Here is a 102218-nt window from a genome sequence, read left to right as displayed (position 1 = left end):
TCTTTCAGCTCAGGCAAGTGACAGATTAAGGGACAAGCATTGATATCACAGCGATTGTGTTCCCACCACGCAAAGCGCTCTGCCAAGCGATAGTTGTACTGCTTGCGTAACAAGTCTAGCCATTGGTCCATCAGAGCAACTTGGCTAGAAGTAGGGCGTAAGCGATACTGGTAAGCAGTTCTCATGATGAGGGTATAAAATCCTGCTACGCCGGTCATAGCACCAGTAAGGACGAAGCATCGTGTCCTCGCCTTTTATCCCGACCCTCACCCTGGATAGTGGTGAGTGGATAGTGACCAGCCACTAGTCACTAACAGAAGGCGGGGCTTCCCGCCGGTCTAGCTAACAAAGCCAATCCCCAAAGATCGAAGATGGCCCCCTGGCTGCGCCTCAGCCCCTCCATCTCTCCTGCAGCTTGAGCTCCATCTGCAGATCCCGCGCCGGGACAGGGTCAGCTTCCAGTCTTGCTGCCCATCTCGGCAGCTTGGATCAAGGCCCTGGCTCGCTGTTGATCCAACTTGGCTTGCAAGCGCTCTTGCTTGTCGCTGCTGGTATTCAAAACTTTGCTTGCTTCGTCCAAGAGGGCCTGAGCCGCTGCCTTATCCACTTTTTCACCCCGCTCTGCTCGGTTGACCAGGACGGTTACCTCGTTATTTTCGACTTCCGCAAATCCGCCCATGACCGCAATGGCCAACCACTTTCCATCGGCTTTGACCCGCATAACGCCATTGCCGATGGCGGTCAAGAGGGGGGCGTGCCCAGTGAGAATGCCCAATTGGCCCGAAGTGGCAGGGAGGATCACTTCCTCGCTGGGGGCATCCCAAACCGTGCGGTCGGGGGTAATCACACGAACCATCAGCGTCACGACAGATCTCCTGAGGGCTTGAACACTTTCGCGTCGGCGGTGCGGAGCACCCTGCTTCCGATCCTACCGGATCCGGATCCCTGCAGCTTTGCCGGGTTCTCCTTTTGTCTTTATTCTCTCGGGGCAGCCACACTTAACCTGTGCATAACTTTGCCTTTACCTCAGGCTGGAAGGGAAGCGCTAAGGTGTTGTCGGGAACACTTATTTCTCGCCCCCACCTCAGCATTGACGGCCAGACCATTGCTGTTGGTTTGTAGAAGGGAGCCCAACGACCGGTGCGCCCAGTTTCCCTAGCGGAGCCAGCTTATGCCTGAAGCAATGCCTAGCCATTTTGCTGCCGGCCTGTCCACACGGGAGCGCCAGCTGCTAGAAGACCTCTACCGAAGCCGCAGTTTATCTCCCTACACTCCTGGCCAGGTTATCCCTCTGTTTCCTGAGGAATGGGTGATCGTCTGTCGGGGCGTGGTACAGTTGACCACCCTCTATCCCAATGGCGGTGAGGCGTTGTTGGGGTTTGCCGGCCCTTCCATGCCCCTGGGATCCCCGCTGACGATGCTGGATCCCTACCAAGCTAAGGCTTTGACGGCAGTTGATGTGCTGCGGCTGCCGGCAGCAGAGGTGGAAGCCTCAGAGATCCTGAGTCAAGGGCTGCTCAAGCAGGTGGTGCGTCGGCTGCGCCAAACCGAAGCATTGCTCGCCTCGGCCGGACGGCGGCGGGTAGAGGATCGGCTGCGCCAGTTGCTCTCCCTTTTGGCTGTGGAGCTGGGATCCCCGGTTGCAACAGGGGTGCGCCTGCAAGTGCGCCTTACCCACCAGGACTTGGCCAATGCCATCGGCACTACCCGGGTCACCATTACCCGTCTCCTAAACCGCTTTCGCCAGCAGGGCTGGGTTGCGGTGGACAAAAACCGGCACCTTGTCATCAAACTCGCCCACGCTCCGTAAAACCTTTAGAAACTGAGCAGGATCTGCTCCTAGGGCATGGCTGAAAGCTGGCAGTTTTTGGCTCGTAGTTAACTGGTGGGAGATGGAGCTGACGGGAGTCGAACCCGTGTCCGAGGTGGGTACTGAGGGATCACTCATTCACAGGTTTAGCCTCTTTGACCCTCGAGGCGGGGATCGCCGTTTGGATCCCGGCGATGGGAGTTCTCCGCCTAATCTTAGTCTCTCCCTCGACGGAGCCAGAGTAGAGAGCTGCACCCGTTGGGGTTGTGATCCGCCCACTTAACGGGGTCGTGAGCAGATCCTCGAGCTCAGAGTAAGTTTTCGGTTACTGAGCCTTAGGCAGCCAAAGCAGCTGCTTTACGAGCAAAGGGTACGACGTTGTTCGCACGTACTTTTTTGAGCCTGGTGGTAACGGGATAAGCTCAATCCCGACCTGCCTCATGAACCCATGTTCGCCACCCCGTCGAAACCGTTACAGCCCCAGGGTTGACTTGAGTCCAGCATAGCAAGATTTTTGGGGATACGGCCAGAACCTTTGCGAATGTGACAGAAGCTTTGCTAATATGAAGAAGCTGCAAACTTGGGTCGGTAGCTCAGCGGTAGAGCACTCGGCTTTTAACCGATTGGCCCAGGGTTCGAATCCCTGCCGACCCATGTCAGTCTTCTTCTTCCAAAATGCGAGGCACCTTGAAGAACATGTCAGCTCGATCAGGGGCGTTGGCCAGGATCCCTTCGATATCCGGGTAGGGCTCGACTTCATCGGGGCGAGTGGGCAGTTCCATGTCCAGGACATGAAAGGTGGGCTCTACCCCCTCCGTGTCCAGCTCCTTCAGTTGCTCCACGTAGGCCAAGATGTCTGCTAGCTGCTCTGTGAACTGGATCTCTTCCTCCTCGGTCAGCTCCAGACGAGCCAAGTGAGCAACATGTTGGACTTCTTCCCGTTTCAGCATCCTCTCCTCCGGCTCCCAGATTATCGACTTGACTTAGCCCAGGGTAGCCGAGATCAACCGTTCGCGTTAACGGAACGGAGTCCTTCTGCAGGAAAGCTCAGTACACCTCCAGGTTGGCGCGCCCGGTGGTTTTCAGCCAGTTTTGGGCCTCGATGTAGTTGTTGGGGGCAATGCGAATGGCCCGAATCCAGTACTGGGCAGCCTCGTTGAACAGGGCCTCTGCTGTTTCCTCATCCCCGGCTTGCAGGCTCAGCTCGCCCTTGTGGTGCAGCAATACGGCAATGTTGTTCAGGGCAGAGCAAAGTCTTGGGTTTAACTCCAGAGCTTGGTGGTAGTGGTCGAGGGCTTTGTCAAGCTCGCCGTTGCTCTGGTAGATCAGGCCCATGTTGTAGAGAATGTAGCTGCGGTCTTCTTCCCCTTGCTCGAGGGCGAGGGCTTCTCTGTAGTTTTCTAGGGCCTCGGCGTATTCTCCTTCGCTCTGAGCGGCCATGCCATCCCGGTAGTAGGCAAAGGCTTTCTTTTCCTCGGAACTCACCCCTGGCAGCAGTTTCAGAATTAGATCGGCCATGACGGTGAAGGTCTTGTCAATGAAGTTGTCGTTCTTCATGCTGCGCGGCATGGCTGACCCCTTTTAAGTTTAGGACTAAGGATCTCTACTCTTGCGTTGTATCACGCCCAAGGCGGGATCCGAAACACAACCCCGTACTGCCCGCCCCACCTCTGGTGAGGTTTTTGCTATGCCTGCGGGAGGGGAACTGCAACGCTGCTGCAACGAGGCTGCGAACGGCTTGGCCAAGGAACTTCCGAGCCTGTTAAGACCGTGTCGAGGAGCGCTTGCTCAGGCGCACAGGATGCCACTGCACGGTTTCGCCGGGGGAAACTTCGATCTCACAGGCGGTGTCGATCAGCCGCTGTGCCTGCGCTTGAGGGGTGGGATAGCGGGCCAGATCTGCATCCACCAGGTGGGGATGCTCCTGCAACAGCCGCACGAGAAACTCCTGCAATTCCTCAGGGCTGAGAAATTGCTCCGGCAAGCCCGGTATCAGCAGCACATAGTGGTTGGCAGCACGCAACAGTTCCGGTTCAGAGTCTGACATGGTGTGGGGTTGGGCGTCTTTTTTCCATCATGAACCAACGGGTTGCGCCTCTCTTGATATCCTGAAAAAGACTTTCCTTGCTCTTGTCCTCCGTCTTGTTGGCGTTTGAGATTTGCTTTCCCTATGGCCAAGCCGCGCACCCTCTCCGGCATTCAGCCCTCTGGCGAACTGCATTTGGGCAACTACTTGGGGGCAATTAAAAACTGGGTGGCCGAGCAGGAGCACTACGAGAACTTTTTTTGCATCGTCGATCAACACGCCATCACCGTCCCTCAGGATCCCAAGCTGCTGAGGGAGCGAACCCGTTCGCTGTTTGCCCTTTATTTGGCCTGCGGTCTCAGCCTGGAGCATTGTGTGCTGTTCGTCCAGTCCCACGTGCCTGCCCATACGGAGCTGGCCTGGCTGTTCAACACCATCACCCCCATGAACTGGGCGGAGCGCATGATCCAATACAAGGAGAAGAAAGAAAAACAGGGAGAGGAGACCAGCGTTGGCTTGTTCAGCTACCCGATTTTGCAGGCGGCGGATATTTTGCTCTACCAACCCAAGTATGTGCCAGTGGGGGAGGATCAGCGGCAGCATATTGAGCTGTGTCGGGACATCGCTCGCCGCTTCAATGACCGTTTTGGAGAGGTGTTTCTGATCCCGGAGGCCCTGATTCGTCCGGAGGGGGCGCGGGTAATGAGCTTGACCGATGGTACGCGCAAGATGTCCAAGTCGGATCCCTCGGATTTCAGCCGTATCCATCTGCTGGATGACCCAGATACCATCCGCAAGAAGATCCAAAAATGCAAGACCGATCCCATTCGGGGCATTGCCTTTGACGATCCGGCTCGTCCCGAAGCCCACAATTTGTTGACGATTTACATGCTCACCTCCGGCAAAAGCAAGGAGGTGGTGGCGGCTGAGTGTGCCGAGATGGGGTGGGGGCAGTTCAAGCCCCTCCTTGCCGACAGCATCATCGCTGCCCTGGAGCCCATTCAGCAGCGCTACCGGGAACTGTGGAGCAACCCCGACCACCTGCTCGTTCTGATTCGGGAGAATGCCGCTAAGGCCCGGGCCATCGCCGAGCAAACGCTACAAAGGGTGAGAGAGGCCATGGGGTTCTTGCCCCCCTAAGGGATCCCTGCCCAAGCTTTGATGGGATCAGTCGGGGTTGCCATCGCGGATCTCGACGGTGCTCAAGGCGCTCACCAGCCAGTCTAAACCCAGCTCTGAGAGGATCCCTTTCCAGCCTAGGCGCAGGCGCTCCTGCCATTCTTGCCGGTGGTTAATCAAATACACGCAGACCAGAGTGATGCCCACTCCCAGCCATTGCAGCCGCGTCAGCGATTCCCCCAGAAAGGTGCTGCCAAACAGCAGGGCAAAGATGGGAGTGAGGAAGGTCAGGGAGCTGAACTCGGTGAGGTTTTCCTGAGAGGCGAAATAGAAGAAGAGGGCATAGGCCAAGGCGCTCCCCATCACCGAAGCGTAGAGGAGGCCCAGCCAGTGGATCCCGCTCAGGTGTTGCCATTGCTGGGTTTCTGTTAGTGCTGACAGCAGGATCAACGGCAGGCTGCCCAACACCATGTGCCAGCCCGTCGCCAGCACCGGATCTGCCACCTCCGCCACCTTGGGCATCATCACGGTGCCGATGGCCATCGACAGGGAGGCCATCAACATCCAAACGACGCCGGCCCCCAACTGCAGGGATCCCTCGCCGGATAGGCCGATGAGGCCAATGCCGAAAACTCCCAGCCCCAGGCTCAGCCAGCCTAGGGATCCCATCCGCTCGCGGTAAAACCAGGTGGCCATCAAAGCCACCGCCAGCGGCTGCGAGTCGATTAGCACGGATCCCAGGCCCGCCCCTGTCTCTTTCAGCCCTTGGGCCAAAAATCCCTGAAAACATGTGCCATCCACCAGCGCAAACGCCAACACCCATAGCCAGCCGCGCAGCCCTCTGGGATGCCAGGCGTGAGACGCAGAACCCCGCCCCTGCCAGAGCCGAAAGGCAAGAACCAGGATCCCTGCCGGCAACAACCGCAGAATGGCAATAAAGAGGGGGGTGGTCTCGGAGAGGGCATCTCGCATCACCACCATCGCCGAGCCCCACAGGAAAAAGGGGGCAATCATCAGGAGGCGTTGCCAGATAGGCTGAAAGAACAGGTCAGACTGAGCCATAGGTGCTTCAAACTTGGAGACGGAAGTTAACCCCATGTTAAGCGCTGGGGCAGCTCAGTTACAAATCTTAACTGTTGATGCATATTATGCCTGGCATGGGATCCCTGGAGGGCTTTCTCAACCTGGACAAGCCGGCGGGGCTCACCTCCCACGACTGTGTGGCAGTGGTGCGGCGGGTCTTGCGCACCCGCAAGGTGGGGCATGGGGGCACCTTGGATCCGGCGGCAACGGGGGTTTTGCCGACTGCGGTGGGACGGGCAACACGCTTTTTGTCGTTTTTGTCGGGGGATAAGGTGTATCAAGCAACCTTCCGATTGGGACAGCGCAGCGACACCGACGATGCCGAAGGGCAGATCCGGGTGGGATCCCCTTGTCCTGGGTTGAGTCGCGAGCAGGTAGAGCAGTGCTTGCGGGAGTTTACCGGCGAGATCTGGCAGGTACCGCCCCTCTACAGCGCCCTTAAGCGGCAGGGGAAAAAGCTCTACCAGTTGGCCCGGGCCGGCGTGGAGGCTGCGGAACTCCAGTTGGAACCCCGACGGGTGGTCATTCGGCAACTGCGCATCCTGGGCTGGCGAGCCGGAGACTTTCCGGAAGTGGATCTAGAAATTGCCTGTGGCCCCGGCACTTATATCCGTGCCCTTGCCCGCGATGTGGGGGAAAAATTGGGCTGTGGAGGGCTGATGAGCCGGCTGCGACGGCTGCAAAGTGGCCCCTTTCGCATCGCAGAAAGCCTGCCCCTGGAGAAATGGCAGGGATCCGCGGATCCCGCTGCCGCCCTGCTGCCCATTGAGTGGGGATTTGCCGATTGGGAGGCAGTAGAACTCTCTTCCGCCAAAGCGGAGCAGTGGCTGCAGGGTCAGGCCATTCCCCTCGACCGGCCTGTTGTCGATGCCCCTACTTTGCGGGTGCTGGACGAGGCGGGCAAGTTTTTGGGCTTGGGGTATGGTCAGGCAGGCCAGCTCAAGCCGCTGCGGGTGTTGCCGCCGGATCCCTAGAGTGTTGCAGAAAGGTTACATTTTTGTAACAACATTGGCCATTGTCTCAGAGGGAAGTGGGAAAGAAACCCCCGCATGCTAAACTTCTGAGGGCGAAGGGGAGCCTGAAGCGTCGCCGTTGCCGGGCTCTGGTTCAATTCTCCAGGGCTGACCTTTGGATGTTGTCCGGCAAAATCTCTTCTCATTTTTTCATCTCAAGCTACTTTACAAAATAAAGTCACAAGAATGGAGCTGGGGATATGCGGGATGCCGTAACCACGCTGATCAAAACCTACGACCTGACGGGCCGCTACTTGGATCGGGAGGCAATGGATGCGCTCAAGGCTTTTTACGACTCTGGGCTGCGGCGCATCAAGGCCGTAAACGTGATCAATCTCAACTCGGTGGATATCGTCAAAACGGCTGCTGCGGCCATGTTCGCCCAGGTGCCGGATCTCATCCGTCCGGGAGGCAACGCCTACACCACCCGCCGCTACGCCACCTGTTTGCGGGATATGGACTACTTCTTGCGCTACGCTTCTTACGCGCTGGTGGCTGCCGATAACAGCATTCTGGATGAGCGGGTGTTGGCGGGCTTGCGGGAGACCTACAACTCCCTCGGTGTGCCCATCGCCCCGACGGTGATTGGCATTCAAAACATGAAAACCCGCACCCTGGAGCTGCTTGGCTCTGGCGAAGACTACAGCTTTGTGGCCGAGCCCTTCGATTACCTGAGCGCTAAGCTGAGCGAAACCGATATCTGAGCGCCTACTCTCACTCGTCGGCATAGGGGTTTGGCGGCACCGGTATCGGCTCCACCTGCTCGGCAGCGATTACCAACTGAGATTGGCCATCCCGCTGCTCCACAGCCATGCGCCCCTCCAGACGCAGCCAACTGTCGGCAGTTAACTGCTCTGCCTCTGGCCAGCGCACCGGCAAGCCCACAGGGTAAGCATCGGCAGCACAGCAGCTAACCAAAAACCGGGCAATAACAAAATGGTCGGGTTGCTTGTCGGGAATGACGAACCCCTGCACCCGCACCGGCTGGTTCTCATAGGTGTAGGGATCCGGGTAAACATCCAAGGTGCGCACCCAGTCCAGCAGAGTACGCTGACGGGGGTCGAGCTTGGGGCGAAAAGCCTGCGGCTGGCTACGAGATGCTCCCAGATAGGGAGATACCCCTCGGTTGAGGGCAGTTTGGCTGGAGAGTGGTCGTGGCTCGACCCAAAACCCCAGCAGGGCCGTCAGGATCAACAGTCCTGCGCCCAGCCGCGGCCCCAGTAGCGAGGAATGGACTTCAGAAGAAGGGACTTTGGCTCCTCGCCAACGGCCAATCCCCAAGCCCAACAGACATAGCCCAGCCAACAACGCCACATTCACATAGCCGGGATTGATCAACATCAGCAGGGTGCCCCGCCAGCGATAGACGATCAGCAGGATCCATAGCAACATCAGCCCAGCCGCCTCCCAGTAGGCTGTATTGCCCCACCGCAACGGTTTGGACTCCGTCCCGCTGACGCGACCGACAGGCCGAGACATACCCTTGGTTTTCGCGTGCGGTTCCTCTGGATTTTGTTTTTCTCGAACACGACCAGAACTGCTTTTGGGCATGGGTTGCAGCTTTTTCACACCACTCCGAGCCTAAGTTTAGCAATCCTCGCGGAAGTGCCCACTGCCGGCGTTGGGGAATGCCTGTGCTGCCAATTTCCCAGTCACAGGTATCGGGTTGCCCGAATAAGGCAAGGACTCCGTCCCCCTAACGCGAACAGCAAAACATTTCGTTTGGCTCACGTTCTTTGATTGCCGTCTTTACAGCTTCAGGGATCCCATCATCAATTCAACAAATCCAGCCACAGATAACCTCACATTGATATCCCATTGATAACGGACTTTAGCGTGATGGACAGGGTTGTAGGCGGGTGTATAAAGCCTAGGGAGTTGCTGCAATTTTGGCGGTCTGCTCTACAGTGGGATAGAGACAACTGAGATACCACACACGAATGTTGGCCGAATGTTGGCAAGGATACCCACCTGGCTGCGGGGAGTCAGCTATGCCATCTATGGCTTTCTCTACCTGCCAATTCTGCTGATCGCCGTCTACTCCTTTAACCGAGCCCGCTTTGGCCTGGCGTGGACAGGTTTTACCTTCGATTGGTACCTTTCCCTGTTTCAGAATGCCCTGGTCTGGCAGGCCACGCAAAATACCCTCGTTCTGGCGTTGGTCAGCACGCTGGTCAGCACGCTGCTGGGATCCCTGCTGGGCTATGGGCTGTATCGCTATCGCTTCCCCGGTAAAAAGATCCTGCAGGGGCTGATGCTGTTGCCGGTGATCGTCCCCGATATTGTGATGGCCATCGCGCTGCTGCTGTTCTACCAGTTTGTGCGCTTTTACACGGGCCTCTTTGAGCTGGGCTTGGGGACGATGATCTTGGCCCACATTACGTTTCAGATTGCTTTTGTGGCTATTGTGGTGCGCAGCCGTCTCCAACTTTTGGATCCCGCCCTGGAAGAAGCAGCCTATGACCTCTATGCAAACACCTGGCAAAAGCTACGCTATGTCACCTTGCCCTTGGCCATGCCAGGGATCCAGGCTGCCGCTTTGCTGGCTTTTACCCTTTCGATAGATGATTTTGTCATCTCCTTTTTTACCAGTGGGCCGGAGAGCCTGACCTTGCCAATTTTGATCTACAGCACGGCGCGACGAGGAGTTACCCCGGAAATCAATGCCCTCTCCACCTTGATCATTCTGGTTACCTTGATCTTGGTCGTGGGCTTCCCCCTGCGGAGTGCTCCGCACCGCTGACGCGAACAGCCGCTCCCGCCTGGGATCCCGCTAGCCGTTCTCGACAGTTCCCCCTCTCCCCCTGAGAGAGGTTGGAGATGAGGGCGTGACATACTCCCATCGCTGACCCTACGGGTACAGCGTGGGCTTCTCGCTTCAAAGTGCTACGCACCGCTGACACGAACGGGGAGCCTACGCAAGAACCCTCCACGAGCAGACACGGAATGCCCTACCGCGTAGTTGCACCAGATTCTGGCAAAAGCCGTTTTGTGCAAGTACTCCCATCATACACCATGTGGGGGTATCTGTATCCCGACACTGACTCTACGAGTACAGTGCGGGGCTTAGCTACCCCCACACCCCGACAAGCTAAGCCTAAGTGTTGAAGTAGCGGGCTGCCGGATGGTAAGCAACGATGGCGGTGGTGGACTGTTCCGGATCCAATTGATCGCTTTCGTCCATGGTGAGGCCAATGCGCTCGGCCTGGAGCACCTGCAGCAGAACCCGTTGGTCGGCGATGTTGGGGCAGGCGGGATAGCCGAAGCTGTAGCGGGATCCCCGATAGCCCTGGTGCAGGATCTTGCGGATGTCGGGGCTATCTTCGTGGCCGAACCCCAGCTCCCGCCGGATGCGGGCATGGCACCATTCCGCCAGGGCTTCCGCCAGGGTCACAGCCAGGCCGTGGAAATACAGGTAGTCGGTGTACTGGCCTTCGGCAAACAGGCGCTGGGCATAGGCGGTGGCTTCTGCCCCTACCGTGACCGCCTGCATGGGGAAAACATCCACCAATCCTGTGGAGCGAGCGGCGAAGAAGTCGGCGATACAGTAGCGGTGGCCGGTTTTTTGGCGGGGGAAGGTGAAGCGGGCCAATTCCCGCACCCCTGGAGAGAGTTGCGGGCGCTCCACCGTGGGCAGTTGGAAATAGGTGGTGGAGCCTGGCTCCAGGGAAAACAGCTCGGGGAAGCTGGCCGGGTCGAAGAGGATCAAAGTGTTCCCCTCTGCCTGGGCCGGGAAATAGCCGTAGACAATCTGGGGGTGCAGCAGATCTTCTGCCAGGATCCGCTCTTTCCAGCGCTCGATCACCGGATCCACCTGGGTGGCGATAAACTCGGCAAACTCCTCTGCCGACTGGTCGCGGGGCTTGCGAATCTGCCACTGGCCGGCTACCAGGGCTTGCTTGTCGATGTAGAAGAAGACCTCTGGCCAGGGGATCTGATCCGAGGCGAGAAGTTTGGATCCCCAGAAGGGCGGGATGGGTCGCTCGGTCTCCAGGGCAACGGCTTCAGAGCGGCGGGTGTCTTGGGACTCGGAGAGGGTGAGGGCGGGAGCAGCTCCCACGGTGGTCTCCGCAGGGGGCAGGCTGGGATCCGTTTCCTCTGGAACCCAAGAAGCCTCTTTCTGGCCATTGGCAGAGGGGGATCCCTGCTCCAAGTCATCCAGAAAACCCAGCCGGTCGTCCCAGCGTCCGGCAGCTTTGGCTTGCATCAGCCGATCCATAAAGTGGAGATCGACGAAGGCGTCGCGGCCATAGATCACCTGGCCTTTGTAGGTCTGGCGGCAGTCTTCTTCCACAAAGCGGCGGGTAAGGGCCGCCCCTCCTAGGATGACCGGCACGGTGATGCCCCGCTCGTTAAACACCTCCAAGTTCTCCTTCATAAAGGCGGTGGATTTTACCAACAGGCCGCTCATGGCAATGCAGTCGGCCTTGCTCTTTTCATAGGCTTCGATGATGTTCTCCACCGGCTGCTTGATGCCCAGGTTGATGACTTTGTAGCCGTTGTTGGTGAGGATGATGTCCACCAAGTTTTTGCCAATATCGTGGACATCCCCCTTGACGGTGGCAATCAAAAGAGTGCCTTTGCACACTTCCCCTCCCACCTTTTCCATGAAGGGCTCCAGGTATTTCACCGCCGCTTTCATGGTTTCTGCCGACTGCAGCACAAAGGGCAGTTGCATTTTGCCAGCGCCGAAGAGCTCCCCCACCTCCTTCATGCCGTCCAGCAAAAAGGTGTTGATGATCTCCAGGGGAGGATAGTTCTGCAGTGCCTCCGCCAGGGTCTCCTCCAGGCCAATCCGCTCGCCGTCGATGATGTGCCGCCGCAGGCGCTCCTCCAGGGGTAAATCTGCAAAAGATCCGCCAGAGCGCAGTTCCTTCCCGGAAACGCCCGCAAACAGCTCCGTCAGCCGCGCCAGGGGATCGTAGGTGCAAATGCCCGAGGACTCCGTCCCGCTAACGCGAACGGCGTTAAACTGCCGCCGATCCCAGATCAAATCCCGACACACCTGCTGCTGCTCTGCGGGGATCTTGTTCAGGGGCAGGATCTTGGCGGCGCTGACGATGGCGGCATCCAGGCCGGCCTCGCGGCACTCGTGCAAAAACACCGAGTTCAACACCACGCGGGCTGCCGGCGAGAGCCCAAAGGAGATGTTGGAAATGCCCAAGAGAATGTGGGTCTCCGGGAAAGCCTGGCGGATGCGGCGGATGGCCTCCAGGGTGGCTGCTCCGTTGGCCCGGTCTTCCTCGATGCCGGTGGAAATGGGCAAAGCCAGGGGGTCAAAGAAAATCTCGTAGGGCGGGATCCCGTACTCAACCGCCTGGCGATAGGCCCGCTCGGCAATCTGGAACTTCTTGTCGGCGGTGCGGGCCATGCCCTCTTCGTCGATGGTGCCGATGACCACCCCGGCGCCGTAGGTTTTGGCCAGCTCCAGCACCTTTAGGAAACGTTCTTCCCCATCCTCGTAGTTGGTGGAGTTGAGCAGACATTTGCCTCCCGCCACCTTGAGGCCCGCCTCCATCTTTTGCCAATCGGTGGAGTCCAGCATCAGGGGGATTTGGATTTGGGTGACCAGCCGCGAGACCAGCTCCCGCATATCCCGCACGCCATCCCGGCCCACGTAGTCCACATTCACGTCCAGGATGTGGGCTCCCTCCCGCACCTGCTCCCGCGCTAGGGCCACCAGGCCGTCCCAGTCTTCGGCATTAAGCAGCTCCCGCATCTTTTTGGAGCCGCTGGCATTCAGCCGCTCGCCGATGATCAAAAAAGAGTTCTCCTGCAGGTAGGGCTGAGGGGCATAAATCGAGGCAGCAGCCTGGATCCGTTCGATGCTACGACGTTTGGGCCGCAACCCCTGCACGGCTTCCACCAAGGCGGCAATGTGCTCGGGACGGGTGCCGCAACACCCTCCCACCACCGCTACCCCCAGATCCCGCACAAGATGCTCCAGGTGGAAGCGCAACTGCTCCGGGGTGAGCTTGTAGTGGGCTTTGCCGCCGATGTTTTCCGGCAGGCCAGCGTTGGGGATGCAGGAGATGGGGAAAGGAGAATGGCGGGACAGATAGCGGATGTGTTCGACCATCTTGTCTGGGCCAGTGGCACAGTTGAGGCCCAGCACATCGATGGGATAGGGCTCCAGGATGGCCAAAGCCGCCCCGATCTCCGTGCCCACCAGCATTGTCCCCTGCACCTCAAAGGTCAGGGACACCACCACCGGCAGGCGGATCCCGCGTCGGGCAAACTCCTGCTGCACGGCCACCAGGGCCGCCTTGGTCTGCAAAATGTCCTGGCAGGTCTCGATGATCAGCAGATCCGCCCCACCGTCAACTAGCCCCTGCACCTGCTCCTCGTAGGCAGCCCGCATCTCATCAAAGCTGATGTGCCCCAGGGTGGGCAGCTTGGTGGTGGGGCCAATGGAGCCGGCCACAAAACGGGGCTTTTCCGGCGTCGCAAACTCGGCTGCTACCCGCTTGGCCAGTCGCGCCGCCGCCACGTTCAGCTCGTAGGCTTTTTCCGGGATCCCATATTCGGCCAAAACAATGGAGGTAGCCCCAAAGGTATTGGTCTCGATGACGTCTGCCCCCACCTCCAGAAAGCCCCGGTGCACCTGTTCCACCGCCTCCGGCTTGGTCAGCACCAGCATCTCGTTGCAGCCCTCCAGTTCCGGCCCACCAAAATCCGCTGCGGTCAGGTTCTGGGCTTGCAGGGAGGATCCCATCGCCCCATCAAAGACAATCACACGTTCCTGGAGATGCTGCAGGAAGGGATGGGTCATAGAAGTCAAAGTCAGGCAGGGTGTCATCGACCTAGAGTCTGATTTAAGTTAGCATCGAGCCATTTGCTCGGACTAGGCCGAGGGGCCAGGGATCCCATCTTGGCCATTGTTGAGGTGAATTTAACATTTTCTTTGCCTGCCCCGTTGCTGTTTCCCCCAGGTCGGGCTAATTTAGGGAAGACGTTTTGGTGTGAACGGCTACAGTTGCTCGCAAGTGTTCCTCCCAGGGTCACTTGCCGCCTGCTGTAGAGCGATCTTCTCCTCGCGGGTTGGAGTGGTTGAGGTGCTGAATGTTCCGCCCCCCCAGTGAAGTGCCTCGCACCCCGTCGCAGGATTGGCGAAGAGAAAGATCCACCTCTCGCCATCTTGAGAGGTTCCGCCCACCAAGATGACGGGTCTTGCGCCAGTTCAGTTGAGCCCCATGAGCGATATCTGCTTCCAGATTGACCCGAGCAATCGGTTATCCAGAAGCGGGCAGGCTTGCCTAGGGCAACTCAGGCTTTGGCTTGCGGATATCGGCTCCCTCACTCTGGCGTTGTGGGATGCAGCAGGGCTGCAACTTGCTCCTCTCCCTTTGGCGTCTAAGCTCCCTTAGTCACCTTTAGTTGTCTGTGATTAGGATCACGAGGAACTCAGCATGGCTCAAGCAAAGGAATTGGTGAAATCTGGTCAAACAGCTCTTCTCGAATCGGATCTGGAAAATCCACCTTCTGGCACCCTGGAGTTGGACACGGAGACAGATACCCTCGAGAGCGAACTGGATACCGGTGACACTGATGCTTTTGATGAGGATGACGACGACGAAGAGGCAGCAGAGGAGGATGGAGAGACTGCCGCCGCCGGTGCCAAAGGTCGCTCAAAGCGCAAAGCTGCCAGTAAGAAAAAGCCCTACACCGATGACTCTATCCGGGTCTACTTACAGGAAATTGGGCGTATTCGGCTGCTGCGGGCCGATGAAGAAATCGAGCTGGCCCGAAAAATTGCCGATCTGCTGGAGCTAGAGCGCGCTCGCGAGGCCGTTTTTCAGCGTATGGGCCTCTGGTCAGACCCAGAAGAGGTGCCGGACACCCTCTGGGCAGAAGAGGTCAAGATGTCCTTGCCGGAATTTCGGCGGCGGTTGCATCGGGGGCGGCGGGCCAAAGAAAAGATGGTGCAGTCTAATCTGCGTTTGGTGGTGTCCATCGCCAAAAAGTACATGAACCGGGGCCTGTCTTTTCAGGATTTGATTCAGGAGGGATCCCTGGGCCTGATTCGGGCAGCCGAGAAATTCGACCACGAGAAGGGCTACAAGTTCTCTACCTATGCGACGTGGTGGATTCGACAGGCCATCACCCGCGCCATTGCCGACCAATCCCGCACCATTCGCCTGCCTGTCCACCTCTACGAGACGATCTCCCGCATCAAAAAGGTAACCAAGTTGCTTTCCCAGGAATTGGGCCGCAAGCCCACCGAAGAGGAGATCGCCACCCGCATGGAGATCACCATCGAGAAGTTGCGCTTTATCGCCAAGTCGGCCCAGCTTCCCATCTCTTTGGAAACCCCCATCGGCAAGGAAGAGGATTCTCGGCTGGGAGACTTTATCGAGTCGGATGGGGAGACGCCGGAGGATCGGGTGGCCAAAGTCTTGCTCAGAGAAGATCTGGAAAGCGTTTTGGAAACCCTCACCGCCCGCGAACGGGATGTGTTGAAGTTGCGCTACGGCTTGGATGATGGCCGCATGAAAACTCTGGAGGAAATCGGCCAGATCTTTAATGTCACCCGTGAGCGAATCCGGCAGATCGAGGCTAAGGCTCTGCGCAAGTTGCGCCACCCCAACCGCAACAGCGTGTTGAAGGAATACATCCGCTAACTCTGCGGTCTGTTCCAGCTTCGATAGAGAGCCGGGGCAAGGGATCCAAGAGAGTTCCCGGCCCCCTAAGGCAGACTGAGTTGGAACTGCCAACCCGCGCGATGGAGGATCTTCTGCATGAACTCGAACCAGACTCCGCGGATCCCAGTCTTTCTGAAAAAGCAGCCCTCTTTCTGGTGTTGGCCGCGGTGGGCGCCATCGGAGCTTTGGTGGCCAAGCTCACCATTGTCAAGCTCACCATTGTGGTGGGGCGCACCGTTCGCAAGGATTCCTATTTTCTCTCCCAGAGGGCTGGATTGGCGGATCCCTTTACACAGACTCAAGGACTGAGCGATTGCGGCGCTTCTGGGCAGCCTTGACTTTCTACACGGCCCTGCCTCTGGGGTGGGTCGGAGACTTGCCGTTTGAGGGCATTGCCGCCTGGCTGCCAGGGGTAGGTGTGTTGCTGGGCGGGATCCTCTCCCTGGCTGGGATCCTGCTGCAGATTTTCCCCAATCCGGTGCGGGCCGCTTTGCTCTTGGCCCTGTGGGTTCTCTTGACCGGTGGACTGCACCTGGACGGGGTGGCCGATACTGCCGATGGCTTGGCGATCAATGTCCACAAGAATCCTTACAAAGGGGATCCGGAACGGTCAACTGAGGATGGGCAAAAATCTGACTTGCAGGGATCCCGTCGCCGTCTGCAGGTGATGAGCGATAGCCACACCGGGGCCTATGGGGTACTGGCCTTGGTGCTGCTGCTGCTGCTGAAATTTGCTGCCCTGAGCAGCGTTCGAGCTTGGCCCCTCTTGCTGCTGGTGCCCGCCTGGGGGCGTTGGGGCCAGTTGCTCGCCATTGCCCTGTACCCCTATCTGCGAGAGCAGGGATCCGCCCGCTTCCTCAAGGACTCCACCTCCTTGCCGGGATCCCTGTGGCCGGGCACTCTGCTTGTGCTGGCCATCACCGGGGGGTTGGGCTGGGCTGGGATCTTGGCTTGGCCCCCTTTGCTGCTCTGGACGCTGGGATCCGCCCTGGGGGCTTGGGCCGTGGGCTACTGGATCTACCGCCAGTTGGGAGGGCACACGGGGGACACCTACGGGGCTACGGTGGAATGGTCAGAAGCGATAGCATTGCTGTGGGGATCCCTTATTGGGCCATCATGAATCTGATACATTTACGCTGAACACTGCTGAACATCACTGTTCAACTATGCAGCGATAGCATTCTGTTTGTTTCCATTCGCGTTAGCGGGACGGAGTCCAAACAGAATGGCGGTATCCCGCAAAGCTTTGAGTAGAATACCCAAAGCGCAGTTTCCGTGTCGTCTTACTACCAATTTTCTGCTTTGCTTTGGCTACCATGTTGGCAGACTCGAAAGTAAACAGAAAGATCAACTGGTAGTAATCCGTACTGAACATATTATACATTATTTTCAGTATAGTTGAGCTTATTATTGACTAGAGTCATGCTCCTGACCGTCCTGAAGACTTCCTTCCAGATTACCCTGGCTCCCCTATCCATCGACCGTGTCCACCAAGAGGCCTCCCAGCCGGGCAATGGAGCTGTGGTGGTGATGAGCGGCACTGTTCGAGACAACACCAATGGCCGCCCTGTCGATTACCTGGAATACCAAGCCTACGAGCCCATGGCTCTGAAGGTCTTCGCCGATATTGCCCGACAAATTCAGCAGCGCTGGCCAGATGCCAACAGTGTGGTCATCCACCACCGCATCGGCAAGCTGCGCATTGGCGAGATCAGCGTCTTGGTGGCGGTGGGCACCCCTCATCGGGCCGAAGGGTTTGCTGCCTGCCAATTTGCCATCGACACCCTCAAGCACAACGCCCCCATCTGGAAAAAAGAATACTGGCGAGATGGCACCAGCGCCTGGGTGAGCCTTGGCGCTTGCGAGCTCTCTTCGGCATAGATCCCCCTACACCATACCCACTTGCTCAGCCAAACCCAATTGCTGGCGGGCTGTTTGGCAATCTTGCTGAATTTGCTGAATCAAATCTGCCACCGTGGGAAATCTCCGCTCTGGGCGGATAAAGCCCCGTAGCGCCACCCGCACCTCTTGCCCGTAGAGATCTCCTGTCCAATCCAATAGATGCACCTCGACGGTGTGCTGTAAACCGGCAAACGTGGGCCGATGGCCAATGTTCATCACCCCAGGTAGAGCTGCCGCAGCAGCAGGCACATCCACCCAAACGCTGTACACCCCATCGCGGGGCAAAAACTTCTCCGGAGGCAAGCGGAGGTTGGCGGTGGGAAAGCCCAGTTGTCGGCCCCGCTGATCCCCTTGCACCACCTCTCCCGTTAGCCGGTAAGGACGACCCAAGAGCGCTTCGGCGGTGGACACCTCCCCAGTCGCCAAGGCAGCTCGAATGCGAGAGCTGCTCACCCGTTCCCCGTTCAGTTTCGCCTCCGGGATCACCTCCACCGGAATGCAGCGCTCGGATCCCCAAGCCTGGAGCGTTTGGGCGTTGCCGGAGCGACGGTGACCAAAGCAAAAATCCCAACCGACGCTGAGATGGCGAACGCGCAGGCCCTGTTCAAGTACCGTTCGGATAAACTCTTGGGGGGGCTGGCAGGCAAATGCAGGGGTGAAGGGGAGCAGTACCACCTGCTCAAAGCCCATTTGCGCCAACAGATCCAGCTTTTCGGCAGGGGGAGTGAGCAACAGCTGAGGCCGCCTCGTCAAGACTTCCTGGGGATGGGGATGAAAGGTGAGGACAGTACGTACCCCCTGAAGAGAATCTCGAATCGGCTGCAGCACCTTCTGATGGCCCAGATGCAAGCCATCGAAGTTCCCGATGGCCACAGCGGTGGGTCGCAAGGTTTGAGCCAGATCAGAAGTGATGTGCACTGTCCGGGATCCTAAAAACAGCCAACCAACTGCCTACCCCAGAGGCCACAGCAGGGCCACCAACCCACTCAAGCCCACCACGCCCCACAAGCTCCGTCGCAGGCGCTGCAACACAGGATCAATCTGATACCTGACAATCAGCCGATGCTGAGCCAGCTCCTCTTCTGACTTGGCATACATCGCCCCATCGTACCAGCCACTTTCTTCATAGGGAATCTGGGCTTGTACCAAGCGCCGCCGCACATAAGCCCATCCCAAGTAGAGATGGAGCAACACCAGGCCGAGCAAGACATTGGCCCCCAGCACCGACCCAGAGACAAAGTGGCCCCAATCTCCGGCAAAGCTGCTCCAAACCAGCGGGGAAACCGCCAGCACAACAGCTCCCCAAACCCCAAAGATTCGTTTTAAGTAAGGGATCCACCCCAAAGCAGGCCAGGAAAAAGGAAAGGCTTCCCTCAGCTCTGCATATTGCCGGAGCGGCTGTTGCTCAGCGGGAATGGGATGGAAGGGATCCAGCATAGACCTTAACGTATCTACACAAAATGATATCGGTCGGGTTGGCCCCCCGCCAAGCCCATCCTCAGACCTCCATCTCTCGACGAAGACAGCCTAGAAATCCAGCCCAGGCATCTTCCCGATCAACCGAAGGGGAGCGGGGTATCGTATTTATTGAAGTGTGGTCGCGTCTACAACTTATCCCATCATGAGCGTCACGAGCGAATCTGCCGCCACCGCCGCGCCCTACGTGATCTTAAAAGAGCCGGATGGCAGCCAGAGGAAACACATTCTCTCGGGAGCGACCGCTTGGACCCTAGGCCGCGATGAAGACAACGCCATCGTCTTGAGCGATCCCAGCGTTTCGCGCCAACATGCCCTGCTGCAATACCTCGACAACAACAGCATCTATCTCATCGATCTGGGCAGCCGCAACGGCTCGTTTGTCAACAATCGCCGCGTCAGCATTCCCACCCTGCTGCAGGATGGGGATCACCTCACCCTTGGACAATCCCAGCTCGAGTTCCACAGCGGATCCCTGGCCAGCTCGGAACCCAGCCCTGCGGCCAAACCTTCGGACACCCTGGTTTTACAAACCCGCTGGCTGATCTCGGTGGCGGTGGTGGATGTGCGAGGTTACGGACAACTGACTCAACAACTGGACGAGCGCCTGCTTTCCCAGGTGATGGGCGATTGGTTCCGGCGGGGTGGGGATATCATTCAGCAGTACGGGGGCACTGTCGATAAATACATTGGCGATGCGATTATGGCCGTTTGGTTCCATGTGCCCCAAGCCAACACTGCTTCTCTGGGCACGGAAGTGCCGGGAATTCACCTCGATGTGAAGTCGGTTTTGCAGGCCATAGCGAAGCTGTTTCAAATGACCGAGCAGCTGAACGGTGAGTTTCCGCTGCCTTCTCCCATTCGTCTGGGGGCAGGGGTCAACACAGGCTCGGCAATCGTGCGCCAGGTGGGCAACAACACCCGCCAAGAATATACGGCTCTGGGAGATACGGTGAATTTGGCCTTTCGCATCGAGAGCGCTACCCGCACCCTCAACGCCGACTTGGCGGTCAGCCAGGACACCTACACCTGCTTGGCCAAACAACTGGGGCAGGCAGCCGCCTGCTTCTCCCATCAGGCCGTAGAGCTGAAGGGGTACGCCCACCGCCATCAGGTGTACTACTGCGATGTGCGGTCTTTGCAAGCCGTTCTCAGCCCCTAGATCCTAGAGATGTCTTGCCGCACGATGGGATCCCGCTGTTCTTCCAGAACCTCCTGCTGCTCCTGGAGCCGATAGGATCCCATTTCGATTGCACGAGAGCCCGGCCCATGAGTGTGGTGAATCGCCCCGAGGTGGTGGCAGAGCTAACCGAACTGATACATTCACGCTGAACTCTCCTGAACATGGTTCAGGAAAGAAGCGATCGCATCCTGCCTATCTCTGTTCGCGTCAGCGGGACGGAGTCCAAACAGGAAGGCGGTATCCCGCAAAGCCCTGAGGAATACCCCCCGAGCGCTTTCCCCCTTCACTTCCCGGCAACCGTTGCGGTGGACTCAAGGATCAGGGGGAAACTTGGTCTACTATATCCCTCTCAATGACTTTTGCCAAACCGCCTAAAGCTCAGTAAATTCAGCAAAGTTCAGGGTTTTGGGGGTTAGAGGCATGCTCTACCATCAGTACGAAGCTGCCCTGACGAGCAATGATGTGCCCACCCTGAACCGCCTGTTTTGGGATGGCCCCCCGGTGGTGCGCTTTGGTGTGGGGGAAAATCTCTACGGGGGAGACGAGATCAAGGCTTTTCGCCAACGGCGTCCTCCCACGAATTTGGCCCGCGAGATGCTGCGTTTGCAGGTAGTCACCTTTGGGGCGGATTGCGGCTCGGTCACCTTAGAGTTTCGCCGTCCGGTGAACGGGATCCCTCGCTTGGGCCGCCAAAGCCAGATGGGGTACAGGTTCCCCGATATCGGCTGGAAGATTGTCTCTGCCCACGTGTCGTTTTTGCCGGAAGATCAGGGGGAAATGCTGCGCAAAAGCTGCGGATCCACCTCGCCCACATAGGTATTCAAGCCAATGGCTGTGGCGATCAAAGCCCCATCCACCTCCACCCGCCGATACTGGGAGATGGCCTCTGCCAGGGGCACATCCACCACCCGCCGATTTTGCCAGGCCACCATGCGGTCGTATTTGCCTTGGGCGATCAAGTCCACAGCAGCCACCCCAAAGGCTGCTCCCAGCAGGCGATCCAGAGGAGAAGGCGTACCTCCCCGCTGCAGGTGGCCCAAAACCATAACCCGGGTTTCGATGCCGGTGCGCAGGGCGATCTCATTGCCGATGTAATGGCCAATGCCGCCGTAGAGAGACTGCCCCAGGCTGTTGGTGTAGGTCACCGGCTCCCCCGACTCGGTGCGAACTGCCTCCGCCACCACCACGATGCTGAAGTTATTGCCCCGCTCTTTGCGGTCGCGGATTCTTTTGCAGACATTCTCCAGCTTGTAGGGAATTTCCGGGATCAAAATCACATGCGCCCCCCCGGCAATGCCGGCGCTGATGGCAATGTGACCGGCATCCCGCCCCATCACCTCCATGACCATGACTCGGCTGTGGCTGATGGCCGTGTAGGTGAGCTGATCTAGGGCTTCCACAGCCACGCTCAAAGCCGTGTTGAACCCCACCGAATACTCGGTGGCACCGACATCGTTGTCGATGGTCTTGGGGATCCCGACAAAGTTCCAATCCCCCTGCAGGGCCAGTTGCCGGAGAATGGCCAAGCTGCCATCACCCCCCACCCCGATCAGCGCATCCAACCCAAGCCGGTGGTAGCCGGTGATCACCTCTGCCGAGCGATCCACCAAGCTGCCATCGGGCATAGGGTAGGCGAAGGGGTTGCCTTTGTTCACGGTGCCCAAGATGGTGCCGCCGTAGCGCAAAATGCCGGAAACCCGCTTCACATCCAGCAGCTCCGCCTCCACCGGTCGAGCCATGAGCCCTGCCGTCGCATCTTTGATGCCATAAACTTCCATATCGTAGTCGCGGGCCCGCCGCACCACCGCTCGAATCACGGCGTTGAGGCCGCCACAATCGCCGCCACTGGTGAGGATCCCGATTCGCTTACGTTTGGGCATAGAGCTCTAGTTAAAGAAAGGTGAACATCCTGAACAGAGATAAGGGTCTATATCGCTTGCAGAGAATTCCTACTCAATCGCAAACTACGGATGTGATCCAGTCGATCATTATCCCAATTATCTTGGTTCAATCAGATCTGGAGAAACACCTTCTGGTTGGGGGAGTGCTGAAAAAGAAGAAATTGAGGGATCCATACAGCCCAGCAAGATCAGGTCAGCTTGCGTTCCCGGTGGGGTTTGGGGTTGGCGATCAAGCCCAGCCGTTAAGTATTCTTCACAAAAAGAATTAAGAAACATTGCCGCACAAGCTGCCGATTAGGAAAGACTTCTATATCTCTGAGGATAGATCTTTCCAAAAAAACTTGGGGGCAACAATCCACTCAAAAACTGAAATCATTTGTTAAGCAGGGATGATCAAAACCCGGCCAACCCGATGATAGGGATGAGGATAGAGATAAGGCATCCAGTCTGATTTGGGAGCAGTACCATGACTCAAACCATTGCCCAGTGTGCTCTACAAGGGGCCTCAGAGTTGCTCAGCCGCTACCAGCGGGGAGAGCGCCATTTTCCCCAGTCCTGCTTGGAGTATGCCTTTTTGAGGGGGGTCGATCTGCGAGGGGCCAATCTCGAGGGATCCGATTTGCATGGGGCTAACCTGCGCTACGCCAACCTGCGGGGCAGCAATCTGGCGAAGGCTGATCTGCGCTGTGCCGACCTGCGCTATGCCGACCTTGAGGGAGCCTGCTTGGAAGGGGCCAATTTGAGGGGATCCCTCTACAATCACAGCACCTGCTTCCCGGTGGGGTTTGATCCGGTGACGGCAGGGATGCAGCCCTTTGAATTTTGATTGGGGAAGGAGAGGGGATCCCTGAGCCCTCAGGCCAAGGGAAAGCGCTCCCGCAAATCTCGAATCACCGGAGCGGGCACCAGATGATCGATGGGGCCGCCCAACTTGGCGACCTCCTTCACCAGGCTGCTGCTGACAAAACTGTGCTCGCTGGCGGTGGCAAGGAACAAGGTTTCCAGTTCGGGAGCCAGCAGCTTGTTGGTGTGGGCCATTTGCAGCTCCACATCGAAGTCCGACAAAACTCGCAAGCCGCGCACGATCACCTTTGCCCCCCGTTGGCGGGCATAGGCCACCGTCAGACCTGAAAACGTATCAACTTCAACATTTTTGAGATGGGCTGTGGACAGGCTAATCTGGGCCTGCCGCTGCTCGGGGCTGAACAGAGGGGTTTTGTTGGGGTTTTTCAAGACGGCGACAATCACCTTAGAAAAGAGACGACTGGCTCGCTCGATAACATCGAGATGCCCAAGGGTAATCGGGTCGAAGCTGCCGGGGTAGAGGGCGATCATGGCCAACTGTGCACTATTCCCTAGCCTACCTGGTCGCGGGCCCACGCCAAATAGGTTGTGCTCACCAAGTTGGCCGTCAGGGCCAGGATCTCGGGCTCAGCGTAGGGGTGCAGCTCTCGCAGCCGTTGTTCCAGGCGGGGGTAGGCAGTTGCGGGCAATTTGAGCAGGATGAGGAACTCGGCATCGGTCTGCAGGGATCCCTGCCAGCGATAGTAGGACGTGATCCCGGGCAAGACCTGGGCACAGGCCACATAACGTTCGGCCACCAGGGTATGGGCCAAGCGATGGGCCTCGGTTTCGGATCCCACTGTGGTCATGACAACCGCGAGGGTATCGGGTGTGGTCTTATCGTCCATGCGGGGCAGTGGTTAACCAAGCGGTTCCTCCCTATCCTATCGCCCGCCAAGTTGGACGCTCCTAGCTCAACGGGGGCCTAGATTTGCCGAAATAGGGCCGCTTCTGGTGCCAGCGCCAGGCAGTTTGAATGATCTCGGCCAGGTCGGTGTAGAGAGGTTTCCAGTTGAGATCCCGAAAGATGGCACCGGCATCGCCCACCAAGCGCGGGGGATCCCCAGGGCGGCGCGCTCCCATTTGCACCGGGATCCGCTTTCCGGTCACGGCTGCTGCGGTGGCAATGACCTCTTTGACGGAAAAGCCTTGGCCATTGCCCAGGTTGTAGGCTGGTTGTATGGGCCGGCCAGAGGCCAGCGCTTCTATTGCCAACACGTGGGCTTGCGCCAGGTCGGTGACATGGATGTAGTCTCGGATACAGGTGCCATCGGGGGTATCGTAGTCCTCTCCAAAAACCGTGATGTGAGGACGTTGGCCGCCGGCGGCCTCCAACACCAAGGGGATCAGGTGGGTTTCCGGGTCGTGGGCCTCCCCAATTTCACCATCGGGATCGGCTCCGGCGGCATTGAAGTAGCGCAGGCTAATGGATCGGATCCCGTGGGCAACCTGGAAATCTTGCAAGATCTGCTCCACCATCAGCTTGCTCTGGCCGTAGGGGTTGATGGGACGTTGCGGATGACTTTCGGGAATGGGAATCCGCTCTGGCACCCCGTAAGTGGCACAGGTGCTGGAGAACACTATGTAAGGGATCCCGTGATCCCGCATGGCCTCCAACAAACTCAGGGATCCGGCCACATTGTTGCGGTAGTATTTGCCGGGATCCTTCACCGACTCGCCCACATAGGCATAGGCAGCAAAGTGAATCACCCCTTCCGGGCGATAGTGCTGGATGACTTGATCAAGCCGCTGGCGGTCGGCGAGATCCCCAATCTCCAACGGCCCCCAGCGAACTGCCCAGGGGTGCCCGTAAACCAAGTTGTCGTAAGTGATGGGCAGATGACCAGAGGCCGCCAGAGCTTTGCAGGTGTGGCTGCCGATGTAGCCCGCCCCGCCGGTAACCAGGAGACGCATAGGCAAACGTCAGATGGAAGATCCCACCCAGGGTAAAGGTTGTCAACGGGATCCCTTCAAGCTCCAAAAGCTTCTTTGGCGGCGTACATGACCTCCACACTGATCTCGGTCAAGCCTCGTTCGCGGGCAAATTTTTCGGTGTTGCGTTTAACCTTGCCGCGCACAAAGCCGGGCACCTTGTTCAGCTCCGCCTGGGCTTCCCGCGTCCAGATGAGGTCGGAATCGGCGCTCAGGCTCTTGTGAATCACCTCCTTGGTGTCGTGGCCACCGAAGATCTCCAACAGGTGATCTTCCATGCCCAGGGTAAAGGAGTTGTAGATCAAGTCCACAATTTGGTTGGCGCCCTCGTAGCCCAAAAAGGGCCGGTAGCCGATAGGGAAATCCTGCACGTGGATGGGGGCCGAGATGACCCCACAAGGGATCCGCAGCCGTTTGCCCACATGCCGCTCCATCTGGGTGCCGAAAATCGCAGCAGGTTCCGCCTGGGCAATCGCATCCGCCACGCGGGTGTGATCCTCCGTCATCAAGATCTGATCGCAATACCCTCCCACCTCTGCCTGGAACCACTCCCCATCGTAGGTGCAATAGCTGCCCGCCCACACCACGTGGATCCCCATCTCGCGGGCCAGGATTTTGGTGATGGCCGCCGCGTGGGTGGAATCCCCGAAGACCACCGCTTTTTTGCCGGTTAGGTTTTGGCAGTCGATGGAGCGGGAAAACCAGGCCGCTTGGGAAATGTGCAGGGTTTGCTCCTGGATGTAGGCTTCATAATCGACAGGGATCCCTTGCTCATTCAGGATCTTCTGGATCTGGCGGATGAAGCGGGCCGTTTCCACCACCCCCATCGGGGTGATCTCGATGGAAGGCGTGCCAAACTCCTCCTGCAAGTAGCGAGCTGTCATCAGCCCCAGCTCCCGATAGGGCACCACATTAAACCAGGCCCGCCCCAGGTGTTTGAGATCGTGGACACTGGCCCCTTGCGGGATCACCAGGTTGAGCTGGATCCCCAGATCTCGCAGCAGCGCCTTCAGCTCCCGCAGATCGTGGGCATTGTGAAACCCCAGGCTGGAAATGCCAAGGATGTTACAGGAAGGACGCTCCGTCTTTTGGGGCGAGTCGTTCAGCTCCCCCTGTTTGCGAGCTTTGGTGATGTAGAACTCCACAATCTGGTGCAGGGTGCGATCTGCTGCCTGCAATTCGTTAACCCGGTAGTGGTTGACATCTGCCAGCATTACGTCGCAGCGACTGGCCAACTGGGCCTGCCGGACAAAGTGATGCAGATCTTCCTGCAAAATGCTGGAAGTGCAGGTGGGGGTGACCACGATCAAATCCGGGTGCTCCTCCCCGTCTTTGCGGACGATGTTGCGAATCACCTTTTCGTCGGATCCCCGCGCCAACACCTGCCGGTCAACGACGCTGGTGGTTACCGGAGTAAAATCCCGCTCTCGCTCCAACATGGAACGCATCACGTTGAAATAGTCGTCTCCCAGAGGAGCGTGCATGATGCTGTGAACGTTTTTGAAGGAGCTGGCCACCCGCAGCGTGCCGATATGGGCAGGGCCAGCGTACATCCAATAGGCCAATTTCATGGGCAGCCTCTCAAGAAAGCCAGAGACAAAATCAAGGATCCCAACCCACCGCCGGATGTGCACCCGCTGGGAATCTCTCCTGGCATTGTAGAACGCTCAGCAGCCGGCATCCCTTGGCTGTTATCCTCCGTAACTCCCAACCGAGACGCTCCCAAGCCAAACTCGATCAAAAGAAAAACAACCCTGCCAAGGCAAGTGTGATTACGGGGATCCCTCTACTCTGCCCAAAGGGCTTGTTCCATCCTAGAAATAGGGGCGATGGATACCCATCTGGCTCCAGAGCCCAAGCTGAGGAACCTCAGGGATCCTGACAGGGAATCGGCTGGTGGACAAGAGCAGAGGAGTTTTTGTATTTTTCGTTACATGTTAACTTTTGGAGACAAAACATGTAGCTCTACAACGTTGAGCAGAGATTCTTGTTTACAGAAGCAAGCTTTCCGTTGGAGAAGGCAGACTAACAGAGGGAAGAGAGATGGCTAATGTTTCCCTGAATACAAGCTCGACACAGAGAATTGTCGATGGCTAGTAATTTTGCGCGCCGTAACCGACCAAAGGCTGCTGCTTCTTCAAAGGTTGAGGTGAAAGCTTATGGGTTCCACAACGATTTCTTGGCAACGTGCTCGCAAAGCTCCTCAGGAGCTGCCTGGTTCCATGACTTCTGTGCTTTTCAAGTCCACGGGTCGCCTGCGCGACTGGTTGCAGGCTCCGTTGCGTCCCATTCAATCGGCTATGGATAACTTTAGCATCCGCGATCCACGCTTGGCCCACTTCCTTTGCCGGTGGATCCCGGCCCGCTGTCCCTTCGAGCGAGATGTGGTGTTGTTTGGCCACAAGGTGATGCATATTCCGCCCATGTGTAAGCTCAACCCCCTCTACGACCAGGTGGCAGGGCTGCGCTTCCGGGCCTTGTCGTTTTTGGCGGAGCGAGGAGAAGACATTAGCCGTTACCTGTAAGGCAGCTTTTTCCACTAAATCTTTTTTCAAGGGATCCCTGGCCATCCAAAGCCTGCTGCCAAACTCCGGAGCGGATCCCATTAGAAGCGGGTCTCAAACTCGATGGAAATGACATTGTTGCCCTCGAGGTCGGTGCTGGCGCGGGTGAGGGTTTGCTCGTTGAGGCGGTAGCGGGCGCTGTAGCGGGTGGGCTGAAAGGGATCCGTTAGGTTGCGCTGCAGCGAGATGGAAGTGGCTGGCCCCAGATCTCGGGCCACCTCCAGCGCTAGCCCTATCGAGGAGCGGTTGGCAGCGCGGGTATCGACCTGGGGGACGGGGCTAATGCGCACCTCGTCTAGGCCCAGGGTGTCCCGCAGCGTGTCCAGCACATCGTTGAGCAAGGCAGTTCCGGCCAGGCCGGCCACTCCCGCTTCGGGGTTGAGGCGGGCCAGAGCTGTGCCTCCCAGGAGGGCGACGATCTCTTCGGGGGAGCGGCTGGGGCTGCTGGAAAGGGCCAGAACCCCGTTGCGGGGATCCGCCTCAGCCAGCTGGCTGGCCCGCCCGTTGACCGTGGCGAAAATCTCGATGCTCTGCTGGGATCCCGGCAGGTTGCGGTTGGTGTCGAAGGGGGAGAGCTCTTGGGGAAAGCGATAGACCTCGATGGCCTGGGTCATCAAGCGCAGGTTCAGGAAGGGATCGAAGGGGTTGTCTAGGTCAAAAGTGGCGGTATTGGAGCGGGAGCGATCCAGGCGAAAGTTGGCAAGGGGCAGGTTGATGCGGCCTCGCTCTAGGGCAATGGTGCCCGCTGGGCGCAGATCCTGGGGAGTGCCAAACAGGCGCAAGGTGCCGGCAGCATTGAATTCAAACAGATTGGGACGCTGCACGCGGATCCCTGGCCCCAAGACCAGCTCCAGTCCGTTGAGCCGCGGCTGCCAGAAGGGATCCGGCGAAGTCGAGCCGGCGGCAGCTGTTGCGGCCTCAGGTTCTGCCCGGCGGGGGCTGACATCCACGATCCCTTGAGAAACCTCCAGCCGCCCCTCGAGCAAAGGTTGCAGAAGCAGCCCTCTGACAGCCACCTCGCCGTCCAGATGGCCAGTGTAGAGGCTGGGCAGGTTGAGCTGGATCCCTTGGAGTTGCAGAGTTAAGGGTGGCGAGGTTTCGTCCATCTGCAGGGCACCGCGAGAGTTGACGGGCAAAAAGCCTTCAGCCAAAAGGGATCCACCCCCCAACTGTCCCCGCAGCTCCTGGACTTGCAGCTGATTGAGGTTAAAGGCGATCTGGCCTGTGAGGTCGGTAATGGGCTCCGGCAGGGCTGCCAGCTTGAGGATCCCCGAGTTGACGCTCAAGTTCCCCTGCAGGCTGGGCTCTCGCAAGGTGCCGCGGATGGCCAGCTCCAGTTGGCTTTGGCCGCCTTCCCAGCGCACTTGGTCGGTGAGGAGATTGATCAAGCGCAGGCCGCCGTTCTCAGCCTGTAAGCTCAGGTCGATCTGATCCTCTTTGGCTTGAACTAAGGACTCCGTCCCGCTGTCGCGATCGGCGAAGGGCAAGGTGTAGGGCACCAAGCCGGCAATGCGGATTGGCTCGTCGCCGTTGGCGAGAAGAGTGCTCTTCAAGCGCAGTTGTCCTTGTTGGTAGTCAAATTGTCCTCCCACCTCCCGCAGGGGCACTTGGTTGATCTGGGCGTTGACCACTGTCAGGGATCCGCGGGCATGGGGATCCCGCAGGTTGCCGGCCAGCTCCACGTCCAGGTTGAGATCCCCCTGCAGCTCCAGCTCCTCTGGCAGGAAGCGGTCCAGCAAAGCCAGAGGCAATCCTTGGATTTGCAAGGATCCCGACTGTTCCTCTAGGCCCAGCTTGCCCACAAAAAGGGCTTGACGTTCGCCACTGCGCAACCGCAGCGGCTCCAACACCACTGCATCTCCAGCCAGGCTGCCCCTGGCAGTAAGGCTTTCGATGCCAAACTCCTCTGCCTGCCAATTCTGGCCCTCAAGGTAAAAGCTGACGCTAGGCCGGTTGAGGCTGCCGACCAGGCTAACGCTGGCTTGGAATTCCCCTCGCAGACTTGTGGGCGGCGGGAAAGTGCTCCGCACCGCTGATGCGAACAGCGGATCCATGCGGCTGGCCAGAGTCTCCAGGTGGGCGGCCAGGATCTGGGCATAGTACTCCAGCTGCTCCAGGAGAGGATGGTTGGGCAAACCAACCGGGTCGGTCTTTAACGCCGAGGCAGGGCCCAAGGGGGGCCGCCGGAAGCCGCGAGTGGTGATGTCTTGCCACTGCCGCCACTTAAAGGCAGAGACGATGTCTTCCAGGCGGCCCTGGCGGGTGCTGATCTCTAGGTTAATTTGAGGAACGGAAACCTCTGGAGTAGACTCCAAACCGCCCTGGAGGGGATCCGCCGGCAGCTCCAGGGTGCCGCTAGCGGTGTAGGTGCTCTCAAACAAATCCAGTTGAGCTTGGGCGATCTCTAGGCGAGGAGAACCATTACCAGCGTGGTAGTCGAAATCCACCGAAAAGCCCCGTACTTCGATCCCTCCCAACTGCAGATCCGCCACCGCAGCCCGTCCTTGGGCGGCGCCGCTTGCCAGGTCAACTGCCACCTCCCCCTCGAGGGTTCCCTGCAGACTGGCCCACGGCCCGGCAGCCACCCCCCCCAGCAAAGCCAGAGGCAACTGGTTCACTGCCACCTGGAGCTCCTCTTGCCGGCGTTGGCCGCGAATTTCCGCCTCGCCCCGCTGCACCTGAAACTGCAAAGGCTGAAACTGGGGATCCAACTGCAGCGCCAGTCGATCCCGCTTCCCCCGCAGATCCACTTCCGTCCCCTGAACAGACCCCTGAAAGGGCCCGGCCAAGTCTTCAAAGGCCACATCTCCCACCTGCAAGCCCCGCAACTGCGCCTTGCCAGTCACCTGCAAGGTGTCCAGAGGTCCGCGGATCTGGCCGGATCCCTGCAGCACTCCTTTCACCAGCGGCGGCAGGCCGGGCACTTCTGCCAAGGAAACCCCATCCACAGCCAAGGCCAAATCCAGGGATCCCACCTGCAGCGTCTGGGGATCCAAGGGGATCTGCCCTTCGACCCTGGCCAGGCGAGTGCCACCTGCCAACACCTCCGCCTCCTGGATATGCAGTCCGGATCCCTCCCAAGTCACCTGGCCGCGGATGCCCTCAACCCACTGCCGTCCCCTCGCTCCCAAAGGCTGCAACAAAGCCAGCGACCCTTGCGCCCGCAACGCCCCCAGGAAGCCCACTTCTGCTGCCGCCGCCCTGTCCAGCTGCGCCGTCAGCTCGCCAGAGAGGGATCCCGGCCATTGGGGGTTGAAAAAGGCCAGCGGCACCTCCTGAGGAGCCAACTGCGTCTGGAGCTGTCCCCCCGCCCACCGCCCCGCCACCGCCACCCGGCCTCCGCCCACGTCCAGCACCGCCTGCGGCACCTGCACCACCCAGTCCCGACCCTCCGGCAAAACCTGCAGCTGCCCTCTTCCGGCAATCTCTCCCCCAAGACTTTCCCAGCTGGCCTCCGCCCGCGGTTGGGATCCCGTCAGCGCCACCTGCACTTGAGCGGAAACCGGCCCCACCCAAGGAAGAGCGCCCCGGCGGGGCAGGTTGAGGCCGTAAAGGGCCAGCACCTGCTCCACGTCGGCTCCGCTGACTTGAAGATCGAACTGGCCTGCCAAGCCGGCAGCCCATTGCAGCTGGCCGGAGCCTTGGATGCGACCCCCTGCAGTCTTGAGGTCAATTGCTTCCAAGGCCAAGGTTTGATCCGCAAAGTGGAAGCCAAAGGCATACTCCGACACCGGCAGGCGATCCACCCGCCCCGGCGAAAGCCCCCGCAACTGTCCCCGAATCTGTGGCCGATCCAAGGGGCCGGTGACCGCTACGGATCCCCCTACCACCCCCTCCACCGCCACCGGCAGGCCAAAGGCAAACGTCTCTTGGATCTGCTGCAGGCGGGCCGGCGCTACTTCCGCCTGCAAACCAAACCCCTGTCCTTGCTCCCAGACCACCGGGCCTTTTAGCTCGGCAAAGGAAAGCTGACCAAAGCGACCGCTCACCCCCTCCAGCTCCAACCCCTGCAAGGTAAAGCGAACGGAGCCCTTCACCTCTTCAAAAGGATGGGGCAACCTCTCCAGATCCAGCCGAGCCTGTTGAACCTGGGCCTGCCCCGTCAACTCCAGCGGTTGATCCCGCCGCCAGAGCACCTGGAGATCCAAGCCAGTTTCCCCCTGCACCTCCGCAAAAGGGGCCGCCGGCACCACACTGGGCAAGAGATCCAAAGGCAGACGAGCCGCAGAAAGCGTCACCGAACCGGAAGCCTGGGCAAAATCCGCCACCCCCCTGAGCTGCAGGGGGTACCCCCCCTCCCCCTCCCGAGGGAGCAACCGTGCCATCGCCTGGAAACTGGCCCGCCCCCCGAAAAGATCCTCCTCTCCTGGCGGGGCATTGTGAGTCAGCCACACCTGCACCTGGCCCTGCAGCCGATCAAACTGGCGTCGCTCCCCCACCAAAGGGATGGCCGTCAGGGATCCCTGGCGCAAACGGATGTTCAGCCCATGCAAGGTCAGGGATCCCTCCCCTTCGGGCAGTTGAAACTGCACATCCGCCCAGCCGCGATCCAGCGTTTCCATCAGCAGCAGTTGCGGCTGGTTTAGGGTAACATTCAGCACCCACTGACCCGTCTGCAGCCAAGTCCAGAAATCAGGGCTGAGGTCGATGGAGCCGATACTGGCCAGATGTTCAACGCGGCTTTCTCCCAAGCTCACCTGCCAGGGGGCCAGAAACCTCACCTCCCCCAATTCCACGCGCCGGCGCATCGCTTGCGAGAGGGTTGCTTCCACCTGCGGCAGCACGTGATCTTGAAGGTAGATCCCTGTTCCCCAGGCGGCACCAAAGGCGGCAGCCGTCAAGCCCAAACCCACCCCAGCTAGAGTGATGGGGGAAAGGTTGAATCGTTGCTGCTGCATCTTTGGATCTTGGTGATCCTCTCCCAACCGCCTACCCCTTAAAAACCTGACAGGCTCCCAAAAGCCATTCGTGCACTGCGGGCCGACCTTGCCGGCACAGTTGCCCCCATCCTACCCAAGGACTCCTGGCTTGCCACGAGGGAACAGAAAGAAGAGATCCCTGCTCCCAGGCGTAATTCCCCCGAAGACCCCGCGGAAAAATACCGTCTCGCGAAGAGAACGGGGATGCTAAGCTATCTCCACACCCGAGATTGAACCCACCCTGGGGCCTCTCTCAGGTGTTCCCTTCTGTCGAGATGGTTGAAAGGAGAAGAGCCATTCCGGAACCCCTATCTCTGACGGTCAGCTTGCGCGGCAGCCGCGAGGCGCTGGAAAACTGCCAGGTCTTTCACCTGACTGGCCTTCTGGATGCCTTTTCCGAGCCGGTCTTTGTTAAGGTGGTCACCAAATACCTGGAAGAGGGATCCCCTAACCTGATCCTGGATTTGACAGGGATCGACTTCATCGACAGCTCTGGCGTCGGCGCCCTGGTGCAATTGGCCAAGCTGGTGCAGAGCCGCGCAGGTATCTTTCAGGTGGTGAGCAATCCCCGCATCACCCAAACGGTGAAGCTGGTGCGCCTGGAGAAGTTCCTGTCTTTGCGCAACTCCTTGCAGGAAGCCTTGGATCGCCTGAAGGAAGGAAGTACGGGCAGTACAGAGACCGCCTGATACGTAATAAGTATGGGTCTGGGAACCTTTTGGGGGATCAGTGCTGGAGCAGGGGATCCCGACTGGATCACGGTCAAAGCAGCCCGCATCCTCAGCACGGTCAACTGGGTGGCCTGTCCCCAAAATGCCGCCGGCCAGCCGGGCCTGGCCTATCAGATTGTGCGCCCTTGGCTGCGACCGGAACAAACCCTCTTGCCGCTTCGCCTGCCCTTTGTCACCCAGCCGGAAGTCCTGCAAGCTGCCTGGCGAGTGGCTGCCCAGCAACTAGCCCCACTCCTAGAAAGGGGAGAAGATGTCGCCTTCATCTGTGAGGGAGACGTGGGCCTCTACAGCACCTTCGCCTACGTGGCCCAAGCTTTGCGGGAGCGGATCGCCAACTTGCCCATCCAGGCCATACCGGGGGTGTGCTCTCCCTTAGCCGCTGCTGCTGCCCTGGGATCCCCCTTGGTGCTCGGCTCCGAGAAATTGGCGATTTTACCGGCTCTGTTTGCCCTCTCGGAACTGGAGCAGGCTTGTGCCTGGGCTGAGGTAGTCGTCCTCATGAAAGTGGCCTCTGTCTACCCTCAGGTTTGGCAGTGGCTGGCCGAAAGAGGTTGGCTGCAACAAGCCAGCTTGGTGGTCTGGGCCGGCTGGCCCCAGCAAACCCTCTTCCCCACCCTGGAAGGACTGGCCGACTACCGGCCCCCCTACTTTTCCCTCTTGATCCTGCGTTCTCGGCCCCGAAATCAAGATTCTCTTAACCTGGAAAACGAGCTACAGCTGGAATGAGTTTTCTAGGATAGGGAATGAGTTCCTTCCGGCGATTCAGCCCGAAGCAGGGGTTGGTCGTTGTTTTTTTGCGTTTATTTCTGTTTAGCTCAAGGCTCGCGCCGAGCCAGCTTGTTTCCCCAAAAAATCAGGTGTCCTGTGACGGAAAGAGGCTGAGGAATCCGAATCCAGAATGCTGGGATCCCTCATTGACCTGAACCAAAAAGAGATGAAAAGACCAAGTTAAAGGAATGATCCAGCCTGTTAAGAATGGTTGCCGCCCTTGGTGGAGAGATCGGCTATAGGTTAGATTATGAATGTAGTGATTCAGGCGAGGAGGATAACATCTCATCCCCATCTCAAATGCGAGGCACCGCTTCTCGATTGAATCAAATCCAAAATTCAAGTCCAAAATTCTCTGTCGGTCAACGCTTTGATCCAAGCTTCCGATCCGTTGCTTCGGCAGACTCTCCTGAGAAGTGGTTGTCTCGCTCAGCAGAGCACCTGGTACCTACGACAGGTTTTCCTCAAAGCAGAACAAGGGAGTTAGGCAGATAGCAGTTGGGCTTGCTGCACAAGCCACTGGGAAAGTGAGAGAGCGCTCTAGGTGTTCCTCAAATAATCCTCAAATAAAAGTGGTTTTGCCAGATCAACAAGCTCAGCCGGCTATTTTGAGTCTCCATTCATGAGCGAGTCAGGGTGGGAAAATCGGTGATCAGGTTCAGGTGCTCTCAACCTGCAAGCTCTGCGAGTCGGAACCAGCGCTCAGTGGGACAAGGACTGCGGGCTTTAGCAATTCGAGGTTCTCTCAGTTCATAGTTTCACTCTCACTTTCAGGAGGTTGCTATGTTTACCTTTCTCTCAAAGATTGCTAGAGCAGTTGTCCGCATATTCGCTCCTGCCAAGTCCGATCTGGTGGAAGTGGGTTACCAGCCCATCACGGATGATATCTATCGCATCAACGGCTCAGCCTGCCGTTTTAGCGATCTGGAGATCTCATCGTAAACCTCAGAGTCGGATTCTGGTGTCGGAGCGGCCACTGGCGCTGGCCTAGAAATTGGAAACAAGTTAAGACAACTGAATAAGTCTTAGTTAAGTCTTGGATGCGGTTAGTCCGCGTCGGCAGGGGTGGTTTTCCTCCCTGTGGCCAAGTTCTACCGGTTCAGTGGTGGCTCCCCGTGGGGGTCACCACTTATTGTTTTGTTGTTTGCAAGTTGTTTGGGAAAATAAGGAGAATGCTTGCGGTTGCCCTATCTCAACCTGTGTTGCCTTCCCCCGTAGTTTACCCAGCTACATCGAATGATCTGGATCCCTTGGCCGAAGTTCTAGCCCAGGTTTTTCATCCCCCCTCAGGTCTGCAACGCTGGATCTACCCAATTCGCAAGCTGGGCATTCGCGAAGAGTTGCGCCTCAGGCTGGCCGCAAGGGATCCCTACTACTGCTGTCTGGCAGCTGCGGTGGGATCCGAAGTGGTGGGCACTGCCGAGATCTCTTTGCGGGTCACAGCCCACGGGAAGTATCCCTACCTCTCCAACTTGGCGGTGCTGCCCGGCTGGCGGCGGCGAGGAATTGCTCGTCTGCTTTTGCTCAGTGCTGAAGGGGTGGCGAAAGGGTGGGGCTACCGCTGTTTGCATCTGCACGTATTGGAAGACAATCTCCCCGCGCGGCAACTGTACGCTCAACTGCGCTATACCCCCATCGAACGCACCTCTCAACTCTGGCGATGGTTGGGGATCCCTCCGCAGCTTTTGCTCTGCAAGTGGTTACCTTGAATTGGCAAAGGAATTGGCAAAGCGGCAACATTGAGCTGGCAGGGTGGAGATGCTTCCCACCCCGCTGGCTTGCTTCTGCGCAGTGAGGCGAGTTCCTGGACTCATATAAAGTTATGTAAACTAGAGATGGGTTCTAGAGAGGTCTCGGAGGGGCAGTGAGGGAATTGGGCAGGGTTTTCATGGGATTGGTTGTGGGCCTGCTTGTGGGCTTTGGGATGACTCAGCCTGCCTGGGCTCAGTGGGGAACTACTCCTCTCCCGCCAATAGGTTCTCCGGCACCGGAGTTCGCATTGCCAGATCAAGCCGGGCAAATACGGCGGCTGGCGGATTTTCGGGGGGAGTGGGTGGTGTTGTATTTTTACCCCCGCGACTTCACTTCCGGCTGTACGATTGAGGCCCGCCGCTTTCAGCAAGATTTGCCCAAGTTCCGGGCCATGGGGGCACAGGTTGTGGGCGTGAGCGCTGACTCGGTGGACTCTCACAGGCGCTTTTGCTCGGCAGAGGGGCTACAGTTTCCTTTGCTGTCGGATCCCGACGGCACGGTCAGTCGAGCCTACGGATCCTGGATGGGCGATGTTGCCCTGCGCAATACGTTCTTGATCGACCCCGAGGGGATTTTGCGAGAAATCGACCCAATTGTAAACCCCAGCCGCCACAGCGCTGAGGTTCTGGCCCAGTTGCAGCAGCTTATCAGGAACTAGCCCTCTAGCTTTCCGGGCCAAAAGTCTGCTCGAACTCGTAGAGCAACTCGTCGATCTCCTCCAGCGCTTGGTTGACATCCACGCGCAAGCTGCCCAAGTCTGGCTTTTCCAACAGCTTGGCTACCGCTGGCCGGCGTTCGCGGATTAGCTTGATGCGCTCTTTCAAGGCGGCAATTTCGGCGGCGTCCATAGCTTCAGAGACCTAATTGACTCTCCTAGCTTATCGCTTCCGCTGGGGGAGTGTCGCCTGCTGGGATCCCTTTCTGAACCACCGAGAGCCAATCATAATAGAGCTGCGCAACCTGGCACTCAACCCCGCTTCAGAGGTGCTGACATGCTCCCCTACACCCAGATTGTCGCCCACCGTGGGGAGCACACCCACGCCGAGGAAAACACGTTGGCCGCTTTTGCTGCCGCTATTGAGGTGGGGGCCGAGCAAATTGAGCTGGATGTGCGCTGTAGCCGAGATGGGATCCCACTGGTTGTTCACGATGCCGATTTGGATGGACAGCCTTTGGCCGCATTAACTTGGGCCGAGATTCGGGCCCGCAAACCCACGATTCCCACTCTTGAAGAGACCCTGTCACATATCAAGGGCAAGATCACCCTCGATATCGAACTCAAAGAAGCAGGCTATGAGGAACAAGTCCTTGCCCTCGTTAGCGATATTTTGACCCCCGAAGAATTTGTGATCACCTCTTTTTTGCCTCAGGTGGTGCAGCGGGTTAAAACGCTTTTGTCCCCGCAACCCAAGGTTGGCCTGTTGATCGAGGCAAAGGCTGAGGAGCAAGCCAAGGGATCTTTACTTACCCGTTGCCGGGAGTTGGGAGCGGATTTTCTGGCCCCCCACTACAGTTGGGTGAACTTGCAGTTCTTGGCTGAAGCTGAACAGGCCGGGATCCCTCTGTACGTCTGGACGGTGAACGATCCTGAAGTGATGAAGTTGTGCTTGCAGCCATTTGCCGGCTCAGTAGGACAAAATCCCGTTGTTCAAGGGTTGATTACCGACCGTCCCCAATTGGCTTTGCAAATTCGCGCCCACCTTTTGGCAGGAGTAGAGGGGGCAAAACCCTAGACCATGGGCACAAACTGCACCGGAAAAGCCCCTTTTTGAACCCATCCTTGGGCTGTTTTGCAGAGGATCAGCAAGGACTGGGATCCCTGGGCACCGGAGCCCGAAGGGCTTTCTCCCACCGGCACCACCAAGGTGCCCCCCACCGCCAGTTGATCCAGCAGCACCATGGGCACAGTTGGGGGCGCTGCCGTCACCAGAATGGCATCGTAGGGAGCATGCTCTGGCCAACCTTGGTAGCCATCCCCCTGACGCACTTCCACATTGCGATAGCCCAGGGCAGCGAGGGTTTGTTGAGCTTGAGCAGCCAACGGGGACAGACGCTCCAGGCTATACACTTGCCGGGCCAGCTCTGCCAAAACAGCCGCCTGATAGCCGGAGCCGGTGCCGATTTCCAACACCACCGATTCAGGCGTGAGGCGAGCAGCTTCTGTCATAAAAGCAACAATATAGGGCTGAGAAATGGTCTGGCCATAGCCGATGGGCAGAGGGTAATCCCTGTAGGCCCGATCCCGCAGATCAGAGGGGACAAAAAGGTGACGCGGCACTTTTCCCATGGCTTCCAGTACCCGTGGATCTCGGATCCCTCGTTTGATGAGCTGTTTCTTGACCATCTGCTCCCGTTGGGAAGCAAAAGGATCGGAAGCGTCTGGGGGCTGAGGTTCAACTTCTGGGATCCCAGCTGGAGAGCGAGAAGAATGTCTCCACCGGAAGGATGAGAATGGGTTGATCACCGATACACAACCTCCAGAAATGATGAGCCGCTCAGATCTTTCTCCGCTGCAACTGCTGGGCCGTCGAGCTTGGGGCTATGGATTCCACTCTCCCTCTTCCCCCCTGAGAAGGAAGGACTGGAGACGCTTGCTGCACGTGACATGAAGAGGATGAGTTAACCCAATTTCTCGCGTTGCAAGGGGGGCAGGGGTGAGGGAAAAAGCGCCTGGAGAGCTCTACCCCGATCCTGGCTCACCTTCGGCAAGACTTCACCGCTTGATGAAGAGATTGTTGCTGAATGGGAGGATGAAAAAACGGGATCCCCAAGATCCCCTACCTTGATTCTGCTGGGCTTTCTTGAACTTCGTTGGAGCCTCAGGTAAAGCTTACAGCCGGGATCCCCATGGGAGATATGGGATCCGGTTTGATCAAAATTGTAAAGTTTTGTGCGCAATCTGCCGGGGCGAGCAATCACCACCCTGGTTCTGCCAGCGCAAGATTTTATAGTGTTGATCCCTACCTTTTCCCCGCAAGGGGAAGATGGTGAATGGGGTGACAGGCTGGGAACTGTCCTAGCGACACCTGGGGAGAGAGGCTGGGTTTAATAGACTGTAAACGTAATTTACGGTACAGATCTATGACAACTGCTGCCGCTTCTGCTACTCCCACTGCCCCTGAGACGACGCTGCTGAACGTTTGGCAAGTGCTGGCGGAAGAGTTTGCCGGTCAGGTTGCCCTACGGGATCCCCACGCGCAGCCAGTTTTCGAGATGTCTTATGGAGAGCTGTTTCGCCGCATTCAAACCCTGGCGGCTGGCCTGCAGGCTTTGGGCATTTGCCCGGGGGATCGGGTGGCCATTTTTGCCGATAACTCCCCCCGCTGGCTGATGGCCGATCTGGCCACGATGTTCACGGGAGCTGTGAATGTGCCCCGCAGCGCTGTGGCGGATCCCAGTGAGCTGGGCTACATCTTGCGCCACTCCGGTAGCACGGCCCTGATTGCTCAGGATCTGAAGACCCTGAGGCGGATCCGGCCGGATGTGCAGGAGCTGGGCCTGGAACGGCTGCTGTTGCTTTCCGATGAGCAGGAAGCAGGGGTGCTGAACTTTTCCCAATGGCTGCAAAAGGGTCGGGAACACACCTACCAACCCCCAAAGCTGGAGCGATCCCAACTGGCCACCATCATCTACACCTCCGGCACCTCCGGTCGGCCCAAGGGGGTGATGCTCAGCCACGGCAACCTGATGCACCAGGTGGAGAACTTGGGCGTGGTCGTACAGCCACAACCGGGGAATAAGGTGTTGACCATTCTGCCCACTTGGCACTCTTATGAGCGGGCTTGCGAGTATTTTCTCCTCAGCCGTGCCTGCATGCTGGTCTATACCAGCCCTCGCTTTATCAAACAAGATTTCCAACAGGAGCACCCCCATTTTCTGGTGGCAGTGCCGCGGATTTGGGAAACCGTTTATGAAGGGATCCAACGGCAATTCAAAGAGAAAAGCCCCCTGATGCAGCGGCTGATCCGCGCTCTGATGGCCGTGAGTGAGAGGTATGTGCTCTCTGGACGGATAGCCCGCAACCAGTCGATTTTGCATTACGGAGTCAGCCCCTGGGTGCGCCTGCAGGCTCGCCTGCAACATTGGCTGCTCTGGCCCCTGCACCGATTGGCCGATGTGCTGATCTACCGCAAGGTACGACGGGCGTTGGGCCCCAATTTTCAACATGCCATCAGCGGCGGTGGATCCCTGCCTGCCTACTTGGATCTGTTCTACGAGGTGGTGGGCATTTCCATCTTGAATGGCTACGGCCTCACCGAAACTTCGCCGGTGTTGTGCGCGCGGCGTCCAGACAACAATGTGCGCGGTACGGCTGGCCCCCCTCTGCCGGGGACGGAGTTTCGCATTGTGGATCCTGAAACTCGACAGCCGCTGCCGCCACAAGAAAAAGGGTTGATCCTGGCCCGTGGCCCGCAGGTGATGATGGGCTACTACAACAACCCGGAAGCCACTGCCAAGGTGCTCAGCTCCGACGGCTGGTTTGAAACCGGGGATCTGGGCTGGCTCACCCCCGACGGGCAACTGGTGATCACCGGCAGAGCCAAGGATGTCATTGTCCTACTCAATGGGGAGAACATCGAGCCCCAGCCGCTGGAAGATGCTTGTCTGCAGTCTCCTTACATCCGTCAGATCGTGATCGTCGGGCAAGACCAAAAGAAATTGGCTGCCCTCATCTACCCCAACCTCGATGCCCTCAAAGCCTGGGCTGCCGAGCAAGGGATCCCGGCTGAGGATGCCGAGCTGCTGGCCCAGCCCCAGACCCGCACCTTGATTTTGCAGGAGGTGCGCCGCCGCATCCAAGAACGCCCTGGCTACCGGCCCGACGAGCAGGTCAGCGACTTTCGCTTCTTGCCGGAGCCGCTGAGCGTGGAAAACGGCCTTATGACCCAGACCCTGAAGATCAAGCGCAACCCGGTGGCCGAGCGCTATGCCCATCTGATCCAAGAGATGTATCCGGCTTGAGGTGCAGGCCCGCCTAAGTTTGGGATCCCCGTTGTTGCTCCAAGTAGCGCCGGAATTGCTCCGGTGGAATGGCCCCTCGGTAGGCTCCACAGTAGTAGAGGGTAAGCACTGCCTTGTAGGCCCAATCGCTTGGCACCACATCCGGGAAAGGGCTGGGCAAAGTATCTGCTTGGTTGTTGGCGCAGGCTTGCAAAATTTGCTCTGTGGTTAGCTGTTCTGCCAGGTCTGGAGGGAGTTCCCGCAGGTTGGCTTGGGCCAGAGCGGCGGTGGGCAGGCTCAAACTGGAGAGGGCTGCGCCCACAAGAGCTGAGGTGAAGAGGTGTTGCACTTTCATAGCACTCCGTGCTGTGCAGAGCACAGACAACTCGAAGAGGGTTAACGAGGGATCGATTGAGAGGGAATCCGTCCGGGGAGTCCCTTCTTCAGGGTAGTACGGACGAAAGGAGCGTCTGGATCTGGATAGAACGCCTCAGCCGCTTTGTTCCCGGATTAAGATGCAGGAAACGGGGGCACCTCCAAAACCCCAAAACAAGCCAAAAGGCAAGATTGAGTCTGTACAGCAGGCTTTTGTGCTGAGAGCTAGAGGCCGATGAACGTATCCAAAGGGCCAAGTTTTGACGGCGTGGATCCCCCGGATCCGAAGCTGATCGATGCCTGCGTGCATTGCGGGTTTTGCCTGACCACCTGCCCCAGCTACCGTGTAATCGGCAAAGAGACGGACTCGCCGCGGGGGCGCATCTATCAGATGGAGGCTCTCAACCAAGGTCAAATCTCCCTCTCGGCGGCTACGGTTTCCCACTTCGACAGTTGTTTGGGCTGTTTGGCCTGTGTTACGGCCTGTCCATCGGGGGTGCAATATGACCGCTTAATTGCCGCCACCCGCCCGCAAATCGAACGCAACTACCCACGTAGCCTTTGGGATCGGCTTTACCGCCAGTTCATCTTCTCGGTGTTTCCTTACCCGGAGCGGCTGCAACCGCTGCTGTGGCCTCTCTGGCTGTACCAAAAAATGGGGATCGGCGCTTGGATCCGAAAAGGGCTGGAAAAGGTCTCCCCGCGTTTGGCGGCCATGGAATCCCTGATGCCCCCCCTGGAGGTGGAGCAACTGCTGCCCAAGCGTTACCCTGAGCGGATCCCGGCGGTGGGAGAACGCCGTTTTCGGGTGGGACTCATTTTGGGCTGCGTGCAGCGCCTGTTTGCCCCGCAGGTGAATGAGGCCAGCATTCGCGTCTTGACCCACAACGGCTGTGAGGTGGTGATCCCGCCTGTCCAGGGCTGTTGTGCGGCCTTGCCCCACCATCAAGGGCAACTGCAGCAGGCGGAAACCCTGGCCCGCCAGATGATCGATGCCTTTGCCGATTACGAGTTGGATGCCATTCTGATCAACGCTTCCGGCTGCGGGCATACCCTGAAAGACTATGGCCACCTATTGGCCAGGGATCCCGACTACAAAGAGAAGGCAGCCCGATTTGCCGCCCAGGTCAAGGACATTCAGGAGTTTCTCGCTCAGGTGGGGTTAACGGCTCCTCTACATCCGCTACAGCCGGAACCCCTGGTGCTGGTCTACCAGGATGCCTGTCACATGCTGCATGGGCAGCGGCTCAGCCAGGAACCCCGACACCTGCTGCGGCAAATCCCAGGGCTGGAGCTGCGGGATCCCGTCGATGGTGCCCTCTGCTGTGGCAGCTCCGGCGTCTACAACCTGTTGCAACCCGAGGTGGCGGACGAGCTGGGATCCCAAAAGGTGGCCAACCTCCTCAACACCGGCGCCCAGGGGATTGTCTCCGCCAACATCGGCTGCCGCTTGCAAATCCAAAAGCACCTGCGCCTGCAAGGCAAGGCCAGGATCCCCATCTATCACCCGATGGAATTGTTGGATCGCGCCCTTACCGCTGCGTGACGCTTTCGCGAACAAGCTACAGGGGCTGCCTCTAGTCCCCGATCTGCTGAACAATTGGTTACTTTGCGGAACCGAAATAGCCATTAAACTAAGCATGTTGGCCGCGGCTATCTGAATGCTGCTTGGATTCCGCACCCGCTTAGAGCTGAATAACCGGCAGAAGACCCTAGCCGCTCAGCACGCTGGGGTAGCCCGTCACGCCTACAACTGGGGCCTGGCCATCTGTCGGCAAGCCCTGGAGAACCGGCAGAAACTCCCCACCGCCATTGACCTGCACAAGCGCCTGGTAGCCGAGGTTAAGAAGGAAAACCCCTGGTACTACCAGGTCTCCAAATGCGCTCCTCAGCAGGCATTACGCAACTTGGAGCAAGCCTTTAAGCGCTGGCGGGGTGGGTTGGGGAAGTTCCCCCGCTTCAAACGCAAGGGAGTGCGAGACAGCTTTTACCTAGAAGGCAGCATCCGCATTTCTGGCGACCGCATCAAGGTGCCTATCTTCGGTTGGCTGCGCTGTGCAGAGTTACTTCCGGCGACCACACCCAAGAACGTGGTCATTAGTCTTCGCGCTGGACATTGGCATATCTCCTTCAAATATGAAGCTCCAGCGCCTCAGGTAGAGAAAACCGGGGAAGTTGTGGGAGTGGACTTAGGGATCCATCACCTGGCCACCTGTTCCGACGGGAAAGTATTCGAGAATCCAAAACCCTACCGCAAGGCGAGGAAGCGTCTGGCCAGACTGCAACGGCGGCTGAGTCGCAAGCAGAAGGGATCCGCTAACCGTAAGAAGGCAGTGGTGCAGTTAGGCAGGGCCCATAAGCGGGTGGTAGACATTCGGCAAGACAATCTGCACAAACTAACGACTTACCTGGCCAAGAAGTATCGGGTGGTGGTGATTGAGGACTTGCAGGTAAAGAACCTGCTCAAGAACCGCAAGCTGGCAGGAGCGCTGTCAGACTGTGGGTTCTACGAGTTGAGGACTCCGTCCCGCTATCGCGAACGGCGACAGCTAGAGTATAAGGCCCGGCTCTACGGCTGTCAGGTGGTGGTGGTGGATAGGTTTTATCCGTCCAGCCAACTGTGTTCAGGGTGTGGGCACCGACAGAAGATGCCACTGCAGGAAAGGGTGTTTTGCTGCCCGTGTTGTGGTCTGGAGCTAGACCGCGACTTGAATGCAGCTCTAAACCTGTTGCGGTGGTACAGAACTACCCCAAGCTCTGGGGGAAGTGACGCCTGTGGAGACTCCTCTGGCGGGGTGGTGGGGGTGAACTCTGCCGCTAGTCATGGGTCGCTGAAGCAGGAAGAAAGCAGCGATGCTGGGCAAAGTTCTGTTTTGTTCAGCGTTGCATAAGTCTTTCGGAGCGGACTTCTTCGGGTCAGGCAGAGGTAGCCGAGGCAACCGGTTGAGTGGATCCTGGATTTCCGGTCGCGCTGGCGTAACCTGGCGCAACATAGCCTCCCACCCCACTTCTCTCCCCCATCGCCGATGGGCTATTCCATCAACAGGCCCAAGTCCAGGTGAGGCTGCCACAGATCGGCCAGGCGCTCCAGCAATTGCTCCCGCTGCTGAGCATAGTGGCCCTCCAGATCCGGCAAGGGATCCCAGCCTTTTTGTCGGCGCAGCCAGTTCAGCCATTGTCGCCGCCACAGGTGGTTGTCAAACAGGCCATGCAGATAGCTGCCCCAAATCCGACCCGTGGGATCCCGCCAGCCCAGGTTCTCTTGCTCGAACAGCGGCAGGCAGCCAGAGGGATCCGCCTGGGTGGATCCCTGATGAATTTCGTACCCCTGAATGGGGGCCAGGGCAGGCCATCGGCTTTGGGTCTGCACCTGCTGGGTGACCTTGGTGGGTTGTAAAACGGTGGTCAAAGGGAGAAAGCCCAGCCCTGGGTAGGTGCCGGCGATCCCCTCCCAGCCTTCGGGATCGGCGATGGTTTCTCCCAACATTTGCAGTCCGCCGCAAATGCCGACGATATGGCCGGAGTATTGGCGCAGTTGATCGGCCAGGCCGGTCTTTTGCAACGCGAACAGATCGTTGAGGGTGGTTTTGCTGCCGGGCAGGATGACCACATCCGGGGATCCCAAACTTTGGCCGGGGTGAACCCAGCGCAGATGGACGGTGGGCTCCGCCAACAAGGGGTCAAAATCCGAGAAATTGGCCACCTGGGGCAAACGCACCACAGCAATCTCCAGGCGCCCTTCCCTCAGGGCTTGGCCACCGGCCCGGTCGCGGCGATCTTCCCAGAGCTGGGGGCTAGCCTCAATTCCCATCGAATCCTCTTGGGGCAGAACCCAGTCCACCCAAGGCAAGACCCCGACAACTGGGATCCCGGTGTAGTTTTCCAGCCAGTCCAGGCCGGGCTGCAACAGTTCCCGCGAGCCGCGAAACTTGTTGATGACAATGCCCCGGATCAGGGCCCGTTCTTCGGGTTCCAGCAGTTGGAGTGTGCCCACCACATGGGCCAGCGCCCCACCTCGGTCGATGTCCGCCACCAGCCAAGTGGGGGATCCCAAATGCAAGGCAACCCGCATGTTCGCCAAGTCTCGATGTTTGAGGTTCACCTCTGCCGGACTGCCTGCCCCCTCGCAAAGGATCCAGTCGTACTGCTTTTGCAGGCGAGCAAGGGCTTCTTTGACCGCTTGCCAGGCCGGCGCAAACCAGCGCTCGTAATACTCTCCGGCGCGGTAGGTGCCCACCGCCACTCCGTTCAAGACGATCTGGGAAGTCAGGTTGCCCTGGGGCTTCAGAAGAATCGGGTTCATTTCCACCGCAGGGGGGATCCCGGCAGCCCAAGCTTGCAGAGCCTGCGCGTAGGCAATCTCCTTGCCGTCTGGGGTGACATAGGCGTTGAGGGACATGTTCTGAGCTTTGAAAGGGGCAACCCTTTTTCCCGCTTTCTTGAGAATGCGACAAAGGGCTGTTACCAAAAGGGTTTTGCCCACGTGGGAAGAAGTTCCCACCACCATCAAGGATCGACCTGAACAGCTCACCCCGGATCCCTCACCCTTGGTTTCTGGTTGTTGCCATTCTCTCCGCGGCCAGTCCTGCCAAGCCAGGGCCTCCGTTGGCAAAGGCGACCCCATGATTCCTCAGTTCCCCAGAGCAACGCGCCCTGCTGATGCCCAAAGCCGCACCCTCCGGTCTGCACGGGATCCCAGGGGCTTGCGCCTTTGTGCTCTCGGTTGGATTTTGAGCTGGGGCAGATGGATTCGAACCACCGAATGGCGGGACCAAAACCCGCTGCCTTACCGCTTGGCGATGCCCCAATTCACATTGCTTAACCGGCTTAATTAATCTAGCGATGCAGCTTCGGGTCTGTCAACAGTTGCAGTGAGCTCCTATGCGTGGGGAAGCTGAAGCTCTTCGCCAAGGTCAGGGCCGATGTCAAAGGGGTTCACAGGGAGAGTGCGGGCTACCTCAAAGAAATAGGCGCGGATCTCTGGCCCGAAATAGATGACATCTCCGCTCCTCAGGTAGTGAGTGGCCACCCGCGTGCCGTTGACAAACACCCCATTGGTACTGGACTGGCCCTTGCGATTGCCGTCGATCAGGCAATAGGTAAACCCTGTCCGGTTGGACTTGGTGGGCACCCGCACCAGGTAAGCGTGGTGACGCGAGACAAACCGATTGACGATCTGGATGGCGTTGGAGGGATCCCGTCCAACCGTATAGATACTCTCCCGCAGGATGTAGCTGCAGGGCCGGACAGGATGGCAGATGGACAGGGCGAACTCCGGATGGGATACCGGCTGCTCAGGGACTCGATCGAACAGATCTGCTGGCAGATCAAAGCTGTAGCTAGAAGCAAGAGGATCCCCCCCACCAACCGCCGTGGTGGAGGCAAAGAAATCGTCGTAGCTATGTGACAACGGCCTTCCCCCCTCAACGCTCAACGCCATTTACAGCAGCTTGGCTTTCCAAATTCAAAGTCTTATCTAGAGTTCCCCAAAACCCTACTGCTTTCAAAGGAACTCTGGTCTTGGCGGGCTGCCGGAAAACCCACAAGCCCCAGTGTACTGTACTATACACCATAGGCAGCCTTGGAGATACCCCCTTTCCCAAAAAATTGGGTTTGGGTCGGGCCTATTTTGGCTTTCGGGGATCCCTTGGGAGCCTCAGCCTTCGCGGGCTATCCTGAGTAACAGATTCTTGAGGTAGGGGTGTGACAGAGGCCCTGCTGCGTCGGTTGGATGTGGCCACAGAAGCTGCCCTGGAGGCAGGGGCTTTGCTGCGCAGTTATGTGGGAGGCACCCTCGCCATCGAGGAGAAACGTCCGGGCGACTTGGTGACTGCGGCGGATCGCGCTTCCGAGGATCTCATCTTGAAAATCTTGAGGCGGCACTTCCCCGAAGACGTAATCTTGACGGAAGAATCTGGCCAGCAGGGATCCCCGGAGGGTGCCTACGCTTGGATGATCGATCCCCTAGATGGCACCACCAACTTTGCCCACGGTTACCCTTTCGCTGCCGTCTCCATTGGTTTGCTGCAGGGGCGGGAGCCGGTTTTGGGGGTTGTTTGTGACGTTTTTCGCGGGGATCTGTTTCGCGCCGTCCAAGGAATGGGGGCCACCCGCAACCGTCAACCCATTCGAGTCTCCACAACGGCTGAATTGTCTCGGAGCCTGCTGGTTACCGGCTTTGCCTACGATCGTCGCGAAACCCCCGACAACAACTACGCCGAGTTTTGCCACTTTACCCATCTCACCCAAGGAGTGCGGCGGGGCGGATCTGCAGCTCTGGATTTGGCCTATGTGGCCACCGGCCAGTTGGATGGCTATTGGGAGCGGGGCCTCTCCCCTTGGGACATTGCCGCAGGGATCGTCCTGGTGCGGGAGGCAGGCGGCAAGGTGACCGCTTATGATGGCAGCCCGGTGGACGTTTACAGTGGCCGACTGTTGGCCAGCAATGGCTGGTTACACGCTGCTCTGCAAGAAGAATTGGCCCAAGTACAGCCTTTGCCGGTCTCCTTTCCCATGCGGCGGGATCCACGCCCAGCCTATCAGAACCGGGAAAGCTCCCCAGTTGAGTTGAATTGAAGACAGAAGTAGCTGACGAATAATCGAGGAATAATCAAGAAGATTCCAAGAACCCTATGTTGGGCAGGGTAGGTAGAAGATTGGTTAGCAAGCTCCACAGAAAACAGCGACATTGCTGCCGGGCGGCACAGTTCGGCCTGGCTCTCCTCTTGGGAGCGATGGCCCTTGGGGTGGCCACTGCTGGCCCCGGTTACCCTCAGCCGGCACAAGGGAAAGTCGCCCCCACCGAGCAGGCACAGCCCCCTGATTCCCGTTGGACTGAGATCCAGGCCCGGGGGCGCATTCGGGTTGGCTTGGATCCCAGTCTGGGGCCGGCCTATCTCTATACCGACTTGGAGCGACAAACCTACGCCGGCTTCGAGTGGGATATCCTGGAGGCGCTTGCCCAAACCCTTCAGGTGCAGGTGGATCCCATCTACGTGGCCTGGAGCGAGCAGTTGGCGGCCTTGCAAGCGGATGAGGTGGACTTGATCTGGGGGGCGCGGGAAGCTTTGGGCTTGGATCCGGAGCAGTTTCTGGCCACCCGGCCCTACTATCTCAGCCCGCAGCGCTTGGTGGTACGGGATCCCTCCCCCGCCTCCGGGCCAGAGGAACCGGCCATTGAAGCACTGTCGCAATTATTTGGCCGCAAAGTGGGCATTGTAGTTAACAGTACGGGGGCAGCCCTACTGGAGGCGTATAACGAGAGGAGGGGCAACGCCATTCGTCTCTTTGCCACCAGCAACCCTGAGCGCTTGTTTGCTCAGCTACAAGCCGGCCAGTTGGATGCCGTGCTGGTCGATCAGCCTGTTGCCGCCCTAAACCTGCGCCAAGCTGGATCCCGGCTGCGCCTGGTGGGGCCGCCCCTGTTCCCCATGCCTCTGGTGGGAGTAGTATCCTCTCAGCATCCTTCCCTGAAGGAAGCTGTGGATGGGGCGATTTCCAGCCTGATCGAAAACGGAACCTTGCAGCAGATTTTAGAGAAGTGGCAACTATGGGATCCAACTCTAATGTCCCCCGCCTCAACCGAGGGCTAGCCCGCTACGAGACTGACCATTTCGCCATCTTAGGCGTGCCCCTTACCGCCGACTCCAAGGGGATCCGGCGCGGCTACCTGCAGGCGGCCAAGGCCCTCCACCCGGATCGGTTTGTGGGGGATCCCGAAGGTGCAGAGCGCGCCAACATCCTCTTTGCCAAGCTGGTCAACCCGGCCAACGAAGTGCTGACCAAAGAGCGGGAGCGAGGGGAATATGAAACGGTGCTCAAAATGCGGATCAAACGCCTTTTGGAGACGCCCCCCCCGGATCTTTGGCCCTCTGGGGAAGCCGTCAAGGGCTTGGCCGAGCACCCCCATTGGCAGGAAGAGTATGTCAGACGGGTGGAGAAGCTGGCCAAAGAACAATACAGCTCCATGGAAACCCTGCTCGAGAAAACCGAGGAATTGAGCGAGCTGAACCTGGCCTATTTGTTGCTCAAGGCCGGCTACCAGGGGAGCCTAGCCCCTGCCTCTAGAACCACTACCGCGACCGGGATCCCAACCCCTTCCCCCAGCCGTACCACTGTGGGTGGGATCCCAGCCTCCCCCGTCGTTGCTCCGCCCACCCGTCCCCCTGTTCAGCCTGTTCCCACCCCACCGCCTGCCCCCAAGTTCAGCCCTGGGGAAACCCGCTTTATCCAAGCCTTGGACATGATCGAGCGCAAGCAATACCGGGATGCAGTGCAATATCTGAACTTCGCCATCAGCGCTGAGCCCAACGTGGCCCGCTACTACCTGCACCGGGGCATTGCTCACCTGAAGCAGGGGAATGCTGGCATGGCCAAAGCAGACTTTTTGCAGGTCAGCCGCCTAGAACCCGCCAACGCCGAGTTGATGGCCGAGGTGCGCCGCTGGCTGCAGCAGGTCACCACTCAACAGCCCATTCCCGTCCCCAAGGACTCCGTCCCGCCAACGCGAGTGGCCAGCCGTCAAACGTCACAGGCTCAGAAAGTGGTGCCGCCTCCCCGTAAGGAGGACAACGGCGGGTTCTTGAGCCGCCTCTTCGGCAGGAAAAAGTAGGCAGAGCCCCCCTTAACGCGCACCCCCTAGCACCAGCAGCGTCACCAGGGATCCCGTATTCCAGAGGCTGTGCAGCAGGATGGGAGCCAGCAGGTTGCGGCTGTGGCTGTACACCACCCCCAGCACCACCCCCAGCATGGTCAGAGGCAGCAGATCGGAAAGGTTGAGGTGGGCAAGGGCAAAGGTGAAGGCGCTAAGCCCAATGGCGGCCCCCATAGGCAGGTAGCGGCTTAGAGTAGGCAGCCAAAAGCCCCGGAACAGCACCTCCTCAAAAACAGGGGCACAGACAGACACCACGGCCAAAAACACCAACCGCGCCCCCCAACCATGGCTATCCAGCAGCAGGGGCAAAATGGGATTCCCACCCCCCGCCTGCGGTAGCAGCAATTGCGAGAGTGCCGCTGCCAGCACCACCAAAGGCAAGGCCACCCAGTAGCCACACAAGCCCCACAGCAGCCAAGGACCCCACAACCGCACCTGCAGCACCCTCTGCCAGCCGGGGTAGGCGTGCAAGAGACGGTACAATAACCCTGCCCCCAGCAAAGCGCCGGAATTGTAGGTGAGAAACAGGGCCACCGCCTGGTGCCAAGGGCTGAGCTGCTCTGCCCCCAGGCCGAGAATGATGATGTAAAGTCGAGGCACCAAAGCGTTGAGGGCGATAAACCCCAAAAACCAGCCGGTCAACACCGCTTGCGCCCCGATCCCCGGCCAAGGCACTTCCCAAGCAGGGCCCAGGAGCGGACGTTTGCGCCAAAGGCTCCAGCCCAGCCAGCCCAACAAGAGCATCAACCCCAGCAGCGCCCCCAGCACGGGAATCCCACCCACCACCGCCAGTCGAAACAGAGCCGCCAAGGCCAATTTTTCCTGCTGTTGGTTGAGGGCATTTAGGCTATCGCTGCGCTGCTGCAGTCGGTAAAGCTGTTGCAGAGCCACCGCCTCAAACCAACCATCCAGATGATTGCGAATCTGCACCTCCGCCTCTGGCAAGATGCGCCGCGGTGTTCCCCACAGTCCCTGTAGAACCTGGGCTGCTCTCTTTTGACTCGATTCCAGCTCCACGGGACGTTCCAGGTCGATGATCTGTTGCCATTGCTGCTGAGCGGCCTCCAGATCTTCTTGGTAGGCATAGAGCAAGCCCAGGCGCAGCCACAGTGCATCCAGCTCCGTCTGCAAATCTTGCATGGAGGCCAAAAGGGCAGGATCCACCTCTGGAGATTGGGCCAGTTCTGGGCTGGCCGCCTCAGATTCGCCAGCAGGAGTTAAACGGGCCAGCCGTTTCAAACGTTTCAGGCGTTCGGTGTAGTTATCGGCGGTCTGCTGATAGCGATTTTGGGCCACCTTGAACACATCCTGACCCAAAAGTGCCCGTGCCAGATCCTGATAGCGGGGATCATCGAGGGTGCGGGAAGCCTGCAGGGCGAGATCGGTTTGCAACAAATCCAACTGCGTTTGGGGCGGCGGCTGAAACCAACTGCTGGAAAGAGAAAGCCCGACAATCACAATGGCCAGTAGGCTCAGCAGGTTGAGGATCCCACGGCGAACAGAAAACCAAGCAGAGGAGGGGTCGGCAGAGGCCGTGGTTTCAGAGTGAGACATTGCGGCGACGGATCCAACTCAAGCGGGTTATATCCTATCTTCTGTATTGTCTTGGCGGAATGGAGTTGTTATTACTGCATTACGGATTTGTCCTGTTGTCACCGTCGCTCCAGCCAATAGCGATAGATGGGCAGGCCCAGTTGTAGGCAGTGCCACTCCCGCTCCGTGGGGATGCCGAGGGGATTGGAGTCCAAAGGCCCCTGGTGGGGATCCCAAAACTGCGGATGCTCTAAAAATCGAGCTGCCATTTCTTCGGCCACCTCTTGGATATCCGATTGCAGGAAGACAGGGCTGCCCGGTCGCAGCAGCAGAGCCAGATCTGCCACCAGTTGGGGCTGGACGATCCGCCGTTTGTGATGGCGCTTTTTGAACCAGGGATCCGGAAATAGGATGGTTACGCGGCTGAGATCCCCCGGCGCAAACAGATGCCGCAAAGAGACATTGATGTTGGCAAACAGAAAATGGACGTTATCCAGCCCCAGCTCGTCCCGCCAGGCATTGGCCCGCTCCACCAGCGCCTGCCGAATCTCTACCCCCAGGAAGTTCCAGTCGGGCTGCTCCTGAGCGAGGCGCAGCAGAAATCGTCCGCTCCCTGTGCCGATATCCAGATGAAAGGGCTGCCCCAGCCGTCGGTATACCCGCTCCCAGTGGGGTGGGGGGGTGGGCTGCTGATACTGCGCCTGCAGGGGATTGACGTGCTGCCGTACCCGGTGACCGAGGCCCCTCTGTAAGGGGATCCCGGCCCAAGGCGGAGAAGGGGGGCGCTTCTCCAGTTGGCCCTCAGGCGATTGCTGCCCCTGTTGCACCTCTGCTTCCATAGACCACCTCCTGCCGCCAGCTGCGGCCCTCGCCCAGTAAACTACCCGACCCTGACTACTTCGCAGTACAGGGCGGGCTTTCGGTAGCCCTGCAGTTGGCAAGCCAACCACGGACCTCTAGGCTGGTTTACGGCAGCCCCAAGTTTGGCAATCATGTTGGCCCCATTCCAGTCCGCATCCCCTTCCCATCCACAGTGCCCACACTTGAACTGCTTCCCACTGCGATAGGATTGCGTAGGATCGGGATGGATGTGCAAACACCGGTGGCAGGTCTGCGACGTGTAGGCAGGCGGAACCAGTACTACAGGCACTCCGGCGATGGCAGCCTTGTAGACCACAAACATCCTAAGCTGGTAGAACGCCCAACTGTTGGCCCTGCGCCTTTCGGTTTTGCTGCGTGGCTGTTGATTGACCCTTTCCCGGATCCCTGTCAGGTCTTCCAGAGCGATAGCGCTGTTGGTAGCTTTTGCCCTAGAGACAATAGCTTTGGAGATGCGATGATTGACCCACGCCTGAAAGCGCCTCTCCTTGCCAGACAGCCGTTGCAACAGTTCTCTGCATCTGCGCCGCGAACTGCGTGTGCCCTTACTGGCTTTGCGTTGGAGTGCCGCCCTCAACCGGGAGTAGTGGTCTCGGACTTTGTTCAACTGCTGTCCATTCCAGTTGTCCCCTTCTGAGGTATGAGCGATATCTGTCCTTCCAAAGTCCACCCCGATCACCTTGTCGGTATCTTGTTGCTTGGGTGGTTTTTTCTCTACGCAAATCTGGATGTAGTAGGAGCCATCTTTGCGCTTGATCAGCGTGGCAGCTTTTGGGTTAGAACCAGCCAGCATTCCCCTCTGGTAGTTGCCAATGGCTAGCTCAAAGCGTTCTCTCCCTTCCACCGTGGTCAGCGACACCGTCCAGTCTTTTTGACGGAACGAAAAGATGCGAGCGTCGTAGGTAACAAAGCCGATCTTAAACTCCTTGACGGGACGCTTTTTCTGCTTAGCCACTTTGCGGGAACCCGCTACCCGTCTGCACACCTGTTGAGCCAAGTTACTGGACAAGCCAAACCGGGCTCGAATCTCGTAGTAGCAAAGGGATTGGAGTTTGACTGCGTTGACTACTTTTTCTGGTGTGTTTTGGTTGACCCAGTTCAATGCCTGTACAAAGGCATCCATCGTCGCGTCCAATTTGGCGGCTTGCGACGGGGACACCTTGAGCTTACAGGATATGGTCAGGACTTGGCTCATAAGTTCATTGTACTTCATCAAAGCGCATTCCTCCCGGCAGTGACCCTACGGGTACAGTGCGGGGCTCCTGCGATTTCTAGCTGACCAAGGGATCCCCCAGCTTGGAGGGGAGCGACAAAAGTCCAGGAGATCTAGGCTACCACCGGATGCTGTCGATGACTTGCCGCAAGATCTGGGCCGAGCGGTGCAGCTGCTTGCGCTCGCTCTCGGTGAGGGACATGGCCAGCGTGCGTTCCACCCCCTGCCGCCCGACCACTCTGGGCAAGCTGAGACAGACCTCTGGCAGATCGTACTCCCCTTGGGTGAGGCTGCTCACGGTTAAAACGCGGTGTTGATCCCGCAGCAGGGCTTGGACAATTTGCGTCACCCCTAACCCGATGGCGTAGCTGGTGGCCCCTTTGCGACGGATGATCTCGTAGGCAGCGTTGCGCACCTGCTCGAAGATATCCCCCAAATAGGCGGGATCCCAGTCCGGCGAGAGTTCCCCAATCGGGGTGCCGGCGATGTTCACCTTGCTCCAAACGGCCACCTCGCTATCTCCATGTTCGCCGATGATGTAGGCGTGCAGGCTACGCGGATCCACCCCCAGGCGCTCCGCCAAAAGATAGCGAAAGCGGGCTGTGTCCAAAACCGTCCCCGACCCAATTACCTGCCCTGCCGGCAACCCCGACAACTTCAGGGAAACGTAAGTCATGATGTCAACGGGATTGCTCACCACCAAAAGGAGTGTGTCAGGGCAATGGGCCATCAAGGCCGGGATCAAGCCTTTGAAGATCTCGACGTTGCGCTGCACCAAATCCAAGCGGGTTTCTCCAGGCCGCTGCTTAGCCCCTGCCGTCAAAATCACCACGTCTGATCCGGCACAATCCGCCAGCTCCCCTGCCCGTATCCGTGTCGGCTCCACAAAGGGGATCCCGTGCACCAGATCCATCACTTCCCCTTCCAGCTTGTTGCGGTCGATGTCGTGAAGGACCAGCTCATCCAGAGTGTTCTGGATTACCATCGAGTAGGCACAGGCCATGCCTACCTGGCCGGCGCCGATGATGGATCCCTTCAAAAGGCGGCGAGAAGTCAGCCCCTCGACCTGCTGCTGGGAGCGCTGCTTGGGTTGGTGCTTAGAAACAGTCATGGCTGCAGCCGCTACTCTTCGTTCTCCAGCTTAAGCCTGCCTAGAGGAAGAAAAAAACAGGCTACCGCTCTCCAGAAGAACTGGAAAGGCGAGAAGAGGCAGGATCGGTTGCCGCAGCGGACTGGATCCATCTGAAACAATAAAAACAATAAATAGCCCTCTAACCTTCAACAGTCCTCAACCCGGCTGCTGGGTTAGCCGCTGCCAAAGCTGCGGAGGAATGCGCTCGTGAGGACACTTTAGGGACTGAATCTGAGCTAAATCTTCCGGCATGTAGTGCAAGGCTACCCGCGCTGCCGGATCCAAAAGGCTGCGCCGTCGTCGGTTACATTGCTCCGCTTCTCCCAGAAACACGTCCAGCCAGCCATCTCGCTCTTGGTAGCGAATCCTCAAAGCAGAGAGAGAAGGCAGAGCAGAGGAAACTTCTTTGCGGTAGAGCCGAAAGCCCTGCTCCAGGCTCCAGCCCAGCCACCACTGAGGCGCCCATTGCCCCAACTGCCTACACCACACCCCCGCCTGAACCTGTTGCCATGCCATGCTTGCCACTCCGCAGCTTGTTCTCCTGAGAAGACTTAACTGCAAATCTTTAGCAATTGCTACTTGGGTAAGCACTCTACCAGACTCCTCAAGCTTAATGCAAGTCTTTATCAAAGAGGATCCCTACTTTGCCGGCACGCTATTGAAAGCTAATCTCAATAGAGCTATGCTGTTACTCGGTTGAGTGGTGGAGTTGTATCCATCAGTCTTCCTCTCTTGCCTTGGATGCATCGGGGATCCCACGCCCGCGGAATTAGCCATCCTGGGTCTGGCAGGGATCCCTTTTCCAGGGCTAGCTGAGGTTCTTTCTAATGAGAGCGGTTCTAACTAATAGGAGCCTGGTTCCTTCCCAAGCGTGTCGATGTACGGGTAGAACAAGTTCGGGAGCCAGAAGCGGTTTAACCTTGAAAACGGCAGCGCAGGTCTCCTCACGCCGGCAGGACAGAGTTCTTGATTAACCTGCAAGAGTTGCTTCAAAGAATATCCCCTCCGGAGCACCCAAAAGCCCGTGCCAGCGCTGGGATCTTTTGTACTGAGTGATACAAACGCTTCTTCAGCAATCTGTAATTAATGAGCAGATATCTGTAGGGTGAATGCTTATAAGATGAATGTTTATAAAAGGTAGGGCGTACTGCAGAGCCGTCTCTTTCGACTCCTCCTTCCCGTTGTCCGAATCTACTGGGTACTTCTAGCCTATGGTTAAAAGGGGGACTGCTGGGCCAGACTAGGCTGGCAACGTTTATGATGCGCTGACGCGGGCCGATCTGTGGAATCCCCAGGTCATGTACCGTGGGCGCCCGGTACAGGCTCGGGGACGGGCTGTGCTGCGCACCATGTTCGAGAGCGTCAGCGATGGGTTGTTTGTCCTTGAGTGTCTGCCCCCGGAGCCAGAAAGAGGCTCACCTCAACCGCGCTGTCGGTTTTTGGTGGGTAACCCGGCTTTTTGCAGGATGTTTTTTCTCTCCTCTCGACCTATCGAGGGAGAAGAGCATGCCTCTAACCCCCAAAACCCTGAACTTTGCTGAATTTACTGAGCTTTAGGCGGTTTGGCAAAAGTCATTGAGAGGGATATAGTAGACCAAGTTTCCCCCTGATCCTTGAGTCCACCGCAACGGTTGCCGGGAAGTGAAGGGGGAAAGCGCTCGGGGGGTATTCCTCAGGGCTTTGCGGGATACCGCCTTCCTGCTCAGAGATAGGCAGGATGCGATCGCTTCTTTCCTGAACCATGTTCGGGAGAGTTCAGCGTGAATGTATCAGCTCCAGAGTTGTCTACCGCCTTCTCTGGCTGCGCAGATTCAACTGCACACCGAACACTGCCTCAGCCATGGCCGGCAAGTGAGCTTTGAGCTGAGCCTAACGGCCTCTGCCGCTCCCGACCCAGAGTCGACCCATGTTCTAATCGTTACCCTTTCTCCAGTAGTTGAGGAGAACAAGCCAATCAGCCGAATTGTCGGCTCCTGTCAGGACATCACAGCACGCAAGCAAGTGGAGTGGCAGCTACAGCGCAGCCAAAAGCAACTGTTGGAGCACAACCGGGCTCTGATGGAGCTCACCCGGCACAAAGCCCTCAGCCAAGGAGACTTACAAGCTGCTCTGCAACAGATTTGTACTACAGCCGCCCATACCCTGGGGGTGGCACGGGTGGGGGTCTGGCTCTACACGTCGGAGCGCTCCAGCATTCGCTGCATCAATCAATTCGAGATCACCCCAGACAACCCCGAGGGATCCCATACTCAAGGGGCGGAGATTTGGGCCAAAGACTATCCCCGTTATTTTCAAGCCCTGGAGCAAGAGCGCACCATTGCCGCCGACCAAGTGGTGGCGGATCCCCGCACCGCCGAGTTCGGCAATTCCTACCTGACAGCAATGGGAGTGGTCTCGATGCTGGATGCCCCCATTCGACTGGAAGGACGGATGGTGGGTGTTCTCTGCCACGAGCACATTGGCTCCCCTCGCCACTGGACCTTAGAAGAGCAAAACTTCGCCGGATCCCTGGCGGATTTGGTGTCTCTGGCCCTCGAGATCTCGGAGCGCCGGCAAGTGGAAGAGGAGCTGCGCCAGGCTGAGGAGCGCTATCGCAATTTTTTCGAGAATGCGGTAGAGGGCATTTTTTTCACCGATGCGGCAGGTCGGTATCTCTCCGCCAACCCGATGCTGGCCCAGATCTGCGGCTACAGCTCCCCCGAAGAATTGATGCGCGAAGCGAAAGAGGCGGGCAAGCGGCAGCTCTATGTGGATCCCAGCCAGTGGGAAGAATTTGTGCGGCTATTGCAGGAACAGGGATCCGTGCGCGGTTTTGAGTATCGGCTGCGGCGGCGGGATGGCTCGATCATCTGGGTCCGAGAAAAAGCCCGTTTGGTTAAAGATAAAGCCGGAAACATCCTCGGCTATGAAGGCATCTGCGAAGACATCACCGCCCAAAAGCAGAGCTTAGCCTACATGGAGTTTCGCGCTCATCATGATGCCCTGACAGGTTTGGTGAACCGCGAAGGCTTTCGAGAGCGGCTGCAGCAGGCCCTGCAGCAATACTACAGTGAATCACTGGCCCTCTTCTTTGTGGATTTGGATCACTTCAAAGACATTAACGATACCTTCGGCCACGGTGTCGGCGATGCCCTGTTGCAGGGGGTAGCCGAACGGCTAACCAAGTGCGTTCGCCCTGGAGATATCGTCGCCCGCTGGGGAGGGGATGAGTTTACCCTGCTGCTGCCCCGAATTGGCAGCCCCACAGTGGCAGCGCGTCTGGCTCAGCGGATTGTCGATGCCTTTCAAACTCCCTTCTCCTGCGAGGGCCATTCCCTTTCCGTGACCTGCAGCATTGGCGTCGCCCTCTACCCCCAAGACGGAGTGGAGGCATCTACCCTTTTGCACCATGCCGACTTGGCCCTCTACCAGGTCAAAGAAAAGGGTCGCAGCGGCTTTCAGCTCTACCGGCCAGTTTCAGGGATCCCGGCAGCAGTCCGCAACGCTATCCTGTAAGCTGGTTGGGTCAGAGGCCCTTCTGGTTTGTGATTTGTGCATCCAGGTCGCAGCTATCGCCGTCTCATTCCCTTCATTCGGCCCCATCTGTGGATGTTGTTGCTGGGGCTGACCTGCACCCTTGGCTTTGTGCTAACCATGCCCGCCCTCGCCTACTTGATCGAGTGGGTGGCCCGCTCCATTGGTGCCGGGGATCTGGGGCAATTGCGGATGCTGGCCTTGATTGGGGTGGTGTTTTTCTTGGTGCGCGGCGCTTTCCAATATGGCCAAGACACCCTGATGGCGAGGGCCTCCTTGCAAATGGTTTTGGAATTGCGCCAACAGATTTATGCCCACCTGCAGGCACTGGATGTGGACTATTTTTCCGGCAGCCGCACTGGCGATCTGGTCTATCGCCTCACGGGGGATCTGGATCGGGTGGGAGAGGTGGTGCAGCGGTTTTTCCATCGCTTCATCCCCAGCGTGCTCACCATCTTGGCGGTGGTGGCCTACCTGTTCTATCTCAACGGCATTCTCACCTTGACCACCTTGCTGATAGCCCCCCTGATGGGAGCCTTGATCAGTTGGTTTGGGGATCGCCTTTTGTTTCGCTCCCGCCTCAACCAAGAGAAGATGTCGGATTTGGCCGCCCTCTTGACTGAAGTGTTTGCTGGCATCAGCCTCACTCGCGCCTTTGCGGCTGAGGACTACGAAATTCGCCGCTTCAGTGCCATTGCCGAAAGCAACCGCCTGGCCCGGTTTCAGACCGAACAGATGAGAGCCATTCAAGACCCGGTGGTGGGTTTTCTGTACGCCATGAGCGTGTTGGGGGTGTTTTGGGTGGGCGGCTGGCAAATTAGCCAGGGCAACCTGACCGGCAGCCAGTTTCTCGGCTTTATCGCCGGTGTTGCCATGTTGATCGACCCTATTGTTCACATCACCAACAACTACAGCGAGCTGAAACAGGGTGAGGCTTCGGTGGAGCGGATTTTCGAGCTGCTAAACACCCGCTCCCAAATCCGGGAGCTGCCCGGGGCCCGCCCCATGCCTCCCATTCAGGGTTGGGTGGAGTTCGACCAAGTTTCCTTTGCCTACAAACCGGATCAGCCGGTGCTCAAACAGATCAGCTTTCAGGTGTCTCCCGGCGAGATCGTGGCCTTGGTGGGATCCTCCGGCGCCGGCAAATCCACCCTGGTGAGCCTGATTCCCCGCTTTTACGATCCCCAGCAGGGCTGCATCCGCATCGACGGCATCGACATCCGCACCGTCACCCTCAAGAGCCTGCGCCGGCAGATCGGCATTGTGCCGCAGGAGATCACCCTGTTTTCGGGAACCATTGCCAGCAACATCGCCTACGGACAAGAGCATTTTGACCTGGAAGCGGTACGCCAGGCGGCCCAGGTGGCCAACATCGACACCTTTATCGAGAGCTTGCCCGATGGCTACGCCACCCGCGTGGGAGAACGGGGGGTCACCCTCTCCGGTGGACAACGGCAACGGCTGGCCATTGCCCGCGCCGTGCTCCTCAACCCCAAGATCTTGATCCTGGACGAGGCCACCTCGGCTTTGGACAACGAGTCGGAAGCGTTGGTGCAGGAAGCGCTGCAACGGCTGATGCAACGCTGTACCGTTTTTGTGATTGCCCACCGCCTCTCGACGGTACGCACTGCCCACCGCATTTTCGTCTTGGAGCAGGGGCAATTGCTGGAGCAGGGAAATCACCGAGAATTGCTGGGCAAAGGGGGTCGCTACGCCCAGTTTCACCTGCGCCAGTTTCATTGAACCCTTGGCCTCTGGATCTCCTGGATCTCCCATGCCTGCCAGAAGGGCCGGTAAAACTCCGGATCCGCAGGCGCTCCCCCCGGGATCCCGCAGATGGCCGCCGCAAATTGCACGGCCCGTTGCACCAGAATCGCCTCCGGCCATCCCCGCAATAGTCCCAGGATGGCTACGGCGCTAAACGCATCTCCCGCCCCCACCGTATCCACCATCTGAGGCGCAGGAACCGGGTCGGCCCGATAGACCTGAGCAGGGGTGATCAGCAGCGCGCCTGCCGCCCCCAGAGTCAAAAATAGACCTTTCAGGTTCAGGTGGGCCTGTAGGATCTGCCCTTGCTCCAGCACGTCTCCGGCAGGGATCCCTTCCAGTTGGGCCACTTGCTCCAGCTCTGTCTGGTTCAGCTTCAGCCAATCACAGGTGCGCAGCATCTCCTGGATGGCGTCTGGATGCCACCAGGGATCCCGCAGGTTGAGATCCAGAAACACGGGACAGCCCAAAGCGGGGATCCCCTCTTGAAAGTGGCGATGGGCTGCCTCCCGGCGGGCTGCCAAGCTGCCCCGGTAGAGCAGGCTGGGCTGGAGAGCTTGCAGAGCCCCGATATCCAACTGGATGTAGTCGTAGGCTTGGTCGGGCAAGATGGCGAAGGTGGGGATCCCTTGCTCATCCAGGGTTACTTGAACCTTGCCGGTGGGGTGAACAGAATCCTGCTGCAGACCCTCCAGGCGCAGCCCCTGCCGTCGCAAGGCCCCCAGCAGCTCTCTGGCGGCCTCGTCTTGGCCAACACGACTGAGCAAGAGGGGATCGGATCCCAGCCCCTTGAGGTTCCAAGCCACATTCAAAGCCGCCCCACCCAGCACAACCTCGGTGGGGAAGCAGTCGAAAAGCACCTCCCCCAAGATGAGCGGCAAACCCAGGGGCACATGAGAGGGATCCATCTTGAGCACTCAGCTAGAAATCGCAGGAGCCCCGTGCTGTACCGGTAGGATCAGTGTCGAGAGGAAAGTCCGCCTCCATGGTTATAATTGTACTGCGGACACCAGAAACGGTTGTTTAAGGCACTGGTAACGGTCGATTGGGGGTGCTGTAAACCACCCCAGAGGCTCGTGGTTGGCTTGCCAACTGCAGGGCTACTAAAAGCCCGCTCTGTACTGCTTTAGCGGTCGGAGTCGGGTAGTTTACGAAGCAGCCGTTGACGTCCGCGGTGCGGAGCCCAATCCCTGGAGCTCCAGGATCTGCTGATAGGTGTTGCTGCGGAACCAACGCTCGATTTCTCTGGCCCGCAGCACCGGCAGCGGATGGGTGCGCCCCACCGTTTGCATCTGCTTCAGCTCCATCTGCCACAGATCCCCGTCCAGCTCGTCGTAAGTACGGGCCTGCTCCAAAAAGGCGTCCACGTTCAGCTTGGAGGCCAATTGCGGGGATCCCCCACACAATTTCATCAACACCGAGATCACCGTCTTGGCATCTTGGGCTACCAACAGCGCCGCCCGGTCACAGGTAAACTCGGCACACCGCAGCCAGTGCATCAGTTGATCCTGCAACGCCTGATAAAACAACCCCCCGAAGGGGAGCAAGCTGGTGGAGAGCATGAGAATGTTGGCCATCGTCAAGTAGACCCCGTGATTGCACTTCAAGTGGCCCAACTCATGAGCGATCACGGCCTGAATTTCCGGCGGCTCCAACAGATCCAGCAGAGAGCTGTGCAAGACAATGAAGGGCTTTTTCCCCTGCATGGCAAAGGTGTAAGCATTGGGCGTGGGGTTCTGCCGCACGTAGAGCTGGGGCACCTCCAGATCCAAGATGCGACAGGCCTGCACCAAAAGCTGATGAATTTCCGGCAACTGATGCTCGTTAATTTGGATACTAGAAGCAATGTTGTCCAGATAAAATATCTGTCCTGCCGTTGAGCCAAGCCAATTTTGAATCAGCAGGCCCAGCCCCGGCACTTGCTGCAGAGAGCGGGTGGCTTGCAGATCCACGGGATGACGAAATTGGTCGGCCCGCAGGCCCAACAGAATGCGAGGTTCTCGTTGAATGGACGACATAGACAATAGACAACAGAGGGAGAAAGGACTTCGGTTACAACTCGTAGGGCACAAACTGGCGGTGGCGATTCAACAAAAATAGCCGCTCCGGCGGCGGATCCGGCAGGGTCGGCTTGTCAGTAAAATCAAACGGGTTTTCTCCAGAGGGGATCTCCCAATAGACCACATGATCTTGAATGCGAGTGCCATCGGTAACAAAGCGCCCAGTATCGGCGGCAGCACGCTCAGCGCGGCGATAGAGTCGCCCTTGCCAGGTCAAGTGCGGGGGCAGCCCCAATCCCAAAAACAGTTGCTGCCGACTGGATTCCTGGTTGAACACCGTTTGCAGGCGATCCGCCCAGATCCTTGCCAGATCTGCCGGTTGGGGAGCAGCATGAGCCTCTGCATCGGCTGGAGTTACCTCCAACAGCAGTTGCTGGTTCAAAAGAATCCGAGCGGCTTGAGCTGGGGGATCCCCGCTGCCGGTCGTCGAGGGATTGGGACTGGGGATATCCAGACTGACCTGCACCTGAGGGCTGCTGGCCTGTAGCAAAATCTCTTCCAACCGTTGCTTCAGCAGACGGAGGCGAGCGGGGGCATCGGGGGTGCGCAGGGTCAAAACCAGCTCACTCCCCACCCGAAACTCGCTTTCTGCCCAGGTTGCCTCACTCCGCCAACTCCCCATCAGCCCACCCACGAGCAGGATCCCTGCCCACCTCGCCATCCTTGCCGGCCCCCTTACCGGGGGTGAAGCGCTCCTCTGTGGCCTTGACAAGTTCACTAACCTCGCCTCTCCCCTGCAGGACTCCTTGATCTTAGCCGCTACCCTAGATACATCTGTTCTCTTGACCCTATGCCGTTGGCAAGCTCGGCTTCTTTGTCATTGTTCTAAGGTCATCATGCGGATCCCGACTTCCACCTATCGCATTCAGTTTCATGCTGGGTTTGACTTCGACGCAGCACGACAGATTGTTCCCTACCTGAAGTTGCTGGGCATCAGTGACTTGTATGCCTCTCCCATCTTCCAAGCCCGCAAAGGCAGCACCCACGGCTACGACGTGGTGGATCCCAGGCAAATTAATCAGGAATTGGGGGGAAGCGAAAAGTTTGAGCTCTTGTGGGAAGCCCTCAATCAGCAGGGAATAGGCTGGATCCAGGACATTGTGCCCAATCACATGGCCTACGATGGCCAAAACCAGATGCTTATGGACGTTCTGGAGAGTGGCCCCAACTCAGATTTTGTTGACTACTTTGATGTGAATTGGAATCACTCTTACCTGGGGATCAAAGGCAGAATCTTAGCCCCTTTCTTGGGAGATTTCTACGACAAATGTTTGGAGTCGGGTCAAATCCAGCTTCGTTATGATGCCGATGGCCTAAGTATTAACTACTACAACTTGAGGTTCCCCCTCAATATTGACACCTATGCCGATGTTTTTACCTACAACCTGAGCAAACTGCGGCGAAAATTGGGGCGGAGCCACCCCGACTACGTCAAGTTGCTCGGGATCCTCTTCAGCCTGAAATTCATTCCCAGCAAGGAAGATCTCCTAGAGCGCACCGATCAAATTAGCTTTGCCAAGCATTCTTTGTGGGAACTCTACACGTCTAGCCAACCTATCCAGAGCTTTTTTGACGAGAACATTGCCATCTTTAACGGCAAGCCAGGGGATCCGTCAAGCTTTGACCTGCTGGATAGTCTTCTGGCGCGGCAAAATTTTCGCCTTTCCTTCTGGAAGGTGGGTGCTGAGGAGATCAATTATCGTCGTTTCTTTACCATTAACGAGCTGATCTCACTGCGGGTAGAAGATCGCGAAGTGTTTCGCAAAACCCATCAGCTTATCTTTAAGCTTGCAGAACAGGGACGATTTAATGGTTTGCGCATCGATCATATCGATGGGTTGTTCAATCCCGAAGAGTATCTCCATCGCCTGCGGGAACGCTGCCCAAATCTCTACATCGTAGTAGAAAAAATACTAGAGGCTAATGAAAGTCTGCCCCAAAGCTGGCCGGTTCAGGGCACAACGGGCTATGATTTTTTAGCTAAGCTCAACGGCATCTTTTGTCAAGAAGAAAATGCAGAGGCTTTTGACTCTCTCTATCAAAATTTCACAAATCTACGGCATTCCCCAGAGCAGGTTATCGAAGATAAAAAACGCCTGATCATCGAGCGCAACCTGTCAGGAGATATGGATAACCTTGCTTTTTTGCTCAAACAGATCACCAGCCACCATCGCTATGCCAATGACTTTACCCTCTACAGTTTACGTCGAGCTTTGGTAGAAGTTTTGGTGTGCTTTCCGGTCTACCGCGTCTATATCCACGAAGGGATCCTCAGTCCAGAAGGTCAACAGGTAATTTGTCAAGCCGTGGAGAAGGCCAAGGAGAACCTGCCCGTTTTGGTGAATGAGCTGAATTTTATTCAGCGCTTTCTCTGCCTGGAGTCTCTGGAAAATTTATCAGACCAGGAGAAAAATGAGCAGATCCATTTTGCCATGCGCTTGCAGCAGTTGGCTGGCCCTCTCATGGCCAAAGGGGTAGAAGATACTGCTTTTTATGTGTACAACCGCCTTTTATCTCTCAATGAAGTTGGCGGGGATCCCTGTCGCTTTGGCCTTTCGGTGCAAGAGTTTCACCGCTTTAATCAAGAGCGGGCAGCTCGGTGGCCTCTGTCCATGAATGCTTCTGCTACCCACGACACCAAGCGTGGCGAAGATGTGCGGGCCCGGCTGAATGTGCTTTCTGAAATCCCCGCCGAGTGGGAAAAGCACATCAACCTTTGGCATGAGCTGAACCTCGGCTACAAAGTCCGCAGCAAACAAGCTAAGCGCTCGGAACTGCCGGATCGCAATGACGAGTATTTGCTCTACCAGACATTGCTCGGCTCTTATCCCTTCCAACCGGAAGAGGTACCCCAGTTCGTACAGCGGGTCAAAGATTATGCCATCAAAGCAGTGCGGGAAGCTAAGGTCCACACCGCTTGGCTTCGCCCCGATACCGAGTACGAAGAAGCCACTACCGCCTTTATCGAACGGATCCTTCAAGGCCCTAACCCCTTTTTGGAGTCCTTTTTGCCTTTCCAACGGAAAGTTGCCCACTTTGGCATTTTTAATTCTCTCTCGCAGACGCTGATCAAGCTCACCAGCCCTGGGATCCCGGATATTTACCAAGGCACGGAACTGTGGGATTTGAGCATGGTGGATCCCGACAATCGTCGGCCTGTGGATTTTTCCCGTCGCCTCGCCTATCTAGAAGAAATTCAACGGCGGGTTAAACAGGATCCTCTCCAACTCATTGCGGATTTGCTACTACACCGCAGCGACGGACGCATTAAGCTGTTTCTGATTCATCATGTGCTCAAGGCCCGCCAGGAACAGCCCCAATTGTTTCTCGAGGGCAGCTACATTCCTCTGCAAATCAGCGGATCCCATGCTGACCATGTTGTGGCTTTTGCCCGTCAGCACGGCAAGCAGGTATTGCTCACGGCGGTGCCGCGTTTCCTGACAAAGTTGATCGACGAAACCCAAGATCCTCTGGGAGAATCCGTTTGGGCAGATACCGAAATTCATCTGCCGCGTTGGAAGCGGCTGGACTGGGTGAACGGGCTAACCCAGGAAAGGATCCCTGCCGGCGAAACCTTGCCGGTGGGCGTTGTCTTGAAATCCTTCCCGGTGGCCCTGTTGTGGGGACAATCCCGCTAGTGGCCTAGGCGGGGGCTAGGGCCTGAAAGTTGACGATGCGGGCAAACTCTTGGGGGTCTAGGCTGGCCCCTCCCACCAACACGCCGTCGATCTCAGGCTGGGCCATCAGCTCATCGATGTTGCCGGCCTTCACCGAGCCGCCATACAAAATGGGCAGTTGGGCATTGCCCAGGTGTTGCCGGATCAAGCCGATGACCCGGTTGGCCTCTTGAGCTGCACAAGTCTGGCCGGTGCCGATGGCCCAAATTGGCTCATAGGCAATCACCAAGTTCTCCAGATCGATCCCTTGCAAGGCGCGATCCAACTGCCCCACAATCCAAGACTCGGTCAAGCCTTGCTCCCGCTGCTGCTGGCTTTCTCCCACACAAAGGATGGGGGTAAGGCCGTGCCGCTGGGCGGCTGCCAGACGCCGATTGACGGTTTCGTCCGTCTCGCCGAAGTACTGCCGCCGTTCGCTGTGGCCGACGATGACATAGCGCACCCCCAATTCCGCCAGCATGGGGCCGGAAATTTCCCCGGTAAAGGCCCCCTGATCCTCCCAATGCAGATTTTGTGCCCCCACGGCTATGTCGGATCCGCGGCTTTGCTCTGCCACCACCGCCAGGTCTGTAAAGGGCACACATAGGATGATCTGCCGCTGGGATGCTGACCCTGACGGCGATGACCGTAAAGCCAGGCCCAACTCTCGCAGAAACTCGCGAGCCTCAGCCTGAGTCTTGTGCATTTTCCAGTTGCCGGCAATGAGGATGGGGCGCAAGATGGATCCTCCCTTAGAGACAACAGAAGGAAGGGATCCCGCAAGCAGAAAGCCCAAGGAATATGTGGAAGAACAGCAGGGATCCCAGCTTTCGTTTTTTTGTATGACACAGTTTACCAGCAAGCGATCCCGAAAATACGGCGACGGGATCCCTTCTCCGAGCGCCGGTTAACCCCTCAACCCACGTGGGGACAGGGGGATCCCCCACAGGCCAAAACTCAACAGGGAAAGCAGCCTCTCAGAGCTCAACGATCTGGGTGTTTTCAAAGGTAGCCAGAATTTCATCCAGATCTTTGTTCTGCAGCGAGTAGGTAGCGGTGGCATCGTTGCCAAACTGAATTTCGTCCCCGTCCTCCAGATCCCGAAATTCCACCCGTTGCCCGCCCACGTAAAGGCCGTTGGTGCTGGGGGTGCCCTGAATGTCTCCGTCAATGATTTGGTAGGTAAACCCATCGGGAGAAGAGGGAGACTCTGTCTTAACCAAAATGGCGTGGTAGCGAGAGGCGTACTGGGAGTCGATGCGAATGCTGTTGCGTGGATCCCGGCCTAAGGAGTAGAGCTCAGCCGTCAACCAGTAGGCTTTTGGCCCATGACGATCCTTGACGATGAGCACGTGATTGAGGGCTGGTCGGCGAGGGGGCGTGGTCATGAAAGGCACCCGCTTGCACAACACTGAGGGCAGGATAGCCAAAACATAACATAGGATCCCCCTGGTGGATCCCTGTGTCCACCAGATCAGCCTCTCCAAGAGCAGCGGAATCTGCCCATCACTCTGAGCTGGCGCGGGATCCCCCTGAGCAACAAGAAAGGGTCTGAGTAGATTTTTGTAACAATTCCTCTCATAATAGGATCGACGATGCGGATGGCTCCCTGACCATGAATGGCTCGCAACCGGATCCCGGTGTTCAACCCCGTTCTCCCAAGACACCGAGGCTCATTGAGTTGCCAGAAGATGAAACCGATGCGCAGCTCAGCGATCCCCTGCGGATGCAGCGCTACGAATGTCGTTCTTGTGGCTATGTTTACGAACCGGCCAAGGGGGATCAGCTTAATCGGATCCCGGCGGGCGTGCCGTTTGAGGAATTGCCAGCCGATTGGAAATGTCCGGTGTGCCGAGCCGACAAGCGCTTGTTCCAAGCAGTGGGTGCCAAGGGCAAGCCTTCCGGTTTTCAAGAGAACTTGCGCTACGGCCTGGGGGTGAACGTGATGACCCCTGCTCAAAAGAACCTGCTGATCTTTTTGGGATTGGCGCTGGGATTTTTATTTTTGATGAGTTTCTATTTCGTCGAGTGAGGGTCAAGATGTTCAAACCCCTGAGGCTGGTGCTGCTGATTGCTGTCTCGGTGCTGCTAATGGCGGCGCGGATGCCCAACATGCGGGTGGTGCCCTGGCAGCAGGTGGAAGTGCCCACCCAGAACATTCTGCTGGACATTGCCTTCACCGGCACCACCCCTTCCCATGGCTGGTTGGTGGGAGACAAGGCGACGCTGCTGGAATCCCGCGATGGGGGTCTGCACTGGCAGGTGCGGGAGCTGCCGGGTCTGGAGCCGGAAGCCTACCTGGCCTCCATTAGCTTTGCTGGGGCAGAAGGCTGGGTGGCCGGGCAGCCGAAGATCCTCCTCCACACCCTAAACGAGGGATCCGACTGGACTTCCATTCGCCTTAACAACCAACTGCCAGGGGAGCCGCTCTTGATCCAGGCTCTGGGCCCTGGCGCCGCCGAAATGGTGACCAATGTGGGGGCCATCTACCGCACCGAAGATGGCGGTCAGACCTGGCATGCCCAAGTGGATGAGCCGATTGGGGCCATCAAAAACATTGCCCGCGGCCCTGAAGGCGAATATCTGGCGGTGTCGTCGCGGGGCAGCTTCTACTTTCTGTACACCCCAGAAAGCCGCGCCTGGAAGCCCTATCCGCGAGAAAGCTCCCGCCGCATTCAAAACATGGGCTTTGGCCCCCACGGCAGCGCTTGGAAATTGAACCAAGGGGCGGAGATCGCCTTTACCGATGACTTCACCTCCGGCCAGTGGTCGTCACCGCTGCGTCCAGGGCGGGCCCTCAGCTTTGGCTACCTCAATGCCGCCTACCAGAACGACCACGACCTGTGGGTGGTGGGGGGTGGCGCTACCCTGATCCACAGCCCTGACGGTGGCAAAACCTGGGAGCAGGCCAAGAAACTCAGCAACATCCCCGCCAACTTCTACAGTATTGAGTTTTTTGGCCCCGAGCAAGGGTTTATTCTGGGGCAACGGGGCACCCTCTTGCGCTATGTCAGCTCCAACAACTCCTGAAGATCTAGATCAGATCTTAGGGATCCCTAATCGGCACACGGGTGGATATACGCGCCAAGGATCCAGCTTCACGCCCTCGGCTGCTGGTTGCTGCCAGCGGCACTGGTGGCCACATTTTTCCGGCCTTGGCCGTTGCCGAGCAGTTGCCCGACTGGCAGATTGAATGGCTGGGGGTGCCGGATCGCATGGAAGGGAAGCTGGTGCGGGAGCGGTATCCCTTGCACCGGGTCGTCATGTCGGGCTGGCAGGGATCCCCTCTCCACAGGCTGCAGGCCTTGGCCCAACTGGCCCGTGCGACCCTACAAGTGCGCCGACTCCTTATGTCGGGACGGTTTGATATTGTCCTGACCACCGGTGGGTACATTGCCGCTCCGGCCATTTTGGCCGCCCGCTCGCTGGGGGTACCGGTGTTGCTGCACGAGTCCAATCGGATCCCGGGCAAAGTGACCCGTTGGCTGGGGAGATTTTGTCAGGTGGTGGCGCTGGGCATGGCGGAGACGGCAGAGCATTTGCCAGGGGTGGCCGCCCAAGTGGTGGGCACGCCAGTGCGGGCCGAGTTCTACACGCCCCAGCCTTTCCCTGCCGACCTCCCCATTCCCGACGGGGATCCCCTCATTGTGGTCATGGGGGGTAGCCAGGGGGCGCGGGGCCTCAACCGCATGGTGGCCGCCTGTGCCCCAGCTTGGTTGGAGGCGGGGGCCTGGATTGTGCATTTGACCGGCGGCAGCGAAGCTCAAGATCCGGAAGCCAGGATCCCCAGCCATCCCCGCTACCGGCCCTTTCCTTTCCGTCGAGATGTAGCTGCCTTGTTGCAGCGGGCCAACTTTGCCATTAGCCGCGCCGGAGCCATGAGCCTGGCGGAGTTGCTGACCACCGCCACCCCGGCCATTTTGATCCCCTATCCCTTTGCTGCTGAGGATCATCAGTATCAGAATGCTCTGGCCTTTGTGGGGCGCGGTGGGGGGGTGGTCATGCGAGAATCCGAAGAGAATCTGGACTTGCTGCGGCAAACGGTGTTGACCTGGTTGGCCCAGCCGCAGGTGGTTGCCCAAATGGCCGCTCGCTTGCAGGCCACAGCTCCTCCCAATGCCAGCAAGGTTCTTGCCCGCCTGTTGCAGGAAATCCGCCAGAGTTCTGCCCGTTAAGCCGTGGTACAGCCAAGATTGGACAGCCTTTCCCACTGCCCGCCTGCGCCCGCTCAAGCAGCGGAGCCCCCTGCCCTGCTGGCGGAACTCCCGCCCGCCGACAGGATGGAATCGCTGTTGATGCGGCTAGAACAGTGCTTCGGGATCCCCCAGCGGGCTCCCAATGGCCTTTCCCCTCACCCGGATCTCCTGGACGAGTTGGTGGGCACGATCCTTTCCCAGAACACCACTGACACCAACAGCAGCCGTGCCTTCCGCGCCCTCAAAGCCGCCTTTCCCTCTTGGGAAGCGGTCTTGGCTGCCGATCCGGCAGATCTGGCCCAGGTGATCCGCTCCGGCGGCTTGGCCCACCTTAAAGCAGCCCGCATTCAGGAGATCTTGGCCGCCATTCAAGAACGACAGGGATCCCTGAGCCTCGACTTTCTGCGCGACCTGGACGACGCCGGCGCCCTCGACTTTCTGCTCTCGTTAAAAGGGGTAGGGCTGAAGACCGCCACCTGTGTGTTGTTGTTCGGGCTGGGTCGGGATCTCTGCCCGGTGGATACCCATGTGCATCGAGTGGCCAACCGTCTGGGCTTGGTGCGGGCCAAACATCCCGACGACACTTTTGCTCAGCTTTCCCCTCAGATCCCTAGAGGCAAAGCCTATTCCCTGCACGTCAACTTTGTCCGGCTGGGCAAGCGCATTTGCAAGGCCCGCATGCCCGAATGTGGCCGCTGCCCGCTGCGTCCCACCTGCCCTTCTGGGCGGCAGCGTTGATCCCGACAGCAGGGCTCTATTCTGCGGGCGCAGTAGAAGCATCTGGGATCCCCTCTTGTCCGTTCCTGCCGGCGTCTCTCTCTGCTGGGGGAACTTCCAACTCCAGGGCTTGCCGCACCGATTGAATCTCTTGGGAGAGCAGCACCCGCTCTCGATCCAACAGGCCGACGATCTGCTCCGGGTCTTCCCGCGAGACCACCGGCAATTGGCGCAAATCGTATTCGTACATCGGCTCGGCTGCCACTGCTACCGCCTCATCGGGGAAGGTGGTGAGAACCGGAGATTGGCTGACCTCCTGTACGGTTAGCTCCGCCAACTCCGCCGCCTCCTTATGGGCCAAGGCCCGCTCCAGATCTTCCAGGGTGAGAATGCCCCGCAGCCGCTCCTGTCCGTCCACCACCAACGCGCTATGGCACTTCTGCTGCAGCAAACTCTCCAGAGCTTCTCGCAGCGGTGTGTCTTGCCGAAGCAAAAGAGATGGGGGCACCATCACCTCTTGCACCGTCAGCTCTCTAGGCTCCTGCCCAAGGACTCCGTCAAGCGTTGCGTGGCGATAGCGACGGGCGGAAGGGTAGATGGCCGGCGAATGCAACTGCTCCGTCAGCCAGATGCTCAAACCCACTGCCGCCATCACCGGCAGCGCAATGTGATAGTCCCGCGTCATCTCAAACAGCAGCAAGATGGCCGTTAGTGGAGCCCGCACGCTGGCCGCCAACACCGCCGCCATGCCCACCATGGCGTAGGCAGCAGGGGGAGACAAGGCAATCAAGGGCAAAGCTTGAGATAGCACCTGACCGTAGCCTGCCCCCAGCACTGCCCCCATGAACAAAGCCGGGGCAAAGGTTCCCCCCACAAAGCCGCTGCCCAGGCTCAAAGCGCTCAGCAACAGCTTGCCCAATAGGAGCAGGCCCAGATGGCCAAGAGAAAAGGGAACGGCCTGCAGAATCGACTCAATGGTTTCATAGCCCACCCCCAACGCCAATGGGATCCCCAAGCCCGCGCAGCCCAGGATCCCGCCCCCCAAAATGGGCTTGCTCCAAGCCGGCCAAGCCGCCAGGGGGCCACTGTTGAACAGGTGCTTGCCCCACTCCAGGGTGTAGCTGAAGGCCATAGAAACCAGGCTGGCCAAAAAGCCCAAGCCGAGATACAGAGGTACCTCCAGCAAGCTGTGGAGCTCGTAGTCCGGCAAGACAAAAGCCGGCTGGGTGATGGTGGGCAAAAGAAAAGCGGGTTGTGCCCCCAACCCCACCTGGGCGATCAAGGCGGAGACCACCGCCGCCAACACCACCACACTGACGGCAGAAGTGGTGAAGGTGCGGGCCAAAGCCAGCTCCAGCGCCAAAAACACCCCGGCAATGGGCGCGTTAAACCCTGCCGCCAGGCCAGCCGCTGCTCCGGCAGCCATCAACAGTTGCACCCGCTCCCGCGAGAGGCGTAGGTTTTGCCCCAGCAGGGATCCCAGCAAAGCGCCACTTTCCACACTAGGGGCCTCAGGGCCAAGGGAAGCTCCCGCGCCCAACGAGATGGCAGCCGCCAAGAGCTTGAGCGGGATCCACCAGGGCTGAAGTGCCAAAGGACGAGCAGGACTCACCAAGCTGGAGAGGCTCAAGTTGGGAAAGGGCACAACTGCCCCCAAAGCGCCGATCAGCAGGCCCCCCAACACCGGCGCCAAAGCCAGCGGCCAGGATCCCAGCAGCCACAGGCCATAGTGTTCTGCAGCCCTGCCGAGGCCATCCACGAGGGTGTCCTGCAGCAGATAGCGCCACCAGCCAATCAAGTAGCGAAATCCAACCACCAACAGCCCCGTGCCCAACCCCACTGCCGCCGCCAGCAGCAGCAGCAGGTTCTCGGAGGAGAGGCGCAGGCGGAGAGCGGGGGCGCTGTTCATGATCGGCTCAGGGGCTTTGGGAAGGCAGGGTCAAGATCTCTACACCGGTTTCGGTAACGGCGACCGTATGTTCAAATTGGGCCGAGAGCTTGCCATCCAAAGTGACCGCCGTCCACCCGTCGGAGAGCACCTTCACCTCCCAGGTGCCCTCGTTGATCATCGGCTCGATGGTGAACACCATGCCGGGGCGGAGTTTCTCCCCTTTTCCCCGTTCGCCGTAGTGGGGGATCTGGGGAGCAGTGTGGAATTGCCGTCCCACCCCATGCCCGACAAAATCGCGCACCACGCTGTAGCCCTGGGCCTCGGCATATTCTTGGATGGCAGCGCCAATGTCGCCGACTCTCCCCCCCGGCTTGACGGCAGCAATGCCCCGCCGCAGACATTCTTCGGTCACCTCCACCAAGCGCCGCGCCCGCTCAGAAGGCTGTCCGACAAAGAAGGTTTTGGACGTATCGCCGTGGTAGCCATCCAAAACCGGGGTGACATCGATGTTGATGATGTCGCCTTCTCGCAGGATCTGCTTGGGGCTGGGAATGCCGTGGCAGACCACGTGGTTGACGCTGGTGCAGATGGACTTGGGAAAGCCATGGTAGCCCAAAGGGGCGCTTCTGGCCCCATGCGCCCGCGTCCATCGCTCGGCCTCGTCGTTGAGCTCTTGGGTGGTGACCCCTGGCTGCACCATCGGCTCCAAGTGCTTGAGCAGATCTGCCGCCAGGCGACAAGCCCGCCGCATTTTCTCCAGTTCCCGCGAAGAGAGCAACACAATGGGCTGAGGGGCTTGCGTGAGCTGGTTCATACCCGTCTGCAAAGCGGATCCCAACTGCTCCCCCCATCGCTGGGAGCGACGGCTGAGGTCTGTCAACAACGCTCGCATGTCTTCCATCATGAGACCTTATCTGTGAAAAGCTCTGTGAAAACGGATGGATCTCTGCACCTGCAGACTGTCCAGGATTGGGTTCTCAGTTGGGATTCTGAATCGCCTTGCGCCCATTCACAGACCCCTGCCGGCCATTTTCTGCCGCCGACGAATCCGCTGCACCAACCACAGCCCCAGAAAATAGCTGACGAGGGATCCCCAAAAACCGACAAACGCACAGCCGACAAACAGCGTGCCCGACATCTCCAAGCCCCACTGCATCCAGTTTTGCCAGGTGGCCGCCACCAGCTCTGTGGTGGGAAGGACAGTTCGGGATCCCAGCAGCCATTCCCCCACCTGGTAGTTAAACGCATAGATGGGCACATAGGTGAAGGGATTACTCACCCAGGTCCCTGCCGCCGCCGCCAGCTTGTTGCCCCGAAACGGAACAGCCAACACCAGAGCGGCCAACGTTTGAAAGCCGAAGATGGGGAAACAGCCGGCAAAAACCCCTACCGCCAAGCCACGGGCAATTTCTTTTGGCGACGATTGCAGCCGCAACAGGCGCAGATAAAGATAGCGCAGCCAACGCTTCCAGGAAGGATCCCGGCGGGCTAGGGTCGGCCCTGGTTGAGATCCAGAGTAGGATCTGGAATAAAGCTTAAGGGATCCCGGCGAAGGCCAGGAGAAAGAGGGCAGCCTCAACCAAAAGAGGGGGCTCATGGTGGCAAGGGGGCAACTGAGAGAAGGTGTTAAGTCCTGTAAATCCAGTGTATCTTTCCTGCCCTTGGCGACAAAGGGCTATCGGCAAATCTGGGCCGGCAGCAACGGGGTGACGCCGGGGGATCGGCTTACGGAGTGGTCACCTGAGCTTGTCCACCAAGGCCAGCACGAAGTTAAGACCCAAGTAGGAAACCAGCACCACCAAGAATAGGAACAGGGCAATGTTCAGCCCGGATCGCAGGGCAGAGGGCAGGGATCCCGATTTCATTTTGGGATCAGGCTTTTCGGGGGGAGTTGTCATCTGGAGTTCTGGGGAAGACTGTGAATCTAGGATCCCATCTTGGCTGTGCAGGTGTACCCATCGGCTTGCTGGGAGATTTGCGCAGACCTCACCGGGATGAACACCCTCTACGAAACCATTTATACCTCTGGACACAGGAGCAAGCCCAGCTCTTGGCCCCCGGCCAATGGGAGCGACTTGGATCGAGAATACCTGGCTGAGGAGATCGCATCTCAGAGAAGACAACGGCACCGGGAACCATGTAAACTACCCGACCCTGACTGCTTCGCAGTACAGGGCGGGCTTTCGGTAGCCCTGCAGTTGGCAAGCCAACCACGAACCTCTAGGCTGGTTTACGACAGCCCCCAAAAGCGCAATCACATTCGCACCATTCAAATCCGCATCCCCTTCCCATCCACAGTGTCCACACTTAAACTGCTTCCCACTGCGGTAGGATTGCTCAGGGTCGGGATGAATGTGCAAACACCGGTGGCAGGTCTGCGACGTGTAGGCAGGCGGCACAAGAATCAGAGCAACCCCCGCACGCAGAGCCTTGTACTCCAGAAACTGACGTAGTTGGTAGAACGCCCAACTGTTGGTCCTACGCCGCTCGGCTTTGCTGCGTGGCTGTTGATTGACCCTTTCCCGAATCCCTGTCAAGTCTTCCAGAGCAATAGCGCTGTTGGTAGCTTTTGCCCTAGAGACAATAGCTTTGGAGATGCGATGATTGACCCACGCCTGAAAGCGCCTCTCCTTGCCAGACAGCCGTTGCAACAGTTCTCTGCATCTGCGCCGCGAACTGCGGGTGCCCTTACTGGCTTTGCGTTGGAGTGCCGCCCTCAGCTTGGAGTAGTGGTCTCGGACTCTGTTCAACTGCTGTCCATTCCAATTGTCCCCGTCTGACGTATGGGCGATATCCGTCCTGCCCAAGTCCACCCCGATTACCCTGTCGGTATCTTGTTGCTTGGGCGGGTTTTTCTCTACGCAAATCTGGATGTAGTAGGAGCCGTCCTTCCGCTGGACTAGGGTGGCCGATTTGGGGTTAGAACCAGCCAGCATCCCACGCTGGTAGTTGCCAATGGCTAGTTCAAAGCGCTCTCGACCCCCAACCGTGGTCAGCGACACCGTCCAGTCTTTCTCGCGAAACGAAAAGATACGGGCATCGTAGGTCGCAAAGCCTCTCTTGAACGCTTTGACCGGACGGTTTTTCTGTCGGGCAACTTTACGGGCACCGGCCAGCCGTCTGCAGACCTGCTGAGTCAAGTTACTGGACAAGCCAAACCGAGCGCGAATCTGGTAATAGCAAAGGGACTGGAGTTTGACTGCGTTGACTACTTTTTCTGGTGTGTTTTGGTTGACCCAGTTCAACGCCTGCACAAAGGCATCCGTTGTCGCATCCAACTTTGCGGCTTGCGACTGAGACACCTTGAGCTTGCAGGAGACGGTCAGGACTTGGGTCATGGTTCTATCATAACTTCCGCATTCCTCCCGACACTGACCCTACGGGTACAGTGCGGGGCTCCTGCGATTTCTAGCTGAGTTATCCTGCCGCCAGAATTGCCTCCAACAAGGGATCCGCCCCAAAACGCACCACATCCGTACAGGGCCGTCCGGTCTCGGCTTCCACCCGGCGGATCTGCTCTAGGGCCGCTTCTTCCTCCCAGCCGAAGGTATTGAGGGCAACCCCCACCACGGGCGCGGGGGCAAAGGCCCCGGCAGCTGCCGCCACCTGTTCATACAGCTCAATCACCTTGGGTAAGGGCGGGATGGGCACGTAGTCTATCCCCTTGATGTGGGTTTGGCCGGCGCGGTGTACCAGGATGAGGTGGGTGGGCTGGGATCCACGCAACAGAGGCAAGGTGGCCGTAGAGGCGGGGTTGAGCAGGGATCCCTGGCCTTCCAGATGCAGAATGTCGTGGTCAGAGCCATAGCGCATGATCAGTTGCTCCACCGCCCCACTGGCATAGTCCACCCGCACCGCATCCAAAGGGATCCCCTCGCCGCCGATCAGGATCCCAGTTTGCCCGGTGGCCAAAAAGCGGGAGCGCAGGCCCCGTCTCAGGCTGGCCCGGTGCAGCTCCAAGCTGGTGGACATTTTGCCCACGCTCATGTCGGTGCCCACCGTCAACACCCGTTTACAGGGCAAGGTGCGGGCCAGGGCTTTCCCCACCGACAGGTTGGGGGGCTCGCGGCGAATATCCCAGATCCAGGCCCCCGGCTGCAACCACTGCCGAAACTGGGGATCCTCGGCCAAAGGCGTGTGCAGCCCATTCACCAGAGACAGGCCAGCTCGCAGGGCCAGGCCCAACTCCTCCCGCCAGGCTGGCGGCAACTGCCCCCCTGAAGGGGCGATCCCAATCACCAGAACTTCAGGCCGGTAGGCCAGCGCCTCCTCCACCGAGGCCACGATGGGGATGTCTTTGGCTATTCCGGTCAGATGGGCCAGGGATCCCCCCGCCTGCTCCCGGTCGATCACCGCCACCACCGGGAAGGAGCCGTAGCGCAGCAGCCCCAGCCCCGTTTTCCCATGCTCCCCCAGCAATCCCCCGTGGAGCAGGATGGCCACGCGACTTTCGCTGGACAGGGATTCCGGCCTTCCCATTATTCCTCCCGCAGCTCTACCCCCAAACCCGGTCGGTCGGTGGGGAGCAGGCAGCCGTCCTGCAGGATGGCCCCGGCAAAGGGATCGTCGATGAGGTTGAGGTGGCTATCCAAGTCCAGGTAATCCACCAGGGGAGCCAAGTGGGCCGCCGCCGTATTCCCCAGAGCTGTGTTGCTGTAGCAGCCCAACATCACCTGTAGGCCGTGGGCTTTGGCGGTGTGGATCATGCGCCAGGCTTCGCTGAGGCCTCCGCACTTCATCAGCTTAATGTTGATCCCGTGGACGCGATCCACCAGAGGGGGGATATCGCGGCTGTCCATACAGCTCTCATCCACAAAAATGGGCAGCTTCGACTCGTGCCAGAGGGTGATCAGCTTCGCTTCCTGCCCCCTCTCCAAAGGCTGCTCCAGGTAGCTCACCCCTTGCCCCGCCAGCCAGTTGCTCATGCTCAGGGTTTGCTCCACCGTCCAAGCGCCGTTGGCATCCACTGTAATCAGGGATCCCAGCGGGATCACCTCTTGTACAGCAATCAGCATGTTCTGATCCGCCATCAGTCCTGAGCCGCTGCCCAGCTTGATCTTAAAGGCCCGCGCTTGGGTCTGTTCCATCCAGGCCAAGGCGCGCTGGCGGGCCGCCTGCGGGGTGGAGATGCCGATCGTCATCGTCGTGGGCGGAATGCGGGAGCGATCCAGCCCCCACAACTGCCACAGGGGCCTCCCCAGCCGTTTGCCCATCCAATCGTGCAGGGCCATATCCACCGCTGCCCGCGCTGCCGAAGGGATCCCGGCCCGCAGCAGTTCTGCCTCGATTGGCTGTCGCTCCCAGGGGGAATGGCGGCGCAGGATCCCTTTGGCCACCTCCAGACCCATCAGGATGTCGTCCAGAGACTGCTGGCAATCGTCGCTCACCGAAAAGGGGCAGGCCTCCCCCCACCCTTCAATTCCCTCCTCCTCAATCCGCACCCAAGCCAGGGTTGTCTCGCTGTGGGTACCCCGGCTGATGGTCAAGGCGTAGCGCTTGTGAACGGTGAAGGGTTCGACGTAGAGCTGCATGGGCATTTCCACAGGGGGAAGCTTGGAGGGGCAATTGGGCCTAGGCCGTCCATTTGAGCTTAGCTTGGTTCCCACTGCCCACCCAGCCTGCTCCCGTCCCCAAGCCCAGGAAAAAAGTTATCCCTTGCCCCCTCCGCCGTCTATGGTGGGATCCAGATCCACCGTTCTCCGTACCCTTGCCGCCATGAACACCGCCGAGCTGCTGGTTCGCTGCCTGGAAAATGAGGGAGTGCAGTACATCTTCGGCGTTCCCGGCGAAGAAAACCTGGAAGTCCTGCAAGCCCTGCGCCGCTCCTCGATTCGGTTTATCACCACCCGCCACGAACAGGGGGCTGCCTTCATGGCCGATGTCTATGGCCGGCTGACGGGCAAAGCGGGGGTGTGTCTCTCCACCTTGGGGCCGGGTGCCACCAACCTGATGACCGGAGTTGCCGACGCCAACCTGGACGGAGCGCCCCTGGTGGCTATTACCGGCCAAGTGGGCACCGACCGCATGCACATCGAATCCCATCAGTACCTGGATTTGGTGGCCATGTTTGCCCCCGTCACCAAGTGGAATGCCCAGATCGTGCGCCCCAGCATCACCCCGGAGATCGTGCGCAAGGCTTTCAAATTGGCCCAAGCCGAGAAGCCCGGGGCCGTCCACATCGACTTGCCGGAAAACATCGCCGCCATGGAAGCCAGCGGCACTCCCTTGAGGAGAGATCGCCTGGACAAAACCTACGCCTCCTATCAAAGCCTGAACGAAGCGGCGTCCCTGATCTCCCGCGCCCGCAACCCCTTGATTTTGGCCGGCAATGGGGCCATTCGCGCCCAAGCCAGCAGTGCCCTCACGGAATTTGCCACCCGCTTGAACATCCCCGTGGTCAACACCTTCATGGGCAAAGGAGTGATCCCCTACACCCACCCCTTGTCCTTGTGGGCCGTTGGCCTACAGCAGCGGGATCTGGTCAGTTGTGGTTTCGACCGAACCGATCTGTTGATCGCCGTCGGCTACGACCTCATCGAGTACTCTCCCAAGAAATGGAACCCCGACGGCACCATCCCCATCGTTCACATCGCTGCCCTGCCGGCTGAAATCGACAGCAGCTACATCCCGCAAGTAGAGGTGGTGGGAGACATTTCCGACTCCCTGATGGAGATCCTGCGCCGCTGCGATCGCACGGGCAAGCCGGATCCCTATGGCCTCAGCCTGCGGCAGAACATCGTCCGCGAGTACACCTGCTATGCCCAGGATCAGAGCTACCCGATCAAGCCCCAGAAGCTGATCTACGACCTGCGCCAAGTCCTGCAACCGGAAGACATCGTCATCTCCGATGTCGGTGCCCACAAGATGTGGATGGCCCGCCTCTACCACTGTGACAAACCCAACACCTGTCTCATCTCCAACGGCTTTGCCGCCATGGGCATCGCCATTCCGGGGGCCTTGGCCGCCAAATTGGTGCATCCCGACCGGCGCATCGTGGCCGTAACCGGAGATGGAGGGTTCATGATGAACTGCCAAGAGCTGGAAACTGCCCTCAGGGTGGGCACTCCCTTTGTAACTCTCATCTTCAACGATGGCGGCTATGGGCTGATCGAGTGGAAGCAACACAATCAATACAACGAGGCTGCTTTCGTCAAGTTCGGCAATCCAGACTTCGTCAAGCTGGCGGAGAGCATGGGCCTCAAGGGCTACCGCGTCGAAAAGGCTGCCGAGCTGATCCCCATCCTGAAGCAGGCCCTCCAGCAGCCGGTGCCCACCCTCATCGACTGCCCTGTCGATTACGGCGAAAACCTTTACCTAACCCAGCGGTCGCAAGCGTTGGTCTGCGAGGCTTAGGGGACGAGATGGATGTGAATGCGAGATTTGAGCCGAGTTGGGGCATAGTAAGCCCAGGGTTGGCGGCCTCTGGGAAGTCCAGACTTATGTATCTTTACCGTTGACCCTTAGCAGCCAAGTGCAGTGAAATAGAGGCATTGTGGGTGACCCGCCAGCATGAGCGATCTTCCTTCCCCTCCCTTTACCTCGCGCCGCGCCGGCGCTGCCAGCAAAGCTCTGGCCATCGCCAACGTCAGCATTACCCCCTTTGGCCGCAAGTTAAAGGAGCTGGGCTTTGCCGACGATAAGCAGATCCAGGACATCCAAAACGCCCTCAAAGCGGATCGAGAGGGCAACAGCAAGGCCCTGGCTCTGGTGGTCAAGGATATCGTGGGCAAAGAGATCACCCCTGACCTGGAGCGGGCTTACAAACGGCAGCAGCTCTTTGAACTGAAAATCATCTACGGGATCCCCTCCCTGGATGTCGACCTGGAGCCAGTGGAGATCTCCGAGATGATTGGGCTGATCGACTCGATCTTGCCCCTCGACATCTGCAACCGCTACAAGTTCTTGCCCATTCGCCGTCGAGACAATCAGGTGACGGTGGCGATGGTCAAGCCAGACAACCTGCAGGCACTGGACGACATTCAACGGCGCTTCCGCATCCAGGGGCTGAAGCTGCAGCGGCGGGTCTTCACTCATCGGGATTTCGAGACCCTGATCAACCGCTACATGGATGTGCAGGCGGATCTGCTGGCCATCAAGGGGATCAACGACGCGGCTGCTGCCCAACAGGAAGAAGAGGTGGTGGTCAACACTGCCGAAATCGATCTGGATGCTATTGAGGATGTGGCTGCCGATGAGGCCGGCGAGGGATCCCTGGAGCAGCAGCTCAAATCGGCAGATGATGCCCCGATTATTAAACTGGCCAACCAGATCCTGGTCAAAGCCCTGCAGGAAGGAGCGTCTGACATCCACATCGAGCCGCAAGAAGAATACTTGCGCATCCGCTTCCGCAAAGATGGGGTGTTGCGGCAGGCTTTTGAAAACTTTCCCAAGAAGATCGTCCCTGCCCTCACCGCTCGCTTCAAAATCATGTCCAACTTGAACATTGCCGAGCGGCGCATGCCCCAGGATGGGCGGATTCGGCGGGTCTTCAAAGGGCGCAAGGTGGACTTTCGGGTCAGCACCCTGCCCTCCCGCTATGGGGAGAAGATCGTGCTGCGGATCCTGGACAACTCCGCCACCCAACTGGGGCTGGACAAGCTGATCACCGACCCAGAGACCTTGGAAAGCTTCAAGGAGATTGTCAAGCGACCCTTTGGCCTAATCTTGGTGACCGGGCCAACGGGATCCGGGAAAACCACCACCCTCTACTCGGCCCTGGCGGAGGTGAACGACCCGGGCATCAACATCAGCACCGCCGAGGATCCCATTGAATACTCGCTGCCGGGGATCACTCAGGTGCAGGTGATCCGAGAAAAGGGCATGGACTTTGCCATGATCCTGCGGGCCTTCTTGCGGCAAGACCCGGATGTCATCCTGGTGGGGGAAACCCGCGACCACGAGACGGCCAAAACCGCCATCGAAGCCTCCCTCACGGGCCACTTGGTGTTGACCACGCTGCACACCAACGATGCCCCCGGTGCCATCGCCCGTCTGACGGAGATGGGGATCGAGCCATTTATGATCTCCAGCTCGTTGCTGGGGGTGTTGGCCCAGCGCTTGATGCGCCGGGTGTGTACCGAATGTCGGATCCCGTACCACCCCACATCCGAGGAGTTGGCCCGCTATGGCCTCAGCCTCAGCGGCGACGGCGAACAGCTCACCTTCTACAAAGCCAACAAGCTCTCCCCCAAAGAGATCGAGCAGCGCAAAGCCACCGGCAAGCCCATCTGCGAGAAATGTGGGGGCGTGGGCTACAAAGGCCGCGTGGGGGTGTACGAGTTCATGCGCATGAACGACCGCCTGGCCGAGTTGATCAACAAGGGGGCTCCCACGGAGGTCATCAAGGAAGCCGCTGTCGAAAGCGGCATGAAAACCCTGCTCGCCTACAGCTTGATGCTGGTAAAGCAGGGCCTGACCACGCTGGAGGAGGTAGATCGGGTTATCCTCACCGACAAGGGTTTGGAAACGGAGCTGAAGGCCCGTGCCAAGGCCCTTAGCACCTGCCGCAACTGTGGCGCCGCCCTGCAGGTAGACTGGATGGATTGCCCCTACTGCCTGACGCCGAAGTTTTAGGCAAGGCGCCTGGCTCTTGACGCCGCCAAGGTGCTGATTATAACAGTCCTATACGAGTCCTGGAGGGTTGCCTCTAGCCCGGCTTTAGAAGGGTTTTTCATCGACAACTCCTAGGTCGAACCCAGCCTGACTCAGCTTACCGATTGGAGACACCAGCCCTATGCCACAACTCATGATCGAAGACCTGATGGAAGAAATCGTCCGCAGGGGCGGTTCTGACATCCACATCTCAGCCGGTTTGCCCCCCTATTTCCGCATCAATGGCGAACTCCAGCCAACCGAGCACGAGCCCCTCACCCCTGAGGAGGTGCAGCGGCTCATTTTCAGCATGTTGAACAACACCCAGCGCAAACACCTGGAGCAGAACTGGGAGTTGGACTGCTCCTACGGCGTGCGCGGGATCGGGCGCTTCCGCGTCAACGTCTACCGGGATCGCGGCACCTACGCCTGCGCCATGCGGGCGCTGGCCTCTGAGATCCCCAACATCGACAAGCTGGGCCTGCCGGATGTGTGTAAGGAAGCAGCTCGCCTGCCGCGGGGCTTGGTGCTGGTAACCGGCCCAACGGGATCTGGCAAATCGACTACGCTGGCCTCCATGATCGACATGATCAACCGCGAACGGGCCGAGCACATCCTCACCATCGAGGATCCCATTGAGTATATCTACACCCCCATTCGCAGCATCATCCACCAGCGGCAACTGGGGGAAGACACCAAGAGTTTTGCCAATGCCCTGCGGGCAGCGATGCGGGAGGATCCGGATGTGATCCTGATCGGGGAGATGCGGGATCTGGAGACCATCCAGTTGGCCATTACCGCCGCCGAGACGGGCCACCTCTGCTTTGCCACGGTACACACCAGTTCTGCCGCCCAGACGGTGGATCGCTTGGTGGATGTGTTTCCGCCCGAGCAACAGCAGCAGATTCGCGTGCAGCTCTCCAACTCCCTCAAGGCCGTCTTCTCCCAAACTCTGGCCCGCCGCCTCAATCCCAAGCCAGGAGAGCCTGGACGGGTGCTGGTGCAGGAAATCATGGTGGTAACGCCGGCCATTGCCAACCTGATTCGGGAGGGCAAAACTGCCCAGATCTACTCGGCTATCCAGACAGGGGGCAAGCAGGGCATGAAAACGCTGGAGCAAGATCTGGCTAACCTTTACCTACAGGGCAAGATCGACTTCGATACGGCCATGTCTAAGACCTCTCGCCCCGAGGAGTTGCAACGGCTTTTGGGCAACGTTACCGGGCCCTCGCCAGCCGCGGCTGCCCAGCAACAGCGGCCACCAGCAGTTGCCACCCGTCGCTAAACCTCGTTGCCACCAGGCAGTGCTGGGATCCCGGGGTGAGGGTTCATCGCCGATCTCTAGCCACTGCCTCAATTTGTGGCTAAGCTCTAGCTGAGAGATCGTTGATCGGCCTAAGGTTTGGGCTGACTTCTCTTTTGCACCTGCGAAACATTTAAAGCCATTTCGTTATTTAGAGCGATCTAGCCGGGGGTACAGCCATGCCGCGCTACAAGGTTCGGGGGTTAAAGGCCGGTCAGCCGGTACGCCTGACGGTGGTGGCCAACAGCCTGACCGAAGTTCGTGCACGGCTGCGCCGAGACGGGATTTTTGCCAAACAGGAAGACATTCAGGAGGAGAAACCCTTCTTTTCCTTGGATACGTCTTTCGATTTCTCAATGCTGGGATCCATCGACATTCGCGACAAGGCAGTGTTCTCCCGGCAATTTGCTGCCTTGATCAACGCTGGCGTGTCGATGGTGCGCTCTCTCACCATCATGGAGGAGCAAACCGGCAACCCCAAACTCAAAAAGTACCTGCGGGCTATCCGAGCGGAGGTGGAGGCGGGGAAAAACCTCTCCGACTCCATCCGCCCTTATCCCGACGCCTTCGACGGCCTCTACTGCAGCATGGTGCAGGCGGGGGAGGTGGGCGGCGTGCTGGACGAAGTGCTCAACCGCCTGGCCAAGCTGCTGGAAGACATGGATCGCCTGCAGAAGCAGATCAAGTCAGCCATGACCTACCCGGTGGTGGTGACGATCTTGGCTGTCTTGATTTTCTTGGGCATGGTGCTGTTCATCTTGCCCACGTTTGAGAGCATCTACAACGACTTGGGTGGGGAGCTGCCTGCCTTCACCCAGTTTTTTATCAACATCAGCAAGTTCCTGCGCACGCCCCAGTACAGCTTGGGGCTGGTGGGCTTTCTAGGGGCCGTCTATTTTGCTTTCCGGCGCTTTTACCGCACCCCTGCCGGCAAGGAGACCATCGACGCGCTGGCCCTCAAGCTCCCTATCTTCGGGGATCTGATCCAGAAGTCGGCGGTGGCTCGCTTCTGCCGCACCTTTGGCGCTCTCACCCGCTCCGGGGTGCCGGTGCTGACTTCCTTGGAAATTGTGCGCGACACCTCCGGCAACCAGGTGGTGGCCAACGCCATTGACGCCGCCCGCCAATCCATCTCAGAGGGAGGGCAGATTGCCCCTGCTCTGGACAAGGCCAAGGTCTTCCCAGTCATGGCCATTCAGATGATCAGCGTGGGGGAAGAGACAGGGGAGCTGGACGCGATGCTGATGAAGACGGCGGATTTCTACGAGCTGGAGGTGGAGGAGGCGGTACGCGCCCTCACCAGCCTGCTGGAGCCGTTGATGATCGTGATCCTGGGCGGTATGGTGGGCTGCATTATCGTGGCCATGTACCTGCCCATGTTCAACGTGTTCGAGCTGGTGAAGTAGTGGATTGGGCTGACCCTTGAACCCCCAGGGCGGCCAGGGCACAGGGTAGGAGCAACAAAGGAGAGGGATCCCATGCTGAGGCGATGGTTGGCGGCCCTGGTGCTGTTGTTGGGGGTGGGGCTGGCAGTTTTGCTTTCCGAACAGCCGACGGGATCCCTGGCGGGACGGGTGGAGCTGCCGGCAGAGGCTCCGCCTGGGGATGTGCAGGTCATTGCAGCCGGCCCGGTCACGCGCAGCGCCAGCTTGACCGCAGATGGCGAATATCGCTTGGATCGATTGCCTGTTGGGGAATACCAGGTGACGGTGCAGGGATCCGGCCTGGAAAAGGTGGGCAGCCAGAGATCCGTTCTGGTGCGGGAGGGGGCAACGGTTCGGATCCCCACCTTGCGCCCTCAGCTTGTCCCCCCCGGTCTCTATCTCTACAGCACCAGCCAGGTGTTTACGACCGCAGAACCGGCGCGGCTGCAGTGGCGGGCCACCAGCCTGGGCTCGGTGCAGCTCAGCCTCTATCGCTTTTCCCTGGCGGATTTGCAGGGATCCCCTCTCTTGCGGGATTTGGCGGATGCTGGCTATGGCTCCCTGGATCCGGCTCTGTATCCCACCCTGCGGCGGGAGCTTGTGCGCAGTTGGCAGCAGCCGGTGCCACGACGATCGGGAGAGGGGTGGACAGCCCAAACCTTGGAGCTGGGGATCCTGCCGCCGGGGGCCTACTGGGTGGAGGCGGAGGGCCGGGAGCCGCTGAATGCGGCTGCACCCTTGCCCCGTTTCGACCATTGGTTTTTGGTGAGCGATCTCGGCCTCATCCAGAAGAAGGATGCCAGCCAGTTGGTGGTGCAGGCGGTGCACCTGCGGGAGCTGCGTCCCCTGGCCGGGATCCAGATCCAAGTTTTCGGGGAGTGGGGGGATCCCCTGACGGCCACCACCGATGCAGAGGGGCTGGCCCGCTTTGGCCTGCCGGCGAGAGAGGTTTCTTCCCTGGTGGTCTATGGCCGCAGTGCCGACAACACCCTGCAGGCTTTGTCCCGCAGCTACGCCTATGGCTGGAACCAGCCCCACCGGATCTACGCCTACACCGATCGTCCCCTCTACCGTCCTGGCCAAACCGTCTATTTCCGCGCCCTGGTGCGAGAGCAAACCCGCCTCACGCCGCCCCCCCCAGGACAAGCAGTGCAACTGACCCTTACGGCCCCCAACGGGGATGTGTTGAGCGAACAAACCCTGGCCACCAATGCTTTTGGCAGTGTCCATGGGGAGTTTCAACTGCCAGAAGAAGCGTCCCTGGGCAGCTACGGCCTGAAGTGGCAGGTGTCAGGGCCGCAGGGATCCAGCGGCGAATACACCTCTTTTCAGGTGGAAGCCTACCGCAAGCCGGAGTTTGAGGTGGCGGTGGTGCCCGACCGACCTTGGCTGGTGCGGGGGGGATCCCTGAAGGTGCAGGTGGAGGCCGAGTATCTTTTCGGCGCGCCGGTGGCCGCTGCCCAGCTCCGCTACCGAGTTTACAGCAGCCCCGACTGGAGCCTGCGCTATGGGCTGTTGCCCCGTTCTGCCGAGGAAGACTATTTCGCCGACGACCTGGGAGAGGAGCAGGGCTACTACGGCGGCTACGGCCAGTTGGTGGCGGAAGGGGAAGGGGTGACGGATGCCCAAGGGCGGGCGGAGTTTCGCCTGGATCGCCTGCTGCAGGATCTCAACTGGGAAGAAGACAGCTACTGGGGCCCCCAAGAGGTGCAGCAGTTGCGCATCGAGGTGGAGGTGACCGATATCAGCCGCCGGACGGTAACAGGATCGGCGCGGGCCTGGGTCACGGCTGGCGAATTTGCCCTCTTTGCCGAGGCCGACCGCCACCTGCCCGCTCCGGGGGATACCCTCACCTACCGGCTGCAAGCCCGCGATTACGATGGCCGCCCCGTCAGCGCCACCGGAGAGCTGAGCCTGGAGCGCTGGCGCTGGGATCCCAAGAGCAGCACCTACCAACGGCAAGATACCCTGCTGCGGCAACCTTTTCAGATTGTCAACGGGGAAGGCAGCCTCGACCTCCACCTGCCCGCCGACCTGGAGCCGGGAGACTACCGGGTGCGGTTGACGGCATGGGATCCCCGCCGTCAAAGTGCTCCGCACCGCTGGCGCGAACGGGTGCAGGAGGTGGACTATCTCTGGGTGGTGGAGCCGGGCAGCCCCCTACAAAGTTGGGGATCCCTGCCCAGCCTGGAAGTGGTGGCGGATCGGCAGATCTACCAGGTGGGGGAAGAGGCCCAGATCCTGATAGTCTCGCCGCTGCCGGATGTGGCGGTGCTGGTGGGCATTGAGGGATCCCGGCTGCACCAGGTGCAGGTGCTGCGTCTCCAGGGGCATACGGCCACGCTGCGGTTGCCCATCCGCGGCGACTATCGTCCCAATCTCTACGTCACTGCCACTGCCATCGGCCCAGAGCGGCGGCTGTACCAAAGCGAGGCCCTGCTGCGGGTCTCCCCCTTGGATCGCTTTTTACAGGTGGAGCTGCAGACCGATAAACCCACCTATCGACCGGGCGAGACCGCCCAAATCCAAATCCGCACCCGCGATGCCCAAGGGCAGCCGGTGAGCGCCGAGGTGGGCCTAGGGATTGTAGACAATGCCCTCTACCTATTGCGACCCGACTTCACCCCGGATATTCGCCGCTTCTTCTATGGGCGCCAGTACAACCAAGTTACCACCACTACCTCTTTCCCTCAGCAATATCCCGGCGGTGCTGACAAGCTGGCCGGCCAAGTGCGGGAAGACTTTCGCGATACCGCCGCCTGGTTCCCGGATCTGGTCACCGATGCCGATGGCCTGGCTCAGGTGCAGGTGCGCTGGCCCGACAACCTCACCACCTGGCGCTTGACCGCCCGCGCCGCCACTGCCGACACCCAGGTGGGATCCGCTCTTGCCACAGTCTCGGTTAGCAAAGACCTGTTGGTGCGCTTGGCCGCTCCCCGCTTTTTCCGGGTGGGGGATCAGCTCACCTTGGCGGCCATTGTGCAAAACCGCACGGGTCAAGCCCAAGCGGTGGAGGTGCGGCTGGAAGTTCCTGTTCCTGCCGGTGGGATCTTGAAATTGCAAGGCCCGGAACGACAACGCCTCACCGTGCCGGCCCAAGGAGCGGGGCGGGTGGAATGGCCTCTCCAGGTTCTGGGGGCCGGAGATACCTCTCTGCGGGTCTGGGCGGAAGGGAATGGGCTGAAAGATGCGTTGCAACTGCGGATCCCCAGCCAGCCTTTCGGCGCTGTGCAACGGTTCTCCCAGGTGGGTCGGGTGCAGGAGGGCAGCCTTGACTTATCGCTGGATTGGCCCGCCACCTGGGTGCCGGGATCCCGGCAGCTTCACCTGGAACTGGCCGCTAGCCCGGCAGCAACCCTGCTGGGGCCGCTGGATTACCTGGTGGAGTTCCCCTACGGCTGCACCGAGCAAACCCTGAGTCGCTTCTTGCCCGCCCTAGCCGTCGCCCAAGTCAGCGAGCAGTTGGGCTTGAACCTGCGCTCTCAAACCCTGGAGCGGCTGCCTCGAGTGCTTCGATCCGGCTTGCAGCGACTGGAGGGATCCCAGAACTACGATGGGGGCTGGGGCTGGTGGGCCCGTGACCGGAGCAACCCCTATCTGACCGGATACATCCTGCAGGGGTATCACCTTGCCCAAGCTGCTGGCTATGCCCTCAAAGAGTGGCGGGTGCGGCAGGCCTTGGACTATCTGGCCGCTCAACTGGCCCAGCCACAAGCCCTCTCCCCCGATCTGCAGGCTTTTGTCGCCTACAGCCTGGCCCTCTGGGATCCCGCTTTGGTAACTGCCGACCTGCCGCCGCCGGAGCGGCTCTCCACCTTTGGCCTGGCCTACCGAGGGCTGGCTGCCCTGCAACTGGGCCAGAGGGATCTTGCCCAGGCAGCCCTGGATGAGGTTCTGGAGCGGCGGCAACAGGATCCCCAAGGGCGCTGGTTTATCCCGGCTGCTCCAACTCGTGCGACCCAAGAGCGCTCCACCTACGACGACATGGAGGTGGCCGGCCCCCTACTGCAATTGGCCGTTCGGCTGCAGGATGACCGGGCTGCCCAGATTGCCGATGCCCTTCTCCAACAGCGGCAAAACAACCGCTGGCGCACCACCAAAGCCACCGCCGATGCTCTCCTCGGCCTGTCCGCCTACTACCAAGCCCAGCAGCAGCAGCTTCCCGGCCCCGGCGAGGTGCGGGTGTTGGATGGGACAACCGGATCCCTTCTCGGTCGCTGGCAGGCCGGCGCTGGGGATCCCCGCTATGGGCTGGATTGGGCTGACGCAGAAGTGGGGAACCTGAGCAGCCTGCGCCTGGAAAAGTCCGGCCCCGGCCCCCTTTACTACAGCTTGAGGGGAGAAGCCTTCGTCCCCAACCCTCTGCCCTCTCAAGCCCAAGGCTTTGCGGTGAGCCGCAGCTACTTCCGCCTACAGCCCCAGCCCCAACCCAACGGGGAGATCCGCTACCGAGAGCAGCCGCTGCGCCCTGGCGACACAGTAAGGGCCGGAGAAATCCTCCTGGCCCGGTTGACGGTGGAAGCCGAGCGGGACAGCCACTACGTGGTGGTCGAGGATCCCCTGCCCAGCGGCGCCGAGATCACCTCCCAGGATCCGCGAGAGTTCACCGGCTTGGCCCCAGACTACTGGTGGGACTGGTTTTGGACCCGCCAAGAGAATCGGGATGACCGCGTGGCCTTTTTCAGCACCGAGCTCAAGCAGGGTCGCCATGAGTTTGTCTATCTCTTCCGTCCGGAGATCCCCGGCCAATTCCAGGTGGCTCCTGCTTTGGCAGAAGAAATGTACGACCCCAGCCGCTATGGCCGCAGCGCCGCTTACTCCCTCGAAGTTCTCCCTTGAATGCCTCGAACCTGCCCACTTGGCCAGAAACAAAGTAACCAGTTGCGTCAGTGTGGCCCAAGGGCTGACGCAATGAGCAGCTGCGCATGGCTGGGCCGCCCCCAAAGCACCTGCTCCTGTTTGTAAACGACCATGCCGGGCGGGGATCCCTTGGGTTTGAACACCAGTTTCGGGCGAGTGTAGACTACTGGCACCTGTTCGCTGAGGCGACCGCGGCTGAAATGGGCCGCCAAATCAGCAGCCGCCTGCAGATCTTCGCTTTCTGCTACAGCCCCGGGGGGCAAGCGCAGCAGCACATGACTGCCGGGGATCTCTTGGGCATGAAACCACCAATCGTGTTCCTGAGCCACGCGAAAGGTGAGCTGATCATTTTGCAGGTTGTTGCGCCCCACCCAAATGGAGAAGCCACTGGGGCTGGTAAAGCGGTGGGGGTTGAAGGTTGCCGGTGAGGCATGTTTTGAGCTCGCCCGCAGAGACTCTGTCCCGCTGTTGCGAGTGGGACTCTCCAAGTAGCGCTGTTCAATCAGCTCGGTCTCAATTTCCTTGAGGGTGGTCAAGTCTTGGGGATCCCGATAGGTTTCCAGCTGCTGTAGAGACGCTTCCACCTGCTCGAGGTAGAGGATCTCTTGGCCGAGCGCCTCTTGTAAAGGTCGGAGGGCATCCTGGGCCCGTTTTTGTTTGCGGTGCTTGCGGTAGTAGGCTTGGGCATTGAGAATGGCATTTTTTTCGGGGTCGAGAGGGATCTTGACCGTCTGGCCGCTGGCAAAATCCGGCAGCTCGATGTGATGCAACCCTGGCCGCCAGAGGTGGAGGTGGGCCATCAACAAGTCGGCAGCCTGCTTGGAGGCTTCCGCTTGGGTGGAGTCGGCCAGCATTGCCTCAAATTGCTCTCGCCGCTGATAGAGCTTTTTCAGCAGGGTGGATACCCTTTGCAGCAGACGGTGGCGCTCTCGCTCAAACTGTTCGCGGTTAAGCTGAGCCTGGTAGTAGCCTTCCAGAAGTTGGTGCAGATTGAGTCGAGAAGGTTGTTGCAGGGACTCCGTCCCGCTAACGGGAACGGCACCGCTTGCCCAGCCGAGAACGGTGTATCCCTGGGGAGTGGGAGCTGGGTCAAACTGGCCTGTTTCCAGACGGGTTAACCAGTCTTGCCACCTGGCAAACAGTGCCTGCCAATCCTGGGCAGAGAGGTGATCGCTGGGGGTTTGCGGCGGGATCCCAGCCTGATGACACATCGCTTCCACCAAATGCCGACTGAGGCCGCGATAACAGCGCAACAGCCGTTGGCCGATGGGGCCAGGGATCAGGGCGACGCGCTCTTGCCACCAGGAAAAGGGCTCGGATCGCTGCGGGATCGGGTCGGTTAGGGCCGGAGGAGCTTCGTAGGGCAGGCCCGGCTGCACTGGACGGATTCGCGATTGGCGCTCGCTTACCCCATGGCCACTGGCCAAGATCATGCCCGCCTCGTCCACCAAAATGGCATTGCTGTGCTTGCCCATCACCTCCAGGTAGAGATGGCGATAAGGGGGATCCCCAGGCCGAGGGGCAAAGCGCAAGTCAACCACCCGTTCCCAATCCTCCAGCAGAGCTAGCTCCGTCAGAGCCAAACCCTTCAGTTGCCGTTGGAGGAACTGGCTAAATTGAAAGCCATCCGGCTCTTTGGGAGGAGGCTGACAGAGGTGGAGACGGGCCGCCTGAGGATGCCAGCACAACAGCAGGCAGGGGCGGGCAGTGAGGGTGCGCAAGCCAATGACCACCGTCCACAGATCGGTCTGTTGGATCCATTCCACGCGGGCAGGCAACACTGGATCCCGACCTGTCTTAGCCTGGGTTAGATCGGCGAGCACAGCACGCAGGGTGGTTAAATCAACCGGCTGCATCCCTGTTGCTCCTTCGCTACGCAATGCTCAGGCGGCTGGGGCTATCTTCATTCTGGCAATGGGCGTGGGGCGCACTCCCCAGCTCCAGGATCCCTGCCGGAAGCCCGAAACCGTCCCTCAGCAGATGTCGGGGCGCGTTTGGAGTGGCCGACGAAAAACTCCGGGAAAACTTTCCCAGGCACTTCCGTTGCCTTTGCCTTCTAGCCGCGTTGGCTTGGCAAAAATATCTAGCCCGGCAAAACAACAGGGGTTGATCCCCCTAATCTTCGTCCTCATCTTCTTCATCATCTTCCCATTCCTCATCGAGATCCAGCAGCAGGGCATAGAGCTGATCAAAAAGCTCTGGCGGCTCATCGGGGGTGAGCAGGTAGGGATCCCCTTCGTCAGGCAGAGCGGCGTAGAGCAAAACGGGATCGAGGGGGGTAAAGATGCCGTATTTCTTCTCTTGGTAGAAAAAGGTAGCTAGCAGTTGAAACTCCTGGGCATCTTCCTCGCTCTCGCCCAGCTCGAACACATCTTCCTCTTCGACTGGGGGCAATTCCCCCTGAACCGTGAGGATGTCGAAGCCATTTTGCTGCAAGGTGAGGTTCAACTCCCCCAAGACAGCCTGGATGGTGGGCAGGGCAGCCTGTAGCTCTTCGGGATCCGGCTCGTCCAGGATCCCTTCCATGTTGGCATCGCCGTTCACCGCTTGGCTGGGTTCTTCTTCCCCTTCCCAAACCAGCACTTTGATCACAGCATCAACGGGAGTTACCAGGGCATAGGTCTGCTCGTCGATGACCACCTGACGCAGGATCTCGCACTTGAGAGGCTGGTTTTGCTCGTCGCGGAGCACCAAGGTTTCATGGGATTCAGTCATTGAAAACAGCCCAGGGTAGGAAAGATGGGGGTGTACAGAAGCTCATTCTCCCATGTTCTGCCCCCCCTGCAATGCTGAGGGATCCCTTCCAGGCCCACCGGCAGAACTCTATGCTTCGGCTTCTCCTTCTGCTTGGGTTAAGGCTTCCAGAGCCAATAAAATCTCCTCTTCTCGGCGGGCGTAGGTTTCCTCGTCAATTTCTCCCAAATCTAGCTGAATTTGCAGGGCCGTAAGTTCTTTTTGCAGGTTTTCTTTGCTATCCAGCTGTGCTTCGGCGCGTTCTTGGATCTGCTCTGCTAGCCAAAGCAAACTTTGGGCCGGCCAAGTCAACAATTGCCAAACCATCTCAGGGCCCCTAAAGCAGATGATGAGTCTTCGTAATCCTATCAATTTGGATTCTCAGGTGGCCATTGCCCCGGCCTAGCCGTGAAACTTTTTGTTCCCTTCCTCCCCAAGCTGGAAAGACTGGGACACGCACGAAGCGCCAGGGGAAACACTGGCTATTGGTGCTCAGGCAAGTCCTAGCCGCGAAGACTAATCCTCTCGCTGGTGCTTCTCGATCCACTCCATGAGCTCCCCCTCGGAATGGGTACACAGGCGCTCTCCCGTGATTGGGTCTTGGACAGACCACCAGACCATGCCGCTGCCATCTACCCACTGCCGCACCCGCAGTTCATCGCAGGCCGCCAAGACTGCCTTCAAGCTCTGCCAAAGATGGCGCAGTCCTCTGAAGAGCGCTGAAGAGAAGGGATCCCTGCCGCCGTACTCGGCTGCCAGCTGCCGCTCTTCTTGTTTCAGCAGCTCCATCAAGCGGGTGTTGTTGGCCGCCCTAGCTGCTTCCAAACGACGGGCCAGGGAGGCTGCTATGTTTTGGCGATGGCGGGCCAGGAGACTTGTCCCCCTCATTTCAGCGATTGCACTCATAAGGCTGCTCTACATACCAGTACCTCTACACGATCAATCCTACCAAAAAATCTGTAGTCAAGGATACGAAAAGTGCAAAACCATCGGTCCTGCACGCTAACGTGCGGGATCCGATCCCAGTGCCCTGCCTGGGAGCTGCCGGAAGTTAATCCAACAAGGGGCCACCTGAGCAGCTCAGATCAATCGGCGGCTTCCCCGGACGGATTTAAGGGGGCTAATCCACAGGCAGCAAATTCAAGCGGAGCGGCAACCGGAGTTTTTCCGCGTCTTGCAGGAAAAAATGCTTGCAAGCCTACTTCCACGGAGCTGCCACAACTCGGAACGAGCCGACCAAAACAGCTTAGGCAGGAGGTGGAGAGGAAAAGGATGGGGGACTATCAACTTCAATGTAGCCTAACCCTCTCTTCTGGACGATGGTCCGTAGCTCCTGAATCAACTTTTGATCTTGGGAAGCGGTACGTGCTCCTGACTCGGCAGCCCATTCTTTCAAGCTTTGAATTTGGTCACGAGCGATGGCAGCTAGAGGAACCGTTTGGCGGGTGGTGCCCCAGGAGTAACGATACAGCCTGTTAAGGAACTAAGGGGCACAGTAGCAACACTTAGCAAACCAACTTCGGAAGCAGGACGGGTTGATAAGTAATAAAGAGGTCTCCACTATCTGCTCTATGCTACACTTCCCAGCTTCTAGCGAATGGGTTGGCATATCCCTCTCTCCTTCCTCTTGAATACTTGTATCCTATTTTTAATAGGCTGTAGCAACAATGTGAATCTAAAGAAAGGTGTACTCGTCGTAAAGGGATCCCTTGAACAAAGCGCCGTTCAGGTTAGCTCCCCGCAGGTTGGTGCCCCGCAAGTCGGTTTGGCTCAAGTTGGCTTCCTGCAAGTCTGCTTCTCGCAAATCAGCTCCTCTTAAATCCGCTCCGGTCAAGTCCGCTTGCTGCAGGTAGGCTCGGCGCAAATACGCATCTGCAAGGTTAGCTCGGGCCAAGCTCCAGCCGGAACGCGGCTGGTTGAGAACCCGCCAAACTTGTTTCCACTTGGGATCCAATTGGGTCTGGGCGTCTAGGCGTGTCCCCTGCAGGACGGCCTGGCTGAGATCTGCCCCTTGTAGGTTGGCTGAGGTTAAGTCGGCCCCGCCGAGGTGGGCTTCGCGGAGATTGGCGCCGCGCAGATCGGCATGGACAAAGTTAGCCTCTCGCAAATTGGAGCCCTGCAAGTCCGCTTGCAGTAGGCGAGCTTGGCGCAGGTTAGCCTTTTGCAAGGAAGCCCTGCAGAGGATGACTTGGCTGAGGTCTGCATCGGCAAGGTTGGCTTCATCCAATTGGGCCGAGTGGAGATAGCCCCCGCAAAGATTTGCCTCCGACAGATCCCTGCCCACCAGATCTCGTCCTTCCTGCTCCCAGTTGAGGATTTGCCACACCTGGCGCCACTTTTCTGCAATTTGGGTCTCAGGGGTAAGGTGGGCGCTCCGCAGCAGGGATCCCCGCAAGTCCGCTCCCACGAGATTGGCCTGATGCAAATCGGCGTCAGCCAAAACGGCGCTGCTTAGGTTAGCCCCCATCAGGTTGGCTTGGCGCAAGTTGGCTTGCCGGAGATTGGCCTGGCTGAGGTTGGCATGGCTCAAGTCCGCCCCTTGCAGATGGGCTCCCTCAAGGCGGCTATGGCTGAGGTCAGCGTAACAAAGAATGGCTTCAGTTAGGCGGGCATTGTTCAAATCAGCAGCTTTTAGCTGGGCCCGCCATAGGTTAGCCTGACGTAGGTTTGCTCGACACAGATTGGCTTGTTCCAGGAAGGCTTGGCGCAGGTTGGCATTCACCAAGACAGTTCCCACCAAAATGGCCCGGCACAGAACTGCTTCAGCCAGACAAAGGCCAGAGAGGTCGGCCCCGCTGAGGAGGATCCCTTGCAGATCTGCTTGGTAAAGCCCCAGGGCGCTGAGATTCAGCTGCTTGAAATCCCGTTCCCCCTGAGCGTATTGGTGCAGCAGTTGCTGGACGGGGCTGAGCATGATTCCTTATCTACCAAATCCACCAGGAGATCCTGGCCGCGAACACAGACAGGGTAAGCCGATAGGTAGAGGGTGTTACGGCAGCCAAACCACTCGTAGCGGTGATCCCGGATCTGTTCGTAGCCCAGATCCCCCAGAAACTTCAAGCCAGGAAAGTTGCGGTACAGAGCCAGCCACACCTCCCCGCTCGGCAAAAGGGCGGCAATTTGTTCAATGGCGGCGGATCCCTGCCAGCGGCGCTCTGGGTGCTCCAGATCGATGAGAATCATCCCCAGCTCCACCTGCTCCGGTGGGATCCCCCATTGGGCCAGGGTAGAGGTATCTTGCATGGGAGCATAGCAAAACTGCCGTCCGCGATCCAGTTGCTCCAAGAGCTGAACGCCGGTGGCACAGAGGTTGCAGAGGCCGTCGTAGATAACCATGTAGGGCATGGTGGGATCCCTCAGGCGGGCTGACCCAAAATCTGGGCTTGGTACTGGGCTTCGGTAAGCAGTTGCCGAGGCTGCCGCTGCAGGAACACCCGACCCATCAGGTGATCGTATTCGTGCTGAAAGATCCGCGCCGGAAAATCCTGCCAGACCACCCTTTGCTGAACGCCTTCTGGAGTGTAATACTCCACCTCCACTTCGCGAGCGCGGGCTACCAGACCACGGCAATTGGGCACACTCAAGCAGCCTTCCCAACCCAGCACCTGGTCAGAACTGCAAGCCAGCAGACGGGGGTTAACCATCACCAAAGGCTGCATTTGCGGCGCTTCCGGGTAGCGGGGATTGGGACGAGAGGCCACGATCAGCACTTGGAGCAGGGATCCCACCTGAGGAGCAGCCAAGCCCACCCCCTGCGCCTCTTTCAGGGTAGCCAGCATGCCTTCTATGAGATCTTGCAAGGCCGGCGTTTTGAACTCCGTCACCGGCTCGGCCACTTGCGTCAGGATGGGATCCCCCAATTGGCGTAGGCGAAAAGTCATGGCTTGCCCCAAGCAATTCTTCTTCTCAGTCTAGCGGGGATCCCTGAGCAGCCTAGCGGCTCTTGCCAGTAGCCACCAGTTCCAGGGCCAGTTTGGAGCGCTTCAGCCCTTCTGGGATGGGGATGGGGTAGTGGCCGGTAAAGCAAGCGGAGCAGAACGAGTTGGGATCCCGGCCCGTGGCAGCCAGCATGCCTTCCCAGCTCAGGTAGGCCAAAGAATCCACTCCAATCTTCTCGGCGATTTCCTCTACGGAATGCTGGGCAGCAATCAACTGATCCTGGCTATCGGTATCGATGCCGTAGAAGCAGGGATGGGTGACCGGGGGGCTGGAAATGCGCATGTGGACCTGGGTAGCCCCCGCCTGGCGCAGGGCCTTGACGATTTTCTGGCTGGTGGTGCCCCGCACAATTGAGTCGTCCACAATAACAATCCGCTTCCCCCCCAGCACATCCTCCAGGGGGTTGAGCTTCATGCGAATGCCCCGCTCCCGCATGGATTGGGTGGGCTGAATAAAGGTGCGGCCCACGTAGCGATTTTTGATCAGCCCTTCGGTGTAAGGGATCCCCGACTGGCGAGCATAGCCAATGGCCGCCGGCGTGCCGGAATCGGGAACGGAGATCACCCAGTCGGCCTCTGCCGGAGCCTCCTTGGCCAGTTGTTCTCCCAGCCGCACCCGGTAGGAGTAGAGGCTTTCCCCGTGCATCCAACTGTCTGGGCGGGCGAAGTAGATCATCTCGAAGATGCACAGCTTGGGGGTGGCCTCCGCCCAACGCACCGATTGCAGCCCCTGACGGCTGATCCACACCAACTCTCCCGGCTCCACCTGCCGCAGAGGGTCGGCCCCAATGATATCCAAAGCACAGGTTTCTGAAGCCAACACGTAATGCAGCGGCTCGGCCTCGGGGTGGCTGAGGGTGCCGTCGCTGCAGATGATCTCCAGCATCTCTGACTGCAGCAGCTCATCCAGAGCGGGGTTGCTGCTCAAAAGCCCCAACACCAGCGGACGCACCCCATAGGGATCCCGTGCCCCGATCAGGCCCTCTGGCGTGCCGATCACCAGACTAAAAGCCCCCTGACAGCGGCGCAAAGCTTGGCAAGTGGCCGCGATCCAATCTTGACCTTGGTTCACCGCCTGGGCAATGGCGTGGGCAATACACTCGGAGTCGGTGCTGCTGGTTAGGTGCCGGTCGGCGGCCTCCAGTTCCTTCCGCAGCTCTTCCGCATTGACCAAATTGCCGTTGTGGGCCAGAGCCAGCGGCCCCAGGCGAGTCTCCACGATCACCGGCTGAGCATTGGCCACGCGGCTGGATCCAGTGGTGGAGTAGCGGGTGTGACCAACCGCCAGATCCCCGGTCAGTTGGGCCAAGTTCACTTCATCGAAGACCTGGGAGACCAAGCCCATCGCCTTGTGAACCCGGCAAAAGGATCCCTCAAAAGTGGCGATCCCTGCCGATTCTTGGCCGCGATGCTGCAAGGCAAATAGGCCAAAGTAGGCCAGCTTGGCCACCTCCTCTCCTGGAGCCAGGATGCCAAAGACCCCGCAAGCCTCTTGCAGCTCTTCCCGGGCATACCCCGCCCCGCTGATGTTTTCTGAGGGGTACAGGGCATCAACGCCAACGGCAGTCTGCCCCTCTGCTTCTCCACAGCCAGAAGATGGTTCTGCTCCCGCCCTTGCTGCCATGGATCCTCGTCTTGCTGTCACGCTTACCAGTCTAACTCGGCCCAGGTCATTCCCCTCTATCTGGCTTCACCCCCAAAGGGGGAGTCCACAGGTGGGGTTTGCAAAAAGCTAAGACTCTATCTATAGTGTTAGCAGCGTGTAAGCGCTGCTGTGGCTGAGAAGCAGCCTGGCCGAGTTTTTGAGTTGGACACCACCAAGGCTCGGCTCTCCCAGAACCGGCAGGATCCCAAAGCTTTGTGTTGTGAGGAGTCAAACCCCATGAGACAGCAGCCCCATAGGTTCCGTCAGAGCTGGACGTTAGCAGCCTCCTCTGTAATAAGGGCCAGTGTAGCCGCTCTTCTGTCGTTGTCACTGGTGGCTTGCCAAGAAGATGCCGGCGAACAGCCTGCGGTTACCATCACGCCGATAGCGGTGGTGGCTCCAACGCCCACTCCTTTCCTCATCCCCAGTCCTGTCCCTACGCCGCCGCCCACCCCTCTGCCTACCCCGACCCCCACTCCCCTCTTGAATCCTTTCCCCACTCCCAGCCCCTCTCCCACTGCTTCCTTTGCAGCAGAGCCGCCTTCGATTGCCGTGGTGGCCCTGACGGACGCGCGACAGACGGTACCCTTCAACGTGCTGGTGGCCGTGACGACTCCTGCAGGTTTGGGGGCCGGCATCAGCTTCCGGGTGGAAATCCGACAAAGCCCCCTCACCCTCACCTTTGATTTCACTGCCGCTGCCGTCGGCTGTCAGCCCAACAGCAGAGCCTGCATTGGCACCATCCCCATCACCATTCCCACTTCTGCTCCCACCGGGGATTATGAGGTGACGGCAATGGTGGCGGATACCCAGGGCCGAATTGCTTCGGCCAAAGCTCCTTTACGGGTGTTGCCTGCGCCCAGTCCCTCCCCCTCGCCAACGCCGACCGGCACCCCCAATCCCTTTCCCTCGGTATCCCCTTCGCCCAGACCCAGTCCCTCTCCCAGTCCTTCGCCGACGCCCAGCCCCAGAAGCTTCTAACTCCCTCAGGCAGTCTCTCTTGTCGATTCAGGACTAAGGTAGCTCTTGAAGAACTCGCTTCAGGGTGGCGATCAGGTGTTCAATATGGGCTTCCTCGATGATCAAAGGCGGGGAAAGGGCAATGGTATCACCTGTAGTGCGAATCAATACCCCACGTTCGTAGCAGCGCAAAAAAGCTTCAAAAGCCCGCGCTGTCGGTCGGCCAGGGATCCTTTCCAATTCAATTGCCCCCACCAAGCCGAGGTTGCGCACATCGATGACATGAGGCAAGCCCCGTAGGGAATGGAGAGCCTCCTCCCAGAGGGGGGCAAGGCTGGCAGCCCGCTCGAACAGGCCTTCTTCTCGATACAGGTTCAGGGTAGCCAAGCCGGCGGCACTGGCAACTGGGTGGCCGGAGTAGGTGTAGCCGTGGAAAAACTCGATGGGGCTCCAGGAGAGTGTCCTGCTGTTGTCCTCTGGACGGTGCAGGTCATCAGCGGAACCAGCAGCCTCCATGAAGGCGCTGTAGATCTCTTGCTTGACGATCACTGCGCCCATCGGGATGGTGCCATTGGTGAGGCCCTTGGCACAGCAAATCAGATCCGGCACCACCCCAAAGTAATTGGCCGCAAAAGGGGATCCCAGACGCCCAAAGCCGGTGATCACCTCATCGAAGATGAGCAGAATGCCGTATTTGTCGCAAATGGCCCGCAGCTTTTCCAAATAGCCCACCGGCGGCAGCAACACCCCCGTTGAACCGGCAACCGGCTCTACGATCACCGCTGCAATCGTGCTGGCATCGTGGAGAGCGACGATCCGCTCCAAGTCTTCTGCCAAGTGGGATCCCCAGCGAGGCAGGCCGCGGCTAAAGGCGTTTTGCTCCAGGTTGTGGGTGTGGGGTAGGTGGTCTACGCCGGGAATGAGGCTGCCAAAAAACTTGCGGTTGTTGGAGATGCCCCCGACCGAGATGCCCCCAAAGCCAACGCCGTGGTAGCCCCGTTCTCGGCCAATCAGCCGCTGCCGGGATCCCTGTCCGCGTAAGCGATGGTAGGCGATGGCCATTTTCAGGGCCGTATCCACCGCCTCAGAGCCAGAGTTGGTGAAAAAAACGTGATCCAGTCCGGCAGGAGTGAGCTGGATGAGCTGCTCTGCCAGTTGAAAGGCTTTGGGATGGCCCATTTGAAAAGCTGGGGCGTAGTCCAGTTGGGCCACCTGCTGTTGGATTGCTTCCACAATCGGGGGACGACAGTGGCCGGCATTCACACACCACAGCCCGGCAGTCCCATCTAGGATTTGGCGGCCATCGTGGCTGGTGTAGTACATGTCTCGGGCGGCAACCAACAGGCGCGGGTTGGCTTTAAATTGCCGATTGGCCGTAAAGGGCATCCAAAAAGGCTCCAGATTCAGCTCCGCTTGCAGGGCGACGGCTGCTTTCTCCAGGGTTTCTTGCATGGCTGGCCCTCCGGCAGTAGACGAGATTTCAAGCTGGCGAAGATAGAATCCCTAGATATTGGATAATTTTGAAAGGGGCTCCATCCTGCTAACGGGAACGATAGAGCAATCCTAATTGGCCTGGGAGGCCTCTGGAAAGTTAGTATTTTCGCTCCTGAGGGGGAAACCGGGTGATCACCACGGGGCGATAGCTGATCTGAGGGGATCCCTCGCGAAAGGCAGCCAAGGTGTGTTGTAAAAACCGTTGATCATCCCGTTGGGGGTAATCTTCCCGCGCGTGGGAGCCACGGCTTTCCCGCCGTTCCAGGGCGCTGGCGAGGATCAAAGCCCCCACCGTCATGAGGTTGTCCAGCTCCAGCGCTTCGATCAGCTCGGTGTTCCACACCTTGCCCCGATCGTCCAAGCGCAAATCCCGCTCGTAACGCTGGCGGATCTGTTGCCATGTTTGGATCCCTTCTTGGAGAACCGATTCGGTGCGGTAGACGCCGCAATGCTCGGTCATGCAATCTTGAAATTGCCGCCGCACCTGATCAATGCGGCTCTTCCCTGATCGTTCCAGGAGCCCGGCAATCCGGCTGGCGGCCTGTTTGAGCAGGGATCCCTCGTCCACTTTCGGCAAGGCTCGACCTCTGACGGCTTCTACCATGGCTGCCCCTGTGCGCCGCCCGAAAACAATGCACTCCAGGAGAGAGTTGCTGCCCAGCCGGTTGGCCCCATGCACCGAAACACAGGCCGTTTCACCGGCAGCGAACAGCCCTTCCACACGGGTTTGGACATCCCGCAACACCTGGCCATCCACCGTCACCGGGATCCCGCCCATGCAGTAGTGCACCGTCGGTCGCACTGGAATGGGATCGACAACCGCATCGATGCCCAAGTGGCGATGGGCCTCCTCCCAACAGAAGGGCAGCCGAGTGTGGATCTTTTCTGCCCCCAGATGCCGCAGATCCAAGTAGACAAAATCTTTGCCGTCAATACCGCGCCCGGCCCGCACCTCCGTAACAATCGCCCGCGACGTGATATCCCGTGGGGCCAACTCCATCTGGCTGGGGGCATAGGCGGCCATAAAGCGCTCCCCCTTCCCATTGATCAGATAGGCCCCCTCTCCGCGCACTGCCTCTGAGATCAACACCCCCACCGGATACAGGCCCGTGGGATGAAACTGCACAAACTCCATATCCTGCAGAGGCAGGCCGGCCCGCGCCACCATTGCCATGCCATCGCCGGTGGAAGCAAAGTCGTTGGACGTGGAGTTGTAGATGCGCCCATAGCCGCCTGTAGCCAACATAACCGCCTTGGCCCGCAGCACTTCCAGCCGTCCGCTGGCCTGCTCCAACATCACCACGCCCTGGGCTTGGTTGTCCTCCAGGATCAGATCCAGCACATACCATTCGCTGTAGAGCTTGACCCCAAAACGCTTGAGGTTGCTCACCAACTCGTGCAAAATGGCGTGCCCGGTTTTGTCGGCGGCATAACAGGTGCGCGGGTGGCTGTGTCCCCCAAAGGCCCGCTGGGCAATGCGGCCATCCGGCAGGCGGGAGAACAAGACCCCCAAGTGTTCTAGGTCGATGATCACCTCAGGGGCTTCCCGGGCCAGAATCTCCACCGCATCTTGATCCGCTAGGTAATCGGATCCCTTGACGGTATCGAAGGCATGAGCCTCCCAGGAATCTTGCGGATCAACATTTTGTAAGGCGGCGGCAATGCCCCCTTGGGCTGCTACCGAGTGGCTGCGAATGGGATGGGTTTTGGACACCAAGGCCAGGTCGAGGCTGGGATCCCGTCGCATAACCTCCAAAGCCGCTCGGCAACCGGCCAGCCCTCCCCCGATGATGACAATGTCGTGTTCCAGCATGGATGCAGGCAAGCTCTCGCAAAGGATTCCGCCACAGCCAGGATGGCGTTTTCCCATTATGGCCGGCCCCAGCAGCCTCTCCAGCAGCACCTGAGTATAGCTCGTTATCAGCAGCGGTGCGGTGCCGTAGGCTTACCACTTTCTGCTGTAAACTACCCGACTCCGACCGCTAAAGCGGTACGGAGCGGGCTTTCAGTAGCCCTGAGCCTGCTCTGCCCTACCAGAGAACAAAACAGGCCCGAACCTCTAGGCTGGTTTACGACAGCC

85 protein-coding genes, 2 tRNA genes, 1 other RNA gene and 2 pseudogenes are annotated in these 102218 nt (G+C 58.9%); 39 read left to right on the top strand and 51 right to left on the bottom strand.

From position 1 onward, the window contains the following. Together ACVW0C_RS05620 and atpC are read right to left on the bottom strand one after the other, a co-directional pair. The coding region (locus ACVW0C_RS05620) for a helix-turn-helix domain-containing protein (RefSeq protein WP_457384584.1) at nt 1–185 on the bottom strand (185 nt) is incomplete at its 3' end. Nucleotides 186–451: 266 nt separating this feature from the next. Beyond that, complete coding sequence (atpC, locus tag ACVW0C_RS05615) at nt 452–865, bottom strand: ATP synthase F1 subunit epsilon (protein WP_011433800.1); 414 nt, start codon at nt 863–865, stop codon at nt 452–454. 306 nt (nt 866–1171) lie between these two features. Here atpC and ACVW0C_RS05610 point away from each other — a divergent pair, with 306 nt between their 5' ends. Continuing rightward, nucleotides 1172–1810: a Crp/Fnr family transcriptional regulator gene (locus ACVW0C_RS05610; RefSeq protein WP_457384583.1), complete on the top strand. Its 639-nt coding sequence runs from the start codon at nt 1172–1174 to the stop codon at nt 1808–1810. A gap of 80 nt (nt 1811–1890) precedes the next feature. On the opposite strand, the gene ssrA is transcribed toward ACVW0C_RS05610, so the two are convergent. Next, nucleotides 1891–2292, bottom strand: a transfer-messenger RNA (tmRNA) gene (gene ssrA / locus ACVW0C_RS05605). A 100-nt stretch (nt 2293–2392) separates the two neighbouring features. Here ssrA and ACVW0C_RS05600 point away from each other — a divergent pair. Next, nucleotides 2393–2464, top strand: a tRNA-Lys gene (locus ACVW0C_RS05600). A gap of 2 nt (nt 2465–2466) precedes the next feature. Here the strand turns inward: ACVW0C_RS05600 and gatC are convergent. The 3 genes from gatC to ACVW0C_RS05585 all read right to left on the bottom strand — a co-directional run bounded on the left by gatC (nt 2467) and on the right by ACVW0C_RS05585 (nt 3857). After that, nucleotides 2467–2760, bottom strand: coding sequence for an Asp-tRNA(Asn)/Glu-tRNA(Gln) amidotransferase subunit GatC (gene gatC, locus ACVW0C_RS05595; RefSeq protein WP_414400282.1), 294 nt, complete (start codon nt 2758–2760; stop codon nt 2467–2469). A gap of 97 nt (nt 2761–2857) precedes the next feature. Continuing rightward, a complete protein-coding gene (locus tag ACVW0C_RS05590) occupies nt 2858–3379 on the bottom strand; it encodes a photosystem I assembly protein Ycf3 (RefSeq protein WP_414350803.1) in 522 nt (173 codons plus the stop codon). A 193-nt stretch (nt 3380–3572) separates the two neighbouring features. Next, entirely contained in the window at nt 3573–3857 is a 285-nt protein-coding gene (locus ACVW0C_RS05585; RefSeq protein WP_414375195.1) for a chlororespiratory reduction protein 7, read from the bottom strand. 123 nt (nt 3858–3980) lie between these two features. On the opposite strand from ACVW0C_RS05585, the gene trpS reads away from it, so the two are divergent. Then, nucleotides 3981–4976 (top strand): tryptophan--tRNA ligase, encoded by a 996-nt coding sequence (trpS, locus tag ACVW0C_RS05580; RefSeq protein ID WP_414375193.1) that lies wholly within the window; start codon nt 3981–3983, stop codon nt 4974–4976. Between the two features lie 27 nt (nt 4977–5003). Here trpS and ACVW0C_RS05575 read toward each other — a convergent pair whose 3' ends face one another. Then, nucleotides 5004–6017 (bottom strand): DMT family transporter, encoded by a 1014-nt coding sequence (locus ACVW0C_RS05575; RefSeq protein WP_414523192.1) that lies wholly within the window; start codon nt 6015–6017, stop codon nt 5004–5006. 95 nt (nt 6018–6112) lie between these two features. Here ACVW0C_RS05575 and truB point away from each other — a divergent pair, with 95 nt between their 5' ends. Next, on the top strand, nt 6113–7012 hold the full coding sequence (gene truB, locus ACVW0C_RS05570) for a tRNA pseudouridine(55) synthase TruB (protein ID WP_457384592.1): 900 nt from the start codon (nt 6113–6115) through the stop codon (nt 7010–7012). Nucleotides 7013–7251: 239 nt separating this feature from the next. Beyond that, nucleotides 7252–7755, top strand: a complete 504-nt coding sequence (gene apcB / locus ACVW0C_RS05565) for an allophycocyanin subunit beta (RefSeq protein ID WP_011433791.1) — start codon at nt 7252–7254, stop codon at nt 7753–7755. 10 nt (nt 7756–7765) lie between these two features. Here apcB and ACVW0C_RS05560 read toward each other — a convergent pair whose 3' ends face one another. Next, nucleotides 7766–8530, bottom strand: coding sequence for a TIGR03943 family putative permease subunit (locus ACVW0C_RS05560; protein ID WP_457384582.1), 765 nt, complete (start codon nt 8528–8530; stop codon nt 7766–7768). A 472-nt stretch (nt 8531–9002) separates the two neighbouring features. Between ACVW0C_RS05560 and ACVW0C_RS05555 the strand changes: the two genes are divergently transcribed. After that, nucleotides 9003–9794, top strand: a complete 792-nt coding sequence (locus ACVW0C_RS05555; RefSeq protein WP_011433789.1) for an ABC transporter permease — start codon at nt 9003–9005, stop codon at nt 9792–9794. Nucleotides 9795–10148: 354 nt separating this feature from the next. On the opposite strand, the gene metH is transcribed toward ACVW0C_RS05555, so the two are convergent. Beyond that, complete coding sequence (gene metH, locus ACVW0C_RS05550) at nt 10149–13823, bottom strand: methionine synthase (RefSeq protein WP_457384581.1); 3675 nt, start codon at nt 13821–13823, stop codon at nt 10149–10151. Between the two features lie 637 nt (nt 13824–14460). On the opposite strand from metH, the gene rpoD reads away from it, so the two are divergent. The 4 genes from rpoD (at nt 14461) to ACVW0C_RS05530 (ending at nt 17574) form a co-directional block, all read left to right on the top strand. After that, nucleotides 14461–15672 (top strand): RNA polymerase sigma factor RpoD, encoded by a 1212-nt coding sequence (gene rpoD, locus ACVW0C_RS05545; protein WP_414417736.1) that lies wholly within the window; start codon nt 14461–14463, stop codon nt 15670–15672. Between the two features lie 80 nt (nt 15673–15752). Beyond that, entirely contained in the window at nt 15753–16031 is a 279-nt protein-coding gene (locus ACVW0C_RS05540; protein WP_457384580.1) for a hypothetical protein, read from the top strand. After that, nucleotides 16028–16813 carry an adenosylcobinamide-GDP ribazoletransferase gene (locus ACVW0C_RS05535; RefSeq protein ID WP_238376764.1) on the top strand — a complete coding sequence of 262 codons (786 nt, stop codon included), beginning with the start codon at nt 16028–16030 and terminating at the stop codon, nt 16811–16813. The genes ACVW0C_RS05540 and ACVW0C_RS05535 overlap by 4 nt, the downstream gene beginning before the upstream one ends. 302 nt (nt 16814–17115) lie before the next feature. Then, nucleotides 17116–17574, top strand: coding sequence for a molybdenum cofactor biosynthesis protein MoaE (locus ACVW0C_RS05530; RefSeq protein WP_457384591.1), 459 nt, complete (start codon nt 17116–17118; stop codon nt 17572–17574). Between the two features lie 6 nt (nt 17575–17580). Here the strand turns inward: ACVW0C_RS05530 and ACVW0C_RS05525 are convergent, their stop codons facing one another. Next, the gene (locus tag ACVW0C_RS05525; RefSeq protein ID WP_414407538.1) at nt 17581–18513 is read right to left on the bottom strand and encodes a bifunctional riboflavin kinase/FAD synthetase; all 933 of its coding nucleotides are present in this window, start codon (nt 18511–18513) and stop codon (nt 17581–17583) included. A gap of 33 nt (nt 18514–18546) precedes the next feature. Beyond that, entirely contained in the window at nt 18547–19032 is a 486-nt protein-coding gene (locus tag ACVW0C_RS05520; protein WP_414390435.1) for a CGLD27 family protein, read from the bottom strand. A gap of 184 nt (nt 19033–19216) precedes the next feature. Here ACVW0C_RS05520 and ACVW0C_RS05515 point away from each other — a divergent pair, with 184 nt between their 5' ends. After that, nucleotides 19217–20233 (top strand): FHA domain-containing protein, encoded by a 1017-nt coding sequence (locus ACVW0C_RS05515; protein ID WP_457384579.1) that lies wholly within the window; start codon nt 19217–19219, stop codon nt 20231–20233. Between the two features lie 441 nt (nt 20234–20674). Next, complete coding sequence (locus ACVW0C_RS05510) at nt 20675–21070, top strand: AtzH-like domain-containing protein (protein ID WP_457384578.1); 396 nt, start codon at nt 20675–20677, stop codon at nt 21068–21070. On the opposite strand, the gene ACVW0C_RS05505 is transcribed toward ACVW0C_RS05510, so the two are convergent. Next, on the bottom strand, nt 21022–22134 hold the full coding sequence (locus ACVW0C_RS05505) for an ATP-dependent 6-phosphofructokinase (protein ID WP_414344504.1): 1113 nt from the start codon (nt 22132–22134) through the stop codon (nt 21022–21024). The two genes, ACVW0C_RS05510 and ACVW0C_RS05505, sit on opposite strands and share 49 nt — an antisense overlap. 487 nt (nt 22135–22621) lie before the next feature. Here ACVW0C_RS05505 and ACVW0C_RS05500 point away from each other — a divergent pair, with 487 nt between their 5' ends. Further along, complete coding sequence (locus ACVW0C_RS05500) at nt 22622–22981, top strand: pentapeptide repeat-containing protein (protein ID WP_414344503.1); 360 nt, start codon at nt 22622–22624, stop codon at nt 22979–22981. 29 nt (nt 22982–23010) lie between these two features. Here the strand turns inward: ACVW0C_RS05500 and coaD are convergent, their stop codons facing one another. From coaD to bchB, 4 genes are all read right to left on the bottom strand, one after another. Beyond that, nucleotides 23011–23490, bottom strand: coding sequence for a pantetheine-phosphate adenylyltransferase (coaD, locus tag ACVW0C_RS05495; RefSeq protein WP_011433776.1), 480 nt, complete (start codon nt 23488–23490; stop codon nt 23011–23013). A gap of 20 nt (nt 23491–23510) precedes the next feature. Next, the gene (cutA, locus tag ACVW0C_RS05490; RefSeq protein WP_457384577.1) at nt 23511–23846 is read right to left on the bottom strand and encodes a divalent-cation tolerance protein CutA; all 336 of its coding nucleotides are present in this window, start codon (nt 23844–23846) and stop codon (nt 23511–23513) included. 61 nt (nt 23847–23907) lie between these two features. Continuing rightward, a complete protein-coding gene (gene galE / locus ACVW0C_RS05485) occupies nt 23908–24912 on the bottom strand; it encodes a UDP-glucose 4-epimerase GalE (protein ID WP_457384590.1) in 1005 nt (334 codons plus the stop codon). Between the two features lie 56 nt (nt 24913–24968). Beyond that, nucleotides 24969–26501, bottom strand: coding sequence for a ferredoxin:protochlorophyllide reductase (ATP-dependent) subunit B (gene bchB / locus ACVW0C_RS05480; RefSeq protein WP_457384576.1), 1533 nt, complete (start codon nt 26499–26501; stop codon nt 24969–24971). A 708-nt stretch (nt 26502–27209) separates the two neighbouring features. Here bchB and ACVW0C_RS05475 point away from each other — a divergent pair. Beyond that, a pseudogene (locus ACVW0C_RS05475) lies at nt 27210–27455 on the top strand (Mo-dependent nitrogenase C-terminal domain-containing protein); the annotation flags it as partial. Between the two features lie 80 nt (nt 27456–27535). Here ACVW0C_RS05475 and ACVW0C_RS05470 read toward each other — a convergent pair. Next, on the bottom strand, nt 27536–32392 hold the full coding sequence (locus ACVW0C_RS05470) for a translocation/assembly module TamB domain-containing protein (protein ID WP_457384575.1): 4857 nt from the start codon (nt 32390–32392) through the stop codon (nt 27536–27538). A gap of 296 nt (nt 32393–32688) precedes the next feature. Here ACVW0C_RS05470 and ACVW0C_RS05465 point away from each other — a divergent pair, with 296 nt between their 5' ends. From ACVW0C_RS05465 to ACVW0C_RS05450, 4 genes are all read left to right on the top strand, one after another. After that, nucleotides 32689–33102 (top strand): STAS domain-containing protein, encoded by a 414-nt coding sequence (locus ACVW0C_RS05465; protein ID WP_414417132.1) that lies wholly within the window; start codon nt 32689–32691, stop codon nt 33100–33102. 12 nt (nt 33103–33114) lie between these two features. Beyond that, nucleotides 33115–33870 carry a precorrin-2 C(20)-methyltransferase gene (locus ACVW0C_RS05460; RefSeq protein WP_457384574.1) on the top strand — a complete coding sequence of 252 codons (756 nt, stop codon included), beginning with the start codon at nt 33115–33117 and terminating at the stop codon, nt 33868–33870. 1292 nt (nt 33871–35162) lie between these two features. Further along, entirely contained in the window at nt 35163–35621 is a 459-nt protein-coding gene (locus ACVW0C_RS05455) for a GNAT family N-acetyltransferase (protein WP_457384573.1), read from the top strand. 215 nt (nt 35622–35836) lie between these two features. Further along, complete coding sequence (locus tag ACVW0C_RS05450) at nt 35837–36322, top strand: peroxiredoxin (protein ID WP_414399170.1); 486 nt, start codon at nt 35837–35839, stop codon at nt 36320–36322. Between the two features lie 4 nt (nt 36323–36326). Here ACVW0C_RS05450 and ACVW0C_RS05445 read toward each other — a convergent pair whose 3' ends face one another. Further along, nucleotides 36327–36512 carry a hypothetical protein gene (locus ACVW0C_RS05445; RefSeq protein WP_414344512.1) on the bottom strand — a complete coding sequence of 62 codons (186 nt, stop codon included), beginning with the start codon at nt 36510–36512 and terminating at the stop codon, nt 36327–36329. A 144-nt stretch (nt 36513–36656) separates the two neighbouring features. On the opposite strand from ACVW0C_RS05445, the gene ACVW0C_RS05440 reads away from it, so the two are divergent. After that, nucleotides 36657–37397, top strand: a complete 741-nt coding sequence (locus ACVW0C_RS05440; RefSeq protein ID WP_414332228.1) for a glycerophosphodiester phosphodiesterase — start codon at nt 36657–36659, stop codon at nt 37395–37397. On the opposite strand, the gene ACVW0C_RS05435 is transcribed toward ACVW0C_RS05440, so the two are convergent. Continuing rightward, the gene (locus tag ACVW0C_RS05435) at nt 37394–38128 is read right to left on the bottom strand and encodes a protein-L-isoaspartate(D-aspartate) O-methyltransferase (RefSeq protein ID WP_457384572.1); all 735 of its coding nucleotides are present in this window, start codon (nt 38126–38128) and stop codon (nt 37394–37396) included. The genes ACVW0C_RS05440 and ACVW0C_RS05435 overlap by 4 nt on opposite strands. A gap of 617 nt (nt 38129–38745) precedes the next feature. Here ACVW0C_RS05435 and ACVW0C_RS05430 point away from each other — a divergent pair. Further along, on the top strand, nt 38746–40626 hold the full coding sequence (locus ACVW0C_RS05430; protein ID WP_457384571.1) for an AMP-dependent synthetase/ligase: 1881 nt from the start codon (nt 38746–38748) through the stop codon (nt 40624–40626). Between the two features lie 13 nt (nt 40627–40639). Here ACVW0C_RS05430 and ACVW0C_RS05425 read toward each other — a convergent pair whose 3' ends face one another. Then, nucleotides 40640–40960: a hypothetical protein gene (locus tag ACVW0C_RS05425; protein ID WP_414331146.1), complete on the bottom strand. Its 321-nt coding sequence runs from the start codon at nt 40958–40960 to the stop codon at nt 40640–40642. Between the two features lie 255 nt (nt 40961–41215). Between ACVW0C_RS05425 and ACVW0C_RS05420 the strand changes: the two genes are divergently transcribed. Both ACVW0C_RS05420 and ACVW0C_RS05415 read left to right on the top strand, forming a co-directional pair. Further along, a complete protein-coding gene (locus ACVW0C_RS05420) occupies nt 41216–42526 on the top strand; it encodes a (Fe-S)-binding protein (protein WP_457384570.1) in 1311 nt (436 codons plus the stop codon). Nucleotides 42527–42641: 115 nt separating this feature from the next. After that, nucleotides 42642–43871 carry an RNA-guided endonuclease InsQ/TnpB family protein gene (locus ACVW0C_RS05415; RefSeq protein WP_457384569.1) on the top strand — a complete coding sequence of 410 codons (1230 nt, stop codon included), beginning with the start codon at nt 42642–42644 and terminating at the stop codon, nt 43869–43871. 140 nt (nt 43872–44011) lie between these two features. Here the strand turns inward: ACVW0C_RS05415 and ACVW0C_RS05410 are convergent, their stop codons facing one another. The 3 genes from ACVW0C_RS05410 to ACVW0C_RS05400 all read right to left on the bottom strand — a co-directional run bounded on the left by ACVW0C_RS05410 (nt 44012) and on the right by ACVW0C_RS05400 (nt 46420). Further along, nucleotides 44012–45511, bottom strand: coding sequence for a cobyric acid synthase (locus tag ACVW0C_RS05410; RefSeq protein ID WP_457384589.1), 1500 nt, complete (start codon nt 45509–45511; stop codon nt 44012–44014). Between the two features lie 204 nt (nt 45512–45715). Continuing rightward, nucleotides 45716–45787 (bottom strand) — tRNA-Gln (locus ACVW0C_RS05405). Between the two features lie 72 nt (nt 45788–45859). Continuing rightward, nucleotides 45860–46420 carry an FHA domain-containing protein gene (locus tag ACVW0C_RS05400; RefSeq protein WP_457384568.1) on the bottom strand — a complete coding sequence of 187 codons (561 nt, stop codon included), beginning with the start codon at nt 46418–46420 and terminating at the stop codon, nt 45860–45862. A 263-nt stretch (nt 46421–46683) separates the two neighbouring features. Between ACVW0C_RS05400 and ACVW0C_RS05395 the strand changes: the two genes are divergently transcribed. The 3 genes from ACVW0C_RS05395 (at nt 46684) to ACVW0C_RS05385 (ending at nt 49591) form a co-directional block, all read left to right on the top strand. Next, nucleotides 46684–47556: an inositol monophosphatase family protein gene (locus ACVW0C_RS05395; protein WP_414384140.1), complete on the top strand. Its 873-nt coding sequence runs from the start codon at nt 46684–46686 to the stop codon at nt 47554–47556. 158 nt (nt 47557–47714) lie between these two features. Further along, entirely contained in the window at nt 47715–48572 is an 858-nt protein-coding gene (locus ACVW0C_RS05390) for an ABC transporter substrate-binding protein (protein WP_457384567.1), read from the top strand. Continuing rightward, on the top strand, nt 48530–49591 hold the full coding sequence (locus ACVW0C_RS05385) for a J domain-containing protein (RefSeq protein WP_457384566.1): 1062 nt from the start codon (nt 48530–48532) through the stop codon (nt 49589–49591). Before ACVW0C_RS05390 ends, ACVW0C_RS05385 begins: the two co-directional genes overlap by 43 nt. A gap of 12 nt (nt 49592–49603) precedes the next feature. Here ACVW0C_RS05385 and ACVW0C_RS05380 read toward each other — a convergent pair whose 3' ends face one another. The 5 genes from ACVW0C_RS05380 to ACVW0C_RS05360 all read right to left on the bottom strand — a co-directional run bounded on the left by ACVW0C_RS05380 (nt 49604) and on the right by ACVW0C_RS05360 (nt 54906). Next, nucleotides 49604–51187, bottom strand: a complete 1584-nt coding sequence (locus ACVW0C_RS05380) for a CPBP family intramembrane glutamic endopeptidase (protein ID WP_457384565.1) — start codon at nt 51185–51187, stop codon at nt 49604–49606. A 98-nt stretch (nt 51188–51285) separates the two neighbouring features. After that, nucleotides 51286–52005, bottom strand: a complete 720-nt coding sequence (trmB, locus tag ACVW0C_RS05375; protein ID WP_414343030.1) for a tRNA (guanosine(46)-N7)-methyltransferase TrmB — start codon at nt 52003–52005, stop codon at nt 51286–51288. A gap of 41 nt (nt 52006–52046) precedes the next feature. After that, nucleotides 52047–53240: an RNA-guided endonuclease InsQ/TnpB family protein gene (locus ACVW0C_RS05370; RefSeq protein WP_457384588.1), complete on the bottom strand. Its 1194-nt coding sequence runs from the start codon at nt 53238–53240 to the stop codon at nt 52047–52049. Between the two features lie 136 nt (nt 53241–53376). Beyond that, a complete protein-coding gene (locus ACVW0C_RS05365; protein ID WP_011433746.1) occupies nt 53377–54297 on the bottom strand; it encodes an L-lactate dehydrogenase in 921 nt (306 codons plus the stop codon). A gap of 249 nt (nt 54298–54546) precedes the next feature. Then, nucleotides 54547–54906 (bottom strand): hypothetical protein, encoded by a 360-nt coding sequence (locus tag ACVW0C_RS05360; protein ID WP_457384564.1) that lies wholly within the window; start codon nt 54904–54906, stop codon nt 54547–54549. Between the two features lie 1248 nt (nt 54907–56154). Here ACVW0C_RS05360 and ACVW0C_RS05355 point away from each other — a divergent pair. Then, the gene (locus tag ACVW0C_RS05355; RefSeq protein ID WP_457384563.1) at nt 56155–57885 is read left to right on the top strand and encodes a diguanylate cyclase domain-containing protein; all 1731 of its coding nucleotides are present in this window, start codon (nt 56155–56157) and stop codon (nt 57883–57885) included. Nucleotides 57886–57921: 36 nt separating this feature from the next. Beyond that, complete coding sequence (locus ACVW0C_RS05350) at nt 57922–59646, top strand: ABC transporter ATP-binding protein (RefSeq protein WP_414374844.1); 1725 nt, start codon at nt 57922–57924, stop codon at nt 59644–59646. Here ACVW0C_RS05350 and ACVW0C_RS05345 read toward each other — a convergent pair. The 3 genes from ACVW0C_RS05345 to ACVW0C_RS05335 form a co-directional block, all read right to left on the bottom strand. Continuing rightward, nucleotides 59640–60578 (bottom strand): carbohydrate kinase family protein, encoded by a 939-nt coding sequence (locus ACVW0C_RS05345; RefSeq protein WP_457384562.1) that lies wholly within the window; start codon nt 60576–60578, stop codon nt 59640–59642. The genes ACVW0C_RS05350 and ACVW0C_RS05345 overlap by 7 nt on opposite strands. A 240-nt stretch (nt 60579–60818) precedes the next feature. Next, nucleotides 60819–61688 (bottom strand): M48 family metallopeptidase, encoded by an 870-nt coding sequence (locus ACVW0C_RS05340; protein ID WP_011433741.1) that lies wholly within the window; start codon nt 61686–61688, stop codon nt 60819–60821. 34 nt (nt 61689–61722) lie between these two features. Continuing rightward, entirely contained in the window at nt 61723–62391 is a 669-nt protein-coding gene (locus tag ACVW0C_RS05335; protein ID WP_414332314.1) for a hypothetical protein, read from the bottom strand. A gap of 175 nt (nt 62392–62566) precedes the next feature. Between ACVW0C_RS05335 and treY the strand changes: the two genes are divergently transcribed. Then, entirely contained in the window at nt 62567–65368 is a 2802-nt protein-coding gene (gene treY / locus ACVW0C_RS05330; RefSeq protein ID WP_457384561.1) for a malto-oligosyltrehalose synthase, read from the top strand. Nucleotides 65369–65372: 4 nt separating this feature from the next. Here treY and tpiA read toward each other — a convergent pair whose 3' ends face one another. Further along, on the bottom strand, nt 65373–66125 hold the full coding sequence (gene tpiA, locus ACVW0C_RS05325; RefSeq protein ID WP_011433738.1) for a triose-phosphate isomerase: 753 nt from the start codon (nt 66123–66125) through the stop codon (nt 65373–65375). 1 nt (nt 66126) lies between these two features. Between tpiA and ACVW0C_RS05320 the strand changes: the two genes are divergently transcribed. Then, nucleotides 66127–66297 (top strand): hypothetical protein, encoded by a 171-nt coding sequence (locus ACVW0C_RS05320; RefSeq protein ID WP_457384560.1) that lies wholly within the window; start codon nt 66127–66129, stop codon nt 66295–66297. A gap of 66 nt (nt 66298–66363) precedes the next feature. Here the strand turns inward: ACVW0C_RS05320 and ACVW0C_RS05315 are convergent, their stop codons facing one another. Further along, nucleotides 66364–66774, bottom strand: a complete 411-nt coding sequence (locus ACVW0C_RS05315; RefSeq protein ID WP_011433736.1) for an FHA domain-containing protein — start codon at nt 66772–66774, stop codon at nt 66364–66366. 338 nt (nt 66775–67112) lie between these two features. Here ACVW0C_RS05315 and ACVW0C_RS05310 point away from each other — a divergent pair, with 338 nt between their 5' ends. The 4 genes from ACVW0C_RS05310 (at nt 67113) to ACVW0C_RS05295 (ending at nt 70320) form a co-directional block, all read left to right on the top strand. Next, nucleotides 67113–67418 carry a rubredoxin gene (locus ACVW0C_RS05310; protein ID WP_457384587.1) on the top strand — a complete coding sequence of 102 codons (306 nt, stop codon included), beginning with the start codon at nt 67113–67115 and terminating at the stop codon, nt 67416–67418. An 8-nt stretch (nt 67419–67426) separates the two neighbouring features. Beyond that, a complete protein-coding gene (locus ACVW0C_RS05305; protein WP_457384559.1) occupies nt 67427–68416 on the top strand; it encodes a photosynthesis system II assembly factor Ycf48 in 990 nt (329 codons plus the stop codon). A gap of 41 nt (nt 68417–68457) precedes the next feature. Next, complete coding sequence (gene murG / locus ACVW0C_RS05300; RefSeq protein WP_457384558.1) at nt 68458–69561, top strand: undecaprenyldiphospho-muramoylpentapeptide beta-N-acetylglucosaminyltransferase; 1104 nt, start codon at nt 68458–68460, stop codon at nt 69559–69561. A 120-nt stretch (nt 69562–69681) separates the two neighbouring features. Then, nucleotides 69682–70320, top strand: coding sequence for an endonuclease III domain-containing protein (locus tag ACVW0C_RS05295; RefSeq protein ID WP_457384557.1), 639 nt, complete (start codon nt 69682–69684; stop codon nt 70318–70320). Nucleotides 70321–70336: 16 nt separating this feature from the next. Here ACVW0C_RS05295 and ACVW0C_RS05290 read toward each other — a convergent pair whose 3' ends face one another. From ACVW0C_RS05290 to ACVW0C_RS05260, 7 genes are all read right to left on the bottom strand, one after another. After that, nucleotides 70337–72208 carry a chloride channel protein gene (locus ACVW0C_RS05290; protein ID WP_457384556.1) on the bottom strand — a complete coding sequence of 624 codons (1872 nt, stop codon included), beginning with the start codon at nt 72206–72208 and terminating at the stop codon, nt 70337–70339. Nucleotides 72209–72215: 7 nt separating this feature from the next. Continuing rightward, entirely contained in the window at nt 72216–73004 is a 789-nt protein-coding gene (map, locus tag ACVW0C_RS05285) for a type I methionyl aminopeptidase (protein WP_457384586.1), read from the bottom strand. Between the two features lie 195 nt (nt 73005–73199). Beyond that, the gene (locus ACVW0C_RS05280; protein ID WP_011433729.1) at nt 73200–73787 is read right to left on the bottom strand and encodes a DUF2062 domain-containing protein; all 588 of its coding nucleotides are present in this window, start codon (nt 73785–73787) and stop codon (nt 73200–73202) included. 139 nt (nt 73788–73926) lie between these two features. After that, nucleotides 73927–74088, bottom strand: coding sequence for a hypothetical protein (locus ACVW0C_RS05275; protein WP_414352050.1), 162 nt, complete (start codon nt 74086–74088; stop codon nt 73927–73929). Between the two features lie 246 nt (nt 74089–74334). Then, nucleotides 74335–75528, bottom strand: a complete 1194-nt coding sequence (locus tag ACVW0C_RS05270) for an RNA-guided endonuclease InsQ/TnpB family protein (RefSeq protein ID WP_457384555.1) — start codon at nt 75526–75528, stop codon at nt 74335–74337. A gap of 79 nt (nt 75529–75607) precedes the next feature. Continuing rightward, nucleotides 75608–76669, bottom strand: a complete 1062-nt coding sequence (locus tag ACVW0C_RS05265) for a DUF1611 domain-containing protein (RefSeq protein ID WP_414418184.1) — start codon at nt 76667–76669, stop codon at nt 75608–75610. Beyond that, a complete protein-coding gene (locus tag ACVW0C_RS05260) occupies nt 76669–77721 on the bottom strand; it encodes a dipeptide epimerase (RefSeq protein WP_457384554.1) in 1053 nt (350 codons plus the stop codon). The genes ACVW0C_RS05265 and ACVW0C_RS05260 overlap by 1 nt, the downstream gene beginning before the upstream one ends. Before the next feature lie 184 nt (nt 77722–77905). Here ACVW0C_RS05260 and ACVW0C_RS05255 point away from each other — a divergent pair, with 184 nt between their 5' ends. From ACVW0C_RS05255 to ACVW0C_RS05235, 5 genes are all read left to right on the top strand, one after another. After that, complete coding sequence (locus ACVW0C_RS05255) at nt 77906–79543, top strand: acetolactate synthase large subunit (protein ID WP_457384585.1); 1638 nt, start codon at nt 77906–77908, stop codon at nt 79541–79543. A gap of 156 nt (nt 79544–79699) precedes the next feature. Continuing rightward, entirely contained in the window at nt 79700–81763 is a 2064-nt protein-coding gene (locus tag ACVW0C_RS05250) for a GspE/PulE family protein (protein WP_457384553.1), read from the top strand. Nucleotides 81764–81923: 160 nt separating this feature from the next. Continuing rightward, nucleotides 81924–83066 carry a type IV pilus twitching motility protein PilT gene (locus tag ACVW0C_RS05245; protein ID WP_457384552.1) on the top strand — a complete coding sequence of 381 codons (1143 nt, stop codon included), beginning with the start codon at nt 81924–81926 and terminating at the stop codon, nt 83064–83066. A gap of 197 nt (nt 83067–83263) precedes the next feature. After that, complete coding sequence (locus ACVW0C_RS05240; protein ID WP_011433722.1) at nt 83264–84490, top strand: type II secretion system F family protein; 1227 nt, start codon at nt 83264–83266, stop codon at nt 84488–84490. Between the two features lie 72 nt (nt 84491–84562). Next, a complete protein-coding gene (locus ACVW0C_RS05235; protein WP_457384551.1) occupies nt 84563–89347 on the top strand; it encodes an alpha-2-macroglobulin family protein in 4785 nt (1594 codons plus the stop codon). A 47-nt stretch (nt 89348–89394) separates the two neighbouring features. On the opposite strand, the gene ACVW0C_RS05230 is transcribed toward ACVW0C_RS05235, so the two are convergent. The 9 genes and pseudogenes from ACVW0C_RS05230 to purF form a co-directional block, all read right to left on the bottom strand. Beyond that, entirely contained in the window at nt 89395–91224 is a 1830-nt protein-coding gene (locus ACVW0C_RS05230) for an Rqc2 family fibronectin-binding protein (RefSeq protein WP_457384550.1), read from the bottom strand. Between the two features lie 259 nt (nt 91225–91483). Then, a complete protein-coding gene (locus ACVW0C_RS05225; RefSeq protein WP_457384549.1) occupies nt 91484–92083 on the bottom strand; it encodes a DUF3727 domain-containing protein in 600 nt (199 codons plus the stop codon). A gap of 108 nt (nt 92084–92191) precedes the next feature. Next, complete coding sequence (locus tag ACVW0C_RS05220) at nt 92192–92428, bottom strand: gas vesicle protein GvpG (protein ID WP_011433717.1); 237 nt, start codon at nt 92426–92428, stop codon at nt 92192–92194. 189 nt (nt 92429–92617) lie between these two features. Then, nucleotides 92618–93007, bottom strand: a complete 390-nt coding sequence (locus tag ACVW0C_RS05215; RefSeq protein ID WP_414342319.1) for a hypothetical protein — start codon at nt 93005–93007, stop codon at nt 92618–92620. 577 nt (nt 93008–93584) lie between these two features. Beyond that, nucleotides 93585–93686, bottom strand: a pseudogene (locus ACVW0C_RS05210) (IS630 family transposase); the annotation flags it as partial. 90 nt (nt 93687–93776) lie between these two features. After that, the gene (locus ACVW0C_RS05205) at nt 93777–95015 is read right to left on the bottom strand and encodes a pentapeptide repeat-containing protein (protein ID WP_011433715.1); all 1239 of its coding nucleotides are present in this window, start codon (nt 95013–95015) and stop codon (nt 93777–93779) included. Continuing rightward, complete coding sequence (locus tag ACVW0C_RS05200; protein ID WP_414416528.1) at nt 94949–95446, bottom strand: thiol-disulfide oxidoreductase DCC family protein; 498 nt, start codon at nt 95444–95446, stop codon at nt 94949–94951. The genes ACVW0C_RS05205 and ACVW0C_RS05200 overlap by 67 nt, the downstream gene beginning before the upstream one ends. 11 nt (nt 95447–95457) lie before the next feature. Beyond that, nucleotides 95458–95982, bottom strand: a complete 525-nt coding sequence (def, locus tag ACVW0C_RS05195) for a peptide deformylase (RefSeq protein WP_414330398.1) — start codon at nt 95980–95982, stop codon at nt 95458–95460. 52 nt (nt 95983–96034) lie between these two features. Further along, nucleotides 96035–97663 (bottom strand): amidophosphoribosyltransferase, encoded by a 1629-nt coding sequence (purF, locus tag ACVW0C_RS05190; protein ID WP_011433712.1) that lies wholly within the window; start codon nt 97661–97663, stop codon nt 96035–96037. Nucleotides 97664–97921: 258 nt separating this feature from the next. Here purF and ACVW0C_RS05185 point away from each other — a divergent pair, with 258 nt between their 5' ends. Continuing rightward, nucleotides 97922–98665, top strand: a complete 744-nt coding sequence (locus ACVW0C_RS05185) for a hypothetical protein (RefSeq protein ID WP_414407232.1) — start codon at nt 97922–97924, stop codon at nt 98663–98665. Nucleotides 98666–98698: 33 nt separating this feature from the next. Here ACVW0C_RS05185 and ACVW0C_RS05180 read toward each other — a convergent pair whose 3' ends face one another. Together ACVW0C_RS05180 and ACVW0C_RS05175 are read right to left on the bottom strand one after the other, a co-directional pair. Further along, nucleotides 98699–100096, bottom strand: coding sequence for an aminotransferase class III-fold pyridoxal phosphate-dependent enzyme (locus ACVW0C_RS05180; protein WP_457384548.1), 1398 nt, complete (start codon nt 100094–100096; stop codon nt 98699–98701). Nucleotides 100097–100235: 139 nt separating this feature from the next. After that, a complete protein-coding gene (locus ACVW0C_RS05175; protein WP_457384547.1) occupies nt 100236–101951 on the bottom strand; it encodes a succinate dehydrogenase/fumarate reductase flavoprotein subunit in 1716 nt (571 codons plus the stop codon). Between the last annotated feature and the right edge of the window lie 267 nt (nt 101952–102218).

The sequence above is a fragment of the Thermostichus sp. OS-CIW-26 genome (assembly GCF_054058395.1).
This window is presented reverse-complemented; position numbering and strand designations above follow the sequence as displayed.

Coding starts and splice junctions, on each gene's coding strand:
- ACVW0C_RS05270 (WP_457384555.1), bottom strand. CDS start 75,528: ATGACCCAAGTCCTGACCGTCTCCTGCAAGCTCAAGGTGTCTCAGTCG.
- ACVW0C_RS05430 (WP_457384571.1), top strand. CDS start 38,746: ATGACAACTGCTGCCGCTTCTGCTACTCCCACTGCCCCTGAGACGACG.
- ACVW0C_RS05385 (WP_457384566.1), top strand. CDS start 48,530: ATGGGATCCAACTCTAATGTCCCCCGCCTCAACCGAGGGCTAGCCCGC.
- truB (WP_457384592.1), top strand. CDS start 6,113: ATGGGATCCCTGGAGGGCTTTCTCAACCTGGACAAGCCGGCGGGGCTC.
- trpS (WP_414375193.1), top strand. CDS start 3,981: ATGGCCAAGCCGCGCACCCTCTCCGGCATTCAGCCCTCTGGCGAACTG.
- ACVW0C_RS05415 (WP_457384569.1), top strand. CDS start 42,642: ATGCTGCTTGGATTCCGCACCCGCTTAGAGCTGAATAACCGGCAGAAG.
- ACVW0C_RS05590 (WP_414350803.1), bottom strand. CDS start 3,379: ATGCCGCGCAGCATGAAGAACGACAACTTCATTGACAAGACCTTCACC.
- map (WP_457384586.1), bottom strand. CDS start 73,004: ATGAACCAGCTCACGCAAGCCCCTCAGCCCATTGTGTTGCTCTCTTCG.
- ACVW0C_RS05250 (WP_457384553.1), top strand. CDS start 79,700: ATGAGCGATCTTCCTTCCCCTCCCTTTACCTCGCGCCGCGCCGGCGCT.
- ACVW0C_RS05355 (WP_457384563.1), top strand. CDS start 56,155: ATGTATCAGCTCCAGAGTTGTCTACCGCCTTCTCTGGCTGCGCAGATT.
- ACVW0C_RS05275 (WP_414352050.1), bottom strand. CDS start 74,088: ATGACAACTCCCCCCGAAAAGCCTGATCCCAAAATGAAATCGGGATCC.
- ACVW0C_RS05340 (WP_011433741.1), bottom strand. CDS start 61,688: ATGTCGTCCATTCAACGAGAACCTCGCATTCTGTTGGGCCTGCGGGCC.
- ACVW0C_RS05360 (WP_457384564.1), bottom strand. CDS start 54,906: ATGGCATGGCAACAGGTTCAGGCGGGGGTGTGGTGTAGGCAGTTGGGG.
- ACVW0C_RS05345 (WP_457384562.1), bottom strand. CDS start 60,578: ATGGATCCCTCTCATGTGCCCCTGGGTTTGCCGCTCATCTTGGGGGAG.
- ACVW0C_RS05400 (WP_457384568.1), bottom strand. CDS start 46,420: ATGGCGTTGAGCGTTGAGGGGGGAAGGCCGTTGTCACATAGCTACGAC.
- ACVW0C_RS05470 (WP_457384575.1), bottom strand. CDS start 32,392: ATGCAGCAGCAACGATTCAACCTTTCCCCCATCACTCTAGCTGGGGTG.
- ACVW0C_RS05305 (WP_457384559.1), top strand. CDS start 67,427: ATGTTCAAACCCCTGAGGCTGGTGCTGCTGATTGCTGTCTCGGTGCTG.
- ACVW0C_RS05265 (WP_414418184.1), bottom strand. CDS start 76,669: ATGGGAAGGCCGGAATCCCTGTCCAGCGAAAGTCGCGTGGCCATCCTG.
- ACVW0C_RS05295 (WP_457384557.1), top strand. CDS start 69,682: ATGCGGCTAGAACAGTGCTTCGGGATCCCCCAGCGGGCTCCCAATGGC.
- bchB (WP_457384576.1), bottom strand. CDS start 26,501: ATGAAATTGGCCTATTGGATGTACGCTGGCCCTGCCCATATCGGCACG.
- ACVW0C_RS05225 (WP_457384549.1), bottom strand. CDS start 92,083: ATGACTGAATCCCATGAAACCTTGGTGCTCCGCGACGAGCAAAACCAG.
- ACVW0C_RS05555 (WP_011433789.1), top strand. CDS start 9,003: ATGTTGGCAAGGATACCCACCTGGCTGCGGGGAGTCAGCTATGCCATC.
- apcB (WP_011433791.1), top strand. CDS start 7,252: ATGCGGGATGCCGTAACCACGCTGATCAAAACCTACGACCTGACGGGC.
- ACVW0C_RS05380 (WP_457384565.1), bottom strand. CDS start 51,187: ATGTCTCACTCTGAAACCACGGCCTCTGCCGACCCCTCCTCTGCTTGG.
- ACVW0C_RS05255 (WP_457384585.1), top strand. CDS start 77,906: ATGAACACCGCCGAGCTGCTGGTTCGCTGCCTGGAAAATGAGGGAGTG.
- ACVW0C_RS05280 (WP_011433729.1), bottom strand. CDS start 73,787: ATGAGCCCCCTCTTTTGGTTGAGGCTGCCCTCTTTCTCCTGGCCTTCG.
- coaD (WP_011433776.1), bottom strand. CDS start 23,490: ATGATCGCCCTCTACCCCGGCAGCTTCGACCCGATTACCCTTGGGCAT.
- ACVW0C_RS05390 (WP_457384567.1), top strand. CDS start 47,715: ATGGCCCTTGGGGTGGCCACTGCTGGCCCCGGTTACCCTCAGCCGGCA.
- ACVW0C_RS05290 (WP_457384556.1), bottom strand. CDS start 72,208: ATGAACAGCGCCCCCGCTCTCCGCCTGCGCCTCTCCTCCGAGAACCTG.
- ACVW0C_RS05310 (WP_457384587.1), top strand. CDS start 67,113: ATGCAGCGCTACGAATGTCGTTCTTGTGGCTATGTTTACGAACCGGCC.
- ACVW0C_RS05530 (WP_457384591.1), top strand. CDS start 17,116: ATGCTCCTGACCGTCCTGAAGACTTCCTTCCAGATTACCCTGGCTCCC.
- def (WP_414330398.1), bottom strand. CDS start 95,982: ATGACTTTTCGCCTACGCCAATTGGGGGATCCCATCCTGACGCAAGTG.
- ACVW0C_RS05175 (WP_457384547.1), bottom strand. CDS start 101,951: ATGCTGGAACACGACATTGTCATCATCGGGGGAGGGCTGGCCGGTTGC.
- cutA (WP_457384577.1), bottom strand. CDS start 23,846: ATGGACGATAAGACCACACCCGATACCCTCGCGGTTGTCATGACCACA.
- ACVW0C_RS05205 (WP_011433715.1), bottom strand. CDS start 95,015: ATGCTCAGCCCCGTCCAGCAACTGCTGCACCAATACGCTCAGGGGGAA.
- ACVW0C_RS05560 (WP_457384582.1), bottom strand. CDS start 8,530: ATGTCTCGGCCTGTCGGTCGCGTCAGCGGGACGGAGTCCAAACCGTTG.
- ACVW0C_RS05215 (WP_414342319.1), bottom strand. CDS start 93,007: ATGAGTGCAATCGCTGAAATGAGGGGGACAAGTCTCCTGGCCCGCCAT.
- ACVW0C_RS05230 (WP_457384550.1), bottom strand. CDS start 91,224: ATGCAGCCGGTTGATTTAACCACCCTGCGTGCTGTGCTCGCCGATCTA.
- ACVW0C_RS05185 (WP_414407232.1), top strand. CDS start 97,922: ATGAGACAGCAGCCCCATAGGTTCCGTCAGAGCTGGACGTTAGCAGCC.
- ACVW0C_RS05520 (WP_414390435.1), bottom strand. CDS start 19,032: ATGCTGGATCCCTTCCATCCCATTCCCGCTGAGCAACAGCCGCTCCGG.
- ACVW0C_RS05575 (WP_414523192.1), bottom strand. CDS start 6,017: ATGGCTCAGTCTGACCTGTTCTTTCAGCCTATCTGGCAACGCCTCCTG.
- galE (WP_457384590.1), bottom strand. CDS start 24,912: ATGCGTCTCCTGGTTACCGGCGGGGCGGGCTACATCGGCAGCCACACC.
- ACVW0C_RS05245 (WP_457384552.1), top strand. CDS start 81,924: ATGCCACAACTCATGATCGAAGACCTGATGGAAGAAATCGTCCGCAGG.
- ACVW0C_RS05465 (WP_414417132.1), top strand. CDS start 32,689: ATGGTTGAAAGGAGAAGAGCCATTCCGGAACCCCTATCTCTGACGGTC.
- ACVW0C_RS05505 (WP_414344504.1), bottom strand. CDS start 22,134: ATGCCCAAACGTAAGCGAATCGGGATCCTCACCAGTGGCGGCGATTGT.
- gatC (WP_414400282.1), bottom strand. CDS start 2,760: ATGCTGAAACGGGAAGAAGTCCAACATGTTGCTCACTTGGCTCGTCTG.
- treY (WP_457384561.1), top strand. CDS start 62,567: ATGCGGATCCCGACTTCCACCTATCGCATTCAGTTTCATGCTGGGTTT.
- ACVW0C_RS05320 (WP_457384560.1), top strand. CDS start 66,127: ATGGATCCTCCCTTAGAGACAACAGAAGGAAGGGATCCCGCAAGCAGA.
- ACVW0C_RS05440 (WP_414332228.1), top strand. CDS start 36,657: ATGCTCCCCTACACCCAGATTGTCGCCCACCGTGGGGAGCACACCCAC.
- ACVW0C_RS05235 (WP_457384551.1), top strand. CDS start 84,563: ATGCTGAGGCGATGGTTGGCGGCCCTGGTGCTGTTGTTGGGGGTGGGG.
- ACVW0C_RS05610 (WP_457384583.1), top strand. CDS start 1,172: ATGCCTGAAGCAATGCCTAGCCATTTTGCTGCCGGCCTGTCCACACGG.
- ACVW0C_RS05515 (WP_457384579.1), top strand. CDS start 19,217: ATGAGCGTCACGAGCGAATCTGCCGCCACCGCCGCGCCCTACGTGATC.
- metH (WP_457384581.1), bottom strand. CDS start 13,823: ATGACCCATCCCTTCCTGCAGCATCTCCAGGAACGTGTGATTGTCTTT.
- ACVW0C_RS05450 (WP_414399170.1), top strand. CDS start 35,837: ATGACTCAGCCTGCCTGGGCTCAGTGGGGAACTACTCCTCTCCCGCCA.
- ACVW0C_RS05585 (WP_414375195.1), bottom strand. CDS start 3,857: ATGTCAGACTCTGAACCGGAACTGTTGCGTGCTGCCAACCACTATGTG.
- rpoD (WP_414417736.1), top strand. CDS start 14,461: ATGGCTCAAGCAAAGGAATTGGTGAAATCTGGTCAAACAGCTCTTCTC.
- ACVW0C_RS05315 (WP_011433736.1), bottom strand. CDS start 66,774: ATGACCACGCCCCCTCGCCGACCAGCCCTCAATCACGTGCTCATCGTC.
- ACVW0C_RS05460 (WP_457384574.1), top strand. CDS start 33,115: ATGGGTCTGGGAACCTTTTGGGGGATCAGTGCTGGAGCAGGGGATCCC.
- ACVW0C_RS05260 (WP_457384554.1), bottom strand. CDS start 77,721: ATGCAGCTCTACGTCGAACCCTTCACCGTTCACAAGCGCTACGCCTTG.
- ACVW0C_RS05335 (WP_414332314.1), bottom strand. CDS start 62,391: ATGGCGAGGTGGGCAGGGATCCTGCTCGTGGGTGGGCTGATGGGGAGT.
- ACVW0C_RS05425 (WP_414331146.1), bottom strand. CDS start 40,960: ATGAAAGTGCAACACCTCTTCACCTCAGCTCTTGTGGGCGCAGCCCTC.
- ACVW0C_RS05240 (WP_011433722.1), top strand. CDS start 83,264: ATGCCGCGCTACAAGGTTCGGGGGTTAAAGGCCGGTCAGCCGGTACGC.
- ACVW0C_RS05180 (WP_457384548.1), bottom strand. CDS start 100,096: ATGCAAGAAACCCTGGAGAAAGCAGCCGTCGCCCTGCAAGCGGAGCTG.
- trmB (WP_414343030.1), bottom strand. CDS start 52,005: ATGGAAGCAGAGGTGCAACAGGGGCAGCAATCGCCTGAGGGCCAACTG.
- ACVW0C_RS05500 (WP_414344503.1), top strand. CDS start 22,622: ATGACTCAAACCATTGCCCAGTGTGCTCTACAAGGGGCCTCAGAGTTG.
- ACVW0C_RS05420 (WP_457384570.1), top strand. CDS start 41,216: ATGAACGTATCCAAAGGGCCAAGTTTTGACGGCGTGGATCCCCCGGAT.
- purF (WP_011433712.1), bottom strand. CDS start 97,663: ATGGCAGCAAGGGCGGGAGCAGAACCATCTTCTGGCTGTGGAGAAGCA.
- ACVW0C_RS05445 (WP_414344512.1), bottom strand. CDS start 36,512: ATGGACGCCGCCGAAATTGCCGCCTTGAAAGAGCGCATCAAGCTAATC.
- ACVW0C_RS05510 (WP_457384578.1), top strand. CDS start 20,675: ATGCTCTACCATCAGTACGAAGCTGCCCTGACGAGCAATGATGTGCCC.
- ACVW0C_RS05200 (WP_414416528.1), bottom strand. CDS start 95,446: ATGCCCTACATGGTTATCTACGACGGCCTCTGCAACCTCTGTGCCACC.
- ACVW0C_RS05370 (WP_457384588.1), bottom strand. CDS start 53,240: ATGAGCCAAGTCCTGACCATATCCTGTAAGCTCAAGGTGTCCCCGTCG.
- ACVW0C_RS05220 (WP_011433717.1), bottom strand. CDS start 92,428: ATGGTTTGGCAATTGTTGACTTGGCCGGCCCAAAGTTTGCTTTGGCTA.